Genomic DNA, 112,280 nt, shown 5'->3' with positions numbered 1-112,280 from the left:
TCACCAGGCCGCTGACCACGGTGCGCCACCAGGTGACCTTGAGCAGTTTCACGTAGGCCAGTTCCAGCAGCGCCGCGGCGATGAGGATGGCGAGGATCCACGGGTTGAGCAGCCAGATGCCGAGCACGGCCAGCGCGAACCACAGGCCGAACCAGGCCAGCGCGCCTTTCATGCTGATCAGGTTCTGTGCCAGCGGGTAGCGCATCGTGGAGGCCTCCACCGCGTAGCCGGGGGTGAGCCCGCGCGCCACCTTCTGGCGGTCGTCGCGGACGCCGGCCAGGTCGTTCAGCGCGTAGATCGCGGTATAGCCGGCCAGTGCGGTGCCCAGGCAGAGCGCCAGCACCGGCCAGGCGGGGAAATGGCCGAGCCACAGCAGGGCGACGAAGCCGGGCATGGCGATGTCGAGCACGCCATGCAGCGAGCGCGAGAGGGCGAGGAAGCGGCGCATGTGTTCAACCCCGCTTCGTGAAGCTGGCCATGTAGTTGATGTCCTCGCGCCCCGGCGCCACGCGGAAGCTGCGCTTGAGCGGGTGGTACATGAGGCTCGCCACGGCGTTGAACTGCAGCCCCGCCGCACTTGCCCACGTGCGCATCTCGGTCGGGCGGATCAGCTTGCGGTAGCTGTGCGTGCCGCGCGGCAGCAGGCCGAGGATGTACTCGCCGGCCACGATGGCGAAGGCGAAGGCCTTGAGGTTGCGGTTGATGGTGGAGAAGAACGCCACGCCGCCGGGCTTGAGCAATCGTGCGCAGGCGGCAATCACGCGCGCCGGCTCGGGCACGTGTTCGAGCATCTCCATGCAGGTCACCGCGTCGAACGTGCCGGCTTCCTCGCGCGCCAGTGTTTCCACGTCGATCTCGCGGTAGTCGATGGCCAGTGCGCCGCGCTCGGCATGCTGGCGCGCGACCTTGAGCGACAGCGTGGACAGGTCGATGCCGGTGACCCGCGCGCCGTGCTTCGCCAGCGCCTCGGCGAGGATGCCGCCGCCGCAGCCCACGTCCACGACGCGCGGCGCGGTGCCGGTCAGCCGATCGGTGATGAAGCGCAGGCGCAGGCCGTTGATGGCGTGCAACTGGCCCATCTTGCCGTGCGGGTCCCACCACAGTTGGGCGATGCGGTCGAAGTGCGCGATCTCCGCGGCGTCAACATTCGGCGAGTCAGTCATGGGCGGGTGCGATCCAGGATTGCAGGGTGGCGATGGCGGCGTCGAGTTCGCCGCGGCGGATGTCGTTGACGAACACGCCGGCACCGACGGCGATCGGCAGCGGCACGCGCTGGGCGCCATTGCGGTGCTCGACGCGATCGAGCAGCGATTGCCACATCAGCGCGCCGTCGAGCAGTTCCAGCGGCGGCGCGAGGCCGAGCCGGCCGACCAGGGCGAGGATGCGCGCGGCGGCGGCATCGGCGAGCAGGCCGCGATGGTGGGCGATGGCGACGGAGACCAGGATGTCCAGCAGCACCGCCTCGCCGTGCAGCAGGCGATCCTCGTGGCGCGTTTCCAGGCCGTAGCTGAAGCTGTGGCCGAAGTCGACCACGCGTGCCAGCTCGTCCTCGAACAGGTTGGGCGCCAGCTCCTGCAGCATGTCGTCGATGCTGCGGTCGAGGATGGCGCCGCCGTGCTCGCCCTGGAACGCGCCGGCCACGCTGGCGGCGCCGTGGCGTTCCAGTTGCGCGAACAGCGCCGCATCCTTGATCACGGCGAGCTTGATGATCTCGCACACGCCGTTGTGCAGGTGGCGGCGCGGCAGCGTGCGCAGCAAGCTGCGATCCAGCAGCACGCGGCGCGGCGGCTCGAAGCTGCCGAGGCGGTTCTTGCGGCCGTTGAAGTTGATCCCGGTCTTGATCCCCACCGCCGCATCCACGTAGCCCATCAAGGTGGTGGGCACCTTGATGTGCGGCACGCCGCGGCGATAGCTGGAGGCCACGAAGCCGACCACGTCGGTGAGCACGCCGCCGCCGATGGCGAGGATCGGCTCGTCGCGGCGGTGGATGGGGAACTCGTCCAGCGCGCGCAGCAGGTGCTGCCACGCCTCCATCGTCTTGCCGCCCTCGCCGCCGGGCAGCGCGACGATGCGCGCGGTCACGTCGTGCTGCGCAAAGTAGGCGGCGAGGCGCACGCCGTGGTGACGCAGCACCACCTCGTCCACCACCACGAAGCGGCGGCCGCCGGCGCGACGGCCGTCGGCCAGCAAGGCGTCGCAGGCCGGATCGAACACGTCCGCGACGTTGCACAGCTCGTACTCGACGCGACGCGTCTCGCTGACCCGCCAACGCGTGACCGCCGCGTTCACGCGACCTCCCGCCATGCCGCGCGTTGCGCCAGCACCTCGCGCGCCACCGCCTGCGCGGCGGCCAGGTCGTGGTGGCGCCAGTAGCCGCATTGCTCGATGCGCGCGTAGGGCACGGCGGTGGCGCCGAGCACGCCGTAGAGCACGGTTTCCAGGGTCCGCTCGATCACCTCGCGGCGGCCCTCGTTCAACAGCGTGAGGTAGAAACCGGTCCGGCAGCCCATCACGCCCACGCCGATGAAGTGCCCCGGCAGCAGGCGGCCGAAACCCTCCAGCAGGAAGTGCTCCAGCGAATGCGCCTCGACCGTGCTCAGGCAGGCGTCGGCATTGGGCAGGCGCCAGCGCAGGTCGATGGTGCAGACCACGTCGCCGCCCGCCCCCGCGTGCACGCCGCGCAACTTCACGCTGGGTGCCTTCAACCGGCGGTGGTCCAGCTCGCCGACGGTGTCGGCGGCCCAGCCCCAGGCGTCGAGGTCGATCCGCATCGATCAGCCCTGCGCGATCGCGGCGAGGTGGCGATGGCTGGCCTGCAACGCCTCCTGCCACGCATCCACGTGGTGATAAAGCTCGACCGAACCGAAGCCATGGAAGCCGTGCGCGTTCAGCGCGGCGAAGCTGGCCGCCAGATCCAGCGTGCCCTCGCCGGGGATCTCGTGGAAATGCACGATGCCGGTGCGCGTGTTGGCGACCATGGCGTCCACCAGCGCGGGGCCGCGCGCGCCGCGCAACCAGGCGAGGATCGGGTGGGCGCGCTCCAGCGCGTCGAAGCTGATGCCGGGCACCGAGATCAGGTAGGTGAAGATCTCGTCGTCCAGCGGCGAGGTGCCGGCGTGCAGGCTGCCGTAATCCACCCAGCGTGCCGCTCGCGCGAGACCGGCACGCGCCAGCAGGGCATCGATGCGCCGCTGCCGCGCGGCATCCGGCGCGCGATCGGCGAAGTACAGCGGGTGACTGCCATCCAGCAAGAGGTAGTCGGCACCGTCGGGGAAATACACCAGCGTGCTGGCGTGGTCGAGGTTGACGGCGAGCGCGTCGCTGTCTTCCGCGATCTTCAGGTTCCAGCCCGCGCGCGCATCGGAGATGTGCAGGTAACGCGCCTGCGGCGCGGCCTGCGCCAGCGCGGCGAGGTAGTCCGGCTCGGAGCAGTAGGCATGGCAGAGGTCGATGTGCAGCGCGAAGCGCGGCGAACCGACCGCGGCGATCAGCGCCTGGCCCTGCGCCAGCGTCTCGATCGCCATGCCGGGCTCGGGTTCGATCAGCAGGGTGATGTCCTCGTCGTCGCGGATCTCGGTCAGGCATTCCCGAATGGACTCGGCCAGCACGTCGAGCGGGTCCACCTGCGGCTGGCGCACATGCTCTTCGCGCACGAAGCCGCTGCCGCAGGTGACCAGGTTCGTGCCCAGCCGGCGCGCCACGCGAATGCCGCGCTTGACCAGGTCGACGCGCCGCTTGCGCCCGGCCGTGTCCAGCGACATCAGCGAAGGCTCGTGCGGCCGCGAGGGCGTGAAGAAGTGCGAGGCGGTGGCCACGCAGGCCGGCGCGATGCCGGCGCGCGCCAGTCGATGCTTCACTGCACCGAGATCGTCGTCGCCGAGGTCGAACGGATTGAAGTGGTCGCGATGAAAGGCGATCTCCATCCCCGCATAGCCCGCGCGCGCCACCGCGTCGATGGCATCGAGGAAGGGCAAACGGGTGAGTCCGAAGCTGCTGTACGCGAGATCGATCATGCGCCGTGCCGGAGCGTGAGCCCGGTGTGGACAAAGTGGCGCAAGCGTGTCGGCGCGGTGGCCGGGTCGCCTTGATTCAGGTCAACGAAAGCGGCAACGGGAAGCGGGCGCGACAAAACGCGTCGATGCCGGCGACCGCCATCGTGCGCCGCGTTCGCCGGATTTGTCCTTCACCACCACCCTCGGCCGTGGCGCGAGGCGGCCTCGCGATCCGCCGCGGATCGCGCTGGACCGATACCGGGCGGCTCATCGGATGAACCGCACCGAGCCCACGCAGACGCTCACGACCTGCATCGCCGGCACCGGCTGCAACGGGACGAGCGTGATGCTCACCCTTCCTCCCGCCTCCAGTTTGCCCCCGGTCGCGACGATGAACGTGCCGGGGTTGTCCGGCGGAAACAAGCTGAAGCTTCCGAGGTAGCCGGCCTTGCCATCGCGGGCGTGGAAACGCACCACGAAGGAAATCGGTATCCGCTGCGGATTGACCACCCCGGCGACCACCACCCGGACGAACGCCTGCTCCGACGCGGCGACGGAAGCGGCCTCGACAGGCTGTTCCAGCGTCGGCGCCGCCAGGCTCAACCGGTGCCCGGAGCCCGCGCAACTGGCATGCTCGTGGCCACCGGCGGCCACGCCGGCGCAGGCGGCATGCAGGCACAGTGTCACCAGCAGCAGTTGCATGCGCTGCCGTATCCGATGGCCGGTGCGCCCGGGAAAGCTCATCCGTCGCTGGCCCTCACGTGTACCGGCGCGATGAGGAAACCGACGTTCTTCAGCATCAGCGGCATCGCCGGTTGCCGGAACTTGCCCTCGGCCGGCACGGCCACGATCTGCACCGCCAGCGGCTGGTCGGTTCGCACCACGCCGTTCCGGTGCAGCCGCTTCAGCGTCTGCGTCACATCGATGATGAAGTCGGTCTTGTGATGATGCGACGGGTGATCACCGGAATCGTCGGACGTGGCCTGCGTCCCGAAAAAAGCGTAGCTGCCGGCGTAGTGGATGTCGCTGGTCGGTGTCTGCGCATTGGCATCCGGCAGGTTGATGAACACGCGCACGAAGAAGTCGTTGGCTTGCGGCTGCTGCGCGTAGTCCACGTTCAAGAACACGCGTTCCCGGCGCGCGTCGGACTCCAGCAGTGCCGCAAGGTCCGCGGTCGTCAGGCGGGCCTGCCGTGACACCGGGCGGTCCAGGCGAAGCGTTACGTTTGCGGCGATCGGCACGCGTCGCCTGATGTCGAATCGCACCGGCGCACCCTTGCGGATGCGCGCCTCGATCAGCTTGGCCTGCTGCGCGCTCAGCCTGAGCATGTCCAGCGGCGTGGCAAAGTCCCCGACCCTGCTGCTTTCGTAGCGGTAGCTGAGCAGCGGCAGCAGCGGCGTGACACCCGCGCTGATGCTGACGGGGTTTCCGTTGCCATCGACGAAATGATTCCACGTGGTGTTGATCCAGGTCGGATCGCTCGGGTTGTCGTTGTGCAGTTCGATGTTCCACTTGGCCCAGCAGTAATCGACCATGCAGTGATGCGCCCAGAAAATCGGGTCCTGCGGCGAGCCACCCGTACCCATGTCCATGCCGATGATGACGTGTGCCGTGTTGTGCGGCGTGCCTTCGAGCTGCGAGCTGAAGGTGATGAAGTTCGCATCCGAGAGAATGGTGGTCATGGTCGGATCGTTGAACGCGGCATTCGACCCGACGGTGGTGTTGCTGCGCGGATGGCCGAGGGCGCTGCCGGCGGCCGTGAACGCCGGATGCATCGCGGGGTACCGGTTCCAGTTCCAGTAGGGCAGGCCGAAGCTCTTCTCCCCGGTCAGTTGCTGGCAGATGCGTTCGAAATACAGCAGATAGGCGCGGTGCCAGGAGAAGAAATGCACGGTGCCGTGCTGGCACAGGTTGAAGCCGCCGCTGACCGTTCCGTGCAGGGCGGCCTGCGCATTCCAGCTGCGCGGGTCGGAATCCGGCAGCGCACGCATCTTGATGACGGCCTCCCGATAGACGTCCAGCGCGTGCTGGACTTCCGGCGAGCCGGTGCGCAGGTAACGGCGCACGGGCCGGTTCTGGATGTCCTTGATGAGTTGCTCGCAGCCGCCGAACATCGCCGAGGTGACCAGGCCCAGGCTCACGAGGCCCAGGCCCTTCACGAACACGCGCCGATTCATGTCGCTTGGTTGATCCAGGTAGTTCATCCCGGTGCCCTCCCAGCTCGTTGGATAAATGCCCTCGAAAGGCGCACGTTGCGGAGACGACGATGTACCCCTCAGCGCAGCCAGAACCACAGGCCGCTGGCGATGGCCACGGCAGCGGCAATGGCAAGCACCCCGACGGTGAAGTTGAGCGTCGAGCTCACGTTGCAGCCGGGCGTTCCCTTTGCCGCATCCCCGCGTTCCGATGTGCTCATGTCCGTCGACCCCGCTCAGAAGTACACACAATGCTTGCTCCACCTCACCAGCGCGATTTGCACGTTGGTGAGCACCGGGTTGGCGACCGGCGTCACCGGGTTCATCAGGTTGGCCGTGTCGCTGTCGTGCGGCAGCCAGCAGGCGTGACCCATCTCGTGGGCAGCCACGAACGCCTGGTCGGTCGGCTTGGCCTCGATGACCACGTAATTGTGAGTCGAGGCGAAGCTGCAGCCGTTGGTTCCGCTCGGGGTGACGTCCCGCACGATGAACACGATGATCTCCGCGCCCAGTCCGATCAGCCTGCGGAAGCTGTCCTTCGGCTTGCAGGTGGCGGAGGCGAACTCGAAATACGAGCCACCGACCCACCAGTCGCTGAAAAAGCCGCCGCCGTCGCAGCCAACTACCAATCCGTCGTCGGGAGCCGCGACATCGGTGTGGCAGATGCCGGTGAAGATCATCCGGATGTTGCACAGACGATCGTAGAGATCGATGGCGGCGTCGACCTGGCGCTGGATATCGGCGTCGGTGACGATGGGGCGGCCATTCACCGACGGCACCACCACGCCGAAGTACATCTTCTTGCGCAGGCGGATGCCCAGCAGCGAGCCGAGGAAGTCGAACAAGCCGACCAAGCGCCAGATCACTTCGGTCACCCAGTTGATGATGGTGCGCAGAATGCCGCCGAGGATCGGGATGCTGAGAACCATCTCGACGAGGAAGCCGATCGCGTCGAGCACGACGTTGACCATCTCGCACACCACGCGCGTAACCCACTTGCCGACGGTGACGACCACGAAGGTGACGACCTTCACCAGTACCCAGGTCATCCAGCACAGCCACTTGTTGCAGCACAGGCACCACCAGTTGCAGTCCTGCTCCTCGCAGACTTTCTGCAACTGGTTCACCCAGGTCTCGATGGGTTTCTCGACCTGTTCCTCGACCCAGTCCTGGACTTCCTTGCATACCCGCCCCATGGTCACGACTCCGTTGGCAAGGGAAACCGCACCGCGCGACGCGGCCGTCGCGCCAGGCAGCGATCCAGGCGACGCAGCAGCAGGGACAGACGCAAGCGGTTGCCGACAATGCCGGCCAGCTTGCCGAGAACGGCCGCCGCCACCAGTACGCCGATGCCCCGCAGCAGCGCCCCCGCGCTCACGCCCAAGCCGCCGGCAATCCACCACGCCAGCTGCACCACGAAACAGCCCGACACTGCCAACGCCGCAACCGCGCATCCGCACGCCCGGTGCAGGCGGTTCACGCGCGTCTGCAGAGCCGCCGTGGCGCTGCGGAACATCGGTGGGGAAAGGATGATGCGGGTGGCAGGCGAGATCGCGAATGGCAGCCACAACGTGTGGCGCAGCTGCGCCAGCGACGAGCGCGAGTCGATGCGCCAGGAGTTCGGGCGAGCAGGTGCGGTCGGCCCCGTGCGTGCCAGCCGTCCCTCGGCGCGGGGCGGGGCAGTTGGCCTGGCCCTACGCTGCCACCACGCGACGGGCTCGGTTCGCGGCACCGGTTGTTGCGCCGTCTCGCGTTCCCTGTTCGCAGCGTTCCTCTCGCGCACGTGCTGCCCCTCCCGCCCGCGATGCCGGTTGCCGGCACCGCCCTGTTCGGCGTGAGCAAGTCACGTGCCATCCCGGCGGGCACGCCGCAGCCCGCCCTGTATCGGCTTCCACGCGCGTCCCCGCCTTGACGAATGGGGCAGCGCCGACCCGCTTTCACTCCGCTGGCGGGTCATGCGCTACCCGGCGCCCGGCTCAATCCACCGGCGTATGCCGCGAGCGGCTCACCTCGACGGGCGCCACCGCGCTGGCCTTGTTCGACCACGACTGGCGGACGTAGCTGACCACGGCGGCCACGTCCTCGTCGCTCAGTTGCTGCGCGAATGGCGGCATCGAGTACGGCCGCGGATTGGCCGCGGTGGCCGGCGCGAAGCCGCCCAGCAGCACGCTGCGGATCGCATTGATGCTGGTCGGTCCGGTGACCGAGGTGTTGCCGTCCAGCGGCGGATAGATGCCGGCCACGCCCTGGCCGTTGTCGCCGTGGCAATCGGCGCAATGCTTCGCGTAGAGCTTGCCGCCCTGCTCGTGGCTGGGCGCCGGGCGGAACGTCGCGGCCACCGCCGGCGCGCGTGGCGGCAGCGATTGCAGGTAGGTCGCCACCGCCTGCAGGTCGGCGTCGGTCATGTGCTGGGTGCTCAGCCGCACCACGTCGGCCATCGGTCCGAATGCGCTGCCTTTGGACGACTGGCCGGTCTTCAGCAGGTCGATGACGTCCTGCGCGCTCCAGCCTTCCAGGCCGCCGCCGCTGCGCGTGCTGAGATCGGGCGCATACCAGTCCAGCTGCGGGATCTGGCCGCCGGTGAGGTGCTGGTTCTGCTCGATGCCGCCGAGCGAATCGCGCGGCGCGTGGCATTCGTTGCAATGGCCCAGCCCCTGCACCAGGTAGGCGCCGCGATTCCACTGCGGCGACTGCGCGGGATCGGGCTGGTACACGCCGGGCTTGAAGTACAGCGCGCGCCACGCCACCAGGCTGCTGCGCACGTTGTAGGGAAACTCCAGGCCGGTCGGCTGCGCCGGCTGGTTCACCGGCGGCAGCGATTTCAGGTAGGCGAAGATCGACAGCGCATCGTCGCGCGTGACCCTGGTGAACGAGGTGTAGGAGAACACCGGGTACAGCAGCTGGCCGTGGCGACCCTTGCCCAGGTGCAGCGCGGCCCAGAAATCGTCGAAGCTCCATTGGCCGATGCCAGTGTCCGCGTCCGGCGTGATGTTCGGCGCCGGCACGTCGCCGAACGGCGTGGCCAGCGAGCGGCCGCCCGCATACGGCTGGCCGCCGCGCGCGGTGTGGCAGGCGGCGCAGTCGCCGACGGTGGCCAGGTACTTGCCGCGCTCGATCCGCGCCGGATCGACCAGCGCGGCCGCATCGGCCTCGCGCTGGACCGGCGTGGACGGTGCGCGCTGCTCGCGCGCGAGATACCACCACGCTGCCGCGCCGATCAGCAGCAGGACCACCAGCAAGCCGACGCCGCGTCGCAACCACTTCATGGATTCACCTCGCTGTGGCCCATCACGCACCAGCCCGGCAGCGGCGTCGTCTGTGCCGCGGCGGGCTGCGGGTGCATGTCCGCCGCGGGCGCGTGGCTGGCCAGCCATGCGGACACCGCGGCGATATCCGACTCGCGCATGCGGTTGGCCACCACGCCCATGCAATACGGCCCTTCCGCCGCGCGGGTATGCGTGCGCCACGACACCAGCTGGTTGCTGATGTAGCCGGAGGACAGACCGACCAGGCCCGGCATCATCGGCTCGAAGCCGGTGAGCTTGTCGCCGTGGCAGCTTACGCACGAAGGCACGGCGCGGGCGGGATCGCCGTGGAGCACCACCTGCTCGCCGCGGCGCAGGACCTCGGCCGACACGGCGGGCTGCGGCCAGCGGTGGTACGGCAGATCCTGCGCGGCGAAGTATTCCGCGATCTGGCGCAGGTAGGGCTGGCTCAGCTGGCGCACCACGTATTCCATCGGCGCGTGCCGGCGCTGGCCGGACTGGAAGTACTCCAGTTGCTGCAGCAGGTAACCCGCCGGCTTGCCGGCCAGGCGCGGCGCCAGCACGCCATCGGGCGAACCCTCGCCGCGCGCGCCGTGGCAACTGGTGCACGCGGCCACGCGCTGTTCCAGGGTGTCGGGAGCGGCTGCGGCCAGCGCGGCCGCGGCACTGCAAAACGCAAGCAGCGCGACCGCCGCGCGAAGCGACGAGCGTCGGTAAGGGGGACGGATCATCCGCCCATGGTAATCCCGGGCGCCGTTTCGCCGGGGACTCGCGACATCCTGCCGCACTGCCACCCGACCCCCGAAGCCGCTGCCGGGCAGGCGAAAAGTTGCAAATGAATCTGTTGACCGCAGCGCAACATTGCCCGTATGGTCGATGCATGTCGCCGATTTCAGCCCCCGCCCGCCTGTTTGCCGCCCCGGTTCGCACCGGCGCCGCGACGGTGCGCGCGGGCGCCGTCGCCACGACTACCCGCACGATTACCACCGGTACTACGAGTCCCGGGCGGAGCGTCGTGCGCAGCTGAAGTTTCCACGCAACGGCCCGCCCTCGACGAGGCGGGCCGGCTGATACCGACACGCCAGCGAGCACGGGCCTCCACCGGAGAGGCCACCGTGATCACCTGTGCACCCGAGCAAGCCAAGCATGTTCCGCTGCCGCCGCTGTCCCCGCATGCCACCGGCAGCACGCGGCTGCGCACGCTGGCGGTGGGCGTGATTGGCCCCGGCCGCGTCGGCAGCGCCCTGCTCGCCCAGCTGCGTGCGGCGCAGCCGCGGCTGGCGCGCACGCTCGGCCTGGACCTCAGGCTTTGCGGCGTGGTCGCCCGCAAGCGCATGTGGCTGGATTGCGACGATGCCGAACTCAACGACCGCCACGGCGGCGCGCAGACTTGGCGGCCGAATGATCTGGACGCGTTCGCCGCGCATGTGCGCGGCACCGACGGCCGCCACGCGCTGCTGATCGACTGCAGCGCCAGCGACGAAGTCGCCTCGCACTATCCGCAGTGGCTGGCCGCGGGCATCCACGTGGTGACGCCGAACAAGCTCGCCGGCAGCGGCCCGCTGCCGCGCTGGCAGGCGATCCACACCGCCTGCGCCGGCGGCGCGCGCTTTCGCTGCGAGGCCACCGTCTGCGCCGGCCTGCCGGTGGTGCAGACCCTGCGCGACCTGCTCGACACCGGCGACGAACTGCTCGCGGTGGAAGGCATGTTCTCCGGCACGCTGGCCTGGCTGTGCAACCGCCACGACGGCCGGCAACCGTTCTCCGCACTGGTGCGCGAGGCGCATGCGCTGGGCTATACCGAGCCCGATCCGCGCGACGATCTTTCCGGCCTGGACGTGGCGCGCAAGCTGGTGATCCTGGCGCGCGAGGCTGGCTGGCCGCTGTCGCTGGAAGACGTCGACCTGGAAAGCCTGGTGCCGGCATCGCTCGCCGCACTGGACCGCGAGGAGTTCTTCGCGCGGCTGGGCGAGCTCGATGCGCCGATGGCCGCCGCGCTGGCCCGCTCGCGCGAGGCTGGCGGCGTGCTGCGCCATGTTGCCCACCTCGACCGCCATGGCCACGCCAGCGTGCGACTGCAGGTGCTGCCGGCCAGCCACGCGTTCGCGCACACGCGGCTGACCGACAACGTGGTGCAGTTCAGCACGCGCCGCTACTGCGATAATCCGCTGCTGGTGCAGGGTCCGGGCGCCGGGCCGGAGGTCACCGCGGCCGGCGTGTTCGCCGACCTGCTGCGCATCGCCGAATCGCTGGCGGTGCATGCATGAACACGCCGCTACAGGAACCGCTCATGGCTGCACACGCACGACCGCCGCACCTCGCCCACGCCTTCGCCCCGGCCAGCGTCGGCAACGTCGGCGTCGGCTTCGACCTGCTCGGCCACAGCGTGGCCGGCGCCGGCGACCGCGCCGAGGTGCGCCGCATCGAGGAACCGGTGGTGCGCATCGCCGCCATCCGCGGCTGCGTGGAAGGCCTGCCGCTCGACCCGCGGCACAACACGGCCGGCACCGCGCTGCTGTCGCTGCATCGCGCACTGAAGCTGCCGTTCGGTTTCGAGCTGGTGCTGCACAAGGGCATTGCGCTGGGCTCGGGCATGGGCGGTTCGGCGGCCTCGTGCGTGGCCGCGCTGGTCGCCGCCAACGCCTTGCTGGAACAGCCGCTGTCGCGCGAGGCGCTGTACCCGTTCGCACTCGACGGCGAAGCGGTGGCCAGCGGCAGCCGCCACGGCGACAACCTCGGCTCGATGCTGCTCGGCGGCCTGGTCCTGGCCACCCACGAGCGCCTGGTGCGCATCGCCGTGCCGGCGGCATGGCACTGTGCGCTGGTGCATCCGCACGTGGTGCTGGAGACGCGCCGCGCGCGCGCCGCGCTGGCCGGCCACTACGAGCTGGGCGAGTTCGTGGCGCAGAGTTCGAACCTCGCCCTGGTGCTGACCGGCTGCCAACGCGGCGACGCGACGCTGGTGCGCGAAGGCCTGAAAGACGTGCTGGTGGAACCGCGCCGCGCCCCGCTGATACCGCACTTCGCGCAGGTGAAGCAGGCCGCGCTCGACCACCACGCCCTCGGCGCCAGCATCTCCGGCGCCGGCCCCAGCGTGTTCGGCTGGTACGACAACCGCGCCGATGCCGAGGCGGCCAGCGTGGCGATGCAGGCCGCCTTCGCCGACGCCGGGCTGGACAGCGATGCGTGGGTGTCGCCGATCGAGGGGCCGGCCGCCGAGTTGATGGATTCGCTCGACCAGGACTCGCAACCATGATGATCGTAGGGCGGGCACCGCCCGCCGGCCCCTCTTCGCGCATCGTCGCAATCGCGGCGGGCAATGCCCGCCCTACGCCTGTAGGAGCGCACCCAGTGCGCGAGCTCTTCCTGGCACGCGACAAAGGCATCGCGCACGGGGTGCGCTCCTACAGCAGGGGTGGCGGTCATGCATGAACCTCTGCGTTATCACAGCACGCGCAGCAGCAGCACGGAAACCGTACCGCTCAGCCACGCCATCGCCGCCGGCCTCGCCCCCGATGGTGGCCTGTACGTGCCCGACCACCTGCCACGGCTCGATCCTGCCGCGTTAGACCCGCACGGCACACTGGCCGACACTGCCACCACCTTGCTGGCACCGTTCTTCGCCGGCGATGCACTGGCCGAAGACCTGCCCGCGATCTGCGCCGAAGCCTTCACCTTCGACGCACCACTTCGTCCGCTGCCCGCCCATCCGCACACGCTGATGCTGGAGCTGTTCCACGGCCCCACCTCCGCCTTCAAGGATTTCGGCGCACGCTTCCTCGCCGCCTGCCTGCGCCGGCTGCCGCGCGCCGATGCGCGACCGCTGACGATCCTCGTCGCCACCTCCGGCGACACCGGCGCCGCGGTAGCCGCGGCGTTCCACCGCCAGCCGAACGTCCGCGTGGTGATCCTCTACCCCGACGGCCGGGTTTCGCCGCGCCAGGCGCACCAGCTCGGCTGCTTCGGCGACAACGTGACCGCGCTGCGCGTGGCCGGCCGCTTCGACGATTGCCAGCGCATGGTCAAGGCCGCACTCAACGACGCGGCACTGCAGGCCGACGTACCGCTGTCCTCCGCCAACAGCATCAGCCTCGGCCGCCTGCTGCCACAGATGAGCTACTACGCCCACGCCGCGCTGCGCTGGTGGCGCGAACACCGCACGCCGCTCAACTTCATCGTCCCCACCGGCAATCTCGGCAACGCCATGGCCTGCCTGTGGGCGCGCGAAATGGGCCTGCCGATCGGCGAAGTGCGCCTGGCCTGCAACGCCAACGCCACCCTGCCCGACTACTTCGCCGGCGCCGACTATCGGCCGCGCGAAGCCGTCGCCACCCTCGCCAATGCGATGGACGTCGGCGCACCCAGCAACTTCGAGCGGCTGCGCTGGACGTTTCCCGACGAAGCGGAACTCCGCCGTCTGCTGCAAGCCCACAGCGTCGACGATGCCACCATCCGCCAGACCATCACCCGTCACGCACGCGAACATGGCGAAGTGTTCTGCCCGCACACCGCCACCGCCATGCACGAACTCGACTGGTTGCGCAATTCAGGTGATGCGTCTGCGTGGGCGATCGTAGCCACAGCGCACCCGGCCAAGTTCGAGAGCGTGGTGGAGCCGTTGATCGGTGCTTCGGTCCCGGTACCGCCGCCCCTTGCCGCGTTGCTGGACCGCACAGCGGATGCGATGCCGTTGCCGGCTACGACGCACGCGCTTGTCTCGTGGCTCCGCGAAGGAGCAGATCGGGCCATAGCCGTGGCTCCCATGCGCCGCTGACACGGCCCTGGCGAAGAACGGTAGCGATCGAGCGCAAAAGTCCTATTGCAAACCGGCACTCGCGCTGCGAGTCTCGGCAAGTCGCCCGATAGCCAACGGTCGTCGCGCCAAAGTACGAAGGATGGACACCACGCTTCAGTCCGGATGATGGAGCCGCTCATCAATCAAGGAGGAACCATGAGCATCCTGGGAAGGATTCTTGGAAAGTCCGATGCTGCCGCCCGCCCTGCTTCGAGCGAGAGAGTGAGAACCACGGCGGATCGCCCCTATGTCATCGCTCGGCCAGTTGCCGGCTTTGTGTGCATGGACTCGTCGCTGAAGCAGCTCATGCAGGCTGACTTGCTCAATATGCAAGAAATTTTTTTCGAAAGCCGATGCAGCTCCGTTCAAGTGCCGCTTTGCAATGTGCTTTTTCTCTACTGCACGCTTCAAGACGATGGTGGGATTGAGGGAGTCGGGTTGCGCATCCGCGACATAGCCAGGTTGTCTCAAGCACACATCGTGATCGTTGCTTCGGACAACACCATGGAGAAGTGTCAGCACGCCACGCAGCCGAAAAACGACTGGCCGGCAAATATCGTTCTCGTCAGCAACCGGAATGGGCAGAAGTTTATCGAATTTTTCTACAAACTGTTCGCTGACATGTACAACGGTACCTCCATGCCGATGGCATGGGTCAAACTCGCCCCACAGAATCCTCGTCAGGATCAATCCGATGTACCCGGCACCATCGCGCTGCTTGAGGCAGGACACCTGACCTTCAGCAGCAGCACGGAGGCGGAAACGCCAAACCACGATTGACGCAAGGCCTGCGTCAGCATTTCACCTGGCCGATCCATCACAGTGGCCGGAACTGGAGTCAGGGACCGAAGGTGTTAATGAACAAGCTCCTGGAACCCCGAACCACAAGCTCCATCACGCAGGAAGCCACGCAATGAATCCATGCATCGATCCAGCAAGGAAGATAGGCAACGCATCGCTCGGCTGGATGCCATGCGCAAGGCCATGACTGAGAGGGCCTCAGTCATGAGCGAACATGGCATCACATCCGAGCTCGTTCGTTCCATACGAAAAGAGAGGGCTCTCCCCGGAACCCCGAACTGCAATCACCATCATGCAGGAAACCATGCAATGACCCAACGCATTGACCCAATAAAACTCAAGGCCACCGCCGAGCATCTGGAGTGGGTGCTTGGGCAATATCCAGGCGCTGATGATGTCGAAGACCTGTTGACCGCACTTTTGCCGCTCATTGAGGCCTCCAAGTCCGAAAAGATAGTGCATCCCATCGAAACAGTGCCATGCAAACGTAACTTGGCGGAAGGCACGTATCGACGATATCGAAATCCAAATGTCGAAGAAGCCTATGTTAAATTTCTTGTTGAACTGGAAGGCGGACTGACTGACGAGGATATGGAGATTATCGCAGAAACTCAAATCCTGATTGACAGAGAGCATCATGATGAGTGAGTCCGAATTGATTTCAAGAAAGATAAGGTACAAACACACAGCTGAAATAGCGGAAGCCAAAACTTTTGAGACTCATGGCGTCAGCAAGCAAGATATTCGATCCTTCTTGAAAACTGACGAAGGTTCATTATTCCGACAGAGGCTGGTTGAGGCGGATCCAAATTCGTCGGCTGTTACCATTTATAGACGAGCTATTGAGCAGTTGGCATCGGGCAATGAAATTCCTCGCGTCCAGTTGTCTGATGAGCCGCTGTACAAAGTTGTTCCGAGGGGCAACGGTGTACCTTCCTTCTCCCCTTTCTTTGCACGCAAGGGCGTTTTCGATGAGGCGCTTGCGAAGGGGTATAACATTTCTGGTTTTTTCGGCTTGCCGCTGAAAAGCGAGGCGCCACGCTACGATATATATGAAATGCGACCCAAGGCACCGACCGAAATTTTTATTCATCATGTTGCACCCACATCGGAATTGGGTGGCCTTTCCACCAAAACGGGCGGGGGTGAACAAGTTTTGGTTCCGGATCGGAATCTCTACTACGAACCCGTTTATTTGAAAAGCATAGACAATAGCCTTGCGCTGCGAGCTGAACGTCGAATGGGAGCGGCCATAAAGGGGGCACTCGGGGGCGCAGGCGTGCTTGTTGCAGCCTACGACGCCTACACCACCGCCGAGCAGTACCAGGCGCTCAGCGCGCAAGGCAACCAGTTCGGCGCGGATGCGCTGCTTCGACGCTACGAAGGGCGCACGGTGGGCGGCTTGCTCGGTGGCATCGGCGCCGGTGTCGCTTATGGCTTTGTGGCGGGTTCGGAAACCGGCCCCGGCGCCTTCATCACCGGCGCTGTCGGTGGCGTGGTGGGTGCGTTCGCGGGCGACAAGATCGCCACCATGGTGACCGAGCACAAGGTCAATCATCAGACGGGTACCGATGGGGTCACCTACGTGTACGAGGACGGACGGTGGCAGAACACGCACTACCAGCTCGATCCGGCCGTTGCGTCGGTACCGAATCCATACGGTGCGGCGTCGATGCGCGCCGTGGTGACGCCGGCGCCAGCGGCGCAGCTCGCCCAGCTCGACTACCAGCGCATGACCCCAATCATCTCGCTGGCACTCGCCAATCCAGCCACACAGGACACCAGGCACATCGAACTGGATGGCACCAAGTGGCACGCCACAGCCGACGGTTGGGCGCAGCAGGTGCAGATCCCCGGCGTGCCCAATACTTACGGGATCCCGTCCTATATCACGGTGGACCGGCCTGCCAATGCCCGGACAACCGAAGCGCTGAATCAGCTCGCCGCCAATCGGCGGTTCAACAACGAGCACTATGCCGAGGACGTCGCCAAGGCATACGTGATGGACTACTACGGCAAGGGCTGGAGCGCGAACGGTCCCTTGCCGGAGGTCGTCACCGAAGCCCTCGGGCTGGCCAGCGAGGAGCACATCGCCGATCCGCGGACCGGGAAGGTCTGGAACGCCGACGGCCACGGCCATTTCAGCCGGGAAGAAACGCGGCTGATCGGCAGGGTAGTGATCCACGAGACGCACGGGGCGAGCGGCGAGGAACGGACGCGGCTTGGCCAGCTGGAGCAGCTCGCGGTGCACTCCAACGCCGATTACGGCCAGCAGCTGATTGCGCAGAAGTACGAGAAGTGGCTGGCCGCGCAATTGCACGTGCGCGCGTCGGCGGAAAGCTACGCGGCAGTCGGAGCAGATCATCAGACCCCGCTCGAATCTTCGCCGGCATCGCATGATGCGGTGGTGACCGCGCCACTTGCTGCTGCGGGCGTGGCGCCGATCACGCCCGCAAGCTCCGATCACGCCATGTTCGATGCCCTGGTCGCGGCCGCGCGCAGCCTGGATATCGAAGCCATGCGCTCGATCGGCCAGAACTACCTGCAATCGGAGCGCGGGCAGGCCTGGCTGGCGCAGGGACAACAACTCAACCAGCAATTGGCGCTGCAGGCGGGACGGGAGGCACAGGCGCAACAAGCTGCGGTGATGCAACGATGAGGAAGGAACCCATGAACCCGGACATCGACGGCCCGAACAATACGCAGACAGACGACCTGCGCGCGCTGGCGCTGCAACTGGCGGCATTCACCGGCGTGCTGGAGCAGCGCGGCCAGCAGGTGATGCAGGAGGTCCAGGACGCCGCGCAACGCCTCGACCGCACGGCGCACGGCGTGGCCGACTCCTCCGAGCGGCTCGCCGCCGGCATCATCGAACACATCCGGCAAGCCGCGGCCACCACGGTGGCCAGCGGGCTGCGTCAGCCACTGGAAGAGGCCGGGCGCACCATGCAGGACGGCACCCAGCGCATCCGGCACGCCATCCGCGAACTGGAACAGCGCACCAACCGGCTCGGCCGGGCGCTGTCGGCCCATGCATGGAAGACCTTCGTGGCCAGCGCCGTGGCCTCGCTGGCGGTGATCGGCGTGGCGATCTACATGGGCGTGCAGGCGCACCGGGAGAACGTGCGCGCCGAGTGGGTCGACCAGATCAACGCCGCGATCGCCAACGGCAGGCTGGCGCGTTGCGCCGACGGCGGATTGTGCGCGCGTGCCGGCAGCAAATGGGTGCGGCTGGATCCCTAGCGCAGCGCGAAATCGTGCCGCCGGTGGCCGGTCCCGGCGAGGTCGATAGTTTCATCTGTATCCATTTGGCCACCTAGCCGTCCGAATTGCGCCGCGGCGGCTTAGAAGATTTCGTCATGAAGATTTTTGTTGACAGGCTCGCCGGCATCGCTTACGGTCGGTTTCATGTCGCAACGCAGCAGCCACTGCCGCACCGCCGAAATGAACCGTCTCGCGACGGTTGACGGCCTGCTGCAGGCTCGCGGCACGCTCATTATTACCCTCGTACTCGTACTCCTTATTACCAACGGAGGTGCGGGCTGAGGGCATGTGTCCAGGTAGCTAGAAAAACCTGAAAACACCCAAAGAACCCCGCACCCGGTAACGGATGCGGGGTTTTTTTGTGCCTTCGGCGACGCCCACACAGCGGAGCCATGATGAAAAACCCCGACCAGCACAACGCCCCCGCCGGCGACGACAACGTAGCCGCCGACCGCGTGCGCATCTTCGACACCACCTTGCGCGACGGCGAGCAGACGCCCGGTTTCTCGATGGACCGGCGCGCCAAGCTGCGCATGGCGCAGATGCTCGAATCGCTCGGCGTGGACGTGCTCGAGGCGGGTTTTCCGCAGGCCTCGCCGGATGATTTCGCCGCGGTGGCGCAGATCGCCGAGTCGCTGAAATCCACCACCGTGTGCGCGCTGGCGCGCTGCCAGTCCGGCGACGTCGACAGCGCCGCCCGCGCGCTGGAGCGGGCACAGCGTTCGCGCATCCACGTGTTCATCTCCACCAGCGCGCTGCATCGCGAGCACAAGCTGGGCATGAGCAAGGCGCAGGTGCTGGATGCCGCGGTGGCCGCGGTGGAACAGGCGCGCGAACGCTGCCACGAAGTGGAGTTCTCCGCCGAGGACGCGATGCGCACCGAGCCGGAGTTCCTCGCCGAGATATTCGCCGCCGCCGTTGCAGCCGGCGCCAGCACGCTCAATGCACCGGACACGGTCGGCTACATGACGCCGGCCGAGATCGCCGAACGTTTCGCCTGGCTGCGTGCCCACGTCGCCGGCGCCGAACGCGTGGTGTTCTCCAGCCATTGCCACAACGACCTCGGCATGGCGGTGGCCAACAGCCTGGCCGCGGTGGAGGCCGGCGCGCGCCAGGTGGAATGCACCGTCAACGGCATCGGCGAGCGCGCCGGCAACGCCGCGCTGGAGGAGATCGTGATGGCGTTGAAGGTGCGCGGCGCGTACTTCGGCGCGGATACCCGCATCGATACGCGCAAGCTGCATCCCGCCTCGCGCCTGCTGTCGCAACTCACCGGCCAGCAGGTGCAGCGCAACAAGGCAATCGTCGGCGCGAACGCCTTCGCGCACGAGTCGGGCATCCACCAGCACGGCATGCTCAAGCATCGCGGCACCTACGAAATCATGCGCCCGCAGGACGTGGGCCTGGCCGAGACCAAGCTGGTGCTGGGCAAGCACTCCGGTCGCGCCGCGCTGCGCCAGCGGTTGCAGGCGCTGGGCCACGCGCCGGAAGAAGCAGCTTTGGACGCGATCTTCGCGCGCTTCAAGACGCTGGCCGACAAGAAGCGCGAGGTGCACGACGAGGATCTGGAAGCGCTGGCGCTGGGCCAGGACCCCGACGCGCTGGGTCCGTGGCGGCTGCTGCGTCTGGACACCAGCACGCACCTGGGTGCCGGCGCCTCGGCGGCGGTGAAACTGCGCCACGACGATGGCCGTGAAGCCGCCGAAGCGGCGATCGGCGACGGCCCGGTCGACGCGGTGCTGCGCGCCATCGAACGCGCCACCGACAGCGACCTGCGGCTGACGGATTTCCAGGTGCGCGCGGTCAGCGAGGGCGGCGATGCCCAGGGCCAGGCTCGGCTGGTCGCCCGCCATGCCGGCCGCGACTGGAACGGCGACGGCGTCAGCACCGACATCGTCGAAGCCACCGCGCAGGCCGCGCTGGCCATCGTCAATCGCATCGAACGACACGCGCCGGTCACGCCAGCGACCGCATCCCCAACCCCACGCAACACCAAAGCCCTGGGAGCCACCGCATGAGTACGCCCTTCGTCTGGCACAACGGCCGGATCAAGCCGTGGGCCGATGCCAACGTCCATGTCAGCACGCACGCACTGCACTACGGCTCGTCGGTGTTCGAGGGCGAGCGCGTGTACGCCACGCCGCGCGGGCCAGCCTATTTTCGCCTGGCCGAGCACACCCGCCGGCTGTTCGAGTCGGCCCGCGTCTACGAGATCGAGGTGGGCTACAGCGAAGACGAGATCAACGACGCGTGCCTGGAACTGATCCGCGCCAACGCGATGCCGTCGGCCTACGTGCGGCCGATCGTGTTCCGCGGCGCCGGCGGGTTGGGTGTGCTGGCAAGGGATGGCGCGCCGGTGGAGGTGGCGATCATCGCGCTGAACTGGGGCGCATACCTGGGCGAGGCGGCCGAGCGCGGCGCCGATGTCTGCGTGTCGTCGTGGAACCGTCCCGCGCCGAACACCCTGCCGAGCTGGGCCAAGGCCGGCGGCAATTACCTGTCCAGCCAGCTGATCGGGCTGGAGGCACGCCGCAACGGCTACGACGAGGGCATCGCACTGGGCCACAACGGCCTGCTCAGCGAAGGCGCCGGCGAGAATCTGTTCCTGGTGAAGCGCGGCAAGCTGCTCACCCCGCCGTCCAGCGCCGGCATCCTGGCCGGCATCACGCGCGATGCAGTGATCACGCTGGCCACCGATCTCGGCATCGCGGTGGAGGAGCGCGAGCTGCCGCGCGAGGCGTTGTATTCCGCCGACGAAGTGTTCATGACCGGCACCGCCGCCGAGATCACCCCGGTGCGTTCGGTCGACCGCAAGGCCATCGGCGCGGGCGCGCCGGGGCCGATCACGAAGGCGTTGCAGCAGGCGTTCTTCGGCCTGTTCGACGGCCGCACCGAGGATCGCTACCGCTGGTTGAGTGTGGTCAATGCAGTCGTCCCTGATTGTGGCCCAGCACCGGCTGGTGATCGCGCTCAGGGACGGGCGCACGAAGTGACGGAGGTCGCGGCATGACCTCACGGACCCTGTTCGAGAAAGTCTGGGACGCCCACGTCGTCCTCGCCGAAACCGCCGACACGCCAGCGGTGATCTACGTCGACCTGCACCTGGTGCACGAGGTGACCTCGCCGCAGGCGTTCAGCGAACTGCGCGAGCGCGGGCTGAAACTGCGCCGGCCCGATCGCATGCTGGCCACGCTGGATCACTCCACGCCGACCCTGCCCACGAATGCCGACGGCAGCCGCCCGTATGCGAACGCCGAGGCGCAGGCGCAGGTCGCGCAGCTGGAAGCGAACTGCCGCGAGTTCGGCGTCGAACTGCACGGCTGGGACAGCGCCGACCGCGGCATCGTGCACGTGATCGGCCCCGAGCTGGGCGCGACCCAGCCCGGCATGACCATCGTCTGCGGCGACAGCCACACCTCGACCCACGGCGCGTTCGGCGCGCTGGCGTTCGGCATCGGCACCACCGAGGTCGGCCACGTGATGGCCACGCAGTGCCTGCTGCAACGCAGGCCGAAGACCATGGCTATCCACGTGGACGGCCAGTTGCCGCCGGGCGTGGGCGCGAAGGATTTGATCCTGCACATCATCGGCACGATCGGTGTCGATGGCGGCACCGGTTACGTGCTGGAGTATCGCGGCGCGGCGATCGAGGCGCTGTCGATGGACGAGCGCATGACCGTCTGCAACATGTCGATCGAGGCCGGCGCGCGCGCCGGGCTGATCGCGCCGGACGAGACCACGTTCGCCTGGCTGAAGGATCGCCCGCGCGTGCCGCAGGGCGCGGCGTGGGACGCGGCGGTGACGAGGTGGTGCGCATTGCGCAGCGACGACGGCGCGCGATACGACCGCGAGGTGCGCATCGACGCCGGCGCGGTGAAACCCACCGTCACCTACGGCACCCATCCGGGCATGGCGATCGCGATGGACGCGCCGGTACCGGCGGCGACCAATGCGCAGGAACGCCGCGCGCTCGACTACATGCAGAGCACGCCCGGCCAGCCGATGCAGGGCACGCCGGTCGACGTCGTGTTCGTCGGCAGCTGCACCAACTCGCGCCTGTCCGACCTGCGCGAAGCGGCACGCGTGCTGCACGGCCGACGCATCGCGCAAGGTGTACGCATGCTGGTGGTGCCCGGTTCCGAGGCGGTGCGGCGCGACGCCGAGCGCGAAGGCCTGCACCACGTGTTCACCGCCGCCGGCGCCGAGTGGCGCGTGCCCGGCTGCTCGATGTGCATCGCGATGAACGGCGACCTGGCGCAGCCGGGCCAGCTGGTGGTCTCCACCTCCAACCGCAACTTCGAAGGCCGCCAGGGCAAGGGCGCACGCACCGTGCTGGCCAGCCCGGCCACCGCCGCCGCATCGGCGATCGCCGGGCGCATCGCCGATCCGCGCGAGTACCTGGTGGAAGTGGCGGCATGAGAGGCAGGAGCGAGGGTAGAGGAGTGAGGAGTGAGAGAGAGCACGAGCCGCATACCGGCGATTTCTCTTTGCACGCACCCGCTCTCCGCCCTTCTCTCACTTCTCACTCCTCTCCACTCACTTTTCAAACGAGCCAGCCATGAATCCCATCACCCGCCTCCACTCCCGCACCGCCGTGCTGGCCGACGAGAACATCGACACCGACCGCATCATCCCGGCACGCTTCCTCACCACCACCACGCGCGAGGGGCTGGGCCAGCTGTGCTTCCACGACTGGCGCTACCAGGCCGACGGCAGCGACAACCCGGCGTTCCCGCTGAACCGGCCGGAAGCGCGCGGCTGCTCGATCCTCGTCGCCGGGCGCAACTTCGGCTGCGGCTCCTCGCGCGAGCACGCGCCGTGGGCGCTGCTGGATTACGGCATCCAGGCGGTGCTGTGCAGCGAGATCGCGGACATCTTCCGCGGCAACGCGCTGAAGAACGGCCTGCTGGCGATCGTCATCGACGAACTGGAACACCGCTGGCTGCTCAAGCACCCCGGCATCGAGCTGGCGATCGACGTGCGCGAGCAGTACATCGCGCTGCCCGACGGCGGCCGCATCCCGTTCCGTCTGGAACCGTTCGCGCGGCACTGCCTGCTCAACGGCGTCGACCAGCTCGGCTACCTGCTGCAGCAGGGTGAGGCCATCCATCGGTACGAACAACAGGAGCAAGCGGCATGAAGGCACGCATCGTCACCCTGCCCGGCGATGGCGTCGGCCCCGAGGTCACCGCCGCCGCGGTGGCCGTATTGAAGACCGTGGCCGCGCGCCATGAGCACGTGTTCGCGTTCGATGAACAGCTGATCGGCGGCATCGCGATCGACGCCACCGGCGAACCGTTGCCGGCCGCCGCGCTGGCGGCGTGCCAGTCCGCCGATGCGGTGCTGCTGGGTGCCGTCGGCGGTCCGAAGTGGTCCGATCCGAACGCATCGGTGCGGCCCGAACAGGGCCTGCTGGCGCTGCGCGCCGCGCTCGGCGTGTACGCCAACCTGCGCCCGCTGCAGGTGCATCCGGCACTGGCCGACCTGTCGCCGCTGAAGAACGACAAGCTGAAGCACGTCGACGTGCTGTTCGTGCGCGAGCTCACCGGCGGTGCCTATTTCGGCGCAAAGACGCGCACGGCCGACAGCGCCACCGACGAGTGCAAATACACCGTGGCCGAGATCGAGCGCGTGGTGCGCCGCGCGTTCGAGCTGGCGCGCGGGCGCCGCCGCCATGTCACCTCGGTCGACAAGGCGAACGTGCTGGAAACCTCGCGGCTGTGGCGCAGCACGGTGCAGCGCATCGCCGCCGACTACCCCGACGTCAAGCTCGAGCACCAGCTGGTCGACTCGATGGCGATGCTGCTGCTGACCCAGCCGAACCGCTACGACGTGGTGGTCACGGAGAACCTGTTCGGCGACATCCTCACCGACGAGGCCGCCGCGCTGGCCGGCTCGCTGGGCCTGCTGCCGTCGGCCTCGCTGGGCGACGGTCGCCGTGGACTGTACGAACCGATCCACGGTTCGGCACCGGACATCGCCGGACAAGGCGTGGCCAATCCGGTCGGCGCGATCCTTTCCGCCGCGCTGCTGCTGCGCCATTCGCTGGGCCTGGAAGCCGAAGCGGCGGCGATCGAATCGGCGGTCGAGCAGGTGCTGCGCCACGGCCCGCACAGTCGCGACATCGGCGGCAGCGCCGGCACCGACGAGGTGCGCGATGCAGTGATCGCCGCGATCGACGAGCACGCCGGCAGCGCCGCCGTGTTCTTTGCCGGAGCACGCGCATGCGGCTGATCCGGCCAGCTTTCCCCGGCGGGCACACGGACGTGCCCGCATTTTCTGCCGCCCCCTGCGCGCATGCGACATGGATGGCTCCTGCACGCCGCGATGGCGCCGACTCCCTCGCCATTCCGTCGACCTCCCTCGCGCGCAGGGGGCGCTTTTCCATTCGCTGCCAATCGACTTCATGGCGAGCACCCACCCCTCATCCGCCCCTTCGGGGCCCCTTCATTCGGGCCATCCCTGGCCCTCACCCTGCGGGCGGCTGGCGCCGTGCAAATCGGCCTTCCTGCCGATTTGTCTCCCCGTCAAGGGAGTTAGTCCTTCGGAGCTTTCTTCATGCGCAGTGACCTGATCAAGAGCGGCCCCGACCGCGCGCCCGCCCGTGCCATGTTGCGCGCCACCGGCCTGGACGACGCCGCGCTGAAGAAGCCGCTGGTGGCGGTGGTGCACACCTGGTCGGACGTCTCGCCGTGCAACCTCAACCTGCGCGATCTCGCGCAGGCAGCGATGGAAGGCGTGCGCGCTGCCGGCGGCACGCCGGTGGAGTTCAACACCATCGCAGTCACCGACGGCATCGCCATGGGCACGCCGGGCATGCGCTATTCGCTGGTCAGCCGCGAGGTCATCACCGACTCGATCGAGGCGGCGGTGGAAGGCCACCTGTGCGACGCCATGGTGGTGCTGTGCGGCTGCGACAAGACCATCCCCGCTGCCGCGATGGCAATGGCGCGGCTGGACATCCCGGCCGTCGCGCTCTATGGCGGCACCATCGCGCATGGCCTGCACAAGAACCGGCCGATCACCATCCAGCAGGTGTTCGAGGCGGTGGGCGCGCACGGCGCAGGCAAGATCGACGACGCGGAACTGCACGCGGTGGAATGCGACGCGTGCGGCGGCGCCGGCGCCTGCGGCGGCCAGTTCACCGCCAACACCATGGCGATGGTGCTGACCACGCTGGGGCTATCGCCGATGGGATTGAACGACATCCCCGCCACCCACCCGGACAAGCTCGCCGCCGCGCGCCGCTGCGGCGAGCTGGTGATGGACTGCCTGCGCGAGGGGCGCACGCCGCGTGCCCTGATCAGCCGCACCGCGATGCACAACGCCGCGCGCATGGTCGCGGCCACCGCCGGCTCCACCAACGCGGTGCTGCACCTGCTCGCGATCGCCCGCGAGGCCGGCGTGGACTGGTCGCTGGAGGATTTCCAGCCGGCCACCGAGGCCACCCCGGTGATCGCCGACCTGCTGCCCTCCGGCCGCTACACCGCGGTGGAGATGTTCGACGCCGGCGGCGCCGCGCGCGTGGCGCAGGAGCTGGTCGAAGCCGGCATGCTGATCGACGCGCCCACCGTCACCGGCCGCAGCCTGTTCGCGGAGGCCGCCGCCGCGCCACGCTTCGCCGACCAACCGGTGATCGCGCCCGTGAGTGCGCCGCTGAAACCGCACGGCGGCTACTCCATCCTGTACGGCAACCTCGCGCCGGACGGCTGCATCCTGAAGATCCCCGGCAAGCACGGCCCCGGCCACGGCGGCACCCGCTTCGAGGGCAGCGCACGCGTGTTCGAGAGCGAGGAGGCTGCCTTCGCCGCCGTGCAGGAAGGCCGCATTACGAAGGGCGACGTGGTGGTGATCCGCAACGAAGGCCCCGCCGGCGGACCCGGCATGCGCGAGATGCTCGGCGTCACCGCCGCGCTGATCGGCCGCGGTCTCGGCGACGACGTGGCGCTGATCACCGACGGCCGCTTCTCCGGCGCCACCCACGGCTTCATGGTCGGCCACATGGCGCCGGAAGCCGCCCGCGGCGGGCCGATCGCGCTGCTGGCCGACGGCGACCGCATCCGCATCGACGCGCTCGCCCGCGAAATTTCCACCGACGCCGACCTCGCCGCGCGCCGCGCGCGGTGGCAGCCACCGGCACCGAAAGTCAGCCGCGGCGTGCTCGCCAAGTTCGCCCTGCTGGTGGGCTCGGCTTCCGATGGCGCCACCACGCAACCCGCCTCACCCGCACCGCACACCACCATCGCATCCAACCAGGGAGTCACCGCATGAGCAGCCCCAACACCCTCGCCTCATCCCGCATCGCCGTGCTCGGCTACGGCAGCCAGGGCCGCGCGCACGCGCTGAACCTGCGCGATTCCGGCCTCGACGTGGTGGTCGGCCTGCGCCCGAACGGCCCGACCTGGCACAAGGCGAAAGCCGACGGCTTCAAGGTGGCCGAGCCGGCCGAGGCGGTGAAAGGCGCCGACCTGGTCGCCGTGCTCACGCCCGACATGGTGCAGCCCGCGCTGTACAAGGAAGCGATCGAGCCGAACCTCAAGCCCGGCGCCGCGCTCTTGTTCGCGCACGGTTTCAACGTGCATTTCGGGCAGATCGTGCCGCGCGCCGACGTCGACGTGATCCTGGTCGCACCCAAGGGCCCCGGCGCGCTGGTGCGCAGCGAGTACGAGCGCGGCCGCGGCGTGCCGTGCATCTGGGCGGTGCACCAGGACGTCAGCGGCCAGGCCGAGGCGAAGACGAAAGGCTACGCCGACGGCATCGGCGGCGGCCGCGCGATGCTCATCAAGACCGACTTCAAGGAAGAGACCGAGACCGACCTGTTCGGCGAGCAGGCGGTGCTCTGCGGCGGCGCCAGCGAGCTGGTGACCAAGGGTTTCGAGACCCTGGTGGAAGCCGGCTACCAGCCGGAGATCGCCTATTACGAGGTGATGCACGAGCTGAAGCTGATCGTCGACCTGTTCTACGAGGGCGGCCTGGCCAAGATGCTGCAGTTCGTCTCCGAGACCGCGCAGTACGGCGACTACGTCAGCGGCCCGCGGGTGGTCGACGCCGGCGTGAAGGCGCGCATGAAGGAAGTGCTCGCCGACATCCAGGACGGCACCTTCGCGCGCAACTGGACGGCCGAATACGCCGCCGGCCTGCCGAACTACAACCGGCTCAAGCAGGCCGACCTCGCGCATCCGATCGAGCAGGTCGGCGCGAAGCTGCGGGCACAGATGCCGTGGCTGCAGCCAAGCGCACCGAGGACCGTCGTCGAGCCGCTGAAGAAAGCCGGTTGAATCCCCGCGGGTCGGCCGGCGCTTCGCCGGCGACCCGAATGACTTGTCCCGACATCACGAGGTTTGCCATGAAACGCTTCCACATCGCCCTGGCCGTTGCCGACCTGGACGCCTCCGTCGCCGATTACAGCGCCCGCCTGGGCCAGCCGCCGCACGCGCTGGTTCCCGGCAGCTACGCCCTGTGGCGTACCGACCAGCTCAACTTCTCGATCAGCCGCGAACCCGCGCACGCCGGACAGTTGCGCCACGTGGGTTTCGAGGACGACGACGCGCGCGGCTTCACCTGCGAGGCCGACGTCAACGGCATCGCGTGGGAGAACTTCTCCGCCGTGGCGCAGGAGCTGCGGATCATCTCGACCTACGGCGTGCCCGTGCACCAGGGCGCCGCGGAAGAACTGATCCGCAACTGAGCCGCACCTCTTCGACCCGCCGGCCCGACCGGCACCGCCAGGAGTCATCGTGACCACCTCTTCCCCACCCGCCAGCGCGGCCGTCGCCGTCGCCCATCCCTCACCCATCGCGGTGCCGGCCAGCGGCGCCGAGGCGATCGTGCAGGTGCTCGCCGACGAGGGCGTGGAGGTGATCTTCGGCTACTCCGGCGGCGCGATCCTGCCGGTGTACGACGCGGTGTTCCGCCACAACGCCTTGCACCCCCGCGAAGACGGCGGCGAGTCGATGCCGCTGGTGGTGCCGGCCAACGAGCAGGGCGCCGGGTTCATGGCGGCCGGCTACGCGCGCGCCTCGGGCAAGGTCGGCGTGGCCATCGTCACCTCCGGCCCGGGTGCGACCAACATGGTCACGCCGGTGCGCGACTCGATGGCCGACTCGATCCCGCTGGTGGTGATCTGCGGCCAGGTCGGCACCGCCTCGATCGGCAGCGACGCGTTCCAGGAGGCGCCGGTCAGCAACATCATGGGCGCCTGCGCCAAGCACGTGTTCCTGGTCACCGATGCGGCGCAGCTGGAGGCGACCGTGCGCACCGCGTTCACCCTGGCGCGCAGCGGCCGCCCCGGCCCGGTGGTGGTGGACGTGCCCAAGGACGTGCAGAACGCCGCGATCGACTGGCACGGCAGCGGCGAACTGCTGCTCGGCGGCTATCGCTCGCGGCTGCGCACGGTGGAGCAGGCCAGCCTCTCCGACACGGACTGCGCGGCGTTCTTTGCCGCGCTGGCGCAGGCGCGGCGACCGCTGATCTACGCCGGCGGCGGCGTGATCGCGGCGGAGGCCAGCACGGCGCTGCGCGACTTCGTCGACGCCTTCGGGCTGCCGGTCACCACCACCTTGATGGGCCTGGGCGCGTTCGACACCGCCGACCCGCGCGCGCTGCACATGCTCGGCATGCACGGCACCGCCTATGCGAACTACGCGGTGGAAGACTGCGACTTCGTGCTGGCGTTGGGCGCGCGCTTCGACGATCGCGTGGCCGGCGTGCCGGACAGGTTCGCGCCGGGCGCGAAGTTCATCGCGCAGATCGACATCGACCCGGCCGAGATCGGCAAGGTCAAGCGCGTGGACTGGCACCACGTCGGCCCGCTCACGCGCGCGCTGGAACGGCTCACCGCGTACGGCCGCGCGCACGCCATCGCGCCGCAGCTCTCCGCGTGGCATGCGCACGTGGCCGGGCTCAAGCGCACGCACGCCATGGACTACGACCGCGCCAGCGCGCTGATCCAGCCATACGCGGTGATCGAGGCGCTCAACCGCCACACGCAGGGCCGCGCAATCATCAGCACCGGCGTCGGCCAGCACCAGATGTGGGCGGCGCAGTACTTCGATTTCCGCGCGCCACGGCATTGGCTCACCTCCGGCTCGATGGGCACGATGGGCTTCGGCCTGCCCGCGGCGATCGGCGCGCAGTTCGCGCACCCGGGCAAGCTCGTGATCGACATCGACGGCGACGCCAGCATCCGCATGAACATCGGCGAGCTGGAAACCGTCACCACCTACGGCCTGCCGCTGAAGGTCGTGGTGCTCAACAACAGCGGCGACGGCATGGTGCGGCAGTGGCAGCGGCTGTATTTCAAGGGTCGCTTTGCCGGCTCCGACAAGAGCCTGCACAAGAAGGATTTCGTGCTCGCCGCGCAGGCCGACGGATTCGCCTGGGCGCGACGACTCGACCAGCCGGCTGCGCTGGAGGCGACCGTCGCCGATTTCCTCGCCTTCGCCGGCCCGGCCTTCCTCGAAGTGGTGATCGACCCGGACGCCGGCGTGTACCCGATGGTCGGCCCCGGCGCCAGCTACGCGCAGATGATCACCGGCGATTTCATCGCCTCGCGCAAGGCGGCAGCCGTGGACGAAGGCGCGACGTCGCACATGTTCTGAGCTTTTGATTTTCCCTTCTCCCTCCGGTGACCGCAGGGAAAGGGACCACCCACGGAGCATCGCCATGAACCACACCCTGTCCATCCTGCTGCAGAACGAAGCCGGCGCGCTGGTGCGCGTGGCCGGGCTGTTTGCCGCGCGCGGCTACAACATCGACACGCTGACCGTCGGCCCCACGCACGACCCGTCGGTGTCGCGGCTGGTCCTCACCGTGCAATGCGACGAGGCCGGGCTGGGCCGGATCATGCAGCAGACGCGCAAGCTGGTGGACGTGCTGCAGGTGGCGCACCCGGCCGCCGCGCTCGCCGCGTGAATGCAGCCGCGCCACTGCCGCTCGACGGCGACGACGCCCTGCTCGCGCAGATCCTCGGCGCCCGCGTGCATGACGTGGCGCGCGAATCGGCGCTGGACGAGGCGCCGTTGCTCGGCGCACGGCTTGGCCGGCGCGTACTGCTCAAGCGCGAGGACCAGCAGAGCGTGTTCTCGTTCAAGCTGCGCGGCGCGTACAACCGCATGGTGCAGCTGGATGCGGCACAGCGCGCGCGTGGCGTGATCGCCGCCTCGGCCGGCAACCACGCGCAAGGCGTGGCGCTGGCCGCGGCGAAGCTGGGTATCCGCGCCACCATCGTGATGCCGGTGACCGCGCCGCAGGTGAAGGTGGATGCGGTGCGCCGCTTCGGCGGCGCGATGGTCGAGGTGCTGCTGGCCGGCGACTCCTACAGCGAGGCCCAGGCCGCCGCCGCGCAACTGCAAGCCGAGCGCGCTGCGGTGTTCGTGCATCCGTTCGACGACCCGGCGGTGATCGCCGGCCAGGGCACCATCGCGCTGGAGATCCTGCGCCAGCACCCCGGCCCGCTGCAGGCGGTGTTCGTGCCGGTCGGCGGCGGCGGCCTGCTCGCCGGCGTGGCCGCGTGCATCAAGGCGCTGCGGCCTGCGGTGCAGGTGATCGGCGTGCAGGCGGCGGATTCGGACGCGATGGCGCGCTCGCTGGAGCGCGGCGAGCGCGTGGTGCTGGACGAGGTGGGCCTGTTCGCCGACGGCACCGCGGTGAAGCAGGTCGGCGCGCTGACCTTTGCGCTGTGCCGGCAGCACGTCGATGCCATGCTGCGGGTGGATGCCGACGCGATCTGCGCGGCGATCCGCGACGTCTACCACGACACCCGCAGCGTGCCCGAGCCCGCCGGCGCACTCGCCCTGGCCGGGCTGAAGCAGTACGCCGCCGCGCACCCCGGCGACGACGGCACGCTGGTGGCGATCGTCTCCGGCGCCAACATGAACTTCGACCGCCTGCGCTTCGTCGCCGAGCGCGCCGAGCTGGGCGAGCAGCGCGAGGCGGTGTTCGCGGTGACCATCCCGGAGGAGCGCGGCAGCTTCCGCCGCTTCTGCGCCACGCTGGGCCGGCACCAGATCACCGAGTTCAACTACCGCATCGGCGACACGCACAGCGCACACATCTTCGTCGGCGTGCAGATCGCCAGCCGCGCCGAACGCGAGGCGCTGGTCGCCGCCTTCCATGCGCAGGCCTTCGCCGTGCTCGACCTCACCGACGACGAACTGGCCAAGCTGCACCTGCGCCACATGGTCGGCGGCCGCTCGCCGCTGGCCCGCGACGAACTGCTGTACCGCTTCGAATTCCCCGAACGCCCCGGCGCCCTGGTGCACTTCCTCGACCAGCTGCACCCGGACTGGAACATCAGCCTGTTCCACTACCGCAACCACGGCGCCGACCACGGCCGCATCCTGGTCGGCCTGCAGGTGCCGGCCGCCGAACACGCCCTGTTCGCGCGGTTCCTCGCCACGCTCGGCTACCCGCACGTGGACGACAGCGCGCACCCGGCCTACCGCTTGCTGCTGCGCACGTGAGCGGGAAGCGTCCTGCGGACGGCCGAAGGATGGGCGGCTAGAACAGGTCGATGCTGCCCGCGGCGAGGCCACGGCCGAGTGCGCCGCAGGCGCCGAGTTCCTCGTAGCCGCGCACGCCGTCGCGGCCGTGCTGCTTGACGAAATACAGCGCCTGGTCGGCGCGGTCGAGCGCCACGGCGGGGTAGTCGTGCGCGCCGATGCGCGAGTAGCCGATGCTGATGGTGACGTGACCGACCAGCGGGAAGGCGAAGTGGGCGACGTGCGCGCGGAAGCGTTCCAGCACGCCGTGCACGGTGACCTCGTCGGTGGCGCTGAACAGGGCCACGAACTCCTCGCCGCCGAAGCGGAACAGCACGTCGCCGCGACGGAAGCAGGCGCGCATCTGCTGTGCCAGCAGCAGGATCACCTCGTCGCCGTAGACGTGGCCGAAATTGTCGTTGATGTGCTTGAAATGGTCGATGTCCACGATCGCCAGCCACACCTGCGCCGCCTCGCCGGCCGGCGCCGCGCGCTGCTCCTGCGCGGGCGGAACGGCATGCGGATACGGCCGCAGCGGCGTATCGCGCAGTTGCAGCATCCGCTGCAGCTGGCGCTCCAGGCTGCGCCGGTTGTACAGGCCGGTCAGCTTGTCGTGCTCGCTCTCGTGCAGCAGCGCGGTGTAGTTGGCGTAGATGCGCGCGAAGCCGTCGATCAGCGACCGGCTGCGCAGCGGCGCCAGCGCGCTGTCCAGTTGCAGCGCACCGATCGCATGCCCTTCACGCACGATCGGCACCAGCTGGCGATGCAGGCCGTTGCGGGTTTCGGTCTGCGCCTGCATGTCCTGCAGGCAGCGATGGATCGGGCCCAGCGCCGCACCCAGGCATTCCGGTTCCAGCGGATGCACCTGGTACGCGCCGACGCTGTCGGGCGAGCAGCACACCACGCTTTCCAGCGCGCTGTCCTCGGGGAAGCACTTGGCCAGGGTCACGCGGCGCGCACCGGTCAGTTCGGCCAGGGTCAGCACCAGGCTGTGGTCCAGCGCGTCGAGATCGCGGTGATGGGTGAGCGCCGCCAGCGAATCGAGCACGCGCCATTCGTCGGGCGCCTCGACGGTCGCCGGCCGCGCCGTCAGCACCTCGCTGCACGGGTCGGCCAGCTCCAGGCTGTCTTCCTCGATGAATTCGTGCTCGATCACGGACACTCCCGGCGCCACGCGCCCGGACTCGGTTGCGGGGACCCGACTGGGCCCTCCAGTGTCGGTATCGGCCCCGCGGGGGCAGTCTTTAGCGCGGGATCAGGCCATCCCGCCGTTTACCCCGATCACCTGGCCGTTGATGTAGCCGGCCGCCTCCGAGCACAGGAACGCCACCAGTGCCGCCACTTCCTCCGGCGTGCCGGCGCGCTGGGCCGGCACCAGCTCGCGGATGCGTTCGGGCGGGAACGCGGCGTCGGCCATGCGCCCCTCGATCACGCCAGGCGCGACCACGTTGACGGTGATCCCGCGCGAGGCCATTTCGCGCGCCAGCGATTTGCTGGCGCCATGCAGCGCGGCCTTGGCGGCGGCGTAGTTGGTCTGCCCGCGGTTGCCCAGCAGCGCCGCGACCGAGCTGATCGACACGATGCGGCCGAAGCGCGCGCGCGCCATCGGCAGCAGCAGCGGCTGGGTGACATTGAAGAAGCCGTGCAGGCTCACGTCGATCACCCGGTGCCATTGCTCGGAGCTCATCCCGGCCATCGGCGCGTCGTCGTGGATGCCGGCGTTGTTGACCACCGCATGGATGCAGCCCTCGCCGAGCAGCACGTCCAGCGCCGCGCGGGTGACCTCGGCGTCGCTCACGTCGAAGGCGGTGGCCTGCGCACTGCCGCCGCCGGCGACGATTTCGCCGACCACCGCCTCGGCGCGATGCAGGCTGCGGTTCGCGTGCACGATCACGTGGTAGCCGCCGCCGGCCAGTGCCTGGGCGATGGCGCCGCCAAGCTCGCCGCTGCCACCGGTGACCAGGGCGCGTCGCAGGGAGGTGGGAGTGGGCATGGGCGACCTCGAATCAGGATTGGGGGTGGATCACCGCGGCGCGGCCGCGGCACAGCAGGCGGCCTTGGTGCTCGACGCGGAACGCATACTGGGCGCCGCCGTCGTCGGCGTACAGACATTCGGCATGGACGTCCAGACGGCCATCCAGATGGTCGACATGTTCCGCGAACAAGTCCACCTCGCGCAGGCTGACCAGCCGGCCGGGGCGCACCGTTTCATGGCCCCGCTCGCGCGCCAGCAATGCGCCATGCACGGCCATCGCCTGTGCACCGTACTCGGCCAGGTGCACCGCGTGCAGGCCGTGCCCGCCGCGCAGCGGGTTGTCCAGGCGCGCGTGGCCGGCGCTGATGGCGTGGATGCCGCGCTCGTCCCACGCGAGTACCGCATCGAGCAGGCACATGCGGCCGGCGTGCGGGATGAGGTGGGCCCAGTCAGTCTTGTCGAGCATGCGGCGCCATCAGGATCGACAGGCAGAAGTGGAACGCCACGCCCAGGCTCACCGTGAGCCCGATCGCGCGCAACACCGGAATCGTCGCCCACGCCAGCATGCCGAACACCAGCAGCGCGGACAGCACGCAGACCAGGGTGGCGTGCAAGGTGCGCCGCTGCTCGGCCGGGTCGCCGGTGTCGCGCTCGAAGAACAGCGCGTAATGCAGGCCCAGGCCGCCGGCGAGGATCAGCGCGACCAGGTGGAACAGCGAGATCTCGATGCCGGCCACGCGCTCGACCGCGAGCACCAGGAAGGTTGCCAGCGTCATCGGCGCCAGCACGTGCCAGGCGCGGCGCGCGCTGCGCAGGGCGACCGAGATCGTCACCACCAGCAGCAGTCCGGCCGCCAGCAGCGCCTGCAGGATGCGCGTGCGATAGGCGGCCACCAGCGATTCGGAGGCGGCCTTGAGATCAAGCAGATGCACCGCGCCGCCGCGGTCCGCGCCGAGCGTCTGCAGCGCGGCGACGTCATGCACGCCGCTGACCGTGGCCAGGCCCAGCCAGTGGCCATCGCGCTGCACCAGCATCGCGGCCAGGCGCTGGCCCAGCGGCGTCTGCGCGTAGCGCTCGGGCGTCAGCGGCGGCAGCGCGCGTGCGGTTTCCACGTCATCGACGAACGGCTGGAACAGGTCGGCGCGGAACGGCATGCCCTGCAGCGCCCCGGCCAGCGCATGTTCGAGCATGGCGCGATCGGGCAACTTCTGCTGCCGCGCGCGTTGCTGCGCCACCGTGGGCAGGTAGCGCGAGGGCAACTCGATCGCGTCGACTGCGTGCCGCTCCACCAGCGCATCGGCCTGCGGTTGCAGCGATTGCGACAGCGCCAGCACGCCCTGCTCGGTGGGTGCCTGCAGCAACAGCAGGTAACGCACGTCCGGCGCACCCAGCGCTTGGCGCAGACGCGCATCGTGCTGCAACAACGCGCTCGGCACCGGCGTCAGTGCAGCGAGGTTGTTCTGCCAGAACGGGCCCGGCGCCAGCGCCAGCATCGCAGCGATCGCCAGCGCCACCAGCAGCGGAATCCAGCGCGGGCGCGGCAGCCGGTCGAGCCAGCCGCGAGCACGGATCAACCAGCCCATCGCGGCCACGTCGCGCACGCGCCGCGGCAACAGATGCGGCAGCAGGTAGCGCGTGCTCAGGCCCGCCACCAGCAACCCCACGATGGTGAATACCGCCAACTGCTGCAGCCCGGCCACGCCGGAGGCGTAGAACGCCAGGTAGGCGATGCAGGCCGAGGCGATCGCGGTGAGCAGCAGCGGCCACAGGTCGCGCACGCTCTGCAACGCGTCCTCGCCGGCGCGGCGGTGGCTGAGCACGCGGATCGGGTATTCCTGCGCCACGCCGAGCAAGGTGAAGCCGAACGCCAGGGTGATGCCGTGCACTTCGCTGAACACGAGGGTGAGCGCGGCGATGCCGGCCAGTGCAGCGCTGGCGATCGGCAGCGCGGACAGCAGCAGCGAGCTCACGCTGCGATAGGCCAGCAGCAGCAGCGCGATGAACCCCACGGTGGAGATGCGCCCGATCCAGTCGGCCTGGTGCCGCGTCTGCGCGCCGATCACCACGCTGAAGTAGCCCGGACCGCTCAGTTCCAGCCGCGCGTCGGCACTGCCGGGCAACGCGTGGAACGCCTCGCGGATGCCGTCGATCGCCTGCTGCTGCGCGCCGGGGTCGAAGCCGGCGGCCACGGTCTGCACCAGCAGCAACGCTTCGTGCTGCGGGGTGAACCACACGCCGTCGCGCAGCTGGGGCGATTTCGCCGGCGCCCAGCGCTCGGCCAGTTTCAGCGTCTCCAGCGTGGGATCGCGCGGCAGCAGGTTCTTCAGCAGGCTGGCGGCCGGCGAGGAGAGGTCGTCCAGCCGCTGCTGCAACTGATCGGCGAGATAGGCCTCGTCCAGCGGCTGCGTGTCCAGCGTGGGCGAGAGCAGGTAGCGATACGGCAGCAACCGGGGATCGAGCGACGCGAGGTCGAAGCTACCGTTGAGCACCTGGCTGTAGCGCGCGTCCTTTTTCAGGACGGCAGCGAGGCCCTGGCTCAAGCCGGCCAGTTGCCCGTCGGAAGCGCCGGAGATCGACAGCAGCAGCAGGCGCGAACCCGGCCCCTCGCCCACCTGCTCCATCAGCAGGCGCTGGTCCGGCGTGGTCGGCGCGGGCATGAAGCTGCGCAGGTCGCTGCTGACGTGCAGGCGTTGGCTCACGATCCAGCCGAGTCCGGCCAGCGCCAGCAGCCAGGTGACCAGCAGCGTGGCGCGGGCGCCGCGGTGCATGTTCAGGGCGAACCCGTGCACAGCGCCTGCAGCTCGGCGCGGGTCGGTTCGGCCGGCATCTTTTCGGCGAGCGGACCAAGCAGGTCGACCGCCAGGTCGCCGTCGGCCTCCTGCATGTGCATGCAGCGCGACTGGTCGCCCACGCCGTCGATGCGGATGCGCGCGACCGTCTTCGCCACGTGGGCGTCGCGCGGCACCAGGGTCAGCGTCCACGCGCCGGCGGCATCGCCTTCGCGCTGGATCTCGAACGCCTGCTCCAAGCGGGCAGCATCACCGCCGAGCAAGGCAACGAAGCTGTCCAGCAGCACCTGCAGCTGCGGCGCACGCTTGAGCGAAAAGTGCCGCGCCGGCTTGCCGTCGCGCTGCTGGGTCACTTCGCCGTCGGCGATCGTGGCGGTCTCCGCGCGAGGGTGCTCGACGCGCCGCTGCAGGCGGTCGTCGCCCAGCCAGGACAGTTGCCCGGAGACCACCAGCGGGCGATCCAGCATCTTGAGGAAACGCGCCTCGGCGAACGCGGTGTGCGCCGGTGCCGGCTGGCGCAGGCCGGCGATCACGGCCTGGGTTGAGGTGGCCGCGACCGCCGGTTCAGACGCCCACGCGGTGACCGCCCAGCACGGCAGCAGCAGGTTCAGCAGCAGGCGGGTCTTGCCAGAAATCATAGAAGTTGAACCAGTTGTAGGGAGCGACGCGGATGTAGTGCTCCAGCCGTTGCGCGTAGCGCTCGAGCAGGGCGTCCAGCGCCGGTCCCCGATCATGCCGGGGAATCTCCACTCGTTCGCTGAACGGCTCGAACACCAGCCGGTAGCGATTGCCGCCGAGGTAAAGCCCGAAGCACAGTACCACCGGCACCTTGAGCGTATGCGCCAGCAACCACGGGCTGACCGGGAACGGCGCCGGCGAGCCCAGCAGGTCGACACGGCGCAGCACCTCGTGGCCGCGGCCGCGGTCGGCCAGCATCGCCACCAGCGCGCCGTGCTGGCAGGCTTCGGCCATGGCCAGCGCGATCGAGGTGCCATCCTGCGCGGCGTCGATCACGCAGGCGCCCACCTCCGGCGCCAGCGCCTCCAGCAGCTCGGTCATCGCCGGGGTCTTCCGCTTGTCCAGCACCACCCGCAGCGGCAGCTCGGGCCGGCGCGCGCCGATCGCGCGCAGCGCCTCGAAGCTGCCCTGGTGCGAACCCAGCAGCAACACGCCGCGGCCCAGCGCAGCGCGCTGTTCCAGCAGGTCCAGGCCTTGCGTCTCGAACTGGAACGGCTGCTCGCCGCGGGCGAGCAGGAAGATCCGGTCCATGATCGTGGCGGCGAAACAGTGGATGTGCTTCAGCACCTGCCATGGCGTGGCCGGGCGACCGAACACGCGCTGCAGGTAGCGCGCCGAAGCCCGGCGCTCCGGCCCGCGGCGGCAGTAGAAGTACAGCGTGATCGGATACAGGCAGCAGCGACCCAGCCGGCGCCCGCCATGCAGGGCAATCGCGCGGATCAGCCACAGCGCGAAGCGGCCGCCGCCCTCGGGCCGGCTCTGCCAGTGTTCGCTGTCGCTCATGCCTCGCCCTCGATGACGCCACGCGCCAGCAGCATGCCGTCGCGCTCGATGCGGAAACGGACCCGCGAAGCCGATGCCGCGACGGGCATCAGTTCCAGCCGGGCCGCTTCGCCGGGCCGCAGCGGCGCCACGAATTTCGCCTCCGGCACGCGCACCAGCCGCTGGCCGCGCCACGCGCGCAGCGCCAGCGCCAGCTGCTCCAGCAGCAACACGCCGGGCACCAGCGGCTGTCCCGGGAAGTGACCGGGCAAGGCCGGATGATCGGCCGCGAACTGCAACGCCTGTGCGTACCCGCTCATGGCGAGACGCCGCCGTTGCCGTGCAGCAGCTGCGGCCAGCGCAGGGCCAGTTTCAGCAGCATGTCGTGCAGGCCGGGGTGGCTGAGATGGCGCAGGCGCCAGCGCCGCCAGGCGTACTCCAGCAGGAACGCCGCGCCCAGCAGCAGGTAGCAGCCCACGTGCAGCCATGCCGAGGCCCAACGCTCGGGCACCGACCACGCCGACGTCACACCGAGGCGCGGCAGCAGCCCGTCGCGTGCGGCGAACAGCAGCAGGCCGGTCAACAGCAGCGCCTGCGCCGCCAGCAGCACGGTCCAGAACCAGGTGATCTGCCGCGCATAGCGCGCCACGCCGGGCTCGCGCAGCCGCTCGGCACCCTCGATCGCCACCACGAAACGCGCCACCAGCGGCTCGCCGCCGAGCAGGCTGCGGCCAAACCAGCATGCCAGCGCCACGTTGATCAGGATCGGCACCGCCTCCAGCAGCAGGTCGGCCAGCCCGAGCCGCGAGGCCAGCCACACGCCGGCCAGCATCAGCAGCCACAGCAACCACGGCAGCGGTCGGCGCGACTGCAGCCGCGGCAGCATCAGCACGCTGGCCAGCACCGCCAGCGCCAGCAGCGCGAAGATCGGCCGATGGGTGACCACCCCGGCGATGGCGAACACCGGATAGGCGAGCAGCAACCACACGGCGTGGCGCCGCGAGGTCGGAACATGGGGGGATACGGCGGATTTCATGCGCGATTCCGCGACGACTCGGTCGGCACCGGTAGCTTGCCACGCGTGGCGCACGGTGGCGTGACGAAGGCGGAAAGCGCGGCGCCATGCGGCGCCAAGGCGTCCATGACCAGCCCGCACGACCGCTCCATCCCGCACCGACCGTTCAGGCGCGGTGCTGCTCGACGTGGCTCGACAGATTGCGCAGGCTGGCGAAGATCTGACGGTTTTCCGGGTTGTCCGAGCGCAGCTGGAAGCCGTAGCGCTTGGAGACGGCCAGGGCGATCTCCAGTGCATCGATGGAGTCGAGCCCCAGTTCGCCCCCGAACAGCGGTGCATCGGGGTCGATCTGCTCGGCATTGACGTCCTCGAGGTTGAGGCATTCCACCACCAGGGTGGCCAACTCGTGCTGCGCCTCTGTCTGTTCCGCCATGCTCGATTCCGTACGCCAGATGCATTGCCTCCCCCCGGTGGCAGTGGGCGCAGAGTGTAACATAGCGGCCTTGTCGTTCCGGTTGGCCAGCATGATCCAGGGATGTGAAAACCCGCAGGTGGAAGCTCGGGCGCGGCGGGCGCCGCAGGTGTCCTATCGCATGGCGGAGGTCGCCACCCTGCTGGAGGCGCCGGGCACGCTGGCGGTGCTCGGTTTCGACCCGGCCGTACCCTCCGGTGACGATCCGCGCCACCTGCAGGTGGCGCTGGCCAGCACCGATGCCCCCGCGCCGCTGGAACTGTGGCAGGTGGACGCGCCGGTGCGCTGCGGCATGGAAGGCGCGTTGCGCTGGTCGACCGGCGGCGGCTGGCTGTTCGCCGCGGTCGAACTGGACGAACGCGAACACGGCGGTGCCCGCGCCACCGCAAAGCAGGCCTACGACTTGCTGCACCGGTTCGTCGCCGGCCGCGACGCACGGCACGTCCTGCGGGTGTGGAACTACATCGGCGCGATCAACGACGGCGAAGGCGATGCGGAACGCTACAAGCGCTTCTGCGAAGGCCGCGCCGCCGGCATGGGCGATTTCTTCGCCGAAGGTTTCCCCGCCGCCACCGCGATCGGCCACCTCGCGGCGGAACACCGCCTGCAGGTCTACCTGCTGGCCGGCGAGCAGGCCGGCCACCGGGTCGAGAACCCGCGCCAGGTCAGCGCATGGCGCTACCCGCGGCAATACGGCCCCACCCCGCCCAGCTTTGCGCGGGCGATGCTCCTGCCGGCCCGCGACACGCTGGCCATTTCCGGCACCGCCGCGGTCGTGGGCCATGCCTCGGCCCACCACGACAACCTCGATGCGCAGCTGGAGGAAACCCTGACCAACCTGGACGCGCTGCTGGCCAGCGCCGACATGCGCGCCGGCTTCGACACGCATTCACCGCTCAAGGTCTACCTGCGCCACGACGGCGACGCGCCGCGCGTGCGCGACGCGCTCCGGCAGCGCCTGCCGGGCGTACCCCTGCTGCTGCTGCACGGCGACATCTGTCGCCGCGAACTGCTGGTCGAGATCGACGGCTGGCGCTACGTTTAGCGATGCGCCGGTTTCATCGGGAGTCCTTCGCCGATGGCTCCAGCGAATCCAGCAGCTCGATCATCTGGGAACGAACGTAGGGATTGGACGTTTTCCCGTGATCCGCAGCTTGCTGGTTCCGTACCGGCGACCGCATGAGCAATTTGCCGGTAGCGGCCTGGAATACCGAGATCACGGCCCTGTAACCGACCGTCGGCGCAAAGGACTCGCTGGACTGCTTGTACGAAGACGCCGAATAGCCAGGCGCCACCGAGGGGCGGTAGTCGATGGCCACCCGGTACGGCAAGGCGATCTCCGCGGCGCGCGACGCGGTGGCGGTGAACGCCGGATCATCGGAGTCCACGTTGTGGACGGTCACGTCGTGATCGCGAGCCCAGGCGAAAACCGCGTTGCCGACGTTGACGCAATTGACGCTGTCGCTGGTGCATGCCACGTAAAGCGAGAAGCGCGGGGTGTCGTCTGCGGCGAACAGTTGCAGCGATTGCAGTTGTCGTTGCTGGGCGCCACTTGTCGTCGAGCCGGCGCCAGCGCAACCGTAGAGCGCAATCGACGAAACCACGATCAAGCCATTCAGCCATTTCTGCATCACAGTCCTCCTTCCTTGCCGAGTGTCACGGTCGGAACACGCACGGGGCTCGTCGCGGGCGCGCAGATCGCGTGGCGCGAAAACAGCGCGAGCGGCCCTTCAGCTTTCGCTCCTCACTTCTGTTTCACCGGTCGCCGCCAGCCCTCGAACGTCTGCTGTCGGGCGCGCGCCAGAGTCAGCTGGCCTTCCGGCGCGTCGCGGGTGATCACCGAGCCGGCGCCGAGGGTGGCTTGCGCGCCGATGCTCACCGGGGCGACCAGGGCGCAGTTGGAGCCGATGAAGGCGCCGTCGCCGATGCGGGTAACGAACTTGTTCACGCCGTCGTAATTGCAGGTGATGGTGCCGGCGCCGATATTGACGCCACGGCCGACCACGGTGTCGCCGAGGTAGGTGAGGTGGTTGGCCTTGCTGCCTTCGCCGATGCGGGTTTTCTTGGTCTCGACGAAGTTGCCCACGTGCACGCCGGCGTCCAGCTCGGTGCCCGGACGCAGCCGCGCGAACGGGCCGATCGTGCACGGGCCGTGAGTGACCACGCCGTCGAGATCGCAGTGCGGATGCAGCACGGTGCCGGCGGCCAGTTGCACGTCCTTCAGGCGAGTGAAGGCGCCGATGCGCACGTCGTCGCCGAGCACCACGCGCCCTTCCAGGATCACGTCGATGTCGAGCTCGACGTCGCGGCCGGCCTCGACCGTGCCGCGCACTTCCACGCGCAGCGGATCGGCCATGCGCACGCCATCGCGAAGCAACGCGTGCGCGGCGCGGCGACGCCAGGCGGCTTCCAGCTCGGCCAGTTGCACGGGATCGTTGGCACCGGCGGCTTCCACCGGGTCGGCGCACTCGACACTGAGTGCGCCGCGGCCCTCGGCAGCAGCCATCGCGAAGATGTCCGTGAGGTAGTACTCGCCTTGCGCGTTGTCGCGATCGAGTTGCTTGAGCCAGCCGCGCAAGGCCAGCGCGTCGGCCAGCAGGATGCCTGTGTTGACCAGGTTGACCGCGCGCTGGCCGGCGTCGGCGTCCTTCTCCTCGACCACCTCGCGCACGTGGCCGTTGCCGTCGCACAGCACGCGCCCGTAGCCGGTCGGATCGGCCAGCCGCGTGGTGAGCAGGCTGAAGCCGCCTTCGGCGTCCAGCAGCTGGCGCAGCGTTTCCGCGCGGGTCAGCGGCACGTCGCCGTACAGCACCAGTACGCGTGCCGCGCGCGGCACGCCGGCGATCGCCTGCTCCACCGCGTGACCGGTGCCGAGCCGCTCGGCCTGCAACACCCAATGCAGGGCCTGCCCCGGCTCTGATCCGGGATCGTCCTGCCCGGCAAACGCCGCGCGTACCTGCTCGCCACAATGCCCGTAGACGACGTGGATGGCGGCTGGCTGCAAGGTTCGCGCGGTGGCGAGCACGTGCGCCAGCAGCGGCTTGCCGGCCAGCGGCATCAGCACCTTGGCGCGATTGGATTTCATCCGCGTGCCGGCACCGGCCGCCAGGATGATCACGTGCAGCGGCGTTGTTTCCATCGGTTGCGACCCCGTTCCGAACGAAGCAAAAGCATAGCAGCCGATGCCGCCGGTCCGGTGCGGCCGAGCCCTCGCCGCGGCTTGCGAAGGCGCATACAAAAGCGCAACGATCGCCGTGACAGACTGGCGCCGACAAGCAGCAAACAGACGAGGTGCAGCATGACGCGCATGACCGGAATCCATCCGTGCAGTTTCGTGGCCCTGCTTGCCCTGGCCACGGCCGGCGGGCTGGCACCCGCGATGGCCGCGGCCGCGCCGCCGCCGACGATCGCCGTGGGCGAGCCCGTTCCCGGCGCGCGGGTCACCGTGAATTACGTCAATCCGGAGGAGTTCAGCGAGGCCCGGCAATACGGCCTGCAGGACCGCTTCAACGGGAGGAGCTACCTGGAGCCGCTGAAGGCCCATCTGATCAAGCGCGCCACGAAGATGCTGCCGGCCGGCGATCGCCTGGAGGTCAACATCACCGACATCAAGCTCGCCGGCGGTTACGAGCCCTGGCACGGCCCGCAGTTGAGGTACGTGCGCTTCATGAAGGACGTCTATCCGCCGCGCATCGATCTCGACTTCAAACTGACCGACAGCAACGGCAAGGTGGTGCGCGAAGGTTCGCGCAAGCTGCGCAACCTGGGCTACCTGCAGAGTGGCGCCGCGCGCGTGGGCGATACCGATCCGCTGCGCTACGACAAGGCACTGATCGACAGCTGGCTGCGCCGCGGGCCGGAAAACCTCTAGCGGCAGGAATCCGGCCGCGGGGCCTCAGTGCTTGAGGTTCTTGCGCAGCCGCTCCAGCGCCTGCAACTGGGCCATCGCCTGGGTGAGCCGGGTCTGTGCCTCGGCCAGTTCGATCGCGTCGGTGCGGTTGGCCAGCGCGTCGCGCGCTTCCTTCATCGCCTGCTGCGCGGATACCTCATCCAGGTCCGCCGCCCGTGCGGCAGTATCGGCCAGCACGGTGACCACCTGCGGCTGCACTTCGAGGATGCCGCCGGAAACATAGAACTGCTGACGCTCGCCGCCTTCCAGCAATACGTCGACATGGCCGGGCTTGAGTCGGGTGATCAGCGGCGCGTGGCGCGGCGTGATACCCAGCTCGCCCTGGTCACCGGTCGCCACGACCATGGTCGCCTCGCCGGAAAAAATCTCGGCTTCGGCGCTGACGATGTCGACTCGGATGGTTGTCATGGGATTTCTCGCTTTGCTCGAAGGGAATGGAGAATAGGGAATGGGGAATAGTGAAAGCGGGCAGGTCGCGGCAATTCCGATTCCCTATTCCCTATTTACTATTCCCGAAAGCCGCCTCAGGCGGCTTTCTTGGCCCCCATCTCCTCACCCTTCTTGATCGCCTCGTCGATGCCGCCGACCATGTAGAACGCCTGCTCCGGCAGGTGGTCCACGTCGCCGTCGACGATCATCTTGAAGCCACGGATGGTTTCGGCCAGCGACACGTACTTGCCGGGCGAGCCGGTGAACACTTCGGCCACGTGGAACGGCTGCGAGAAGAAGCGCTCGCACTTGCGCGCGCGGTACACGGCCTGCTTGTCCTCTTCGGACAGCTCGTCCATGCCCAGGATCGCGATGATGTCCTTCAGCTCCTTGTAGCGCTGCAGCGTACCCTGCACGCGGCGGGCCACGTCGTAGTGCTCGGCGCCGACCACGTTCGGATCGAGCTGACGGCTGGTCGAGTCGAGCGGGTCCACCGCCGGGTAGATGCCGCGCGAGGCGATGTCGCGCGACAGCGTCACGGTGGAGTCCAGATGCGCGAAGGTGGTCGCCGGCGACGGATCGGTCAAGTCATCGGCGGGCACGTAGACGGCCTGGATCGAGGTGATCGAGCCGGTCTTGGTCGAGGTGATGCGCTCCTGCAGCACGCCCATTTCCTCGGCCAGCGTCGGCTGGTAGCCCACCGCCGACGGCATGCGGCCGAGCAGCGCGGACACTTCGGTACCGGCCAGGGTGTAGCGGTAGATGTTGTCGACGAAGAACAGCACGTCCTTGCCCTTGCCGCTCTCGTCCTTCTCGTCGCGGAAGTACTCGGCCATGGTCAGGCCGGTCAGCGCCACGCGCAGACGGTTGCCCGGCGGCTCGTTCATCTGGCCGTAGACCATCGCCACTTTCGACTCGGGCAGGTTGTCGATTTTGACGACGCCCGCGTCCTGCATCTCGTGGTAGAAGTCGTTGCCTTCGCGGGTGCGCTCGCCGACGCCGGCGAACACCGACAGGCCGGCGTGCTGGGTGGCGATGTTGTTGATCAGCTCCAGCATGTTCACCGTCTTGCCCACGCCGGCGCCGCCGAACAGGCCAACCTTGCCGCCCTTGGCGAACGGGCAGACCAGGTCGATCACCTTGATGCCGGTTTCCAGCAGGTCGTTCGACGCGGCCTGCTCGTCGTAGCTCGGCGCCTCGCGGTGGATCACCCAGTGATCCTTCGCCTCGATCGGGCCGACCTCGTCGATCGGATTGCCCAGCACGTCCATGATCCGGCCCAGGGTGGCCTTGCCGACCGGCACCTTGATGCCTTCGCCGGTGTTGCGTGCCATGAGGCCGCGCTTCAGGCCCTCGGTGGAACCCAGCGCGATCGCGCGCACGATGCCGTCGCCGAGCTGCTGCTGCACTTCCAGCGTGATGTCGGTGCCGTCGATCTTGAGTGCGTCGTACACCTGCGGCACCTGGTCACGCGCGAACTCCACGTCGACGACCGCGCCGATGATCTGAACAACTTTGCCCTGGCTCATGCTGATAGCTCCGGATGAATCTCTTGAGGTTTTATCGAAGCGCCGCCGAAGCGTCGCCCTTACTAGGAGTGCGGCCATGGATGGCCGCTTTTTGATCTTGCTCTGCGATCAAGGATGATCGCACCAGTTAAATTGATCGCTCTGGCCAGACTGATCGAACCAGCCCGACCGATCGCACTCATACCGCCGCCGCGCCACCCACGATCTCGGAAATTTCCTGCGTGATCGCCGCCTGGCGTGCCTTGTTGTAGGTCAGCGTCAGCGTGTCGATCACCTTGTTTGCGTTGTCCGACGCGGCCTTCATCGCGACCATGCGGGCGGCGTGCTCGCTGGCCAGATTCTCCAGTGTGGCCTGGTACACCACCGACTCGATGTAGCGGCCCAGCACGTGCTCCAGCACGGTCTGCGCGTCGGGCTCGTAGAGGTAGTCCCAGTCGTGCCCGGCTTCCAGCTTCACGCCCGCATAGGCCGACTCGCCGGCATCCTCATGCGCTTCCAGCTCGGCCGCCACCAGCGGCAGCGGCAGCAGCGCGTCGACGGTCGGCTTCTGCGTCATGGTGTTGACGAAGTCGCTGTAGGCGAGGAACACGCGATCCAGGCCGTTGGCCGCGTAGGCGTCCATCATCACCTTGATCACGCCGACCAGCTGCTCCAGCCGCGGTTTCTCGCCCAGGTGGCTGACCGTGCCGACCAGGTTGACGCCCTTGATGCGGCGGAAGAACGAGATCGCCTTCTGGCCGATCGCCACCACGTCGACCTGCACGCCCTGCTTCTGCCACTCGGCGATCGCCGGCAGCAGGCGGCGGAACAGGTTGGAGTTGAGGCCGCCGCACAGGCCGCGGTCGGTCGACACCACGATGTAGCCGACCCGCGCCACGTTGTCGCGCTCGACCAAAAACGGATGGCTGAAATCCGTGCTGGCCTGCGCCACGTGCGCGATCACCTTGCGCATCAGCCGCGCATACGGGCGCGAGGCGCGCATCAGGTCCTGTGCGCGACGGATCTTGGCCGCCGAGACCATCTCGAGCGCGCGCGTCACCTTGCGCATGTTCTGCGTGCTCTTGATCTTGGTTTTGATTTCGCGTCCGCTGGCCATTTGTCTCGCTCGCTATGCTTGCTCGGGGAATCGAGAATCGGGAATGGGGAATCGCCAGTAGCGGCGAGGCCCGTTGCTTTTCCGATTCCCTATTCCCTACTCCCGATTCCCGGCTCTCTTACCAGCTGCCGGTCTTCTTGTACTCGTCCAGCGAGGCCTTGAAGGTGGCTTCGATGTCGTTGTCCCAGGCGCCGGTGGCGACGATCTTCTTCATCAGTTCCTCGTGGGTCTGATGCATGAAGGCGTGCAGGCCCTTCTCGAACGGCAGCACCTTGTTCACCGGCAGGTCGTCGAGGTAGCCCTTCTCGGCGGCGTAGACCGACAGCGCCAGCTCGGCGATCGACAGCGGCGAATACTGCTTCTGCTTCATCAGCTCGGTGACGCGCTGGCCGCGATCAAGCTGGGCGCGGGTGGCCGGGTCCAGGTCCGAGGCAAACTGCGCGAACGCGGCCAGCTCGCGGAACTGCGCCAGCGCCAGCTTGACGCCACCGGAGAGCTTCTTGACGATCTTGGTCTGCGCCGAACCGCCCACGCGCGACACCGAGATGCCGGCGTTGACGGCCGGGCGGATGCCGGCGTTGAACAGGTCGGTTTCCAGGAAGATCTGGCCGTCGGTGATCGAGATCACGTTGGTCGGCACGAATGCGGAGACGTCGCCGCCCTGGGTCTCGATGATCGGCAGCGCAGTCAGCGAGCCGGTCTCGCCCTTGACCTCGCCGTTGGTGAACTTCTCGACATAGGCCTCGGACACGCGCGAGGCGCGCTCGAGCAGACGCGAGTGGAGATAGAACACGTCGCCCGGATACGCCTCGCGGCCCGGCGGGCGCTTCAGCAGCAGCGAGATCTGGCGATAGGCCACGGCCTGCTTGGACAGATCGTCGTAGACGATCAGGGCATCCTGGCCGCGATCGCGGAAGTACTCGCCCATCGCGCAACCGGAATACGGCGCCACGTACTGCAGCGCGGCCGACTCGGAGGCCGAGGCGACCACCACGATGGTATTGGCCAGGGCGCCGTTCTCTTCCAGCTTGCGCACCACGTTGGCGATCGACGAACGCTTCTGGCCGATCGCCACGTAGATGCATTTGATGCCCGAATCGCGCTGGGCGATGATCGCGTCGATCGCCAGCGCGGTCTTGCCGGTCTGGCGGTCGCCGATGATCAGCTCGCGCTGGCCGCGACCGACCGGGATCATCGCGTCGACCGACTTGTAGCCGGTCTGCAGCGGCTGGTCGACCGACTTGCGCCAGATCACGCCCGGCGCGACCTTCTCGACCGGCGCGGTGAGCTTGGCGTTCAGCGGGCCCTTGCCGTCGATCGGATTGCCCAGCGCATCGACCACGCGGCCGAGCAGCTCCGGGCCGATCGGCACTTCGAGGATGCGGCCGGTGGTCTTGGCGGTGTCGCCCTCGCGCAGGTGCTGGTAGTCGCCCAGCACCACCGCGCCGACGGAGTCGCGCTCGAGGTTCAGCGCCAGCGCAAACGCATTGCCCGGCAGCTCGATCATTTCGCCCTGCATCGCGTCGGCCAGGCCGTGGATGCGCACGATGCCGTCGGACACGCTGATGATCGTGCCCTCGTTGCGTGCCTCGGCGCCGAGCTTGAACTGCTCGATGCGGCTCTTGATCAGTTCGCTGATCTCGGACGGATTCAGTGTGGTGCTGGACATGGTCATCTATCCCGGAAATGAAAAGCTCTTGTTGAACAGTCCGGCCCGGATGGCCGGCCTTGCTCTTCGCGAGATGGATCTCGCGTGAAACCAATCTGTCCGACCATGGAGGGTCGGGTTTTGCTCGTCGCGAAAATGGACTTCGCGTGAAACCAAACTGTCCGGCCCGAACTGCCGGTATTGCCTTTCGCGAAGCTGGCTTCGCGTGAAACTACTGGCTCAATGCGCCAGCCAGCTTGGCCAGCCTGCCGCGCGCGGAGCCGTCGATCACTTCGCTGCCGGTGTCGATCACCGCACCGGCCAGCAGCGAGGCATCGACCTGGGTATCCAGTTCGATCTCGCGCTTGAAGCGGCGCTTCAACGAAGCCTTGAGCTGCTCGGTCTGCGCTGCGTCCAGCGCCATCGCGCTGGTCACCTTGACCAGCAGCTGCGACTCGGATTCGCGCTTGAACGTCTCGTACAGCTCGGCCACCTCCGGCAGCAACGCAAGGCGTCGCTGCTCGGCCATTTCGGCGAGGAACTGGCCGAATGGCGCATCGGCGGCGATGCCGGCCGGCAGATGCAGCGCGACGAGCTGCGCGGGCACCACCCGCGGATCGTTGCCGAGACCGGCCACGCGCGGATCGGCCGCGACCGCGGCGGCGAACGCCAGCGCCTGCGACCACGCGTCCAGCGTGCCGGCGGCATGCGCCACTTCGAACGCGGCGCGGGCGTAGGGACGGGCGAGGGTGATTGCCTGGGCCATCGATCAGATCTCGGCCGCGAGCTGGTCGAGCAAGGCCTTGTGCGTCGACGCATCGACCTCGCGCTGCACGATCCTGCTGGCGCCGGCCACGGCCAGCGCACCGACCTGCTCGCGCAGCTCGTCGCGCGCGCGCTGGGCCATCGAGGCGATGTCGTCCTGCGCCGAAGCCTTCAGGCGGTTGATTTCGCTGACGGCCTCGCCACGGGCCTTTTCGATGATCTGGTTGGCCTGCTGCTGGGCCTTGTCGATGATCTCCGAGGCTTGCAGGCGGGCCTGCTTGATCTCGGCCTGCACCTTGGAGTCGGCAGCCTTCAGGTCGGCGTGCGCGCGCTCGGCCGCATTCAGGCCTTCGGCGATCTTGAGCTGGCGCTCTTCGATGGCCTTGTTGAGATACGGCCAGATGAAGTGCACACAGAACCAGATCAGGATGGCGAACGAAATCATTTCGCCAATCAAGGTCGCGTTGAAATCCATCGCTGCGTTACCTGCAAATACGGGATGAAACGGACACGGGTATCAGATACCCGTGCCGGATACACGGCGACGCCACCACGGCGGCGCGCCGCTGGGAGAATTACTGACCGGCGCCTGCCGCCGCCAGAATCTTGCCCAGCAGCGGGTTCGCCACGGCGAAGTACATGGCCAGCGCCACGCCGATCAGGAACGCCGCGTCGATCAGACCTGCCAGCAGGAACATGCGGCCCTGCAGCAGCGGCACCAGTTCAGGCTGACGGGCAGCGGCTTCGAGGAACTTCGAACCCATGATGCCGATACCGATACAGGCGCCGAGTGCACCGAAACCGATGATCAGGCCAAGCGCGATGGCGGTGAAGCCCTGGATTTGTGCAAACTGGACGAGATGTTCCACGGTGGTCTCCTGAGAAATTCAAACTGGACTAGACAAAACGGATGCAGCAAAGGGTTCGAAAAACGCGAATCAGTGGTGATCGTGCGCCATCGAGATATACACGATCGTCAGCACCATGAAGATGAAGGCCTGGATCGAGATGATCAGGATGTGGAAGATGCCCCACACCGTGTAACCGATGATGCCGGCGCCGTACAGCGCCCAGCCGGCCAGCCCGGCACCCGCACTGAACAGGCCGGCGATGAGCATGAACACCAGCTCGCCGGCGTACATGTTGCCGAACAGTCGCATCGCCAAGCTCACCGGCTTGGACGCCAGCTCGACGACGTTGAGCAGGAAGTTGAACAGCCACAGCGCGGGGTGGCTGCCGAACGGCGCGGTGAACAGCTCGCGCATGTAGCCGCCGGCACCCTTGGCCTTGAAGCTGTAGAAGATGATCAGCGCGAATACCGTCAGCGACATCGCGAAGGTCATGTTGATGTCGGCGGTAGGCACGGCGCGGAAATGGCCGATGCCGAACTTCTCCGTGATCCACGGCAACAGGTCGACCGGCAGCAGATCCATGGCGTTCATCAGGAACACCCAGACGAACACGGTCAGCGCCAGCGGACCCAGCACGCGGCGGTCGCCGTGGAACACGTCCTTGACCTGACCGTCGACGAACTCGAGGATGATCTCGACAAAGGCTTGGCCCTTGCCCGGCACGCCGGCAGTCGCCTTGCGCGCCTTGAGCCAGAACCACAGGCAGAACAGCACCCCGAGCACCAGCGACACGCTGACCGAGTCGAGGTGCACCGCCCAGAAGCCTTCCTTGCTCGCATGCGGAACAAGATGCTGCAGGTGGTGCTGGATGTATTCGGTAAGCCCGCCCGACTCGCTTGCCATGCTTCAACCCTTGAATCTGAACGCCACCAGATGGACCGCGTAGGCAGCCACCAACCCCGTGATGGCGGCCAGTGGCGGCAACTTGAATTGGAACAGGATCACGACCAGCCCTCCGACGATCACGATCCATTTCAGGAACATGCCCGTCAGCAGCCGACCCAGCGCCAGACCCGCGCCGCTGATGCCGCTGAACATCCGCGCCGACATCGCTGCGGTACCCAGCGCCACCACCACCGCGCCTGCCGCGGCCGATGCCGCTTCACGACGCCCCAGTGCTAGGAAGACGCAGCCCACCAGCAGAGCCACCGCGAACTGCAGCAGCACGATGCGCGAGGCGAGGCGCCGACCCGAGGCCAGGTTGTTGAGCAAGTGACGTCTCCGCGCGACCCTTGTCAGGCGGCACCGATCCAGTCACCCGCCACGATCCGAATCCGTAAAAGTATATCAGTGCGCCGATTGCCCGGACAAGCCGCGAAGCCTGCCAATCCCCGCCGCGCCCGCCAGCGCACAGCCTGGCGCGAGGCCTGCGACGATCTGCCGCGATCGCACGATCTTGCGCACAAAAGAAGGCCGGACATCCCTGTCCGGCCTTCTCGAAGCTTTGTACCGCTGCACGGCAGCCGCGAATTACTTGGCGGCGGCCTTCTTGCCGGCGACCGGCGCGGTCACGGCGTCATTGGCCGCCTGGCGCTGCTCCTGCACCAGCGCGGTCAGCGACTCGGCGGTCTTCTGGGTGATCGACAGCACTTCCTGCGACACCGCCACGGCGCGCTCGGCATTCTCGCGGCTCAGGCTGCTGCCCTTCTCCCACAGGCCGCGCAGGCCGTCGACGTCGCGGGTTTCCATCACGTCGGTGACGAACTCGGCGGAGACCTTGGTCTGCTCCTCGAGCGCCTTGAGCTGCAGCTCGGCAACCTTCTCCAGCCCCTTCAGGGCCAGCGAATGCGCCTTGAACGCGCTGTCGGTGAACTGCTTGGTGAACGCAAAAAGCTGGTTGTTGAATTGCTGGGTCATGGCTTGTTCCTCGGGTGGAGGTGGGGTAGTGGCAGCCACTCTAGCAAGACTTCTGTTGCAATGCAACATGAATTTCCCGGAATCGCCAGACCAGTCGGCAAATGTTCATCCTGTACGCCAACTTGCGGAAATCACCCGCATAACGCAACGCGTCAGAAATCGGCCCGGCTGCAGCTGGCCCCCGAGGTGCAGGTCTCGTGCACCACCACCTTGTCCAGCCCCGCCAGCCGCGGCTCCAGCCGCTGCCAGATCCAGCGCGCCAGCATCTCGCTGGTCGGGTTCTCCAGCCCCTCGATGTCGTTGAGATAGTGGTGGTCGAGCTGGTCATACAGCGGCTGGAAGGCCGTCTTCAGCTCGGCAAAGTCCATCACCCAGCCGAGCCGCGGGTCCGGCTCGCCGGAAACATGAATCTCGACGCGGAACGAATGCCCGTGCAGCCGCGCGCATTTGTGGCCTTCCGGCACGTGCGGCAGGCGGTGGGCTGCTTCGAGCTGAAACACCTTGAAGATGTGCATGGCGACGTCCGCGCGGATGGACACGTCGGCGGGACAGACACGCGCGACACGTTTGGTGGCTATGGGTGGACTCGAACCACCGACCCCAGCATTATGAGTGCTGTGCTCTAACCAGCTGAGCTACATAGCCATTGGGAAGCCGCCGCGGGGCGATCGCCGGCGGGGCGCGGAAGTGTAGTGGGCGTGGCGCGTTCGTTCAAGTCGGCGAGCTTGCCGCTGCTTTGCGGGCTGTGGTTGAATCGGGGCAGGATCGCGCGGCCCTTTTGCCGCCGGTTCGCGGGGCCAAGCCCCGGGAGGCGACGCATGATTGATGTAGATGGCTACCGTCCGAACGTGGGGATCGTGCTGCTCAATGCAGACGGCCAGCTGTTCTGGGCGCGCCGGGTCAATCGTGACGGCTGGCAGTTCCCGCAGGGCGGCATGCGCACCGACGAAACCCCGCTGGAGGCGATGTACCGCGAGCTGGAGGAGGAAACCGGCCTGGCGGCACACCACGTGGAAGTGATCAGCGCCACCCACGGCTGGCTGCGTTATCGCCTGCCCGAGCGCTACGTGCGCCGGCACCAGCGCCCGACCTGCATCGGCCAGAAGCAGGTGTGGTTCCTGCTGAAGCTGGTCGGCGGCGAGGAGGCGCTGAAGCTCGATGCCAACGAGAAGCCGGAGTTCGACATCTGGCGCTGGGTCGACTTCTGGTACCCGGCCGCGCACGTGGTGAATTTCAAGCGCGACGTGTACGCGCGGGCACTGCGCCACTTCGCGCCGCTGGTGGAGGATTTGTTCGGCATGGAGATCGGCACCACGCCGCCACGCGAAGACGCCGACACACCCGTCGGGGGCCCGCGCACCGGACGCGCGGCGGCCTGATCCCGGCCTCCTTCCCGTCGCGCTGCGCAACGCCCATCCCGCGTTCGCCGCCGCACGCGCTGTCGTATAGTGCGGCGATTCCAGGGGAAGGAAAAAGGGGATGGGTACCCAAGCCAGGCTTCGCGTCGCCCATCGGTGGATGGCGGCGGGCGTACTGCTGATCGCCAGTGTCGGCGGCGCCCGCGCCATCGGCCCGCGCGACGCGCGCAACGGCGAGGAGTGCCGCGCCCAGGTCAACGCTCACTTCGACGCAGTCGAGGCGGAGATGCTGGCGTACGGAAACTACAGGGGCATCGCGGTGACCGAAGACGAAGGCCGCGGCCCCATGTTGCTCGATTGCAAAGGGTTCGAGAATAGCCTGCAGGGCGAGCAGATCGCAGCCGCGCTGCAGCGATTGTCGTTGGCGATCGACACCTTGCGCACGGGCCACGCGCTCACGGCGGTCACGATCGAACAACTGGCAACCGATCGCGCCGGCATCGAGGAGATGTCGCCACAGCCCTATCGCCACGAATACCTCCTGCAGTATGCCGATTACCAGCGCTACCTGTCGTTGGCGACGACCCGCGCCGCCATGGCCCCCACGGGCGACTCGCCCAAGGCGATCCATCGCTGCGGCACGCCTGACCATCCGCTCTTCAGCGATCAACCCTGTGCGTCCCATGGGTCGACCCCGCACGCCGCGCTCGCGGAAACCTGCCACGGTTTGCGCGAACATCTGGCGGACAGCAAGCGCGCCTACGACGCGGCCGCCGCCGCGCTGGTGGCAAGCGCGGATGATGCCGGCGACGGCTGGCGCGCCAACGAAGCGCGGCGCCGCAAGTCTCTCTCGGATCTGCGCTGGTACGGCGATCGCGCCCGCCTGCAGGGCTGCCCTCCGTGATGGGCCGCTTCGCCTTTCTGATGCTGCTCCTCGCCGGCGTGCTCAGCGCAGGCCCAGTGTCCGCGCAATGGCATCCCACGGCGGGCCACCTGCAACCGTTTGGCGGTTACCTGACACCGCTGCGCGGAGGCACGGTGGACGTGCTGTCTGACGGCAGCGTCCTTGCCTACGGCTACGGCATGTCCGCCAACGAGTGGCGCGCCGAACAGGACCAGAACGACGCCTTGCGCCTGCGTCACGGCATGGAAAGCGGGCCGGACCCTTCGCCCAAGCTCTACGATCCCGCCGCCGGGGGCTGGGTGCGCGTACCGCGCGCGCCGCAGTGTCCGGACGGCCATGTCTACCTGCACACCAGCACCGTGCTGGCCGACGGCCGGCTGCTGATCGCCGGCGGCCTGTGCGACGTGGCGCAGGCCTTGAACGATTCGGCGCCGTATCCGCCGTATGCAGGCATGTCGATCTGGGATCCGCTCAAACGACAGTGGCAATCGGCGCCCGCGTTGGCGCAGACGCGCATCTTCCATACCGCCACGCGGATGCCCGATGGCAGCGTGCTGCTGATCGGCGGCGAAAGCGATCCGCAGTTGCCGCACGATGGCAGCGGCGTGCTTGCCAGCGTGGTGCGCTATGCAGGCGGCAAGCTGGTTGCCGCACCGAGGATGGCCGCCGCGCGGGCCAAGCACAGCGCGACGGCGCTGTCCGACGGCAGCGTGCTGGTGCTCGGTGGCCTTGATGACACCAATCATCCGCTGGCTTCGGCCGAACTGCTCGACGCCCGCGGACAGGCCTGGCGAACGCTGCCACCGATGCACGTGGCACGCTACTCGCACACCGCCACCCTGCTCGCCGATGGCCGCGTACTGGTGGCCGGCGGCATGGGCGAGGATGGCCGGCCGCTGCGCTCGGTGGAGCTATGGGACCCGCGCAGCGGCGCATGGATCGAGGGCGCGGAGCTCCCGGTGGGGCTGTACGGCCACGCTGCGGTCCGGCTGGCCTCCGGTGCCGTACTGGTCGCCGGCGGCACCTGGCTGCAGCCGGTCCAGGGACAATCCTCGCCGTGGGCGTGGTTGTGGGATCCGCATTCGCAAGGTTGGCAACTTGCCGGAACCACTTCTCCCAGCGTGGGCAACGACGCGCCGCAGCCGCTCGGCATGGTGGCGCGATCCGATGGCAGTGCGTTGATCTTCACCGCCAACGGGGTGTTGCGCTGGTCACCCGAGACACCGGCTGCTGACGTGCCCGCTTGGCGATCGACGCCCGCGATCGCCGCACTGCCCGGGCATCGCGTGATTCTGGTGGGCTACCTCGCCGACGATTTTCGCGGGCTGCCGGTGGCGCGCATCTGGAACGCGCGCACCGATCGCTGGAGCAGCACCGGCCCGCTGGAGGCGGACTCGGCGGGACACCCCGCGGCCTTGGCGCTGCGGTCGGGGGATGTCCTGTACGTAACGATGAAATCGGGGCACGAGTTGCAGTGTCACCGCTGGTCGACTCCCATCAACCGCTGGTCCGGCTGCGGCGGCGCGACCTTGCAATACCTGGCCGATTCACGGCCGCAACTCGGCCTGTTGCCGGACGGGCGCGCGTTTGCCCTGGTCAACATGCACGAGGCCGCGGTGCTGAACGAGCGCACGGCGCGCTGGACGATCTGGCGCGTCGACTGGCACGACAAGGGGATCACCTACGGCGCGCCGGTGCACGGCCAGCAGCCGCTAGCCACCATCACCGACCCGACAGGACGCGAAAGCTTCGAGATCAACGACGCTGGCGCCCGCTTCGTGCACGCCGATGGTTGGCGGGCCACCGCAATGCTGTGGAACGCCGGCACCGGCTGGTGGGATTACGTGTTGATGGGGCGCCAGATGGGCGCCGACGCGCAGCGCCTGCCTGATGGCTGCGCCATCTCGACGTATCCGGTGGCGCTGTATCGGCCGGCGGATGCGCGGGTGTTCGCGCTGTCCGACCCTGGCTTCGGCAGCACCAGCCACGTTATGGCGGTCCTCGATGACGGCACCGTGGTGGTGGCGGGGCCGGGCCGCGACACGCTGGCAGCGGGCGCCGGCTTTTTCCATCGCCAGGCAAGCTGCCGCGGCTTTGCCCCGCCACCGCCGGGCGATCGCTACATCTCGCCCACCGTCGCGATGAAGCCGATCGCGCCGCCACCCACGGCTGCTGCGCCCGTGGCGAAGGCGGCGGCGCCGCGTGGACAGCAGCACTTCAGCTGGGACGGCATCGGCAACGTCAAGTGGGTCATCCTCGCCTGCCTGGGTTCGTGGCTGGCCTATCGACTGTTGCGCCGCGTCGCCTGGCCGCGCTTGCGCGGCGGCTATTCGCTGGCCGCCCGGTTGCTGGTGTATGGCGGGCTGGCCATCGTGCTGATGCCGTGGGTGCTGTCGCTGTCGACCTGCGTGCACCGTGTGCCCAAGGCCGACTGGGAACGCATGGGCGTGGCCGCACGCGAGACCGCCAAGGTGATGATGACGCCGAGCCAACGGCCATGCGGGCTCATCGGCCTGTGGTCGTCCACGCACAAAAGCATCATGCGGCGCATCGAATTGCGCGACGACGGTCGCTACGTGATGACCCCCAGCGCGTTCGACCGGCGCTCGACCGCCGGCTTTACCGGCCGCTGGAAAGTGCAGGCTGACAAGATCGTGTGGCAGCCCGACGGGAGTGGCGTGATCGACGTCAACGCAATGCTGGAGGCAAGCGACGGCCGCTTCCAGGTGATCGAAACCGATGGCGCACCGACCCGTTTCGAGCGCATCCAGGCGAAGCCATCGACGCAGTGCGACAAACCCGCAAGCCAGGCACGGGAGTGATCGGATGACGCCCACGGTTCGATGGACGATCACGCTGCTGCTGGCGGCGACAGGCGTGTTTTCCGCCCGCGCGGACGACGCGGTCTACAAGTGCCGGGGCGACGTGTTCCAGGACCATCCCTGCGACGGCGCGGTCCCGGCTGCGCCTGCATCATCGACCGTGCCGCCCCCGCCTGCTTACGACGAGCGGGCACTGGAGCGCGAACTCGACCGGTTGCAGGCGCTGGGCGTGGGCATGATCCAGCGAACCCTGCCCGAGACGCAGCCGCCGCGGGTGGCGCCGGTGTCGAAGATGCACGGCTTGTTCAAGCCGGAACCGCGCCTGTCCCGCATGGCGCGCGAGTTGCGCGACCGGGCGATCACCGCGCGCATGCAGGCACAGGCCGAGCACGGCAATGCGGTATCGGCCGCAAAGCTTGGCCAGGCGATCGAACAACAGGAGCAGTACTGCGGCGGCGAACTGGCGAAGCTGCCCACGGTGGGCATGAGCGATGAGGCCTTCCGCCAGTGCACCATGCTGGCCCGCTTTGGCGAGGTGGACCAGATCGTGGTGAGTCAGGCCGACGGCGTGGCGTTGCGGCTGTACGTATTCCCCACGGCCGGGGTCCGCGTGTATTCCATCGGCGGCGTGGTGACCGCGATCAAGCCGTGAGCGGAGGGCCCACGCGGCGGGCAAGACCGACGCGCTGAACGGACGACCGCCCCGCCCAGTCGATTGTTGACAATCGTTCGCATTCGCGTTCTCATATGCGTCATGTACGTCTGCATGTGCAATGCCGTCACCGACCACGACATCCGCCGCGAAGCGGCCGATGGCGTGCAGACGTTTGCCGAATTGCAGGCGCGCACCGGCTGTTCGGACTGTTGCGGCTGCTGCGGCGACGAAGCCCGCGCCACCTTCGAGCAGGCTCGCCGGCAGGTGCTCTGCCAGCTTCCGCTCGTCGCCGCCTGAGCCGACCTCGGGCTTCGCGCCCGGCGGCAAACCATTGGCATTCTCATTTCCGTCCTGACTGTCGCGGAGTTTGTATAGTCCGTGGGTCCGTCGCGATGGAGGAAAGGCCATGAAGGGTGATGCCAAGGTCATCGAGTTTCTCAACAAGGTGCTCTACAACGAGCTGACCGCGATCAACCAGTATTTTCTGCATGCCCGGATGTACAAGAACTGGGGCTACACCGAGCTGGCCGAGCACGAATACAAGGAGTCGATCGACGAGATGAAACACGCCGATCGGCTGATCGAGCGCATCCTGTTCCTCGACGGGCTGCCCAATCTGCAGCGGCTGGGCAAGCTGCGCATCGGCGAGCATCCGGTGGAAGCTCTGCAGGGCGACCTGGACCTGGAGCTGGCCGCCACCGTCGACCTGCGCGAAGCGATCGCCCACAGCGAAGGCATCGCCGACTACATCAGCCGCGATCTGTTCAAGCACATCCTGCATGACGAGGAAGAACACATCGACTGGCTGGAAACCCAGTTCAACCTGATCAAGGACATCGGCGCGGAACGCTATCTGCAGAGCAAGATGCAGAGCTGACGCCGGTCGCGCAGCGCGCACGCCGCCACGGCGCATCCGCGCGGGCGTGCGCCCGTTCCTTGACGCTTTCGTCACGCCCGGGCTATACCTCGGGTTTTCCGGGAACGTCCTCCCATGGGTTCACGACCACCTCCGCGTCTCGTGGTGCGCAGGCACGACGACGTCGGCCATCGCTGGCGCCGCCTGGGGTGGGGTTTGGCGTGGTTGGCCAGCCTGCTGGCGGTGGGCGCGGCGGTGCATGTGCTGGGCGTGCGCGGCACGCCGGCAGTAGTCGACCACAAGCAGCAGCGTGCGCTGCTGGCCGAGGTCGACGATCTCAAGCAGCAGGTGGCGAACCTGCAGCGCGCTGGCCAGGTCAACGAGGTGGCCACCAGCGCCTTGCGCGGCACTCTCGCGCAGCGCGAGAAGGAGTTGAGTGCGCTGCGTTCGGACCTCGGGTTCTATTCGCGCCTGGTCGCCGGCAACGATCAGCGCCAGGGCCTCAAGCTGCAGGAGGTGAAGCTGCAGCCGATCGCCGGTTCGCGCGGCTGGACGCTGATCCTCAGCCTGACCCAGAACGCCAAGCGCGGCGCCGAGGTCAACGGCCATGCCACGGTCAGCGTGGAGGGCATGCGCAAGGACAAGGTCGTGACGCTGGACTGGCCGGCGCTGGGCGACGGCGCGCAGAAGGACGGCCTGCCGTTCCGCTTCACCTATTTCCAGCAGTTGCAGGGCACGATCGTGCTGCCCGCGGATTTCCGGCCGACACGGCTGCGCATCCGCGTCGATCCGGCCAGCGGCGAGACCTTCAGCCGCACCGTGGCGTGGAGCGCCGCCTTGTCCGGCAACATCACCACCGCCGAGGGAGACCGAGATGCTCAACCGTAGACGCAGCGACCGCAACCGCGGCAGTTCCGAAACCAGCCTGATCGCCCGCGGCACGGTGATCCGCGGCGACTTGCGCTTCAGCGGCGCCTTGCACCTGGACGGACGCATCGAAGGCACCGTGCTGGCCGAGGGCGACGATGCCATGTTCACTCTGAGCGAGCATGGCGAGGTGGAGGGCGAGGTGCGCGTGCCGCAGGCGGTGATCAACGGGCACATCACCGGCGACGTGTACATCAGCGTGCGGCTGGAGCTGGCGCCGCTGGCGCGCATCGACGGCGACCTGCGCTACCACACGCTGGAAATGGCTGCCGGCGCCCAGGTCAACGGGCACATGGCGCGCCAGGCCGAGCCGGCGCAGCGCGCGCTGGCGGCGCCGGCGACCGACGCCACCGGCAGCGACGAGGAAGCCTTGCCGGCCTGACGCGCTATGCTTGCATCTGTCCGCCTTCATCCCCATTCAGATCACCATGGAAACCATCGTCGCAATCCCCGATTACCGCAGCGGCGGCACTCCGCTGGAGTTCACCGCGGCCGCCGCGCACAAGGTGCATGAGCTGATTGCCGAGGAAGGCAATCCGCAGCTGAAGCTGCGCGTGTATATCTCCGGTGGCGGCTGCTCGGGGTTCCAGTACGGCTTCACCTTCGACGAGGCACAGGCCGAGGACGATCTGGCGGTCGAGCGCGAGGGCGTCACGCTGCTGTGCGATCCGCTGTCGCTGCAGTACCTCACCGGCGCGCAGATCGACTACGCCGAGAACCTCAGCGGCGCGCAGTTCGTGATCAGCAATCCGAACGCGAAGACCACCTGCGGCTGCGGCTCCTCCTTCACCGCCTGACCTCCTCGCCATGGACCAGGCCAGGCTGCCGCGCCCCAACACCTTCGCCGGCCTGAGCCTGGTGCTCGACCGCATGGCCGAGCATCGCGACGAGGCGACGTGGGTGGCCGCGCAGGCACGCGCCGACACGGCTCGCTACCTGCTGCTGGATGCCACCGGCGAGGCCTATCTCCGCCGCGACGACGACGCGCTGCGCTGGCTCACCGCCGCCGAACGCACGCAATGGCTGGCCGACACGCGCGCCAGCTTGCTCGGCATCGCGCACGAGCGGCCGCACTTCCTGCTCGTAGTGAGCGATCGCGAGCAGGGCGACGCGCTGGAAACCGCGCTGGACGCACGCCGCATGAGCCTGCGCAGCGCCGGCCTGTTGCTGCCTGCGGACGAGGCCGGCCTGTTCGCCTATGCCAAGGGGCTGTCGCACTGGCAACGCGAGACGCAGTTCTGCGCGTACTGCGGCGGGCCGTTGCAACTGGTGGCCGCCGGGCATCGGGCGCAATGCCGCAACCCCGATTGCGCGCGACTGCATTTCCCGCGCACCGATGCGGCGGTAATCATGCTGGTGGAGCACGACGGCGCCTGCCTGCTGGGCCGCCAGCCCGGCTGGCCGCCGCACCGCTATTCCACCCTGGCCGGCTTCGTCGAGCCGGGCGAGGCGCTGGAAGATGCCGTGCGCCGCGAGGTGGCCGAGGAATCGGGCGTGATCGTGGACGAGGTGCGCTACCACTCCTCGCAGCCGTGGCCGATGCCGGCGTCACTGATGGTCGGCTTCATCGCCACCGCGGTATCGCGCGAGATCCGCATGCGCGACCTCGAACTGGAGGATGCGCGCTGGTTCACCCCACAGCAGATCGTCGACGGCATCGCCGACGGCAGCTTCCTGCCGTCCACACGCTTGTCGGTGTCCTACCGGCTGCTGGCGCACTGGCTGCACGGGCGCGCCGGACTGGACCTGGACGCGTTGACCGCCGTCGCACCCGTCGCCTGATCCCTTCCGGCGGAACTCCATCGCGGCGCGCGGGTCGTTGCCCGGGTACCCGGCCACGGATGGACCTCTCCCATGCACCCGACTCACCGCTTTCCGGCAGCGATGCGCGCATCGAGCGGGCGCGTCGCCATCCACGTGGCGGTGATCGGCGTGCATCTGGCGGCATGGCTGGTCTGTTTCCATGCCAGCCCGCGCGTCTGGCGGCCCGCCGCACTCTGGCGCCATCCGCCATCGACGCCGCTCACCCTCCGGTTGCTGACGGTGGTAGCCACGGCCGCACCGCCCAGGCGGCCATCGCAGCGTCCTTCGGTACGGCACCCTCCGCCGCCCCGAGGCATCGTCACGTCACCGAAGCCCACACCGCTGCCGGCGACGTCACCGGCGCGCGAGCGCAGCGCGATCACCACCAAAGCCGACGTACCCGGCTACGTCGCCGGCGGCAATCTTCTGCGCGGCGGGATGTCCATGCCGCGCCCGGTCCGCCTGCCCGGCTCCTCGACGCCGATCGTGGAGGGTTTCCGCATGGTCGACCCGCGCATGCAGGGCGTCGGCGGCGCCGTGCGCATGGTGCAGGCGCTGTTCGGCGTGGTCGACCCGCACTGCATGGACGTGGAGGTCTGGCGCGGCATGACGCCGGCCGAGCAGTTGGCCCGGCACATCAGCTCCACCGACGTCGAACGCACCGCCGAGCGCTACCACTGCGGGCCCGGCTGAGCGGCGAGCGCCAGCGGGCTGCACACGCGCTCGTTACAATGCGGCCATTGTCCGGGAGTGCGTCACCATGGCCATCCGTCTGCTCGTTGCCCTGATCGCCCTTGGCCTGCTGCATGTCTCGCCGCAACTGGCCAGCTGGCGCCGCGACGGCCTGTTCCGGCGCTGGGTGGCGCAGTTGTCCGACACCAGTGGCGCCGGCCGCGTGGTGCTGGCGCTGGCCCCGCCGCTGCTGCTGTGCGCGCTGCTGGTGTGGCTGTTCGAGCACACCGTACTGGGCGAATTGCTGCCGCTGCTGTTCGCCGTGGTGGTGCTGATCTACTGCTTCGGTCCACGCGAGTTCGAGCGCGACCTGGAGGCGATCCTCGCCGCGCCCGACAACGTCAGCCGCGAGGCGGCGGCGCAGCGGCTGTCCGACGACGGGCGCCCGGTGCGCTGGCACGCCCCGGCGCTGGGCGAGGCGATCGTCTACGCGGCGTTGCGCCGACGCTTCGCGGTGCTGCTGTGGTTTTTCCTGCTCGGCCCGGTTGGGGCGCTGCTGTACCGACTGGCGCAGACGCTGGGGCGCGACGACTCGCTGGCGCTCGACGGCGACAGCCAGCATGCCGCCCGCTACCTGGCCAACGCGCTGGACTGGTTGCCGGCCCAGGTGCTGACCTTCACCCTGGCCGTGGTTGGCCACTGGGATGCGGTGATCGAGGCGTGGCGGCGCTGGCACATCCAGGCCACGCCGACCAACTGGTATCAGCGCGGCCCCGGCTTTCTCGGCGCCGCGGCGCAAGCCGACGTGCGCATCGACATCGAGGCCGGCGACGGCTATGCCGAGGAGCACAGCGATCCGCTGGACGAGCTGCGACGCCTGCGCGGCGCCTTGCTGCGCGCCTTGCTGGCCTGGCTCAGCGTGATCGCCTTGCTGGTGATCGGCAGCTGGGTGAGCTGAAGCCGGCGGGCGGGGCCGGCTTGGACCAGCTACGCCAAGGCAGGGCGGGCACTGCCCGCCGCTTGCCCCGCCGCGCTCAGGCAAGCTCCCCGCGCAATTCGCGAACCCTGGCTTCCAGCGATGCGGCGCTGGCCGCCTGCGGCGGCACCGGCGTATCCACGACCAGTTCCACCCGCGCCCGGAAGCGCCGCGGCAGGCGCAGGCGGCCGAGCCGGGTGTCGCGCCGGCTCCACACGCTACCCCACAACCCCCGCAGCGCCAGCGGCACTACCGGCACCGGGCGCCGGGCCAGGATCTTCTCCAGCCCTGGCCGGAATGGCGCGATCTCGCCGTCGCCGGTCAGGCCGCCCTCGGGGAAGATGCATACCAGCTCGCCGTCGGCCAGCGCCGCGTCGATCGCGTCATATGCCTGCTGCAGCACGACCGGATCTTCCTTTTGCCCGGCAATCGGAATCGCCTTGGCCGTGCGGAACACGAAACGCAGCAGCGGGGTGTGGAAGATCCGGTAATACATCACGAAGCGCGCCGGCCGCCGCAGGTTGGCCATCAGCAGCAGCGGGTCCATGAAGCTGACGTGGTTGCACACCAGCAGCGCCGGACCTTCCTCGGGCAGATGCTGCATGCCGTCGACGCGCACCCGGTACAGCGTGTTCACCAGCACCCAGGTGATGAAGCGCATCAGGAACTCAGGCACCAGGGTGAAGATGTACACCGCCACCAGCACGTTGAACAGGGCGGCCAGCAGGAAGATGGTGGCCGCGTCCATGCCCAGCCGGCCCAGCACCAGCCCGAACACCGCGGCCAGCACGATCAGCAAGGCATTGATGATGTTGTTGCCGGCGATTACCCGCGACAGCCGCTCGCGCGGCGTGCGCGACTGCACGAAGGCAAACAGCGGCACCACGTAAAAGCCGGCGAACACGCCGATCGCGGTGAGGTCGAGCACGATGCGCCAGCTGCCGGCGCCGTGCAGGAACGCCAGCCAGTCCAGTCCGCGCGTGGCCGCAAGCCCGTGCCGGGCCAGGTACAGGTCGATGCCGAACACGGTGAGGCCGAACGCGCCCAGCGGCACCAGGCCGATCTCCACCCGCTTGCCGGACAGCTTCTCGCACAGCAGCGCGCCGACGCCGGTGCCGATCGAGAACAGGGTCAGCACCAGCGTGTTGACCGAGCCGTCGCCGCCCAGCGTCTCGCGCGTGTAGATCGGCAACTGCGCGATCAGCACGGTGCCGAAGAACCAGAACCACGAGATGCCCAGCACCGCGTTGAACACCGCGCGATCGGCGCGGGTGATGCCCAGCACGCGGGCGGTCTCGCTGAACGGGTTCCAGTTGAACTTCAGGTCGGGCGCGGTCGCCGGCGCGGCCGGAATGCGCCGGCTGGCCAGATAGCCGGCCACCGCCACCGCGATGGTCGCGCCGGAGGCCAGCATGGGCCCCACGCCGGCCACCAGCATCAGCGAGTTGCCGGCGATCATGCCCACCAGCATCGCCATCTGCGTGCCCATCTCGACCAGGCCGTTGCCGCCGACCAGTTCCTCGTTCTTCAGTGCCTGCGGCAGGATCGCGTACTTGATCGGCCCGAACATGGTCGAGTGCATGCCCATCATGAACAGCACCACCAGCAGCAGCGAAGTGTGGTGGGTGTAGAAGCCGTACGCGGCCAGCGTCATCGCCGCGATCTCGAACAGCTTCACGTAGCGGATGATGCGGCTCTTCTCGTACTTCTCCGCCAGCTGGCCGGCGGTGGCGGAAAACAGGAAGAACGGGATGATGAACAGTGCCGGCGCCAGGTTGGTGTAGAGCCCCACGGTGCGGTCGTCCAGCCCCATCTGGAACGCCACCAGCATCACCAGCGCATTGCGGAACGCATTGTCGTTGAAGGCGCCCAGCGCCTGGGTCCAGAAGAACGGCGCGAAACGCCGCTTGCCGAGCAATCCGAATTGGCTCATGCCTTGTCCTGTGATGGGTCCCCGGCGCCACCACGGCCGGCGGCGACCGGGCGACGGTAGCAGCTGCGGCGCACCGGACGAAAGATCGGCATGGCATGAAACTCCCCGCCATTCGCGCGGTCGCAACCTGGTTGCCGGCGCAGGTTCGGGGTCGACGGCTTGGCACGGCACCGGCGGCGGGCGCAAAATGCTGCGTGGACGACCCGGTTTTCCCGCCGCGGCGATCGTCCCCGAAATCTTGCGCCCCGGTGCAGTCTCCTACCCTACCGACACGGCCACTCCCATGAGCAAGTCCTCTCCCCAGGTTTCCGGCGGCACCTTCGCCGACCGCATCCGGCTGCTGATCCAGCGCGTCGGCAGCGCCACCGAGATCGCCCGCATGTGCGGCTTTTCCGAAGGCGTGGTGCGCAGCTGGCGCGACGGCAATACCGACCCCTCGCGCGCACGCTGCGTCACCCTGGCGCGCACGCTGGGCATCTCGCTGGTATGGCTGGTGGCCGGCGAGGGCGGCATCCAGATCGACCCGACCCCGACCATGCAGGACGACCAGCACAGCAGCCAGGTCGTGCGCACCCAACGCGTCCACGCCAAATCCGGTACGGTCACTCGTCTGCCGTTGTCCGCGCAGATGCAGGGGTTGGACCCGCAGCGCCTGAACACGGCGATGCAGATGCTGCAATCCGAACTGGAACTGGCCGGCAGCCCGCTGGGCCTGGCCGAGAACACCGACCTGCTCACCGAGCTGTACGAGATCCTCGGCCCGGGCGGCGTCAACGTGGACGCCGGCGCGATGATGGCGTTCAACCGCCACCTTGCCCAGCGCCTGCGCAAGGATCGCCTGGCCTCCACCACGGCCTGAGATCCGGGCGCACTCCCGCGGGGTGGGCGTTCGCCCGTTCCGCGGTTCGGCGTCAGAGCAGGGCGATGTCAGCCACGGTGCTGAACTGGCTCTTCAACTGATTGAGCAGCGCCAGGCGGTTGGCCCGCACGGCGGGGTCTTCGGCGTTCACCAGCACGTTGTCGAAGAACGCATCCACCGGCACCTGCAGTTGTGCCAGGCGGGCCAGCACGGCAGCGTAATCGCCGGCGGCCTCGGCCGCGGCGCTGTCCTGCCGCGCGGCGGCCAGCGCATCGGCCAGGTCGCGCTCCGCCTCCGCCTCGAAACAGGCCGGGTCGACCGTCCGCCCGATCGGCGGCGCACCGGCCTCCTCGGCCTGCTTGCGCAGGATGTTGGCGACGCGCTTGTTGGCTGCCGCCAGGCTCACCGCCTCGGGCCGGCGGCCGAACTCGACCACCGCGCGCAGGCGCCGGTCGAAGTCGGCCAGGCTGGCCGGCTGCACCGCCAGCACGGCTTCGAAGGCCCCGTGTTCGAAGCCCTGTTCGGCGTAGTAGCCGCGCAGGCGCTCATGCACGAAGTCGAGCAGCTCCTCCAGCAGGATCGCACGCCGCGCGCCCGCCTGCAGGGCCGGCGGCTTGCCGTCCTTGCCGGGCTTGAGGCCGGCCGCCAGCGCGGCATCGGGCAACTGCTCCAGCGCCTCGATGAAACTCGCGCGCAGGTCCAGTTCCAGGCCGCCCTCGATCAGGGTGCGCGCCAGGCCCAGCGCCGCGCGGCGCAGCGCGAACGGGTCCTTGTTGCCACCGGGTTTCATGCCGATGGCGAAGATGCCGGCCAGGGTATCGAGCCGCTCGGCCACCGCCAGCACCTGACCCAGGGGGTCCGCGGCGATGCGGTCGCCACCGAAGCGCGGTTGGTAGTGGCTGTCCAGCGCCTCGGCCACCGCCGGCGGTTCGCCGTCATGGACGGCGTAATAGCGCCCCATCACGCCCTGCAGCTCGGGAAACTCGCCGACCATGCGGGTCAGCAGGTCGCACTTGGCCAGGCTGGCGGCGCGCGTCGCCAGCGCCGCATCGACGCCGACCCGGTTGGCCACCACCCGCGCCAGTTCGGCCACGCGCACGCTCTTGTCCCACTGGCTGCCCAGCGCCTGCTGGTAGGTGACGTTTTTCAGCTGCTCCTGGTAGCTGGCCAGCGGCGTCTTGAGGTCCTCGTCCCAGAAGAACTTGGCGTCGGCGAAACGCGGCCGGATCACCCGTTCGTAGCCGCGGCGGATCTCGGCCGGGTCCTTGCTCTCGATGTTGGCGATGCCGATGAAGTGTTCGGTCAGCTTGCCCTCGGCGTCGAACACCGGCACGAATTTCTGGTTCGCCACCATGGTGGTGACCAGTGCCTCGGCAGGCACTTCCAGGAAGCGGCGCTCGAAGGTGCAGGCGATCGCCACCGGCCATTCGGTGAGGTTGGCCAGCTCGTCCAGCAGCGCGTCATCCAGTTGCGGCGTGCCGCCGGTGCCTTGCGCGGCGAGCTCGATCTGCTGGTGGATGCGCTGACGCCGCTCGCGCGGATCGGCCAGCACCTTTGCGGCGCGCATCGCGTCGAGCCAGCCATCGGCGTCGGCCACGTGCACCGGTTGCGGATGCATGAAACGGTGGCCGCGCGACTTGCGCCCGCTGGCCAGGCCCAGCACTTGGCCGTCGACGATGTCGGCGCCGTGCAGGATCACCAGCCAGTGCACCGGGCGCACGAAACTGTAGTCGTGGTCGGCCCAGCGCATCGGGCGCGGGATCGGCAGCGCCTTGAGCGCCTCGTCGATGATCTCCGGCAGCAGGGCCGCCAGCGACTGGCCCGGCCTGACCGCACGCCAGACAAACCACGCGCCCTTGTCGGTTTCGAGCTTCTCCAGCTGGCCGACGTCGACGCCGCATGAGTGCGCGAAACCGAGCAGGGCCTTCGACGGCCGCCCTTCGGCGTCGAGCGCGGCGGCCACCGCGGGGCCGCGGCGTTCGATGGATTGCGCCGGCTGCGCCGCCGCCACCGCGGGGATGAAGGCCGCCAGCCGGCGCGGCGAGGCGTAGGCCACCGCCTGGTCCAGCCCGGCGCTGACGCCGCGCGCGGCCAGCCCGCCCACGATGCCGTGCAGGAATGCGGCGGACAGCTCGTCCAGTGCGCGCGGCGGCAGTTCCTCGGTGCCCAGTTCGATCAACAGCGACTTGCCGGCGTTCATGCGGCCTGCTCCTGGTGGGCACCAGCGTGCTTGAGGCCGGGAAAGCCCAGCTTCTCGCGTTGCGCCACGTAGGCCTCGGCGACGGCACGCGACAACGCGCGCACGCGCAGGATGTAGCGCTGGCGCTCGGTGACGCTGATCGCGCGGCGCGCATCGAGCAGGTTGAAGGTGTGGCTGGCCTTCATCACCTGCTCGTAGGCGGGCAGCGGCAGGTTGGCCGCCACCAGCTTGTTCGCCTCGCCCTCGCAGACGTCGAACCAGCGCAGCAGTTCGGCCACGTTGGCGTGCTCGAAGTTGTAGGTGCTCTGCTCGACTTCGTTCTGGTGGAACACATCGCCGTAGGTGACGGTGCCGCGCGGGCCGTCAGTCCAGACCAGGTCAAAAACGCTATCCACGTTTTGCAGGTACATGGCCAGGCGCTCCAGGCCATACGTGATCTCGCCGGTGACCGGCCGGCACTCGATGCCGCCGGCCTGCTGGAAGTAGGTGAACTGGGTGACCTCCATGCCGTTCAACCACACCTCCCAACCCAGTCCCCAGGCACCCAGCGTGGGTGATTCCCAGTTGTCCTCGACGAAGCGCAGATCGTGCACCAGCGGGTCGAGGCCGAGCTCCTTCAGCGAGCCGATGTACAACTCCAGGATGTTCTCCGGGTTCGGTTTCATCACTACCTGGTACTGGTAGTAGTGCTGCAGGCGGTTCGGGTTTTCGCCGTAGCGGCCGTCGGTGGGGCGACGCGACGGCTGCACATAAGCGGCCGACCAGGGCTCCGGGCCGAGCGCACGCAGGAAGGTGGCCGGATGGAACGTACCGGCGCCCACTTCGGTGTCCAGCGGCTGCAGCAGTACGCAACCCTGCGCCGCCCAGTAGCGGTTGAGGGTCTGGATCACATCCTGGAAGGTGCGCGCGGACATGGCTTTCCGTGACCTGGGTTAAAGCGCGTTAGTATAGCCGCAGCTCGCTTTGCGGCTGGAATTTCCGGCTGGCGGAGCCTCGCACAGGACACTTGCCGGATGGCTGCATCGCCACAAATTGCCTCGCTGCTCGGCCGTCGTGGCCGACTCGAACTGGACGAGGTGCTGGCCGCGCTGGTGGTCGACGGTTACGCGCTCGCCGAGGATGCGAAGAACGTGCGCATGGGCGCGCGCGCCGGCCGCAGCACGGTGGAGCTGCACCCGCTGGTGGTGATCGCCAACGCCAAGTTGATCAACCAGCGCGAGCCCGGTCGGCCGTTGAGCCTGGAGACGCTGGCCGAGTGGCTGGCCGGCCATGCCGGCTTGCCGTACCTCAAGATCGATCCGATGAAGATCAACGCAGCCACGGTCACCCAGGTGGTGAGCCTGGCCTACGCGAAACGGCACCGCATCCTGCCGATCGCGGCGACCGTGGGCGAGGTGACGTTCGCCACCAGCGAACCGTTCGACGACGCCTGGGCGCCCGACCTGGCCCACATGCTGCGGCGGGACATCAAGCGCGTCGTGGCCAGCCCGATCGACATCAACCGCTACCAGCAGGAGTTCTACGGCGTCCAGCGCTCGATCCAGCTGGCGCAGGACGCCAAGACCGGCAGCGACAGCTCCTCGGCGATCCTCAACTTCGAGCAGTTGGTGGAGCTGGGCAAGAGCGGCGAGGTCGGCGCCGACGATCGCCATGTGGTGCACATCGTCGACTGGCTGCTGCAGTACGCCTTCGAGCAGCGCGCCTCGGACATCCATCTGGAACCACGACGCGAGACCGGCTACATCCGCTTCCGCATCGACGGCGTCATGCAGAAAGTGTTCGAGTTGCCGGCGCCGGTGATGACCGCAGTGACCGCACGCATCAAGATCCTCGCCCGCATGGACGTGGCCGAGAAGCGCCGGCCGCAGGACGGCCGCATCAAGACGCGCTCTGCCTCCGGGCGCGAGGTGGAGTTGCGCATCTCGAACATGCCCACCGCCTTCGGCGAGAAGGTGGTGATGCGCATCTTCGATCCGGATCTGGTGGTGAAGGATTTCGCCCAGCTGGGTTTCTCGCCGAGCGAGGCGGAGAACTGGCGCAACATGGTCGAGCGCCCGCACGGCATCGTGCTGGTCACCGGCCCCACCGGCTCGGGCAAGACCACCACGCTGTATTCCACACTCAAGCACCTGGCCACGCCAGAACTCAACGTGTGCACCGTGGAGGATCCGATCGAGATGGTCTCGCCGGAGTTCAACCAGATGCAGGTGCACGCGGCGATCGACCTCGATTTCGCCGCCGGTGTGCGCACGCTGCTGCGGCAGGACCCGGACATCATCATGGTCGGCGAGATCCGCGACCTGGAAACCGCGCAGATGGCGGTGCAGGCCTCGCTCACCGGACACCTGGTGCTGTCCACGCTGCACACCAACGACGCGCCCAGCGCGGTCACCCGCCTGCTCGATCTCGGCGTGCCGCACTACCTGATCCAGTCCACCCTCACCGGCGTGGTGGCGCAACGCCTGGTGCGCACGCTGTGCCCGCATTGCAAGCAGGCCACCACCCAGGACCCGCTGGCGTGGAACGTGCTGACCCGCGGCTGGGCGATGCCGGTGCCGGCGCAGGTGTACCGGGCGGTCGGCTGCCTGGAATGCCGCAACACCGGCTTCATGGGCCGCACCGGCATCTACGAGATGATGAAGCTCTCGCCGCATCTGCGCGGCATGATCTCGGCCGAACTCGACCTCAGCGGCTTCGGCCAGGCTGCGTTGGACGAGGGCATGCGCCCGCTGCGCATCTCCGCCGCCGACCAGGTCGCCGCCGGACTGACCACGGTGCAGGAAGTGCTGACCGTGTTGCCACCGATCGACGCCTTGGCCGATGATCCGCACTAGCGCGTCAAACCTCCCCCGAGACACCGCATGAAACCCGTCCTGATCATCCGTACCGGCCGGGCGCCGGACAGCATCCGTGCGCGCCACGGCGATTTTCCGCACTGGTTCCGCCTCGCCGCCGGACTGCGCCCGGAGCGCCTGCGCATCGTCGACGTGGCGGCCGGCGAAACGCTGCCGGCGGCGGGCGAGGTGGCCGGCGCCATCGTCACCGGCTCGGCCGCGATGGTCACCGAGAAACTACCCTGGAGCGAAGCGACCGCCGGCTGGATCCGCGACGCGATGGACGCCGAGGTGCCCTTGTTCGGCGTCTGCTACGGCCACCAGCTGATGACGCACGCGTTGGGTGGACGGGTCGATTACCTGCCCGGCGGGCGTGAGATCGGCACCCAGTCGATCGGGGTCAGCGCAGGGCAGGCGCACGACCCGCTGGGCGCTGGCCTCCCCGCCAGTTTTCGCGCGCACACCACGCACGAGCAGAGCGTGCTGGAGCCGCCCGCGGGGGCGCAGATCCTGGCCAGCTCGGCACGCGACCCGCACCAGTGGCTGCGCTACGGGCCGAATGCGATCAGCGTCCAGTTTCATCCCGAGTTCAACGCCGAGGTGATGCGCGCCTACATCCGGCGCAAGCGCCACGACCTGCATCGCGAAGGTGCCGACGCCGCGCGCATCTTCAGTGACGTGGCCGCCACCCCGATCGCGCGCCGATTGTTGCGCCGCTTCGCCCATCTGCACGGTTGGGCCGGCGACTGAGCCGCCATCAGCCGCGCAAGCGCCTGGCGATCGCCTCGCGCGAGAACAGCGCAAACCCCACGCCGAACACGAAACCGCCGATGTGCGCCCACCACACGTAGGCACCATAGCTGGGCCCGGCATAGCTGAACAGCAATTGCAGCAGCACCCACATGCCGATCAGCAGGAAGGCCGGCACGCGCACGAACTGCAAATACAGGCCGAGCGGCAACACCAGGCCCAGGCGTGCCCGCGGAAACAGCGCCACGTAGGCGCCCACCACCGCCGATACTGCACCGCTGCAGCCGATGATCGGCAGGCGCACGCCGGCCAGCGACAGCGCCCCGATCAGGTTGGCCACCACGCCGCCGATGACGAACAGCACCAGGAAGCGCAACGATCCCAGCGCACGCTCACCGGGCAAGCCGAAGATCACCAGGAACAGCAGGTTGCCCAGCAGATGCAGCCAGGTGACGTGGATGAAGAGCGCCGTGAACAGCCGCAGCAGCGCCGGATCGGTCAGCTGCGGCAGCAATGGCTCGTGCGCATCGAAGATGTTCGCCGGCACCGTACCCCACTGCAGCAGCAGCGCGATGCGCTGCGGCGCCGGGATCATTGCCAATCCGACGAAACAGACCACGCACAGACTGACCAGCAGCACGGTCGTCCAATGCCAGCGCGGCCGGCGGCGCGTTTCCACATGGACAAACAAAAGCCATCCCTCCGCCTCGCCCGCGCGCTGGCGCGTGACCTGGCCATCATAGGCGATCGCTGCCGCATGACCTTGACGCAATGCGGCTCTTGGCCGGTGGCTGTCGCAAGGTCACCCGAGCGCAGGCCACCCCGGAAAGGAAGGCCCGCGGGGGACAAGCTCCCTGGCGGTGACCTGTTGCAGGTTGCGGGCGGCGGTGGCGGCGGCAGAAAAGAAAAACCCCCACCGTTGCCGGTGAGGGTGTTTCGGGATAAAGCCCCTGGCGGTGACCTACTCTTGCATGGCAAAGCCACACTACCATCGGCGCATGCGCGTTTCACTTCTGAGTTCGGGATGGGATCAGGTGGGACCACGCCGCTATGGCCGCCAGGGAAGGGGTGGGAGCAGCGCGCGTGCGCCAGCTCCACGTTTCTGAAGAGGCGGCCCTGACGGCCGGCTCTTCCGCGAAAGATCCCTCGAGGTGTTGAAGAGTCCGCCATGGATGGCGGGGTGTTGACTCTTCTTTCCGTGAGAGGGATCTCACGTGAGATAAATCGTAAACGAGTGACAAGCGTCGAGGTGAAATTCAACCGTTTCGAGACAGTGCTCGAGGCGGCTCCTTTGAAGAGTCCGGCCAGGGATGGCCGGTGGCTCCGCAGAGGGACCTGCGTCAAACAAAGCCACTTGGGGTTATATGGTCAAGCCGCACGGCTCATTAGTACAGGTAAGCTCAACGCATTGCTGCGCTTCCACATCCTGCCTATCAACCACCTGGTCTTGATGGTGCCTTCAGGAGAGTCAAGCTCTCGGGAGATCTCATCTTGGGGCGTGCTTCCCGCTTAGATGCTTTCAGCGGTTATCACTTCCGTTCATAGCTACCGGGCAATGCCATTGGCATGACAACCCGAACACCAGCGGAACGTCCACTCCGGTCCTCTCGTACTAGGAGCAGCCCCCCTCAAATCTCCAACGCCCACGACAGATAGGGACCGAACTGTCTCACGACGTTCTGAACCCAGCTCGCGTACCACTTTAAATGGCGAACAGCCATACCCTTGGGACCGGCTACAGCCCCAGGATGTGATGAGCCGACATCGAGGTGCCAAACACCGCCGTCGATATGAACTCTTGGGCGGTATCAGCCTGTTATCCCCGGAGTACCTTTTATCCGTTGAGCGATGGCCCTTCCATACAGAACCACCGGATCACTAAGACCTACTTTCGTACCTGCTTGATCCGTCGATCTCGCAGTCAAGCACGCTTATGCCTTTGCACACAGTGCGCGATGTCCGACCGCGCTGAGCGTACCTTCGTGCTCCTCCGTTACTCTTTGGGAGGAGACCGCCCCAGTCAAACTACCCACCATACACGGTCCCTGATCCGGATTACGGATCGAGGTTAGAACGTCAAGCACTTCAGGGTGGTATTTCAAGGATGGCTCCACCAGAACTGGCGTCCTGGTTTCAAAGCCTCCCACCTATCCTACACAGAAGAACTCAACGTTCAGTGTAAAGCTATAGTAAAGGTTCACGGGGTCTTTCCGTCTTGCCGCGGGAACGCTGCATCTTCACAGCGAATTCAATTTCACTGAGTCTCGGGTGGAGACAGCGCCGCTGTCGTTACGCCATTCGTGCAGGTCGGAACTTACCCGACAAGGAATTTCGCTACCTTAGGACCGTTATAGTTACGGCCGCCGTTTACTGGGGCTTCGATCAAGAGCTTCGCCTTGCGGCTGACCCCATCAATTAACCTTCCAGCACCGGGCAGGCGTCACACCCTATACGTCCACTTTCGTGTTTGCAGAGTGCTGTGTTTTTGATAAACAGTCGCAGCGGCCAGGTTACTGCGACCCTTCAATGCTCAGTCACGCACGTGACCACATCGAAGGGCGCACCTTCTCCCGAAGTTACGGTGCCATTTTGCCTAGTTCCTTCACCCGAGTTCTCTCAAGCGCCTTGGGATTCTCACCCTGCCTACCAGTGTCGGTTTACGGTACGGTTCTTCTATAGCTGAAGCTTAGTGGCTTTTCCTGGAAGCGTGGTATCAGTCGCTTTGCCCAATAGGGCTCGTCTCGGTGCTCGGCATAAAGGGTCCCGGATTTGCCTAAGACCCATGCCTACCGCCTTTCCCCGGGACAACCAACGCCCGGTAGACCTAACCTTCTCCGTCCCCACATCGCACTATAGAAAAGTGCAGGAATATTAACCTGCTTCCCATCGACTACGCATTTCTGCCTCGCCTTAGGGGCCGACTCACCCTGCGCCGATGAACGTTGCGCGAGGAAACCTTGGGCTTTCGGCGTGGGGGCTTTTCACCCCCATTATCGTTACTCATGTCAGCATTCGCACTTCCGATACCTCCAGCATGCTTTACAACACACCTTCACAGGCTTACGGAACGCTCCTCTACCGCGTACACACAAGTGTGCACACCCCGAGCTTCGGTGCATGGCTTAGCCCCGTTAAATCTTCCGCGCAGACCGACTCGACCAGTGAGCTATTACGCTTTCTTTAAAGGATGGCTGCTTCTAAGCCAACCTCCTGGCTGTCTATGCCTTTCCACATCGTTTTCCACTTAGCCATGACTTGGGGACCTTAGCTGCGGGTCTGGGTTGTTTCCCTTTTCACGACGGACGTTAGCACCCGCCGTGTGTCTCCCGGATAGTCTGTCCTGGTATTCGGAGTTTGCCATGGTTTGCTAAGTCGCGATGACCCGCTAGCCATAACAGTGCTCTACCCCCAGGAAGATTCGTCCGAGGCGCTACCTAAATAGCTTTCGAGGAGAACCAGCTATCTCCGAGTTTGTTTAGCCTTTCACTCCTATCCTCAGCTCATCCCCATCTATTGCAACAGATGTGGGTTCGGTCCTCCAGTGCGTGTTACCGCACCTTCAACCTGGCCAAGGATAGATCACTCGGTTTCGGGTCTACTGCCTGAGACTATGCGCCCTATTCAGACTCGATTTCTCTTCGCCTCCCCTATACGGTTAAGCTTGCCACAGACAGTAAGTCGCTGACCCATTATACAAAAGGTACGCAGTCACCCTTGCGGGCTTCCACTGCTTGTACGTATACGGTTTCAGGGTCTATTTCACTCCCCTCTCCGGGGTTCTTTTCGCCTTTCCCTCACGGTACTAGTTCGCTATCGGTCAGTCAGGAGTATTTAGCCTTGGAGGATGGTCCCCCCATGTTCAGACAAGGTTTCACGTGCCCCGCCTTACTCATTTTCATATCAAGTGCCCTTTCGTCGACTGGGCTATCACCATCTATGGCCGGCCTTTCCATGCCGTTTGACTAGAACACAAGATACTTTTGGGCTAGTCCGCGTTCGCTCGTCGCTACTGACGGAATCTCGGTTGATTTCTTTTCCTCCGGGTACTTAGATATTTCAGTTCCCCGGGTTCGCCTTGCATGACTATGTATTCATCATGCAATACCGCTTGCGCGGTGGGTTTCCCCATTCGGACATTGCCGGATCAAAGCTTGTTGCCAGCTCCCCGACACTTTTCGCAGGCTGCCACGTCCTTCATCGCCTCTGACTGCCAAGGCATCCACCGTATACGCTTAGTCGCTTGACCATATAACCCCAAGTCGCCTCGGGGCACGCCCCCTCCTCAGGGGCAGCCAAGTTACTTCGTTTTCGTGCCTTAACACTTGCCTCGGTTCGGTTTCGAACCAAGACGCTTGTCACTCGTTTACGTGTTTTCAAAGAACATCGTACCGGCCTCAATGCCGGACGATTTCAAAAATCTTTGGTGTGCTGATACTTCACGCGTCCGAGTCCTTGGTGGAGCCTATCGGGATCGAACCGATGACCCCCTGCTTGCAAAGCAGGTGCTCTCCCAGCTGAGCTAAGGCCCCAAGGAACCCTTGGAATGGTGGGTCTGGGTGGACTCGAACCACCGGCCTCACCCTTATCAGGGGTGCGCTCTAACCACCTGAGCTACAGACCCAGAGATCGAGCCCCAGAACCTACACCAGCCTCTGTCGAACTCTCGTCCGGAGCGGCTGTTGATGAAGAGTCCGGCCACGGATGGCCGGTCTTGATCTTCGCTCTTCGCGACAGGATGTCGCGTGAAGTACAGGTGTCTTGTGTGGACGTCTTGCAACTTTACGTTGCGACTGCCATTTCTTGAAAGGAGGTGATCCAGCCGCACCTTCCGATACGGCTACCTTGTTACGACTTCACCCCAGTCATGAACCACTCCGTGGGCGTCGTCCTCCTTGCGGTTAGACTAACGCCTTCTGGAGCAACCCACTCCCATGGTGTGACGGGCGGTGTGTACAAGGCCCGGGAACGTATTCACCGCGGCATAGCTGATCCGCGATTACTAGCGATTCCGACTTCACGGAGTCGAGTTGCAGACTCCGATCCGGACTGGGATCGGCTTTCTGGGATTGGCTCCACCTCGCGGTTTCGCAACCCTCTGTACCGACCATTGTAGTACGTGTGTAGCCCTGGCCGTAAGGGCCATGAGGACTTGACGTCATCCCCACCTTCCTCCGGTTTGTCACCGGCAGTCTCCTTAGAGTTCCCGACATTACTCGCTGGCAACTAAGGACAAGGGTTGCGCTCGTTGCGGGACTTAACCCAACATCTCACGACACGAGCTGACGACAGCCATGCAGCACCTGTGTTCCGATTCCCGAAGGCACTCCCGCATCTCTGCAGGATTCCGGACATGTCAAGGCCAGGTAAGGTTCTTCGCGTTGCATCGAATTAAACCACATACTCCACCGCTTGTGCGGGCCCCCGTCAATTCCTTTGAGTTTCAGTCTTGCGACCGTACTCCCCAGGCGGCGAACTTAACGCGTTAGCTTCGACACTGATCTCCGAGTTGAGACCAACATCCAGTTCGCATCGTTTAGGGCGTGGACTACCAGGGTATCTAATCCTGTTTGCTCCCCACGCTTTCGTGCTTCAGCGTCAGTGTTGTCCCAGATGGCCGCCTTCGCCACTGATGTTCCTCCCGATCTCTACGCATTTCACCGCTACACCGGGAATTCCACCATCCTCTGACACACTCTAGCTCGCCAGTATCCATTGCCATTCCCAGGTTGAGCCCGGGGATTTCACAACAGACTTAACGAACCGCCTACGCACCCTTTACGCCCAGTAATTCCGATTAACGCTTGCACCCTTCGTATTACCGCGGCTGCTGGCACGAAGTTAGCCGGTGCTTATTCCTCAGGTACCGTCAGCCCCATAGGGTATTAACCCGTGGTATTTCGTTCCTGATAAAAGTGCTTTACAACCCGAGGGCCTTCTTCACACACGCGGCATTGCTGGATCAGGCTTGCGCCCATTGTCCAATATTCCCCACTGCTGCCTCCCGTAGGAGTCTGGGCCGTGTCTCAGTCCCAGTGTGGCTGATCATCCTCTCAGACCAGCTAGCGATCGTCGCCTTGGTAGGCCTTTACCCTACCAACTAGCTAATCGCACATCGGTCCGTCCAACCGCGCGAGGCCCGAAGGTCCCCCGCTTTCTCCCGTAGGACGTATGCGGTATTAGTCCCGGTTTCCCGAGGTTATCCCCCACGTCTGGGTAGGTCCCGATGCATTACTCACCCGTCCGCCACTCGCCACCCAAGGAGCAAGCTCCTCTGTGCTGCCGTTCGACTTGCATGTGTTAGGCATGCCGCCAGCGTTCAATCTGAGCCAGGATCAAACTCTTCACTTAAGTTTTCGATGACCGAAGCCATCTATCTTTCCGAAGCGTATGTTCCCAACCAATCAAAACTCATTACTGACTTTTTACTTGGTGGGACGCTTGCATTGCTTGGACAGGTCACAACCCATCAACGCAAGACGTCCACACAATTCACCTGCGCACACTGTCAAAGATCTTCGCTGCCCGACCGCCTTTCGGTGATCGCCCCGTGACCTTTCGTCCCGGGTGAGCCGCCCATTCTACATCGCTTTCCGAGACCGTCAACACCTTCAGGGAAGTTCGTCGAGGTGTCGCATGTCGCGCCCCATGGCGTTGGGCCGACGTGGGCCGCGAATCATACGGCCTGCGCTTTTTTTGGCAAGTGTTTTCTGCGTCGGCCGCGAATTCGCGCCGCGAGAATGCGGCTGTCGGTTCAGGCGACGACCAGCCGCACCCGCGCGAAATTGCGCTTGCCGACCTGCAGGACGCCCTCGAAGCCGGCATGGAAAACGCGCTGTGCGTCTTCCGCGACGGCCGCGTCGATGCGAACGGCACGCTCCTTCAGCTTCCGGGTTGCCTCGGAGTTGCTGGTGGTCAGGCCGGCGGCGGTGAGCAGCGCGGCCAGGCGCAAGCCCTCGGCCGGCACGGCGATGTCGGTTTGCGGCAGCAGCGCGGTGTCGCCTTCGCCGCGCACGACGGCATGCCAGCCGGCGATCGCCTGTTCGGCGGCGGCAGGGGCGTGGAAACGTGCAGCCAGCTCGCGCGCCAAACGCAACTTGGCGTCACGCGGGTTGAGCTGGCCACCCTCGACATCGCGCTTCATGCGCGCCAGCTCGTCCAGCGACACCTCGAAGCTGAGCAGCTCGAACCAGCGCCACATCAACTCGTCGCCGATCTTCATCGTCTTGGTGACGATGTCGATGGCCGGTTCGTTGATGCCGATGTAGTTGCCAAGCGACTTGGACATCTTGTTGACGCCGTCCAGCCCCTCCAGCAGCGGCATGGTGAGCACGATCTGCGGCGGCTGGCCATAGTGTTCCTGCAGGCTGCGGCCCATCAGCAGGTTGAACTTCTGGTCGGTGCCGCCGAGCTCGATATCCGCCTTCAAGGCCACCGAGTCGTAACCCTGGGTCAGCGGGTACATGAACTCGTGGATGGCGATCGGCTGCTGCGCGGCATAGCGCTTGGTGAAATCGTCGCGCTCGAGCATGCGCGCCACGGTGTGCTGCGCGGCCAGCCGGATCATGTCGGCGGCCGACATCTTGTCGAACCATTCGGAGTTGAAGCGCAGCTCGGTCTTCTCGCGGTCCAGCACCTTGTAGACCTGCTCGGCGTAGGTCTCGGCATTGGCCAGCACATCCTCGCGCGTGAGCGGCTTGCGGGTGACGTTCTTGCCGGTCGGGTCGCCGATCATGCCGGTGAAGTCGCCGATCAGGAAGATGACCTGGTGACCCAGATCCTGGAACTGGCGCATCTTGTTAAGCAGCACCGTGTGACCCAGGTGCAGGTCCGGCGCGGTCGGATCGAAGCCGGCCTTGACCCGCAGTGGACGCCCCGATTTCAGGCGCTCGACCAGCTCCTCGCGCTTGATGATTTCGTCGGCGCCACGCGCAATCGTGGACAGGGCGTGCTCGTGCTCGCTCATGGATTTCTCGCTGGATGGGGCATGGAAAATGAACCGGGCGGCGCGAAACGGAGAGGCGTTAGCCATTCGCTGCGTGCGGCGAAAGTTAATTGTGCGTTAATCAGGAATGGATCGCAAACCATTGATGGCAAAGGCATTGACGCTCTCTGCACATCGCCGTTATGGTACGCCGAGTTTTTGCTTGAGCGGTACGGGGTGAACACGGCATGGCCGAAGAGAACATGGGCGCGCTGCAGGCGCGCAAGCAGGCCATATGCCGCAAGGCACAGCGTCTTCACTGTCGCTTCTACGAACGTTGCGCGCACTGGTCGTTCAACCGGTCGAGCGATGTCGAACCGATCCGCTGGCACCGCGAACACTGGATGCTTGCCGGCACAGCGCTGCTGATCACCTTGTTGTCCGGCTTCATCATGCCGTCGTGGGCCAACGCGATGCGTCCGGCGCCCGCACCCGTGGCGCACACGCTGTTGCCGCTGGCCCTGCCCAAGGCCGACCTGGTCCAGACGCCGGTGTCCACCGTCGATGACTGGCAGGTGGTGCGGGTGCAGCCGGGACAGACCCTTTCCGACATCTTCACCGCCCATGGCCTGGGCATGAGCGACCTGCAGAAGGTGATGGACACCGCGGGCAACCACAAGGAGGCCCTGCACAGCATCCGTCCGGGCGAGGAGTTCGATTTCCTGCTCGGCAGCGACGGCAGCCTGAAGGGCTTCCGTTTCGATCCGGATGCCGCCAACCGCGCCGTCATCCGCTTCGACGGCGCACAACCCACGCTGGCCTTGCAGCCGCGCGACATCGACCGACGCGAGCAGGTGGCGCACGGCGTGATTCGCAGCAGCCTGTATGCCGCCGGTGACCAGGCCGGGGTGAACGCGGCGATGATCGGCAAGCTGGCCGACCTGTTCAAATACGACATCGACTTCGTGCAGGACCTGCGCGTGGGCGACAGCTTCACCATGATCTACGACGACATCTACCGTGATGGCGTGCGCTACGGCCAGGGCGACATCGTGGCTGCCGAATTCGTCAACCAGGGCAAGCGCTACACCGCTTACCGATTCAAGAAGGCCGACGGCAACTACGGCTGGTTCAGCGAAGATGGACGTCCGATCCAGAAATCCTTCCTGCGCATCCCGGTCGATTTCACCCGGATCTCGTCCCAGTTTTCCTCCGCCCGCATGCACCCGATCCTCGGCCGCATGCGCGCGCACAAGGGCGTCGACTACGCGGCCCCCAGCGGCACGCCGATCCACGCCGCCGGCGACGGCGTGATCAAGTACCACGGCTGGGAACGTGGCTACGGCAACTTCGTGGTGATCCAGCACAACAAGACCATCAGCACTGCATACGGCCACATGTCGCGTTTCGTGAAGGGCCAGCACGTGGGCGAGCGGGTGCGCCAGGGCGAGGTGATCGGCTACGTCGGCATGACCGGACTGGCCACCGGCCCGCACCTGCACTACGAGTTCCGCGTCAACGGCGTGCAGCGCAACCCGCAGACGGTGACCCTGCCCAAGCCCGAACCGCTGCCCGCCGCCCAGCTGGCCCGCTTCGAGTCGCAGGTGGTCAAGCCGCAGCTGGCCCGGCTGACCGAACTGGACAACCGGATCAAGCTGGCCCGCGCCAACGCTCCCGCCAATCACGACAACTGAGCTGCCCTTGCGCGTGGCTGAAGACGACTCGGCGCTCTACATCGGGCTGATCTCCGGCACCAGCGCCGACAGCATCGATGCGGTGCTGGTGCGTTTTCGCGAAGGCAAGCCGCACACCCTTGCCTGCCATGCCCATCCGTGGCCGCATGCCTTGCGCGAACGCATGCTGGCAGTGGCGCAAGGCGAGGCCGCGCTCGACCTGGACGACTGGGGCCGGCTCGACGTTGAAATCGGGCAGCAGTTCGCCGAGGCCGCCTTGCACTTGCTCGATCGCGCCGGCACGACGGCCGCGGCGGTGCGCGCCATCGGTTCGCATGGACAAACCTTGCGCCACCGGCCCGGCGGCGAGCACCCCTTCACCTTGCAGCTGGGCGACCCCAGCGTGATCGCCGAGCGCTGCCGCATCGAGGTGGTCGCCGACTTCCGCCGCGCCGACGTCGCCGCCGGCGGCCAGGGCGCGCCGCTGCTGCCGGCGGTGCATGCCATGCTGCTGGGCGTGCCCGGGCTTACGCGCGCCGTGCTCAACCTCGGCGGCATCGCCAACCTCACTGTGCTCGCGGCCGACGGCGGTGTGCGCGGCTTCGACACCGGGCCGGCCAACGGCCTGCTCGACGCGTGGTGCCTGCGCCATCGGGGCGAACCGTTCGATCGCGGCGGAGCCTTTGCCGCCCGCGGCCGGGTCGTGCCCGAGCTGCTCGACGCCCTGCTGGCCGATCCGTACTTTGCGCTGCCGCCGCCCAAAAGCACCGGACGCGAATACTTTCATCTGGACTGGCTGGCCACCCGCGCGCCCCCGGCCATACTGGCACCCGCCGACGTGCAGGCGACGCTGCTGGAGCTGACCGTGCGCAGCGTCACCGCAGCCGTGATGCAGCATGCGCCGGAAGCGACGGAGGTGCTGGCCTGCGGCGGCGGCGTGCACAATGAGCGGCTGATGCAGCGCCTGGGCGAGACGTTGGCTCCACGCCAGCTGGACAGCACCGCCAGCTGCGGTGTCGACCCGGACTTTCTCGAAGCGACCGCATTTGCCTGGCTGGCGCGCCAACGCCTGCTGCAACTGCCCGGCAACCTGCCGGCCGTGACCGGCGCGCGCGGACCGCGGGTACTCGGGGCGGTCTATTCCGCGCCGGCACCCGGCACGTCGTAACGGATGCTCTCCGGCGCCAGCTGGGTCGGCCGCGTGCGGGCCAGCGCCAGCAACGCCTCCTGGAACGCGCCGCGCTCGGCGGCTTCCCAGTGACCATCGAGTACGGCCAGGGCGTGCGGATCGCGCAGGCTTTCGCTGTATCGGTGCGCCACCGACATGCCGAGGCCGACGCGCAGCGCGTCCAGCATCACGTCGTTGACCGGACACTGGCGCAGCTTGGCCAGCGCCGCGATGCGTTCGGCCAGCAGGCCATCGATGTGATGAACGATCATGTCCGGCACAAGCGTCACTCCCTGCAGCACCTGCCCCTGTGCCGGGGATGTTTGCACATCCGCGATGCACCGGTGCCGCGCCGTGGCGATTTCCGTGGCTGACTTGGCACTTGCGCTGTGACCCGCGCCACTGTGGGCCACTGCAGATCCGGACCCGCTCGCATGGAACGGCCACAATCTTTCAGGTCACCGCCCGCGCGCGCTCGAATCCGCGAAAACGTCGCCACAATCCGGCGAACAGCAGCATCGCCGGGATCACCGCCAGCACGGTGAGCACGAAGTAGGCGCCGTAGCCCGCCGTCATGGCGATGCCGCCGGCAAAGAAGCCGAGCAGCTTGCCCGGCAGGTTGACCAGCGAACTCAGCAAGGCGTACTGCGTCGCGGTGTGCTGCTGGTTGACCAGCGAGGACAGGAACGCCACCGTCGGCGGCCCCAGCATGCCCAGGGTGAGGTTCTCCACCGAGATCACCAGGGTCAGCATGGCCAGATTGCCCGGGTGCGCGATCAGCAGCAGGTACATGAGGTTGCTGCAGCCGCACAGCACGATGGTGACGCCCAGCGGCCGCCACGCGCCCCAGCGCGCCACCATGGCGCCGCCGACGAACACGCCGACGATGCCGATCCAGATGCCGTAGATCTTGGTGATCGTGCCGATCTCGGTCTTGGAGAAGCCCATGTCGCGGTAGAACGGGCTCATGATGCCGCCGATGGTGGCCTGTTCGGGCATCTTGAACAGCAGCAGGAACAGCAAGGTCACGCCGGCCAGTGCCCAGCCGTAGCGCCGGAAGAAGTCGGCGAACGGATCGATCACGCTCTCGCGCATCGCGTCGCGCCAGCGCGCGGCACGCACGCGCAGCACCGTCGGCTCGCGCGCCACCAGCGTGGTGACGATCGGCAGCAGCATCGCCAGCGCCATCATCAGGTAGACCACGCGCCAGGCGATGTGGTCGGCCAGGATCAGGGCCACCGCGCCGGCCACCAGCAGCCCGATGCGATAGCCCAGCGAATAGGTCGCCACCAGCGCGCCCTGGTCCTCGACCGGCGCGATCTCGATGCGATACGCATCGACGGCGATGTCCTGCGTGGCGCCGAAGAACGCCACCGCCAGCGTGGCCGCCACGAACGCCGCCAGATGCTGCGGCGTCAGCGCCGCCATCGCGAGCAGCCCGGCCACCACGCCCAACTGGGCGAACAGCAGCCAGCCTCGCCGCTGGCCCAGGCGCGCGAAGCCCGGGATGTGCCCGTGGTCGAGCAGCGGTGCCCAGAGGAACTTGAATGCGTAGGTCATGCCCGCGCTGGCGATCATCGTGATGTCGGCCAGCTCGATGCCGTTCTCCTTCAGCCAGTACGCCAGCGTGCCGGCCACCAGCAGGAACGGCAGGCCGGAGGAGAAGCCGAACAGGCACATCGTCCACGCCGCCGGCTGGGTGAACGCATGCCACACCGACGGCTTCGCCGGCCGTCGCGCCGTTGCTTCAGTCGACATAGTCGACCGTGTACGGCGCGTGGTCGGAAAAACGCTGGTCGCGGTAGATCGAGCACGCACGCAGGCGATCGCGCAGCGAAGGGGTGACCACCTGGTAGTCGATCCGCCACCCCACGTTGTTCGCCCGCGCCTGGCCCCGGTTCGACCACCAGGTGTATTCGACCGCGTCGGGCTTGAGTGCGCGGAAGCTGTCGACCCAGCCGCGCTGGTGGAACAGCAGGTCCAGCCACGCGCGTTCCTCCGGCAGGCAGCCGGAGTTCTTCTGGTTGGAGCTCCAGTTCTTGATGTCGTTCTTCGTGTGCACGATGTTCCAGTCGCCACAGATCACGTAGTCGCGACCGCTTTTCAGCCACGCGTCGAAGATCGGCGTGATCCATTCCATCGCCTTGAACTTGAACTGCTGGCGCTCGTCGCCGGACGAACCGGACGGAAAGTACAACGAGACCACGCTGAGGTTGCCGAAGCGGGCCTCGATGTAGCGGCCCTCGTTGTCGAATTCGTCCCAGCCGAGTTCGGTCAGCACCTGGTCGGGCTCGCGCCGGGCGTAGATCGCCACGCCGCTGTAGCCCTTCTTGCTGGTAGCGTCGCGGTAGAAGCAGTGATGGCCGTCGGGGCGGAACATCGCGTCCGTGAGCTGGTCTTCCTGGGCCTTGGTCTCCTGCAGGCAGACCACGTCCGCGTTCTGCGCGCGCAGCCACTCGAATACGCCCTTGCTGCCGGCCGAGCGGATGCCGTTGGCGTTGAGGCTGATGATGCGCATGGGTACTCCCGGTCGACAGATCGGGCGATCATAACAACCCCGGCCGGCGGCACCGGCGCGTGTACCATGCGCGCACCGCCGCCATGCCAGCGAGACCGACCGTGCACGACTACCAACGCGACTTCATCGAACTCACCCTGCGCCGGCAGGTGCTGCGCTTCGGCGAGTTCACGCTGAAGTCCGGCCGGCAGAGCCCGTACTTCTTCAACATGGGCCGGATCGATTCAGGCGCCGCGCTGGCGCGACTCGGCCGCGCGTACGCCGCCGCCCTGGTCGAGGCGGGGATCGAGGTCGACATGCTGTTCGGCCCGGCCTACAAGGGCATCGCGCTGGCCGCGGCCACCGCCATCGCGCTGGCCGAACAGCACGGGCGCGACCTGCCATGGGCCTACAACCGCAAGGAGGCCAAGGATCACGGCGAGGGCGGCAGCCTGGTCGGCGCGCCGCTGGCCGGGCGCGTGCTGATCGTCGACGACGTGATGACCGCCGGCACCGCGGTGCGCGAGTCGCTGGCGCTGATCCGCGCCCACGGCGCCACGCCGGCCGGCGTGCTCATTGCGCTGGATCGCCAGGAGCGCGGCCAGGGCGAACGCTCCGCCGCGCAGGAAGTCGCCGCCGAGCACGGCATCCCGGTCATCGCCATCACCTGCCTGGACGACGTGCTGGAGTATGCCGGCGCGCAGCCGCAACTGGCTGCCGAACACGCGCGATTGCTGGACTACCGCGCCCGGTACGGCGTACCCCGCTGACCGGCGCGGCATGCGCCACCGGTTCATGCACCGGCCAATAGACTCCGGCCAACCCCATCACAGCAGCGCCGCGGGCAACCGGCCAGCATGGCGGAGCCAGCTATACTCGGGCCAACAGGAGAACCCATGCGCAAATCACTGCTCATTCTGGCTGCCGTAGCGATGGGCGCGAGCCTTGCCGCGTTCGCCCAGAACGCTGGCAGCGTGCGCTACAAGTGGTATGACAACCAGGGCCTGGTGCATTACAGCGACAGCCTCACCGCCGACGCGATGAAGTACGGCTACGACCTGGTCAACGATCGCGGCATGGTGGTGCGCCACGTGTCGCGCCAGCTCAACCCCGAGGAGCGCGCCGCGGCGGCCAAGCTGGCCGAGGCCGAGGCGGCCAGACAGCGCGCGGCGCAGGAAGTGGCCACCGCCGAGGCGCAGATGCTCAACGCCTACCCGGACGAGGAGTCGTACAAGATCTCGCTGCAGCAGACGCTGGACACGGTCGACCAGCAGATCCGCACCACCCGGATCAACCTGCGCAGCCAGGAGAAGGCGCTGACCGACCTGCTGGCCCGCGCCGCGGAGATCGAGAACGCCAAGAAGCCGGTGCCGAAATTCCTCACCGACAGCGTCGCCGCGCAGCGCAACGTCGTCACCGGCCTGCGCGCCACCTTGCAGCGCCAGCAGACCCTGCGCACGCAGACGGTGCAGGAGCAGGTCAAGCAGCTGGCCCGCTACCGCGAGCTGAAAGCCGAGCAGGACAAGGCTTCGCAGTAGCCTGGCTCGGGCCGACGCGGTCCGCGTCCCGGCCCGCCATCCTCAGAACGGCAGTTTCAGGGCAGGATCGACCGCCAGCATCTGCCGGCGGAACACCTGCTGGATGCGCTTGAGCGCCGCCTCGGTGTCGGCCTCGAAACGCAGCACCAGCACCGGCGTGGTGTTGGACGCGCGCACCAGTCCCCAGCCGTCCGGCCAGTCCACGCGCAGACCGTCGATACCGATCACCGAGGCGTCCTCGAAGCTGGCGCGCTCGCGCAGCCGGTCCATGAAGCGGTAATGCTCGCCTTCGGCCAGCGCGACCTTCAGCTCGGGAGTGGAGATGCTCTTGGGCAGGGTGGCGAAGATCTCCTCCGGGCTGCGCCCGTGGAGGTCGCCGGCGAGGATCTCCAGCAGCCGAGCGGCGGCATAGATGCCGTCGTCGAAACCGTACCAGCGCTCCTTGAAGAAGAAGTGCCCGCTCATCTCGCCGGCCAGCTCGGCGCCGGTCTCGCGCATCTTGGCCTTGATCAGCGAATGCCCGGTGCGCCACATCAACGGACTGCCGCCGGCGTCCAGGATCTGCGCCTTCAGGTGGCTGGTGCACTTGACGTCGTAGATCACCGTGCCGCCGGGCTGGCGCGACAGCACGTCGCGCGCGAACAGCATCAGCAGGCGATCCGGATAGATGATCTCGCCGGCGCGGGAGACCACGCCCAGGCGATCGCCGTCGCCGTCGAAGGCGAGGCCGAGGTCCGCTCCGGTCTGGCGCACGGCGTGGATCAGGTCCTGCAGGTTGGCCGGATCGGACGGATCGGGATGGTGGTTCGGGAAGCTGCCGTCGACATCGCAGTACAGCGGGACCACCTCGCAGCCGACGCCTTCGAGCACCTGCGGCGCGATCGCGCCGGGAATGCCGTTGCCGCAATCGACCACCACCTTCAGCGGGCGCTCGGCGAGCACGTCGGAGACGATTTTCTCGATGTAGTCCGGGGCCACGTCGACCTGGCGCAGGCCGCCGTGACCATCCTGGCTCAACGCGCCGCTGGCGATGCGCTGGTACAGGTCCTGGATCGCGCCCTCGGCCAGCGTCTCGCCGCCGATCACGATCTTGAAGCCGTTGTAGTCCGGCGGATTGTGGCTGCCGGTGACCGCCACGCCGCAGCCGGTGTTGAACCGGTACGCGGCGAAATACACCACCGGCGTGGGCACCGCGCCCAGGTCGATCACGTCGACGTCGGCCTCGCGCAGGCCGTCGGCCAGCGCGCCGGCCAGTTCGGGACCGGAAACCCGGCCATCGCGGCCGACCACGATCTCGCGCAGGCCGCGCTCGACCATCACCGCGCCGATCGCCCGGCCCAGCAGCCTGGCCACGTTGCGGTCCAGTGTCTTGCCGACCACGCCGCGCACGTCGTAGGCGCGGAAGATGCTCGGGTCCACCGGCACCGTGGCGGGTTCGGCCGGCGCGGCCGCGGGACGCGCAGTGGCCGGAGCGGGGGTCGACGGCGCGCGCGCGCGCGGGCGCGGCAGCGCGACCTCGGCCACCAGCGGCTCCTCTTCGGCCGGCGGCGCCGACGAAGCCTGGCGACGCCCGCGCAGCCACAGCAGATAGCCGGCTCCGCCCAGCCCCAACAGGCTCAGCAGCGCGCTCAACCACCACGAATGCGGCAGCACGATGAACGCATCGGGCAGCCCGGCGCCCACGCGGAACGCGGTGCCGGGCACGGCCACGCTGTTGTCGCCGGTCTGCGCCGAGGCACTGCCGTTGGAGAACAACTGCACGCTGCCCGGCTCGTCTCCCTGGCGCAGATCGAGCCGGCCGCCGGCCGGCGGGATTGCGTCGAAAGCCCGCTGGACCCCGGCAAACGGCAGTTCCACCCACACCCACGCCTGGGTCTGATCGGGCGCACCCAGCGGCACGACCATGCTCAGCCGGCGGTCGCCGTTGCCGTAGTAGACGCTCTGCACCGGCGGCGCGCCCTCCGCCGTCTGCGCGGCCATCAGCTGCGCCGCCTTGGCATAGCCGAACTCGCGGTAGTTGGCGCGCAGCACTTCCTTGAGGTCGCCGCTGTAGATGTCCAGCTGCTGCGCCTGCGGCAGGCGCAGGCGCAAGGTGGCGATCGACTGCGCCGGGTCGTTCAGCACCGTCGCCGGGTCGACCAGCGCCAGCGCCTTCTCCACCGCACCGCGCTGGCGTGCGACCTCGTCGGCAACCGCCTTGACCGCCTGCGCCTGAGCGGCATGGACCCGTTCGTCGGCATGATGCTCGTCGGCGATCAGCCAGGTCTGCCAGGCACAGAACAGGCCCAGCAGCAGCAGCAAGGTGCCGCCGGCCAGCGGCAGCACGGCCGACCAGTCGACCTCAGGCCGGGCCAGCCGCCGCTTCGCGATTTTTGGTGCCATGCTCTGCCCCCACGGCTGAAACTGCGCGGTGGCGCGACCGCTCCGGGTCGCGCCGAGTTTCCGTGCCCATGCTATCGGATACCGGTGGAGCCGAAGCCTCCGGCGCCGCGTTCGCTGGGCGTGAATTCATTGACGATCTGCAGCCGCGCCTGCGCCACCGGCAGCAGCAGCAACTGCGCGATGCGGTCGCCGACCGCGATGGTGTACGGAGCGTCGCCGCGGTTCCAGCACGAAATCATCAGCGGGCCCTGGTAGTCGGCGTCGATCACGCCGACCAGGTTGCCCATCACCAGGCCGTGCTTGTGGCCCAACCCGGAGCGCGGAACGATCAAGGCGCACCATTGCGGATCGCCGATGTGGATGGCGATGCCGCTGGGCACCAGCGCACTTGCGCCGGGTGCCAGGGTCAGCGGCTGCTCCAGTGCCGCACGCAGGTCCATGCCGGCGCTGCCAGGGGTGGCGGCATGCGGCAGCGGAATGCTGTCGCCCAGGCGCGGGTCGAGGATCTTCAATTCGACGTCGAGCGTCATCCGCGCGTCGCCCGGTAGCGTTCGGCCACTTGCGCGATAAGCTGGCGCGCCAGTTCGCTCTTGGCGGCGCGCGGCAAGGCCAGCTCGCCATCGGCCCAGTACAGCGTCAAAGCGTTCTCGGCGACCTCGAAACCGAGTCCGTCGCCCACCTGGTTCGCCGCGATCATGTCCAGCCCCTTGCTGCGCAATTTGCCGCGCGCGTAACTGGCCACATCATGCGTCTCCGCGGCGAATCCGACCAGGAACGGGTGCCCGCTCTGCGCGGCCAGGCTGGCCAGGATGTCGGGGTTCTCTTCCAGCTGCAGCGAGAGCGGCGCGCCCGCGCTCTTTTTCAGCTTCAGCGCCGAGACGCTGGCCGGCCGATAATCGCCCACCGCCGACGCGCCGATGTAGATGTCCGCCGCGCGACTGGCCTCGAGCACGGCGGCCTGCATTTGCGCGGCGCTGCGCACGTCGATGCGCCGCGCCACCCCGACGGGCGTGGCCAGGCTCACCGGGCCGGCCACCAGGCTCACCGTGGCGCCCGCCTCCGCCGCGGCCGCGGCCACCGCGAAACCCATCCGGCCGGAGCTGCGGTTGCCGATGAAGCGCACCGGGTCGATGTCCTCGTAGGTCGGACCGGCGCTGACCACCACCTGCAACCCGGCCAGCGCGCCGTTGCCGAACGAGGCGGCCAGCGCGTCGCGCAATTCGTGCGGCTCCAGCATGCGGCCGGAGCCCATGTCGCCGCAGGCCTGCTCGCCGGCCGCCGGCCCCAGCACCTGCACGCCACGCTGGCGCAGCAGCACCAGGTTCGCCTGCACCGCCGGGTGCGCCCACATCTGCTGGTTCATCGCCGGCGCCAGGTACAGCGGTGCGGCGCTGGCCAGGCACAGCGTGCTGAGCAGGTCATCGGCATGGCCATGGGCGAGCCGGGCGATGGTGTCGGCGCTGGCCGGCGCCACCAGAATGCGCTCGGCCCAGCGCGCCAGCTCGATGTGACCCATCGCCGCCTCGGCGTGCGCATCCCACAGGCTGCTGCGCACCGGCTGGCCGGAGAGCGCCTGGAACGTGGCCGCGCCGACGAAATGCTCGGCCCCTGCGGTCATCACCACACGCACCTCGGCGCCCTGCTCGCGCAGGCGGCGGACCAGTTCGCAACTCTTGTAGGCGGCAATGCCGCCGGACACTCCCAGCAGGATGCGGCGTTGGGCGAGGCTCATGTAAGACGGGCCTGACAGTCGGGCAGACGCTTAGCTTACTAAGATTCGATCCTCGTCACTGCTGCTCCGCGACGGCCCCCTTCGCCAAGCTGGCACGCATGAGCATCCGCGACTGGCCCGAAGGCGAACGACCCCGCGAAAAACTGCTGGCCCGCGGGAGCGCCGCGCTGTCCGACGCGGAGCTGCTGGCCGTGCTGCTGGGCAGCGGCAGCCGCGGCAAGGACGCCATCGCGCTGGGCCGCGAACTGCTCGCCAACGCGGGCGGCGTGGCCGCCTTGCTGGGCCGGCCGGAGCAGCAGATCCGCGCCGGCGGGCTGGGTCCGGCCAAGCGCGCGCGGATCGCTGCGGCGCTGGAACTGGCCCGGCGCAGCCTGGCCGAGCAGCTGCAGGAGCGGCCCAGCCTGGGCAACCCGCGCGACAGCGGCGACTACCTGCGGGCCCGCCTGCGCCACCTGCCCTACGAAGTGTTCGGCTGCCTGTACCTGGACAACCGCCATCGCGTGCTGGCCTTCGAGGAGCTGTTCCGCGGCACCGTCGACGGCGCCAGCGTGCACCCGCGTGAAGTGGTGCGCGCCTGTCTGCATCACAACGCCTGCGCGGTGATCTTCGCCCACAACCACCCCTCCGGCGTGGCCGAACCCAGTGCCGCCGACCGCGCGATCACCCACGAACTGCGTGATGCCCTGCACCTGGTCGGCGTGCGCGTGCTCGACCACCTGGTGATCGGCCACGGCGAGCCGGTGTCGATGGCCGCCCGCGGCCTGCTCTGAACGCGGCCGTACCGGGCCGCCGCTGCGGCGCGCATCTCCCCACCTTCGCCCGACAAGCCGGCTCTGCCGCGCTGCGGCACACCGTGCGCCAACCTGTTCGCGCGCACAGAAGCGGCCGCCAAGTGGTCGAAACTTATGCACAAAATGCAACGACAACCGGTTGCCGTCGCAATCGCCAGTCTTGCGCAAAGTTGCTGCTTCAACATAATGATTTTTCTTGATAATTTCTTGCGACTTGACAAAGACCAGCCAGCCGCTGCCTCGGCGCGTTCCCCGCCGGCGAATTTCCCCACAGAGTTATCCACAGGACGCCTCGACGCGGTGCAACACGAGACCACCCCGCGTCCGGCACGGCCTTCGCCGCCGGCGTGCGCGCGCCGGTCTGTTAGAATTGCCGGTTCCATCACGAAACCGATCCCACCCGTGAAAGCACAGCTGCGCAACCTGGTGTTGCAGGCCATCCACGCCCTGCAGCACGACGCGACCCTGCCGGCCGAGCTGGCCATCCCCGACTTCGTGATCGAGCGCGCGCGCAGCCGCGAGCATGGCGATTTCGCCTGCAACGCGGCGATGCTGCTGGCCAAGCATGTCCTGAGCCCTGTCGAAGGGGCGGCGCGCGCCAAGCCACGCGAGCTGGCCGAAAAACTGGTCGCCGCACTGCCGGCCAACCCGCTGGTCGAAAAAGTCGAGATCGCCGGCCCCGGCTTCATCAACTTCTTCCTCGCCGCCGGCGCCTATCACGCCGAAGTGCGCCGGATCATGGCCGAGGGCAACGCCTACGGCCGCAATGCCAGCGGCGGCGGCAGGACCGTCGGCGTGGAATTCGTCTCGGCCAACCCGACCGGCCCGCTGCACGTGGGCCACGGCCGCGCCGCGGCGATCGGCGACTGCCTGAGCCGCCTGCTCGATGCCAGCGGCTGGAACGTCAAGCGCGAGTACTACTACAACGATGCCGGCGTGCAGATCGCCAACCTGGCCGTGTCGGTGCAGGCGCGCGCGCGCGGCATCACGCCCGAAGACAGCAGCTGGCCCGACAACGGCTACCGCGGCGACTACATCGCCGACGTGGCGCGCGCCTACCTCGATCGCGAATCGGTGGTGGCCGACGGCGAGACGGTCGTCGCGGCCGGCGACGTCGACGACCTCGACGCGATCCGCCGCTTCGCCGTGGCCAGCCTGCGCCGCGAGCAGGACCTGGACCTGCAGGCATTCGGCGTCGGCTTCGACACCTATTTCCTGGAGTCCTCGCTGTACAGCGACGGCAAGGTCGAGGAAACCGTACGCGAGCTGATCGCCCACGGTCACACCTACGAGGAAGGCGGCGCGCTGTGGCTGCGCACCACCGCGTTCGGTGACGACAAGGACCGCGTGATGCGCAAGTCCGACGGCACCTACACCTACTTCCTGCCCGACGTGGCCTACCACCTGAGCAAGTGGCAGCGCGGCTACCAGCGCGCGATCACCGAGCTGGGCTCGGACCACCACGGTTCGCTGGCGCGGGTGAAGGCCGGCCTGCAGGCGCTCGATTGCGGCATCCCCAAGGGCTGGCCGGAATACGTGCTGCACCAGATGGTCACCGTGATGAAGGGCGGCGAGGAGGTGAAGATCTCCAAGCGCGCCGGCAGCTACGTCACCTTGCGCGACCTGATCGACGAAGTCGGCAAGGACGCCACGCGCTACTTCCTGATCGCGCGCAAGAGCGATTCGCAGTTGGTGTTCGACGTCGACCTGGCCCGCTCGCAGTCCAACGACAACCCGGTCTACTACATCCAGTACGCGCATGCCCGCGTCTGCAGCGTGCTGCGCCAGGCGCCGGAGAAAGGCTTTGCCTTCGACCTCGCCGACGGCCTTGCGCACCTGGACCGGCTGGACAACGAGCACGAGCAGATCCTGCTCACCGAGCTGTCGAAATACCCCGAACAGGTCGAAGCGGCGACGGCCAACCTGGAGCCGCACCTGATCGCCGGCTGGCTGCGCGAACTGGCCAACGCGTTCCACACCTACTACAACTCGCACCAGTTCCTGGTCGAGGATGCGAGCCTGCGCAACGCGCGGCTGGCGCTGGTGGTCGCCACGCGCCAGGTACTGAAGAACGGACTGGATTTGCTGGGCCTCAGCGCCCCGGAGAAGATGTAATGGCAGCACGCAAGGGCAGGGGCCGGCAGGCCGTACGCAACGGCCGCAACGGATTCCCGGGCTGGGGTTACGCGGTGATCGGCGTCCTCGCCGGCGCGATCCTGATGGCGATCGTGATGCGCGGCAGCCTGTTCACCAACCTGCGCACGCCGACCGGACCGCAGGCCAACCCGCAGGCCACCGCCCAGCGCGGCAGCGAGCCGGGCGTGCTGGAACCGGCCCCCGGCGAAAGCACGCCGAAGAAGCCGCAGTACGACTTCTACTCGGTGCTGTCGGAGAAGGAAGTGCGCATCCCCGACGCCGAGATCAGCGCGCAGGCCAAGGCCGAGCAGCAGGCCGCCACGCCGGCACCGGCGACGACGCCCGCCAGCACACCCGGCGTGGCCGTGCAGAACGTCACCGCCGCGCCGGCCGAGGCGGTGGAGCCGGCCAGCGGCGGCAACGGCTACCTGCTGCAGGTGGGCGCGTTCCCCGACCCCGCCACCGCCGAGGCACAAAAGGCCAAGCTGGCCCTGCAGGGCTTCGTCGCCAACGTGCAGACGGTGAATGTCGGCGGGCAGACCTACCACCGCGTACGGCTGGGGCCGTTCCGCTCGGCCACCGAGCTGGAATCGACCAAGCAGAAACTCGCCGCCGCCGGCATCCCGGCGATCGCCCTGAAAGAAGGCAAGTAATCGCATGAACGGCAAGATCGCCTGGATCACCGGTGCCACCGCCGGTTTCGGTGCCGCCACCGTCGAGCGCTTCGTCGCCGGCGGTTGGCGGGTGATCGCCAGCGGCCGCCGGGCCGAACGATTGCGGCAGCTGGTGGACCGCCACGGCGCCGAGCGCGTGCATGCGGCCGCCTTCGACATGCGCGACGAAGCGGCCATGCGCGCCGCCCACGCCGCCCTGCCACCGTCGTTCGCCGGCATCGACCTGCTGGTCAACAACGCCGGCCTGGCGCTGGGCACCGCACCCGCGCAGCAAGCCGACCTGGCGCAATGGAAGCAGATGATCGACACCAACGTCACCGCGCTGGCCACGATCACGCACCTGCTGCTGCCGCAGCTGATCGAACGCCGCGGCGCCATCGTCAACATCAGCTCGATCTCCGGCAGCTACGCCTACCGCGGCGGCAACGTGTACGGCGCCAGCAAGGCCTTCGTCACCCAGTTCTCGCAGAACCTGCGCACCGACCTGCACGGCAGCGGCGTGCGCGTGACCTCGATCGAACCGGGCATGGCCGAGACCGAATTCACCTTGGTGCGCACCGGCGGCGACCAGGCCGCCTCCGACCAGCTCTACGCCGGCGCCCACCCGATCACCGCGGCCGACATCGCCGACACGATCTGGTGGATCGCCAACCTGCCGCCGCACCTCAACATCAACCGCATCGAGCTGATGCCGGTCAGCCAGTCGGCAGCCGGGCTGCAGGTGGCGCGCGACAGCTGAGGCTGAACCCGCTCAGCCCGCCTCGCCGCGATGCACGTCGTGCGTCACGAACGGATGTCCGGGGTCGGGGGCGGCAAGCCACTGCGGGTGCGCCAGGGTGTGGCGCATGTCGTCCAGGCCGCCCTGCCAGTGGCTGCGCATGCTGGTGGCGCTGAATTCGTAGTCCTTGAAGTGGCCTTCGTGGGGCCGGTCCTGGTAGATCAGGTGGATCACGTTGGTCAACGCCTCCGCCGCGCGTGCCTCGGCATGGCGGTACGCCGGGTCGCCGCGCCGCTCGGCCGGCACCAGCGCCATCACGTCGTGCAGCAGGCGGCGCTGCTCCTGCATGCGGCGCATGAACTCGGTGACCAGCCGGGTGCGGCTGGAGTACTGGATCTCCTTGCTGCGCTCGGCCACGTCGGCAAGATCGCGCGGCAGCGTGCCGCGGGCGCTCCACAGGTCGACCTGGAACACCAGCGTGTCGCAACCGGGGCGTTCGCTGAGCACCTCGTAAAGCGGCGTGTTGGAGACCATGCCGCCGTCCCAGTAGAACTCGCCGTCGATCTCCACCGCGGGAAAGCCCGGCGGCAACGCGCCGGAGGCCATGAAGTGCTCGGGCCGCAGGCGCTCGCGGCGATTGTCGAAATAGGCGAAGTTGCCGCTGCGCACGTTCACCGCGCCGACCGCCACGCGCATCGTGCGCGCATCGTTGAGGCGGTCGAAATCGACCAACCGCTCCAGCGTGGCGCGCAGCGGCTTCGTGTCGTACCAGCTCACGCTGCCCGGCGTGGCGTGCCCGCCCAGGAACGGCGGCGGCTGGCGCGGGTGGAAGAAGCCGGCCTGGCCCTCGGTCATCGCGCGCCAGGCGGCCAGGCCGCTCATGCCGTTGAGCCATGCCGTCGGCCACGCCACCGCATCGAACCACGGCAGCGCCGGCACGTCCGGCCACAGCGGCGAGCGGCAGATCGCCTCCCAGAATTCGCGCAGCCGTTCCACCCGCCGCTCGGGCGCGTTGCCGGCGATGATCGCCGCGTTCAACGCGCCGATCGAGATGCCGGCCAGCCGGTTCGGCTGCAGGCCGGCCTCGTCCAGCGCCTCGAACACGCCGGCCTGGTAGGCGCCGAGTGCGCCGCCGCCCTGCAACACCAGCGCGACGGTGCGGTAGTCGCGGGCTACCGTTTCCGCCAGCGACGGCGTGGTCACTGCATGAACCAGCCGTGGCTGACCACGATCGACTGGCCGGTCAGCGCGGCGGAGGGGAAGGTGGCCAGGTACAGCGCGGTCTGCGCGATGTCCTCCACCGTGGTGAAGGTCGCGTCGACGGTGTCCTTCAGCATCACGTTCCTGATCACCTCGTCTTCCGTGATGCCGAGCTCCCTGGCCTGCTCGGGGATCTGCTTCTCGACCAGCGGCGTACGCACGAAGCCCGGGCAGATCACGTGCGAGCGCACGTTGTGCGGCGCACCCTCTTTCGCCAGCGTGCGGGCCAGCCCGAGCAGGCCGTGCTTGGCGGTGACGTAGGGCGCCTTCAGCTTCGAGGCTTCGTGCGAGTGCACCGAGCCCATGTAGATCACGATGCCGCCGCGGTCGCCCTGGTACATGTGCTTGAGCGCGGCCTTGGTGGTGAGGAAGCCGCCGTCGAGATGGATCGCCAGCATCTTCTTCCAGTCGGCGAAGGCGAACTGGTCGATCGGATTGATGATCTGCACGCCGGCGTTGGAGATCAGGATGTCCAGATGGCCAAATGCCGCCACCACCTTGTCCGTGCCGGCGTTGACCGCCTCCTCGCTGGTGACGTCCATCGCCACGCCGAGCGCCTTGCCGCCGGCGGCGTTGATCTCCGCCGCCACCGCATCGGCAGCTTGCTGGTTGATGTCGGCGATCGCCACGCTGGCGCCGTTCTTCGCGTACAGCTCGGCGATCGCCTTGCCGAGGCCGCTGGCCGCGCCCGTGATCAGGGCGACCTTGCCGTTGAGACTGCTCATGCGTTGCTCCTGTGCGACTGGAACTGGATGGAACGGGTCATGCTGGAGCCCGCTTGCGGGCGGTGCTCTCGGCGCCGGTATTCGGAATTTGCGAGAGCATCGCCCGCGAGCGGGCTCCTGCGATCAGTGGGTGTCTTCGGCGAGGTAGGTGTAGGCGGTGAGGCCGGCATCAAGCGCATCGTACAGGCGCGCCGCCTCGTCGCCGGCGACGCCCGCGTCGGCAATGCGCGCGCGGTAGCTGGCGCGCAAGGCCTCCAGGTCGTAGCCGACGTAGTCGAGCATCAGGTCGGTGGTGTCGCCGCGACGCTTGTTGGCGAACACGTAGCCGTCGCCCTCGACGCGCACGTTGACCGCGTCGGTGTCGCCGAACAGGTTGTGGATGTCGCCCAGGGTCTCCTGGTAGGCGCCGACCATGAAGATGCCCAGCCGATAGCTCTCGCCATCCTTCAGCGCATGCAGCGGCAGGCTGACGTCGACGCCGTCAGCCTCCACGTAGTGGTCGATGCGGCCGTCCGAATCGCAGGTGAGGTCGACGATCACGCCGCGCCGGGTCGGCTCCTCGTCGAGCCGCGCGATCGGCATGATCGGGAACACCTGGTCGATCGCCCACACGTCGGGGATCGATTCGAATACCGAGAAGTTGGTGAAGTACTTGTCCACCAGCTTCTCGTCCAGCTCGTCCAGCACCTGTCGGTGCGCGCGCTCGGCCGGCAGCAGGCGCCCGCGCACGGCATTGGCGATGGCGTAGAACATCTCGTCCAGTCGCGCGCGGTCGGCCAGCGACAGCTGGCCCAGCGCGTACAGCGATTGCCCTTCGGCCAGGTGATGCTGGGCCTCGTGGAACAGCTCCAGCGGCGGGCGCTCGTCCAGCGCCGCGTGGACCTCGCGCAGGTGGCGCAGCACCACCGGCTCGTCCCCGCGCGGCGACGGCATGCTGCCGGCCGGCACCTGCTCGACCTCGGTCACGTTGACCACCATCACCGCGTGGTGCGCGGTCATCGCCCGGCCTGCCTCGGTGAGGATGTGCGGCGCGGCCAGGCCCTCGGCGCTCACCGCCTCGGCCAGCGACTGCACGATGGTGGCGGCGTACTGTTCCAGCGAGTAGTTGATCGAGTTGTGGCTGCGCGAGCGGGTGCCTTCGTAATCCACGCCCAGGCCGCCGCCGACGTCGACGATCTCCAGCGGCACGCCCATGTGCGAGAGTTCGACGAAGTAGCGGGTGGCCTCGCGCATGCCGTTGGCGATATCGCGCACGTTGGAGATCTGCGAGCCCATGTGGAAGTGCTGCAGCTTCAGCGTGTGCTTCAGGCCCGCCGCATCGAGCCGCTCGACCAGGCGCAGCACCTGCTGCGGCGACAGCCCGAACTTGCCCTTGTCGCCGCCGGTGTTCTGCCACTTGCCGGCGCCGATCGAGGCCAGCCGCACGCGCACGCCGAGCAGCGGCTCCACGCCCAGCGCCTTCGACTCGGCGAACACGTGGTCCAGCTCGGACAGCTTCTCGATCACGATGTGCACGCGCAGGCCGAGCTTCCTGCCGATCAGCGCCAGGCGGATGTACTCGCGATCCTTGTAGCCGTTGCAGATCACGATGGAATCGGGCCGCGCCATCGCCAGCACCGCCATCAGCTCGGGCTTGGAACCGGCTTCCAGGCCGAAGCCCTGCGCCCCGGCGGCGACCAGCTCGCCGGCCACGCTGCGCTGCTGGTTGACCTTGATCGGATAGATCGCGGTGTAGCCGCCGGCGTAGCCGTGCTCGGCGATCGCGTGCGCGAACGCGCCCTGCAGGTGCGCCAGCCGATCGGCGAGGATGCCCGGGAAACGCACCAGCAACGGCAGCCGCAGGCCCTCGGCGCAAGCGCGGTCGACGATCTCCGGCAGCGCCAGCGCCGGGCCGTCGGCGCCGCGCGGCCGCATGACGATGCGGCCGGCGGCGTCGATGTCGGCGTAGCCGTCGCTCCAGTGGGGCACGGCATACGCGTGGCAGGCGGTGGCAATGGTCCAGGGCTTCGACATGGAGCCTCCCTCGGGCAAACGGGGCTTGGGGATGTCGCAGCGGCGAGCCTTGACGAAAGGTGCTCGGATCGAGCGGAAAGCCGGCCGGCCGGAAGCCTCGCACGCCGCGGGGCCGGTTGGGCTTGTCCGGCCTTCGTCACGCCTTCGCGACGGCTGGCCGGGCCACCATTGTAATGGTCGCGCGCCGCCCTGCACGGCGGCGGCGGCCGGGACGTCAGCCGCCGTTGCCGGTACAATTGGCCCTCTTTGCCCACGCTTCGCGGAAACATCCCATGTCGCAGCCAGCCACCGTCACCGAAGCCCACTGGTTCACCGAGGCGCACCAGGCGTCCGGGTCCTCGATCGGCTTCCGCACCGAGCAACTGCTGCACTCGGAGAAGACCCCGTTCCAGACCATCGAGATCCACAAGACCACCGACTGGGGCAACCTGATGGTGATCGACGGCTGCGTGATGCTGACCAGCCGCGACAACTTCCTCTACCACGAGATGATGACCCACCCGGCGCTGTTCACCCACGCGCGCGCCAAGCGCGTGGTGATCATCGGCGGCGGCGATTGCGGCACGCTGCGCGAAGTGCTGCGCCACGAGGAAGTCGAGCACGCCGTGCAGGTGGAGATCGACGAGCGCGTCACGCGCCTGGCCGAACAGTATTTCCCCGAGCTGTGCGAGGCCAACGCCGATCCGCGCGCCGAGCTGCTGTTCATCGACGGCATCAAGTACATGGCCGAGTGCGAGCCGGAGTCGGTGGATCTGGTCATCGTCGACTCGACCGACCCGGTGGGCCCGGCGGAAGGCCTGTTCAACGCCGCGTTCTACGCCAGCTGCTACAAGGCGCTGCGCCACGGCGGCCTGCTGGTGCAGCAGAGCGAGTCGCCGCTGGCCCACCTGGACCTGATCCGCTCGATGCGTTCGGCCATGCGCACCACCGGCTTCGCCGCGGTGAAGACGCTGCCGTTCCCGCAGCCGTGCTACCCCACTGGCTGGTGGAGCTGCACCATGGCGCGCAAGGGCGGCGACCTGTCCGGCTTCCGCGAGCGCGGCGCACTGAGCAAGAAATTCCCCACCCGCTACTACAACGCGGAAATCCACAAGGCCGCCCTGGCCCAGCCGGAATTCATGCGCGAGGCGCTGGGGGACTGAAAGCCGGGAATGGGGAATAGGGAATGGGGAATAGTAAAGAGCCGCCCGTCGTTGCTCTTCCATTCCCTATTCCCTATTCCCTATTCCCTATTCCCTGCAACTAAAACATCTTCGACCGCACCTTCGGCAGCAGCACCAGCAGCAAGGTGGCGAGCGGGCCGAGCAGCAGCGAGAGCAGGAACCACAGCAGCCCGCTGCGGTTCTTGCCCTGCGCCAGCGCCGCGTTGATCAAGGCCAGCGTGCCCCAGCCGACAAACCATGGGGCGCCATCGGTCCACAACGAAAAATGATTCACGACACTCTCCCGAGCGATGGGTGGCGTCGTCCTGCGCCCGAACAGGCATCCTAACAAGCTTGGCCGCCCCGCCGACCGGCGGGCGGCGCGTCGATCAGGCGAGCTTAATCTGCACTCGCTATGCTGGCGCCTTTGCCGCCGAGGGAAGTTCACGATGCCTGGAATGCGCTGCGTTGCCGTGAGTTGCGTGTGGCTGCTGTTCGCCGCGCCGGTGCTGGCGGCCAAGGCGCCGCCCGCCGCGAAACCCGCGGCGACGACGTCCAGGTCGGCGCAGGCGCGCGACCAGGCGCAGCTGGCCTTCCAGCGCGATCTGGTCAGCGTGCTGGCGCCGCGCGCCGATGCGATGCCGCTGCTCGGTGCCGCGCTGCTGGCGCGGCCATTGTTCAACCAGCCGCCGGGCAACAGCTTCCACGCCCTGATCGAGCGTGCGGCCGCCGCCGATGGCGCGGGCCCGGCGGTGAACTGGGTGCGGCTGGCCGATTGCGAGGCCAAGGCCGGCAACTGCCCCAACGCTGCCGCGCTGGATGCCTTGCTCACGCAGGCGCCGGACAACGCCGCCGTGTGGCTGGTCAAGCTGGGCGCCGACGCGCGCGACCACAAACAGGACGACGCCCGCGAAGACCTGCGTCGCGCCGCCGCCGCCAAGCTGTACGACGACTACGCCGGGATCAGTCTGCAGGCGTTGGCCGATTCGGTCGGCGTGCTGCCGCCGCCGGCCGCCGCGCTGGACCCGAACCACGCCGCCGGCGCGGTCGGCATGCAGACCGTGCTGATCTTCGGCCTCGCCAGCGCCCAACCGCAGCCGAGCCTGCAGCTGGTGGCCAAGTTGTGCGAGAACGCCGGCGAGGATGCCTCGATCAAGGCCGATTGCCTCAACCTGGCCAAGCTGCTGCAGTGGGGCTCCAGCCCCCTGGCCCGCTCACTCGGCCTGCACCTGGCCGAGGTGCTGGCCGACGACCCGGCCGCGGCCCAGGCCGCCAAAGACGCCCGCCGCCGCCTGGTCTGGCAGGTGCGCAGCTTCAACCAGCTGCTGGCCAAAGTGCAGGACGACACCCCCCTCGCCCGCCACCTGCTGTCGCTGGCCCGCAACGGCGGCACCGAGATGAGCCTGCAGGCGGCCGCCCTGCGCGATGCGGGCATTGCGCTCGATCCGCCTGCGGCGGATCGAGAACCGGGAATAGGGAACCGGGAATAGGGAACCGGGAATAGGGAATAGGGAATAGCCACAGCCGAAGCGACAAGCACCAGCCCGGTCGCAAGCCGCTCTTCCGATTCCCTATTCCCCATTCCCTATTCCCCGCCTATTCCCCATTGCCGCCCCGCCCGTTAGGCTGGACCCACCTTCCGTGGCAGGGGCGATCCGATGCTTACGACGCTGGTGGCGAGCAGCAAGGGCGGGTGCGGCAAGAGCACGCTGGTGACGCAACTGGCGTCGCACTGGGCCCAGGCGGGGCAGCACAGCGCCATCGTCGACGCCGACCGGCAAGGTTCCAGCTTCCGCTGGGCCGCGCGCCGGCCGGAGAACGTCCCCGGCGTGCTGGCGCTCGAAGGCGGCCGCCGCTCGCTGGCGAAACTGCCATCGGACACCGCGCAACTGCTCATCGACACCCCCGCCGGCGCGCGCGAACGCGAGCTGGAACCCTATCTCGACCAGGCCGACGTGCTGCTGGTGCCGGTGCTGCCCTCCTCGTTCGACCTCGACGCCACGCTGGCCTTCACCGAGGAGCTGCGCGCGATCAACCGCATCCACCGCGGCAAGCTGCCGGTGGGGCTGGTGGCCAACCGGCTCAAGCCGTGGACGCACGCCAGCCAGGATGCGCTGACCCAGCTCGCCGAGCAGTCGCCGTTCCCGATCGTGGCGCAGTTGCGCGACAGCCAGGCCTACGTGCTGCTGGCCGCGCTGGGCAAGGGCATCTTCGACTACCACAGCGAGCAGGTGCGCAGCCACCAGGAGGACTGGAAACCCCTGCTGCGCTGGATCAAGCGCCAGTCCTGACAGCGGCCCACGCCTCTTCCCTTTTCGCCGGAGCCTCCCATGCACGAACTGATCCTGCTGCGCCATGCCGAAGCAGTGCCCATAGCCGACGGCGGCGACGACCGCGAACGCGCACTGAGCACGCGCGGCGAACAGGAGGCACAGGCTGCCGGCCTGTGGCTCGCCGCGCACGGGCTGCAACCGCAGCGGGTGCTGTGTTCGCCGACCCGACGCACCAGCGAGACCACCCGGCTGGCACTGGCCGCGCTCGGCACCGCGCCGGCGCCGCGGATCGCCGAGGAAATCCACGAGGCCACGCCGGGCGAGCTGTTGCTGCTGCTCGACCAGCACACCGACGCCGACACCGTGATGCTGGTCGGCCACAACCCCGGCGTCGAACGGCTGGTCGCCCTGCTGGTGGAAGGCCGCTCCGACGAATTCCGCGGCATGCCGCCCGGCGCGCTGGCGGTACTGCATCTCGATGGGCCGCTGGAGCCCGGCCAGGCGCGACTGGACGCCTTCTGGTCGCCCTAGGTTGCTTCGATCAAGCCTTTTTGCTCGTCATCCCGGCGAATGCCGGATGACGGATGACGGCTTGCTCGCACCTTCGCTGGCGCCCCACACGCCGCGCATCGTCACGGGACGGTGGCACACAACCGTTATCATGCGGCGATGTTCCGCGACCTTCGCCGCCTCGCCCTGCCGCTGCTCCTGCTGGCCACCGTGCTGCAGGGCTGCACGCTGTCCAAGGCGCAGATTCGCCGCGCCGACGCGGTGGTGGCGGCCACCGTCGACCGCCAGCAAACCTGCCACCAGGCCGACCACTGCGCGCAGCCCTCCCCGCTGCTGCAGGCCGCCGACCAGGCGCTGGCCGAATCCACCGCCGGGCACCCGGTGCACGTGGTCACCCTGCTCGGCGACAGCGAGCCGGCGCTGGCCGCGCGGATCAACCTGATCCGCGCCGCACGGCGCTCGATCGACGTGCAGACCTACATCTGGAGCCAGGACGACGTCGGCCAGCTGGTGCTGGACGAACTGGTGCGCGCCGCGCGCCGCGGCGTGCAGGTGCGCATCCTGGCCGACCAGCTGTTCTCCTTCAACGACCCCGACCTGCTCGACGCGCTGGCCCGCGCCAGCGCCAACCTCAAGGTGCGGCTGTACAACCCGACCTTCCACAAGGCGCGCACGCCGCCGCTGGATTTCGCCGCCGGCGTGCTGTGCTGCTTCATGCAGTTCAACCAGCGCATGCACAACAAGCTGCTGCTGGTGGACGACGCCATCGGCATCACCGGCGGGCGCAACTACCAGGACCGCTACTTCAACTGGGACGACACCTTCAACTACGTCGACCGCGACGTGATGGTCGGCGGTCCCGCCGCCACCGCGATGGCCAGCAGCTTCGAGCTGTTCTGGCGGCACAAGCGCGCGGTGCCGCTGACCCACCTGCGCGACGTCAACCAGCGCATCGTCGCCGACCGCGCCGCGCCGAGCTGGCCCCAACCGCATTATCGAAAACCCCAGCGGGTCGCCCAGCTGCTGCAGGCCGCCGAGGACCCGGCCTGGCTGCGGGCGTGGCTGGTGGAACCGTCGCTGCAGGTCGGCAACGTCGAATACTTCAGCGACCTGCCGGCAAAAACCGACGATCCCGGCGGCAAGCGCACCGCGGCGTTCACCCGCCACATCATGCAGATGATCGGCCAGGCCCGCCACGAGGTACTGCTGCAGACGCCGTACCTGGTGATGAGCCGGCGCGCCCAGGGCATCTTCCGCCGCCTGCACCGGCGCGCCGACCCGCCGCGGGTGATCGTGTCGACCAACTCGCTGGCCTCCACCGACGCGTTCGCCGTCTACGCGATGTCGTACAAGCACCGCAAGCGCTACCTGAAGAAGTTCGGCTTCGAAATTCACGAGCTGAAGCCGCACGCGCCCGGCCCCGCGGTGGACTACGAACTGGCCAACCTGGACGCCGACACCGCGCAGGTGCCGGCCGCCACCGCCACCCCCGCCAGGGCCTCGCGCACGCGCTTCCACCTGCTCGGCAGCGGCAGCGGCAACCGCCCGGCGCCGCTGCGCAGCGAGGGCCGGCGCTCCGGCCTGCACGCCAAGTCGATCGTGATCGACGACGACTTCAGCATGGTCGGCTCGCACAACTTCGACCCGCGCTCGGACCACTACAACACCGAGGCCGGCGTGATCGTCTACGACCACGCCTTCGCCGACGAACTGCGCCAGGCCATCCTGCGCGACACCGAGCCGCAGAACGCCTGGGTGATCGCGCCGCGCCGTCCGGTGGTGCCGGTGCTCACCGACATCAACCAGGCCATCGGCACGGTCTCCGAGAGCCTGCCGTTCTTCGACCTGTGGCCGTTCCGTTACGCCACCAGCTTCGACCTCAAGCCCGGCTGCCCGCCGCTGCGCGCCAGCGACCCGCGCTTCTACGCATGCTACCAACCGGTCGGCGACTTCCCCGACGTCAACCTGTCGCCGAAGTGGGTCATCACCCGCCTGATCACCGCCTTCGGCAGCAGCGCCAAGGGCATCCTGTAGCGCGCTGACCTCGCCTGCACGTGCGGCGTCGTTCAATGGGGTTCGAGTCACGTCAGGAGACACGCAACCATGAGCCATGCATTCAAGGTCGGCGACCACGTGCGCTGGAACTCCGAGGCCGGCCACGTCAGCGGCAAGATCATCAAGGTGCACACCCGCGACACTGAGTACAAGGGCCACCCCCGCCACTGCAGCGAGGACGATCCGCAGTACGAGATCAAGAGCGACAAGACCGACCACGTCGCCATGCACAAGGGCGCGGCGTTGCACAAGATCGACTGAGCGATGCCCGCCACCCCCGCCACGATCTGGACCATCGGCCACTCCACCCGTCCGCTGGAGGAGTTCCTCGGCCTGCTCGACGAATACCGCATCCAGGCCATCGCCGACGTGCGCCGCTTCCCCGGCTCGCGCCGCCACCCGCACTTTGCCAGCGAGGCGCTCGCCGCGTCGCTGCCCGCCCACGGCATCGCCTACCAGTGGATTCCCAGACTCGGAGGCCGCCGCAAGGTGCAACCCGACTCGCCCAACACCGCCTGGCGCAACGCCTCCTTCCAGGGCTACGCCGACTACACCGCCACCGCGGAATTCGCCGACGGCCTCGCCGAACTGCTGCAACTCGCCGCCCGCCAGCGCACCGCCATGATGTGCGCCGAAGTGGTCTGGTGGCGTTGCCACCGCTCCATCGTCTCCGACGTGCTCAAGCTGCGCGGCATCGAAGTCATCCACATCCTCGACGCCACCCACACCACCGTGCACCCGTATACGTCGGCGGCGCGCGTGGTGGATGGGCGGTTGAGTTATGCGGCAGCGCAGGGGGAGTTGCTGTAGCGCGCCTGCATCAGACCACCCGTCCCGTCATGCCTGCGAAGGCAGGCATCGCACCGTGCCACCGCCTTGCGGATGCCCATTTCGGGCATTACCATACCCAATATGGGCAAAAAGGCTACCCGTGGAATCAGCGAGGCCGCGGCGCTTTACGCCAGCACCAGCCTGTCCGACGCCTTGTTCACCACCACCCAACAGCGCGTCCTCGGCTGCCTGTTCGGCCAGCCCGATCGCAGCTTCACCGTCAGCGAACTGATCCAGACCACCGGTGCCGGCAGCGGCGCGGTGCAACGCGAGGTCGCCCGGCTGGCCGGCAGCGGCCTGCTCACGATGGAACCCGTCGGCAACCAGAAGCGCTATCGCGCCGATCCCGCCGCGCCGATCCATGCCGAACTGGTGTCCATCGCGCGCAAGACCTTCGGCCTTGTTGCTCCCTTGCGCGAAGCGCTGGCGCCGCTGGCTTCGCGCATCTCGGTGGCCTTCGTGTATGGCTCGGTGGCCAAGGGCACCGACACCGCGGCCAGCGACATCGACCTGATGCTGGTGTCCGATGCACTGGCCTATGCGGACGTCATGGCCGCCCTGCATCCGTTGATCGAACGCCTGGGCCGCGAGATCCATCCCACGCTCTATACCCGCGCCGAGCTGCGCAAGCGCCTCGCCGCGGGCAACAGCTTCGTGACCCGCGTATTGGCACAACCACGGCTGTGGGTGATCGGGAGTGAGCATGACCTCACCGCTTGAGAACCTGACCGGTCAGTGAGCATCAAGGTCGGGCGCACATTCTGTAGGAACGCACCCCTGTGCGCGACGCCCTTGCTCTGGTTGCATCCAAAGGCAAGAGCGTTCGATCGCCTTCGGCGACCGAGTCACTTTTCTCTTGCGTGGCCAAGAGAAAAGTAACCAAAAGAGAAGGCCACCCCGCTTGGCGCTTGCCGCCCATCCTGGGCGGCAAGTCCGTGAGCCGGGGCCGGGCTTTTCGACAGGGCATCCTGCCCTGGCGAAAAGGCATCGGCATCCATGCCGATGCCCGCTGCGCGGCCTGCCGACCCCGACTCACCGCCGCACAGGGGCCCCGGGTAGAGCAGCGCGCCATCCTGGCCCGCACTCGGTGTGCAACCGCTGCGCGGTCGCGAGAGCAGAGCGCAGCGGGCAAATGAGACGTCTCTGTCGGCCATAAGCAGTCCACCAGCAGCCATCAGACTTCGCCCCAATTAACGTGTCGAATGCCACCTAATGGCACCGGTCCAGACTGGTATCGGGATGACCGTGTAGCACTGGGCTACCATGCGGCCATGCCCGTCTCCAATGCTAAGGTCCCCACAAACCTGTTGCTGCTTCACCAAGGCGAAGAAGAGTTGCGCCAGCGCGCGGTGCATCTGGTCGAAACCAACCCCGACCTGGTGGCTCACTTGGACATCACCGAACGCGCCATGGACGTGATGGACATGCTGCGCCAGCACTACACGGCCGACGACGACGAACGCGCCCTCAGCCACCTGGGCATCCGCACGTTCAACGGCTTTGCCACCGCGTGGAAGCTCATGGCTTCAGGCTACTACCAGGCGGCCGCGCTCATCCTGCGTGACATCGTAGAGACCACCAGCCTAGTCAACGCCTTCCATTTGAACCGCGCACTCGTCGAGAAGTGGCGCAAGGCGGATCGGCGTACCCTCATGCGGGATTTCAGTCCTGCAGCCGTCCGCAAGATTCTCGACGACGACGCGGGATGGAGTGAGAGCCGACGCAAGGCCATTTACATCAAGTTCTCCACGCTGGCCGGGCACCCAACGCCCGACGGGTTTGCGATGCTGCGCCCCAAGGGCATGGACGCGCACATTGGCCCGTTCTCAGACCTCACGGCGCTGCGCGCCGTGCTGGAGGAAATGGGCATGCTGGCTCCGCAAGCCGGCTTGGCATTTTGCATCTATCTAGACACGTCCATCGACGCGTGCAGTCGGGTGGCGCACTACTTCTTGACCGGCGCGATGGATTACTCAGGCAAATACCTGGGCAAGCCCTACTCGTATGAGGAGCGCGCGGAAGTTGATTGACTTTTTGCACGCTCGCCTTTTGCGGCTTCCTGATGAGATGGGACTTGAAAGAACTTCGGGGGCACGTAGAGCGGCTGTTCGGCGAAGAGCAGCTGCGCACCGTCAACCAGTGTTTGCGGACCATTCGCGACCGGCGCGAGTTCAGTCGTTACCACTTCAACGAAGCCAAAGGCCGGATGGAGGATGTCCTTCGGGGACACAAAACCTCTGAGCTGAGCGCCGCGCTTCTGGGGGCGTTCGACACCGACGAGCAGCAGTTCGCCACCGCGCGATTTCATGCGTACGCGCACACGGTCGCCTGCGTCCAGAGCATGCATGCGGTCGTCGATAACATGGTCCACTTCGCTTACTACGTCTTGGGCGCCAACTTGGACCCAGCCACTCGTATCGATAAAGAGCGCGACATCACGTGGTCCAAGGTGAGCAAGAAGCTCGCTGAAGGGCCCATCAAGGATGGGCTGAGTGTCCTACTGGACGATCCGGGCTTCACGTTCCTGGCGGCGCTGAATAACCACTCCAAGCACCGTTCCATCATAGAGGTGGCCTACTCGGTGAACTTCGAGTCGGACGCGGTCGAACACGGCCTGCGATTCAACCCTTTCACTTACGATGAAGTGGCCTATCCGGCGAAGTGGGTTCGCCCTACTCTGATCGAGGAATTCCAGCGGCAAGAGGGCCTGATACTGACCATCGGCAATTCTGTGAACGACGAGCTTCGTAACCGGCCCTGAGTTCGTTACCGGTCGCCGCATCGCCTAGGGTCGTCGTCGGGCCGGCCTGCGCTCACAGCTTGATCGACGACATGGAATGGCACGAGGGGCTACTAACCAGACAAAGGGGTCGGGTTCATTTAGTCCTCAGAACGGAAATGAACCTGACTCGTTTGCGGATCGCACGGCGCCGGAACCGGCCGCCGCCTGATCCGCAGCCCGGCGGGGCGGTCGACGACCGCGCCGCCGGGCCTTTGAAGGTTTATCGGGACCTGCAGGACGTCGACGCCGGGAGTCATCCGCTCGACGCCTAAGCTGCAAACCTGCCTGCCGAAGTTCTCAACCTCCTCGCCGACCTTCGCCAAGTCCCCGCCGAGATTCCCGACGTCCTCGCCGAGCTTCACCACATCCCCGCCGAGGTTCCGGACCTCCTCACCGACCTTCGCCACATCCCCGCCAGGGTTCCCGACCTCCTCGCCGAGCTTCGCCGCGTCCCCGCCGGGGTTCCGGCACTCCCCGGCGAGTCCGTCCACGTCCGTGCCGATCGGTTGAACCTCGCCACCGGGATTCGCCACCTTCTTCTGTTTCTTGAGATCCCGTGCGACAGGCCGCTTCGACTCCGGCCGCTGCGCGGCCTACGCTCAGCGCGAACGGTTCGGGAGGTGCGGTCGTTCGGGCGAGGGTGCGAGGGCTCGGGAGCACTTCGGGCATCGCCCGCACGGATTCCCGTAGGTGCGTTCGTCGTCTTGCGCGGCGGGCGAAGTTCGATGCCTGCCTTCGCAGGCATGACGGAGTGTGTGGAGATACGCAGGGAGTACAGGGAGGCGGGGGAGCCGGCTCTTCTGAAGAGTGCGGGCCAGGATGGCCCGCTGCTTTACTCGGGGCCCCTGTGCGGCGGTGAGGCGGGGTCGACAGGCCGCGTAGCGGGCATCGGCATGGATGCCGATGCCTTTTCGCCAGCACATGGATGTGCTGTCGAAAAGCCCGGCCCCGGCTCACGGACTTGTTGGGCAGGAAGCCCAACAAGCGCCAAGCGGGGTGGCCTTTCTCTTTGGTTACTTTCTCTTTGGCCACGCAAAGAGAAAGTGACTCGGTCGCCGAAGGCGATCGACCGCTCTTGATTCTGAATGCGGGGAAAGCCGGCGGGCAGTGCCCGCCCTACGCCGCCGTTGGCCACGCAAAGAGAAAGTGACTCGGCTGCCGAAGGCAGACGAAAGCTCTTCGCTTTGTAGTGCAACAAGAGCATCGCGCGCGAGCGTGCTCCTGCGAAGGGGCTCGTCGTCGGGCGAAGTGCGATGCCTGCCTTCACAGGCATGACGGAGTGCGGGGAGGCTGGTCCCCGCAGCCGACGCGACGCGCCAGCCTCACTCCTTCTTGATCGCGTGCCCGCCGAACTCGTTGCGCAGCGACGACAGCAGCTTGTCGGCGAACGAGTCGTCGTCGCGGGAGCGGTAGCGTTCCATCAGCGAGAGGGTGATGACGGGGGCCGATACGCTCAGTTCCATGGCCGCGTCGACGGTCCAGCGGCCTTCGCCGGAGTCGACCACGTAGGGGGCGACGCCGTCCATCTGCGGGTTTTTCTTGAGCGCGTCGGCGGCCAGGTCCAGCAGCCAGGAGCGCACCACGCTGCCGTAGCGCCAGATCTCGGCGACCTGCGCGAGGTCCAGGCCGAACTCCTGCTTGTGCTTGAGGATCGAGAAGCCTTCGGCGTAGGCCTGCATCAGGCCGTATTCGATGCCGTTGTGGACCATCTTGGTGAAGTGGCCGGAGCCGGCCGGGCCGACGCGGCCCCAGCCCTGGTCCTTGCCGGGCGCCAGCGTCTCGAAGATCGGGCGCAGGGTTTCGACGACCTGCTCGTCGCCGCCGACCATCATGCTGTAGCCCTCGGCCAGGCCCCACACGCCGCCGCTGGTGCCGCAGTCGACGTAGTTGACGCCCTTGTCCTTGCACTTGGCCGCGTGGCCGAGCGAATCCTTGTAGTTGGAATTGCCGCCGTCGATCATCGTGTCGCCCTTGTCCAGCAGCGCCAGCAACGCGGCGACGGTGTCGTCGGTGACCTTGCCCGAGGGCACCATCAGCCACAGCACGCGCGGCGCGGGCAAGGCCTGCACCAGTGCCTCGAGCGAAGCGGCCGAACCGCCGCCCTTGCCTTCCAGCTGCTTGCGCGCGTCTGCGTTGGGGTCGAAGCCGGTGACCTGGTGACCGCCATTGAGCAGCCTTTGCGCCATGTTGGCGCCCATCTTGCCGAGACCGATCATGCCCAGTTGCATGGAAGCTCCTTGCGTGAAGTGGAGAGTGGAATTTCGCGATTCTAGGTGGTCGGGCGATAAGCGCGCGTGAGATGACCGCGCACGCTCAATGCGGCAGGCAGCGGCGCAGGCGCGCCAGCAGGCGGCCGCTCAGCCGGCGACGGTTGTACGCCATCGCGGCGAGGCGGATCGCCTCGGTCTTGGTCGGGTAGGCGTGGATCACTTTCGCCAGCGTGCGCAGGCCCACGCCGGCGACCATCGCCAGGGTGACCTGGCTGATCATGTCGCCGGCGTCGCGCGAGACGATGGTGGCGCCCAGGATGCGGTCGCTGCCTTCGCTGACGTGCAGCTTGACGAAGCCGTCCTGCTCGCTGTCGGTGATCGCGCGATCGACCTGGTGCATCGGGATGGTGTAGGTCTTGATCGGGATGCCGCGCGCGTTCGCCTCGCGCACGTACAGGCCGACGTGGGCGATCTCCGGATCGGTATAAGTGCACCACGGCACCACCCGTTCGCTGAGTCGCTCGCGTCCGCCGAGCAGCGCGTTGCGCACGCCGATGCGCGCCGATTCCTCGGCGATGTCGGTGAACTTGGCTTCCAGGCAAACGTCGCCGGCGGCGAAGATGCGCCGGTTGCTGGTGCGCAGGTGGTCGTCGACGGTGATGCCGGCGGTCTCGTCGTAGTCGATGCCGGCGGCCTCCAGCGCCAGCCCGTGCACGTTCGGGCGGCGCCCGACGCCAGCCAGGATCGCGTCGACGCGGATCGTGCTGTGGTAGTCGTCGGTGACCAGGTCGACCACCTTCTCCGCACCCTCGGTACGGATCGCGACCACCTCGGTGTTGAGGCGCACCTCGATGCCGTCGCGGGCAAACGCCTCGGACAGGGTCTGCGCCGCGTCGCGCTCCTCGTGCGGCAGGAACAGCGGCATGTTCTGCACGATGGTGACCTTGGCGCCGAAGCGTTCGAACGCCTGCGCCAGCTCGCAGCCCAGCGGGCCGCCGCCGATCACCAGCAGCCGCGGCGGCAGCTCGGTCAGGTCGAACACGGTGGCGTTGGTGAGGAAACCCGCCTGCTTGAGGCCGGGGAGATCGGGGATCTGCGGGCGCGCACCGGTGGCGACCATGGCGCGGCGGAACCGCAACGGCTGGCCGTTGACGGCAAGGCTGTCCGACCCGGTGAACTGCGCATTGCCGAAGAACACGTCGACGCCGCGCTGAACCAGGTGGCGCACCGAGACGGTGCCGGCGAGGTGGCTGCGGATGCGCCGCAGGCGCGCCATCGCGGCGGCGAAATCCACCGTGATCGCGGCCGGCGCCTGCGCACCGTAGCGCGCGGCGTCGCGCATCTGCGCGTACACCGCGGCGCTGCGCAGCAGGCTCTTGGACGGCACGCAGCCGGTGTTGAAGCAGGTGCCGCCGAGCAGGTGGCGTTCGACCAGCGCCACGCGCGCGCCCAGCGCGGCAGCCGCTTCCGCCGCGGCCAGTCCGGCCGAGCCGGCGCCGAGGATCACCAACTGGTACGGCGCGTCCGGCACGGGATTGACCCATGAGGTCGGCCCCGCCGCGGCGAGGCGTTCGCGTTCCCAGTCGTCGTGCGGAGTGGTGATGCTGGCGTCGTAGCGGGTACTCATTGGCGGACTCCTCCGACCGGCGCGTCGAGCCAGCCGCCGCTGAACCCGGCCTTGCGCAGGCCGCTGGCGAGCGGGTGGCAGCCGCGCATCAGGCGCCAGATCGACTCGCTGCGATGGTTCTCGATCATCATGAAGACGATGCCCTGGTCCAGCCCGTAATGCCCCGGCGAGATCCATGGCCCGCCATCGCCGCCGTCCACGCTGGCGTTGAAGCTGGTGGCCAGGCGATCGGCGCCGAGGATCTGCGGATGGCGCAGCAGCATGGTGCGCAGCGCCGCCAGCGCCTGCGTCGGCGCGAACGGCAGCGAGGCCAGCACCGCCGGCGGCGACAGCGTGCCGTCGTCGGGGCCATACGGCACGCCGCGCGCGGCGTAGCCGAACAG

The 112,280-nt window shown here is 67.7% G+C and carries 106 protein-coding genes, 3 tRNA genes and 3 rRNA genes (2 of these 112 only partly in view); 54 read left to right on the top strand and 58 right to left on the bottom strand.

Annotation, left to right across the window (positions count from 1 at the left end):
* The 11 genes from ACVCL3_RS12125 to ACVCL3_RS12075 form a co-directional block, all read right to left on the bottom strand.
* A protein-coding gene (locus tag ACVCL3_RS12125; protein WP_447101420.1) for a UbiA family prenyltransferase crosses the window boundary here: on the bottom strand, nucleotides 1-448 show its 5' portion. 440 nt of this gene lie to the left of the window's left edge; 448 of the gene's 888 nt are visible here — the first part of the coding sequence; its start codon is at nucleotides 446-448; its stop codon lies off the left edge, out of view.
* 4 nt (nucleotides 449-452) lie between these two features.
* Nucleotides 453-1,163, bottom strand: a complete 711-nt coding sequence (gene ubiG / locus ACVCL3_RS12120; protein ID WP_447101419.1) for a bifunctional 2-polyprenyl-6-hydroxyphenol methylase/3-demethylubiquinol 3-O-methyltransferase UbiG — start codon at nucleotides 1,161-1,163, stop codon at nucleotides 453-455.
* Nucleotides 1,156-2,289, bottom strand: a complete 1,134-nt coding sequence (locus ACVCL3_RS12115) for a sedoheptulose 7-phosphate cyclase (RefSeq protein WP_447101418.1) — start codon at nucleotides 2,287-2,289, stop codon at nucleotides 1,156-1,158. Before ACVCL3_RS12115 ends, ubiG begins: the two co-directional genes overlap by 8 nt.
* Nucleotides 2,286-2,771: an S-ribosylhomocysteine lyase gene (locus ACVCL3_RS12110; RefSeq protein WP_447101417.1), complete on the bottom strand. Its 486-nt coding sequence runs from the start codon at nucleotides 2,769-2,771 to the stop codon at nucleotides 2,286-2,288. The genes ACVCL3_RS12115 and ACVCL3_RS12110 overlap by 4 nt, the downstream gene beginning before the upstream one ends.
* A 3-nt stretch (nucleotides 2,772-2,774) precedes the next feature.
* Nucleotides 2,775-4,013: a sugar phosphate isomerase/epimerase family protein gene (locus ACVCL3_RS12105; protein WP_447101416.1), complete on the bottom strand. Its 1,239-nt coding sequence runs from the start codon at nucleotides 4,011-4,013 to the stop codon at nucleotides 2,775-2,777.
* A 246-nt stretch (nucleotides 4,014-4,259) separates the two neighbouring features.
* Nucleotides 4,260-4,694 (bottom strand): hypothetical protein, encoded by a 435-nt coding sequence (locus tag ACVCL3_RS12100; RefSeq protein ID WP_447101415.1) that lies wholly within the window; start codon nucleotides 4,692-4,694, stop codon nucleotides 4,260-4,262.
* A 38-nt stretch (nucleotides 4,695-4,732) separates the two neighbouring features.
* Complete coding sequence (locus ACVCL3_RS12095; RefSeq protein WP_447101414.1) at nucleotides 4,733-6,439, bottom strand: tyrosinase family protein; 1,707 nt, start codon at nucleotides 6,437-6,439, stop codon at nucleotides 4,733-4,735.
* Entirely contained in the window at nucleotides 6,424-7,383 is a 960-nt protein-coding gene (locus ACVCL3_RS12090; RefSeq protein WP_447101413.1) for a hypothetical protein, read from the bottom strand. Before ACVCL3_RS12090 ends, ACVCL3_RS12095 begins: the two co-directional genes overlap by 16 nt.
* A gap of 2 nt (nucleotides 7,384-7,385) precedes the next feature.
* Nucleotides 7,386-7,667, bottom strand: a complete 282-nt coding sequence (locus tag ACVCL3_RS12085) for a hypothetical protein (RefSeq protein ID WP_447101412.1) — start codon at nucleotides 7,665-7,667, stop codon at nucleotides 7,386-7,388.
* 496 nt (nucleotides 7,668-8,163) lie between these two features.
* Nucleotides 8,164-9,453, bottom strand: coding sequence for a cytochrome c (locus ACVCL3_RS12080; protein WP_447101411.1), 1,290 nt, complete (start codon nucleotides 9,451-9,453; stop codon nucleotides 8,164-8,166).
* The gene (locus ACVCL3_RS12075) at nucleotides 9,450-10,184 is read right to left on the bottom strand and encodes a c-type cytochrome (RefSeq protein ID WP_447101410.1); all 735 of its coding nucleotides are present in this window, start codon (nucleotides 10,182-10,184) and stop codon (nucleotides 9,450-9,452) included. Before ACVCL3_RS12075 ends, ACVCL3_RS12080 begins: the two co-directional genes overlap by 4 nt.
* Nucleotides 10,185-10,568: 384 nt before the next feature.
* Between ACVCL3_RS12075 and ACVCL3_RS12070 the strand changes: the two genes are divergently transcribed.
* The 18 genes from ACVCL3_RS12070 (at nucleotide 10,569) to ilvA (ending at nucleotide 31,776) form a co-directional block, all read left to right on the top strand.
* Entirely contained in the window at nucleotides 10,569-11,720 is a 1,152-nt protein-coding gene (locus tag ACVCL3_RS12070; RefSeq protein ID WP_395120572.1) for a homoserine dehydrogenase, read from the top strand.
* Nucleotides 11,717-12,709 (top strand): homoserine kinase, encoded by a 993-nt coding sequence (locus tag ACVCL3_RS12065; protein WP_447097808.1) that lies wholly within the window; start codon nucleotides 11,717-11,719, stop codon nucleotides 12,707-12,709. The genes ACVCL3_RS12070 and ACVCL3_RS12065 overlap by 4 nt, the downstream gene beginning before the upstream one ends.
* Nucleotides 12,710-12,877: 168 nt before the next feature.
* The gene (thrC, locus tag ACVCL3_RS12060) at nucleotides 12,878-14,227 is read left to right on the top strand and encodes a threonine synthase (RefSeq protein WP_447101409.1); all 1,350 of its coding nucleotides are present in this window, start codon (nucleotides 12,878-12,880) and stop codon (nucleotides 14,225-14,227) included.
* A gap of 177 nt (nucleotides 14,228-14,404) precedes the next feature.
* Entirely contained in the window at nucleotides 14,405-15,028 is a 624-nt protein-coding gene (locus ACVCL3_RS12055; protein ID WP_447101408.1) for a hypothetical protein, read from the top strand.
* 141 nt (nucleotides 15,029-15,169) lie between these two features.
* Nucleotides 15,170-15,697, top strand: a complete 528-nt coding sequence (locus tag ACVCL3_RS12050) for a hypothetical protein (protein ID WP_447107230.1) — start codon at nucleotides 15,170-15,172, stop codon at nucleotides 15,695-15,697.
* Nucleotides 15,687-17,708 (top strand): hypothetical protein, encoded by a 2,022-nt coding sequence (locus tag ACVCL3_RS12045; protein WP_447101406.1) that lies wholly within the window; start codon nucleotides 15,687-15,689, stop codon nucleotides 17,706-17,708. The genes ACVCL3_RS12050 and ACVCL3_RS12045 overlap by 11 nt, the downstream gene beginning before the upstream one ends.
* Before the next feature lie 11 nt (nucleotides 17,709-17,719).
* On the top strand, nucleotides 17,720-18,292 hold the full coding sequence (locus ACVCL3_RS12040; protein WP_447097804.1) for a hypothetical protein: 573 nt from the start codon (nucleotides 17,720-17,722) through the stop codon (nucleotides 18,290-18,292).
* Between the two features lie 416 nt (nucleotides 18,293-18,708).
* Entirely contained in the window at nucleotides 18,709-20,331 is a 1,623-nt protein-coding gene (locus ACVCL3_RS12035; RefSeq protein WP_447101405.1) for a 2-isopropylmalate synthase, read from the top strand.
* The gene (locus ACVCL3_RS12030; protein ID WP_447101404.1) at nucleotides 20,328-21,323 is read left to right on the top strand and encodes a branched-chain amino acid transaminase; all 996 of its coding nucleotides are present in this window, start codon (nucleotides 20,328-20,330) and stop codon (nucleotides 21,321-21,323) included. Before ACVCL3_RS12035 ends, ACVCL3_RS12030 begins: the two co-directional genes overlap by 4 nt.
* Nucleotides 21,320-22,732, top strand: a complete 1,413-nt coding sequence (gene leuC, locus ACVCL3_RS12025; RefSeq protein WP_447101403.1) for a 3-isopropylmalate dehydratase large subunit — start codon at nucleotides 21,320-21,322, stop codon at nucleotides 22,730-22,732. The genes ACVCL3_RS12030 and leuC overlap by 4 nt, the downstream gene beginning before the upstream one ends.
* 139 nt (nucleotides 22,733-22,871) lie before the next feature.
* Nucleotides 22,872-23,453 carry a 3-isopropylmalate dehydratase small subunit gene (leuD, locus tag ACVCL3_RS12020; RefSeq protein ID WP_447097800.1) on the top strand — a complete coding sequence of 194 codons (582 nt, stop codon included), beginning with the start codon at nucleotides 22,872-22,874 and terminating at the stop codon, nucleotides 23,451-23,453.
* A complete protein-coding gene (gene leuB, locus ACVCL3_RS12015; protein ID WP_447101402.1) occupies nucleotides 23,450-24,547 on the top strand; it encodes a 3-isopropylmalate dehydrogenase in 1,098 nt (365 codons plus the stop codon). Before leuD ends, leuB begins: the two co-directional genes overlap by 4 nt.
* Before the next feature lie 324 nt (nucleotides 24,548-24,871).
* On the top strand, nucleotides 24,872-26,584 hold the full coding sequence (gene ilvD, locus ACVCL3_RS12010) for a dihydroxy-acid dehydratase (protein ID WP_447101401.1): 1,713 nt from the start codon (nucleotides 24,872-24,874) through the stop codon (nucleotides 26,582-26,584).
* Nucleotides 26,581-27,591 (top strand): ketol-acid reductoisomerase, encoded by a 1,011-nt coding sequence (gene ilvC / locus ACVCL3_RS12005; protein ID WP_447101400.1) that lies wholly within the window; start codon nucleotides 26,581-26,583, stop codon nucleotides 27,589-27,591. Before ilvD ends, ilvC begins: the two co-directional genes overlap by 4 nt.
* Before the next feature lie 68 nt (nucleotides 27,592-27,659).
* Nucleotides 27,660-28,001, top strand: a complete 342-nt coding sequence (locus ACVCL3_RS12000; RefSeq protein WP_395120596.1) for a hypothetical protein — start codon at nucleotides 27,660-27,662, stop codon at nucleotides 27,999-28,001.
* A gap of 106 nt (nucleotides 28,002-28,107) precedes the next feature.
* Complete coding sequence (gene ilvB, locus ACVCL3_RS11995) at nucleotides 28,108-29,913, top strand: biosynthetic-type acetolactate synthase large subunit (RefSeq protein WP_447101524.1); 1,806 nt, start codon at nucleotides 28,108-28,110, stop codon at nucleotides 29,911-29,913.
* 64 nt (nucleotides 29,914-29,977) lie between these two features.
* Nucleotides 29,978-30,226 carry an acetolactate synthase small subunit gene (gene ilvN / locus ACVCL3_RS11990; protein WP_395120598.1) on the top strand — a complete coding sequence of 83 codons (249 nt, stop codon included), beginning with the start codon at nucleotides 29,978-29,980 and terminating at the stop codon, nucleotides 30,224-30,226.
* Nucleotides 30,223-31,776, top strand: a complete 1,554-nt coding sequence (gene ilvA, locus ACVCL3_RS11985) for a threonine ammonia-lyase, biosynthetic (protein ID WP_447101399.1) — start codon at nucleotides 30,223-30,225, stop codon at nucleotides 31,774-31,776. The genes ilvN and ilvA overlap by 4 nt, the downstream gene beginning before the upstream one ends.
* Nucleotides 31,777-31,813: 37 nt before the next feature.
* On the opposite strand, the gene ACVCL3_RS11980 is transcribed toward ilvA, so the two are convergent.
* From ACVCL3_RS11980 to ACVCL3_RS11940, 9 genes are all read right to left on the bottom strand, one after another.
* The gene (locus ACVCL3_RS11980) at nucleotides 31,814-32,950 is read right to left on the bottom strand and encodes a diguanylate cyclase domain-containing protein (RefSeq protein ID WP_447101398.1); all 1,137 of its coding nucleotides are present in this window, start codon (nucleotides 32,948-32,950) and stop codon (nucleotides 31,814-31,816) included.
* Between the two features lie 99 nt (nucleotides 32,951-33,049).
* Nucleotides 33,050-33,787, bottom strand: coding sequence for a 3-oxoacyl-ACP reductase FabG (gene fabG, locus ACVCL3_RS11975; protein ID WP_447097794.1), 738 nt, complete (start codon nucleotides 33,785-33,787; stop codon nucleotides 33,050-33,052).
* Nucleotides 33,788-33,800: 13 nt separating this feature from the next.
* Nucleotides 33,801-34,235 (bottom strand): phosphotransferase, encoded by a 435-nt coding sequence (locus ACVCL3_RS11970; RefSeq protein ID WP_395120606.1) that lies wholly within the window; start codon nucleotides 34,233-34,235, stop codon nucleotides 33,801-33,803.
* Entirely contained in the window at nucleotides 34,219-36,537 is a 2,319-nt protein-coding gene (locus ACVCL3_RS11965; protein WP_447101397.1) for an MMPL family transporter, read from the bottom strand. Before ACVCL3_RS11965 ends, ACVCL3_RS11970 begins: the two co-directional genes overlap by 17 nt.
* 2 nt (nucleotides 36,538-36,539) lie before the next feature.
* Nucleotides 36,540-37,196, bottom strand: coding sequence for a LolA-related protein (locus tag ACVCL3_RS11960; protein WP_395120610.1), 657 nt, complete (start codon nucleotides 37,194-37,196; stop codon nucleotides 36,540-36,542).
* Nucleotides 37,123-38,079 (bottom strand): LpxL/LpxP family acyltransferase, encoded by a 957-nt coding sequence (locus tag ACVCL3_RS11955; RefSeq protein WP_447101396.1) that lies wholly within the window; start codon nucleotides 38,077-38,079, stop codon nucleotides 37,123-37,125. The genes ACVCL3_RS11960 and ACVCL3_RS11955 overlap by 74 nt, the downstream gene beginning before the upstream one ends.
* Nucleotides 38,076-38,378: a hydroxymyristoyl-ACP dehydratase gene (locus ACVCL3_RS11950; RefSeq protein WP_395120613.1), complete on the bottom strand. Its 303-nt coding sequence runs from the start codon at nucleotides 38,376-38,378 to the stop codon at nucleotides 38,076-38,078. The genes ACVCL3_RS11955 and ACVCL3_RS11950 overlap by 4 nt, the downstream gene beginning before the upstream one ends.
* Complete coding sequence (locus tag ACVCL3_RS11945) at nucleotides 38,375-39,094, bottom strand: xanthomonadin biosynthesis protein (RefSeq protein WP_447101395.1); 720 nt, start codon at nucleotides 39,092-39,094, stop codon at nucleotides 38,375-38,377. Before ACVCL3_RS11945 ends, ACVCL3_RS11950 begins: the two co-directional genes overlap by 4 nt.
* Before the next feature lie 145 nt (nucleotides 39,095-39,239).
* The gene (locus ACVCL3_RS11940) at nucleotides 39,240-39,506 is read right to left on the bottom strand and encodes a phosphopantetheine-binding protein (RefSeq protein ID WP_395120615.1); all 267 of its coding nucleotides are present in this window, start codon (nucleotides 39,504-39,506) and stop codon (nucleotides 39,240-39,242) included.
* A gap of 91 nt (nucleotides 39,507-39,597) precedes the next feature.
* On the opposite strand from ACVCL3_RS11940, the gene ACVCL3_RS11935 reads away from it, so the two are divergent.
* The gene (locus ACVCL3_RS11935) at nucleotides 39,598-40,590 is read left to right on the top strand and encodes a chorismate transformation enzyme, FkbO/Hyg5 family (RefSeq protein WP_395120616.1); all 993 of its coding nucleotides are present in this window, start codon (nucleotides 39,598-39,600) and stop codon (nucleotides 40,588-40,590) included.
* Between the two features lie 13 nt (nucleotides 40,591-40,603).
* On the opposite strand, the gene ACVCL3_RS11930 is transcribed toward ACVCL3_RS11935, so the two are convergent.
* Complete coding sequence (locus tag ACVCL3_RS11930) at nucleotides 40,604-41,176, bottom strand: hypothetical protein (RefSeq protein WP_395120617.1); 573 nt, start codon at nucleotides 41,174-41,176, stop codon at nucleotides 40,604-40,606.
* Between the two features lie 113 nt (nucleotides 41,177-41,289).
* The gene (gene glmU / locus ACVCL3_RS11925) at nucleotides 41,290-42,684 is read right to left on the bottom strand and encodes a bifunctional UDP-N-acetylglucosamine diphosphorylase/glucosamine-1-phosphate N-acetyltransferase GlmU (protein WP_447101394.1); all 1,395 of its coding nucleotides are present in this window, start codon (nucleotides 42,682-42,684) and stop codon (nucleotides 41,290-41,292) included.
* Between the two features lie 159 nt (nucleotides 42,685-42,843).
* On the opposite strand from glmU, the gene ACVCL3_RS11920 reads away from it, so the two are divergent.
* Nucleotides 42,844-43,416 (top strand): DUF3016 domain-containing protein, encoded by a 573-nt coding sequence (locus tag ACVCL3_RS11920; RefSeq protein WP_447107229.1) that lies wholly within the window; start codon nucleotides 42,844-42,846, stop codon nucleotides 43,414-43,416.
* A gap of 24 nt (nucleotides 43,417-43,440) precedes the next feature.
* Here the strand turns inward: ACVCL3_RS11920 and ACVCL3_RS11915 are convergent, their stop codons facing one another.
* The 12 genes from ACVCL3_RS11915 to ACVCL3_RS11860 form a co-directional block, all read right to left on the bottom strand.
* Nucleotides 43,441-43,863 carry a F0F1 ATP synthase subunit epsilon gene (locus tag ACVCL3_RS11915; protein ID WP_395120620.1) on the bottom strand — a complete coding sequence of 141 codons (423 nt, stop codon included), beginning with the start codon at nucleotides 43,861-43,863 and terminating at the stop codon, nucleotides 43,441-43,443.
* A 116-nt stretch (nucleotides 43,864-43,979) separates the two neighbouring features.
* Nucleotides 43,980-45,413 carry a F0F1 ATP synthase subunit beta gene (gene atpD / locus ACVCL3_RS11910; RefSeq protein ID WP_395120621.1) on the bottom strand — a complete coding sequence of 478 codons (1,434 nt, stop codon included), beginning with the start codon at nucleotides 45,411-45,413 and terminating at the stop codon, nucleotides 43,980-43,982.
* Between the two features lie 178 nt (nucleotides 45,414-45,591).
* Nucleotides 45,592-46,509 carry a F0F1 ATP synthase subunit gamma gene (gene atpG, locus ACVCL3_RS11905; RefSeq protein WP_447101393.1) on the bottom strand — a complete coding sequence of 306 codons (918 nt, stop codon included), beginning with the start codon at nucleotides 46,507-46,509 and terminating at the stop codon, nucleotides 45,592-45,594.
* A gap of 118 nt (nucleotides 46,510-46,627) precedes the next feature.
* A complete protein-coding gene (gene atpA / locus ACVCL3_RS11900) occupies nucleotides 46,628-48,178 on the bottom strand; it encodes a F0F1 ATP synthase subunit alpha (protein ID WP_447101392.1) in 1,551 nt (516 codons plus the stop codon).
* A gap of 211 nt (nucleotides 48,179-48,389) precedes the next feature.
* Nucleotides 48,390-48,923 carry a F0F1 ATP synthase subunit delta gene (locus tag ACVCL3_RS11895; RefSeq protein WP_395120624.1) on the bottom strand — a complete coding sequence of 178 codons (534 nt, stop codon included), beginning with the start codon at nucleotides 48,921-48,923 and terminating at the stop codon, nucleotides 48,390-48,392.
* Nucleotides 48,924-48,926: 3 nt separating this feature from the next.
* Nucleotides 48,927-49,397 (bottom strand): F0F1 ATP synthase subunit B, encoded by a 471-nt coding sequence (locus tag ACVCL3_RS11890; protein WP_395120625.1) that lies wholly within the window; start codon nucleotides 49,395-49,397, stop codon nucleotides 48,927-48,929.
* Nucleotides 49,398-49,497: 100 nt separating this feature from the next.
* Entirely contained in the window at nucleotides 49,498-49,791 is a 294-nt protein-coding gene (gene atpE, locus ACVCL3_RS11885) for a F0F1 ATP synthase subunit C (protein WP_447101391.1), read from the bottom strand.
* Nucleotides 49,792-49,860: 69 nt separating this feature from the next.
* Nucleotides 49,861-50,676, bottom strand: a complete 816-nt coding sequence (gene atpB / locus ACVCL3_RS11880; protein WP_447101390.1) for a F0F1 ATP synthase subunit A — start codon at nucleotides 50,674-50,676, stop codon at nucleotides 49,861-49,863.
* A 3-nt stretch (nucleotides 50,677-50,679) separates the two neighbouring features.
* Nucleotides 50,680-51,045, bottom strand: coding sequence for a hypothetical protein (locus ACVCL3_RS11875; protein WP_324895274.1), 366 nt, complete (start codon nucleotides 51,043-51,045; stop codon nucleotides 50,680-50,682).
* A 258-nt stretch (nucleotides 51,046-51,303) separates the two neighbouring features.
* A complete protein-coding gene (locus ACVCL3_RS11870) occupies nucleotides 51,304-51,690 on the bottom strand; it encodes a phasin family protein (RefSeq protein ID WP_324895272.1) in 387 nt (128 codons plus the stop codon).
* Between the two features lie 152 nt (nucleotides 51,691-51,842).
* The gene (gene queD / locus ACVCL3_RS11865) at nucleotides 51,843-52,205 is read right to left on the bottom strand and encodes a 6-carboxytetrahydropterin synthase QueD (RefSeq protein ID WP_324895270.1); all 363 of its coding nucleotides are present in this window, start codon (nucleotides 52,203-52,205) and stop codon (nucleotides 51,843-51,845) included.
* A 53-nt stretch (nucleotides 52,206-52,258) separates the two neighbouring features.
* Nucleotides 52,259-52,335 (bottom strand) — tRNA-Met (locus ACVCL3_RS11860).
* Between the two features lie 173 nt (nucleotides 52,336-52,508).
* Here ACVCL3_RS11860 and ACVCL3_RS11855 point away from each other — a divergent pair.
* The 12 genes from ACVCL3_RS11855 to ampE all read left to right on the top strand — a co-directional run bounded on the left by ACVCL3_RS11855 (nucleotide 52,509) and on the right by ampE (nucleotide 62,645).
* A complete protein-coding gene (locus ACVCL3_RS11855) occupies nucleotides 52,509-53,069 on the top strand; it encodes an RNA pyrophosphohydrolase (RefSeq protein WP_395120629.1) in 561 nt (186 codons plus the stop codon).
* Nucleotides 53,070-53,169: 100 nt separating this feature from the next.
* A complete protein-coding gene (locus ACVCL3_RS11850) occupies nucleotides 53,170-53,952 on the top strand; it encodes a hypothetical protein (protein WP_447101389.1) in 783 nt (260 codons plus the stop codon).
* 20 nt (nucleotides 53,953-53,972) lie between these two features.
* The gene (locus ACVCL3_RS11845; protein WP_447101388.1) at nucleotides 53,973-56,774 is read left to right on the top strand and encodes a kelch repeat-containing protein; all 2,802 of its coding nucleotides are present in this window, start codon (nucleotides 53,973-53,975) and stop codon (nucleotides 56,772-56,774) included.
* A gap of 4 nt (nucleotides 56,775-56,778) precedes the next feature.
* Nucleotides 56,779-57,426, top strand: coding sequence for a hypothetical protein (locus ACVCL3_RS11840; protein ID WP_447101387.1), 648 nt, complete (start codon nucleotides 56,779-56,781; stop codon nucleotides 57,424-57,426).
* 102 nt (nucleotides 57,427-57,528) lie between these two features.
* Nucleotides 57,529-57,726 carry a (2Fe-2S)-binding protein gene (locus ACVCL3_RS11835; RefSeq protein WP_395136000.1) on the top strand — a complete coding sequence of 66 codons (198 nt, stop codon included), beginning with the start codon at nucleotides 57,529-57,531 and terminating at the stop codon, nucleotides 57,724-57,726.
* A 109-nt stretch (nucleotides 57,727-57,835) separates the two neighbouring features.
* Entirely contained in the window at nucleotides 57,836-58,306 is a 471-nt protein-coding gene (gene bfr, locus ACVCL3_RS11830; RefSeq protein ID WP_447101386.1) for a bacterioferritin, read from the top strand.
* A 114-nt stretch (nucleotides 58,307-58,420) separates the two neighbouring features.
* Nucleotides 58,421-59,173 (top strand): DUF6776 family protein, encoded by a 753-nt coding sequence (locus ACVCL3_RS11825; protein WP_395120635.1) that lies wholly within the window; start codon nucleotides 58,421-58,423, stop codon nucleotides 59,171-59,173.
* Nucleotides 59,160-59,594 carry a bactofilin family protein gene (locus tag ACVCL3_RS11820; protein ID WP_395120636.1) on the top strand — a complete coding sequence of 145 codons (435 nt, stop codon included), beginning with the start codon at nucleotides 59,160-59,162 and terminating at the stop codon, nucleotides 59,592-59,594. Before ACVCL3_RS11825 ends, ACVCL3_RS11820 begins: the two co-directional genes overlap by 14 nt.
* A gap of 46 nt (nucleotides 59,595-59,640) precedes the next feature.
* Nucleotides 59,641-60,009, top strand: a complete 369-nt coding sequence (gene erpA, locus ACVCL3_RS11815; RefSeq protein ID WP_447097782.1) for an iron-sulfur cluster insertion protein ErpA — start codon at nucleotides 59,641-59,643, stop codon at nucleotides 60,007-60,009.
* Nucleotides 60,010-60,019: 10 nt separating this feature from the next.
* Nucleotides 60,020-60,994, top strand: a complete 975-nt coding sequence (gene nudC, locus ACVCL3_RS11810) for an NAD(+) diphosphatase (protein ID WP_447097781.1) — start codon at nucleotides 60,020-60,022, stop codon at nucleotides 60,992-60,994.
* A 72-nt stretch (nucleotides 60,995-61,066) separates the two neighbouring features.
* A complete protein-coding gene (locus ACVCL3_RS11805; protein WP_447097780.1) occupies nucleotides 61,067-61,708 on the top strand; it encodes a hypothetical protein in 642 nt (213 codons plus the stop codon).
* A gap of 67 nt (nucleotides 61,709-61,775) precedes the next feature.
* Entirely contained in the window at nucleotides 61,776-62,645 is an 870-nt protein-coding gene (gene ampE, locus ACVCL3_RS11800; RefSeq protein WP_447101385.1) for a regulatory signaling modulator protein AmpE, read from the top strand.
* Nucleotides 62,646-62,721: 76 nt separating this feature from the next.
* On the opposite strand, the gene ACVCL3_RS11795 is transcribed toward ampE, so the two are convergent.
* Nucleotides 62,722-64,596 (bottom strand): MFS transporter, encoded by a 1,875-nt coding sequence (locus ACVCL3_RS11795; protein WP_447101384.1) that lies wholly within the window; start codon nucleotides 64,594-64,596, stop codon nucleotides 62,722-62,724.
* 283 nt (nucleotides 64,597-64,879) lie between these two features.
* Here ACVCL3_RS11795 and ACVCL3_RS11790 point away from each other — a divergent pair, with 283 nt between their 5' ends.
* Nucleotides 64,880-65,455, top strand: coding sequence for a helix-turn-helix domain-containing protein (locus ACVCL3_RS11790; RefSeq protein WP_395120642.1), 576 nt, complete (start codon nucleotides 64,880-64,882; stop codon nucleotides 65,453-65,455).
* 52 nt (nucleotides 65,456-65,507) lie between these two features.
* Here ACVCL3_RS11790 and glyS read toward each other — a convergent pair whose 3' ends face one another.
* Complete coding sequence (glyS, locus tag ACVCL3_RS11785) at nucleotides 65,508-67,655, bottom strand: glycine--tRNA ligase subunit beta (protein ID WP_447101383.1); 2,148 nt, start codon at nucleotides 67,653-67,655, stop codon at nucleotides 65,508-65,510.
* Complete coding sequence (gene glyQ / locus ACVCL3_RS11780) at nucleotides 67,652-68,569, bottom strand: glycine--tRNA ligase subunit alpha (protein WP_447097776.1); 918 nt, start codon at nucleotides 68,567-68,569, stop codon at nucleotides 67,652-67,654. Before glyQ ends, glyS begins: the two co-directional genes overlap by 4 nt.
* 99 nt (nucleotides 68,570-68,668) lie before the next feature.
* Between glyQ and ACVCL3_RS11775 the strand changes: the two genes are divergently transcribed.
* Nucleotides 68,669-70,489, top strand: a complete 1,821-nt coding sequence (locus tag ACVCL3_RS11775; RefSeq protein ID WP_395120645.1) for a GspE/PulE family protein — start codon at nucleotides 68,669-68,671, stop codon at nucleotides 70,487-70,489.
* Nucleotides 70,490-70,516: 27 nt separating this feature from the next.
* A complete protein-coding gene (locus ACVCL3_RS11770; protein ID WP_395120646.1) occupies nucleotides 70,517-71,239 on the top strand; it encodes a glutamine amidotransferase in 723 nt (240 codons plus the stop codon).
* Between the two features lie 7 nt (nucleotides 71,240-71,246).
* On the opposite strand, the gene ACVCL3_RS11765 is transcribed toward ACVCL3_RS11770, so the two are convergent.
* The 6 genes from ACVCL3_RS11765 to ACVCL3_RS11740 all read right to left on the bottom strand — a co-directional run bounded on the left by ACVCL3_RS11765 (nucleotide 71,247) and on the right by ACVCL3_RS11740 (nucleotide 77,587).
* Nucleotides 71,247-71,930 carry a rhomboid family intramembrane serine protease gene (locus ACVCL3_RS11765; protein WP_447101382.1) on the bottom strand — a complete coding sequence of 228 codons (684 nt, stop codon included), beginning with the start codon at nucleotides 71,928-71,930 and terminating at the stop codon, nucleotides 71,247-71,249.
* Nucleotides 71,931-72,187: 257 nt separating this feature from the next.
* Nucleotides 72,188-72,301 (bottom strand): 5S ribosomal RNA (gene rrf / locus ACVCL3_RS11760).
* Nucleotides 72,302-72,603: 302 nt separating this feature from the next.
* A 23S ribosomal RNA gene (locus ACVCL3_RS11755) occupies nucleotides 72,604-75,485 on the bottom strand.
* Between the two features lie 207 nt (nucleotides 75,486-75,692).
* Nucleotides 75,693-75,768, bottom strand: a tRNA-Ala gene (locus ACVCL3_RS11750).
* 15 nt (nucleotides 75,769-75,783) lie between these two features.
* Nucleotides 75,784-75,860, bottom strand: a tRNA-Ile gene (locus ACVCL3_RS11745).
* Between the two features lie 182 nt (nucleotides 75,861-76,042).
* A 16S ribosomal RNA gene (locus ACVCL3_RS11740) occupies nucleotides 76,043-77,587 on the bottom strand.
* Together the 16S, 23S and 5S rRNA genes with 2 tRNA genes alongside form the textbook arrangement of a ribosomal RNA operon.
* A gap of 8 nt (nucleotides 77,588-77,595) precedes the next feature.
* Here ACVCL3_RS11740 and ACVCL3_RS11735 point away from each other — a divergent pair.
* Nucleotides 77,596-77,790 (top strand): hypothetical protein, encoded by a 195-nt coding sequence (locus ACVCL3_RS11735; RefSeq protein WP_395120256.1) that lies wholly within the window; start codon nucleotides 77,596-77,598, stop codon nucleotides 77,788-77,790.
* A gap of 200 nt (nucleotides 77,791-77,990) precedes the next feature.
* Here ACVCL3_RS11735 and tyrS read toward each other — a convergent pair whose 3' ends face one another.
* Nucleotides 77,991-79,202: a tyrosine--tRNA ligase gene (gene tyrS / locus ACVCL3_RS11730; protein WP_395120648.1), complete on the bottom strand. Its 1,212-nt coding sequence runs from the start codon at nucleotides 79,200-79,202 to the stop codon at nucleotides 77,991-77,993.
* A gap of 206 nt (nucleotides 79,203-79,408) precedes the next feature.
* On the opposite strand from tyrS, the gene ACVCL3_RS11725 reads away from it, so the two are divergent.
* Nucleotides 79,409-80,854, top strand: a complete 1,446-nt coding sequence (locus ACVCL3_RS11725) for an OapA family protein (RefSeq protein WP_447097774.1) — start codon at nucleotides 79,409-79,411, stop codon at nucleotides 80,852-80,854.
* A 13-nt stretch (nucleotides 80,855-80,867) separates the two neighbouring features.
* Nucleotides 80,868-82,001 carry an anhydro-N-acetylmuramic acid kinase gene (locus ACVCL3_RS11720; protein WP_447101523.1) on the top strand — a complete coding sequence of 378 codons (1,134 nt, stop codon included), beginning with the start codon at nucleotides 80,868-80,870 and terminating at the stop codon, nucleotides 81,999-82,001.
* Here the strand turns inward: ACVCL3_RS11720 and ACVCL3_RS11715 are convergent.
* The 3 genes from ACVCL3_RS11715 to ACVCL3_RS11705 form a co-directional block, all read right to left on the bottom strand.
* Entirely contained in the window at nucleotides 81,971-82,273 is a 303-nt protein-coding gene (locus tag ACVCL3_RS11715; protein WP_395120650.1) for a hypothetical protein, read from the bottom strand. The genes ACVCL3_RS11720 and ACVCL3_RS11715 overlap by 31 nt on opposite strands.
* Before the next feature lie 181 nt (nucleotides 82,274-82,454).
* A complete protein-coding gene (locus ACVCL3_RS11710) occupies nucleotides 82,455-83,759 on the bottom strand; it encodes an AmpG family muropeptide MFS transporter (RefSeq protein WP_447097772.1) in 1,305 nt (434 codons plus the stop codon).
* A complete protein-coding gene (locus ACVCL3_RS11705; RefSeq protein ID WP_395120652.1) occupies nucleotides 83,749-84,519 on the bottom strand; it encodes an exodeoxyribonuclease III in 771 nt (256 codons plus the stop codon). The genes ACVCL3_RS11710 and ACVCL3_RS11705 overlap by 11 nt, the downstream gene beginning before the upstream one ends.
* Nucleotides 84,520-84,620: 101 nt before the next feature.
* Here ACVCL3_RS11705 and pyrE point away from each other — a divergent pair, with 101 nt between their 5' ends.
* On the top strand, nucleotides 84,621-85,268 hold the full coding sequence (gene pyrE, locus ACVCL3_RS11700; protein ID WP_395120653.1) for an orotate phosphoribosyltransferase: 648 nt from the start codon (nucleotides 84,621-84,623) through the stop codon (nucleotides 85,266-85,268).
* A gap of 126 nt (nucleotides 85,269-85,394) precedes the next feature.
* Nucleotides 85,395-86,036 carry a DUF4124 domain-containing protein gene (locus tag ACVCL3_RS11695; RefSeq protein ID WP_447097770.1) on the top strand — a complete coding sequence of 214 codons (642 nt, stop codon included), beginning with the start codon at nucleotides 85,395-85,397 and terminating at the stop codon, nucleotides 86,034-86,036.
* A 42-nt stretch (nucleotides 86,037-86,078) separates the two neighbouring features.
* Here the strand turns inward: ACVCL3_RS11695 and ACVCL3_RS11690 are convergent, their stop codons facing one another.
* From ACVCL3_RS11690 to coaBC, 3 genes are all read right to left on the bottom strand, one after another.
* On the bottom strand, nucleotides 86,079-88,418 hold the full coding sequence (locus ACVCL3_RS11690; RefSeq protein WP_447101381.1) for a phosphomannomutase/phosphoglucomutase: 2,340 nt from the start codon (nucleotides 88,416-88,418) through the stop codon (nucleotides 86,079-86,081).
* Between the two features lie 71 nt (nucleotides 88,419-88,489).
* On the bottom strand, nucleotides 88,490-88,948 hold the full coding sequence (gene dut, locus ACVCL3_RS11685; protein WP_447101380.1) for a dUTP diphosphatase: 459 nt from the start codon (nucleotides 88,946-88,948) through the stop codon (nucleotides 88,490-88,492).
* The gene (gene coaBC, locus ACVCL3_RS11680; RefSeq protein WP_447101379.1) at nucleotides 88,945-90,150 is read right to left on the bottom strand and encodes a bifunctional phosphopantothenoylcysteine decarboxylase/phosphopantothenate--cysteine ligase CoaBC; all 1,206 of its coding nucleotides are present in this window, start codon (nucleotides 90,148-90,150) and stop codon (nucleotides 88,945-88,947) included. Before coaBC ends, dut begins: the two co-directional genes overlap by 4 nt.
* A gap of 98 nt (nucleotides 90,151-90,248) precedes the next feature.
* Here coaBC and radC point away from each other — a divergent pair, with 98 nt between their 5' ends.
* The 4 genes from radC (at nucleotide 90,249) to ACVCL3_RS11660 (ending at nucleotide 94,490) form a co-directional block, all read left to right on the top strand.
* Nucleotides 90,249-90,920, top strand: a complete 672-nt coding sequence (gene radC, locus ACVCL3_RS11675; protein WP_395120658.1) for a RadC family protein — start codon at nucleotides 90,249-90,251, stop codon at nucleotides 90,918-90,920.
* Nucleotides 90,921-91,343: 423 nt separating this feature from the next.
* A complete protein-coding gene (gene argS / locus ACVCL3_RS11670) occupies nucleotides 91,344-93,056 on the top strand; it encodes an arginine--tRNA ligase (RefSeq protein WP_395120659.1) in 1,713 nt (570 codons plus the stop codon).
* Nucleotides 93,056-93,730 (top strand): SPOR domain-containing protein, encoded by a 675-nt coding sequence (locus ACVCL3_RS11665; protein WP_447101378.1) that lies wholly within the window; start codon nucleotides 93,056-93,058, stop codon nucleotides 93,728-93,730. The genes argS and ACVCL3_RS11665 overlap by 1 nt, the downstream gene beginning before the upstream one ends.
* 4 nt (nucleotides 93,731-93,734) lie before the next feature.
* A complete protein-coding gene (locus ACVCL3_RS11660) occupies nucleotides 93,735-94,490 on the top strand; it encodes an SDR family NAD(P)-dependent oxidoreductase (protein WP_447101377.1) in 756 nt (251 codons plus the stop codon).
* A gap of 12 nt (nucleotides 94,491-94,502) precedes the next feature.
* Here ACVCL3_RS11660 and ACVCL3_RS11655 read toward each other — a convergent pair whose 3' ends face one another.
* From ACVCL3_RS11655 to speA, 3 genes are all read right to left on the bottom strand, one after another.
* Nucleotides 94,503-95,672 (bottom strand): DUF3734 domain-containing protein, encoded by a 1,170-nt coding sequence (locus ACVCL3_RS11655; protein ID WP_447101376.1) that lies wholly within the window; start codon nucleotides 95,670-95,672, stop codon nucleotides 94,503-94,505.
* Nucleotides 95,669-96,454, bottom strand: coding sequence for a 3-hydroxybutyrate dehydrogenase (locus ACVCL3_RS11650; RefSeq protein ID WP_395120664.1), 786 nt, complete (start codon nucleotides 96,452-96,454; stop codon nucleotides 95,669-95,671). The genes ACVCL3_RS11655 and ACVCL3_RS11650 overlap by 4 nt, the downstream gene beginning before the upstream one ends.
* A 123-nt stretch (nucleotides 96,455-96,577) precedes the next feature.
* Nucleotides 96,578-98,467 (bottom strand): arginine decarboxylase, encoded by a 1,890-nt coding sequence (gene speA / locus ACVCL3_RS11645; protein ID WP_447101375.1) that lies wholly within the window; start codon nucleotides 98,465-98,467, stop codon nucleotides 96,578-96,580.
* Nucleotides 98,468-98,739: 272 nt separating this feature from the next.
* Between speA and speE the strand changes: the two genes are divergently transcribed.
* A complete protein-coding gene (gene speE / locus ACVCL3_RS11640; RefSeq protein ID WP_447101374.1) occupies nucleotides 98,740-99,609 on the top strand; it encodes a polyamine aminopropyltransferase in 870 nt (289 codons plus the stop codon).
* 100 nt (nucleotides 99,610-99,709) lie between these two features.
* Here the strand turns inward: speE and ACVCL3_RS11635 are convergent, their stop codons facing one another.
* Nucleotides 99,710-99,904 carry an antitermination protein NusB gene (locus ACVCL3_RS11635; RefSeq protein WP_395120667.1) on the bottom strand — a complete coding sequence of 65 codons (195 nt, stop codon included), beginning with the start codon at nucleotides 99,902-99,904 and terminating at the stop codon, nucleotides 99,710-99,712.
* A 154-nt stretch (nucleotides 99,905-100,058) separates the two neighbouring features.
* Here ACVCL3_RS11635 and ACVCL3_RS11630 point away from each other — a divergent pair, with 154 nt between their 5' ends.
* The 9 genes from ACVCL3_RS11630 (at nucleotide 100,059) to ACVCL3_RS11590 (ending at nucleotide 108,039) form a co-directional block, all read left to right on the top strand.
* The gene (locus ACVCL3_RS11630) at nucleotides 100,059-101,099 is read left to right on the top strand and encodes a hypothetical protein (protein ID WP_447101373.1); all 1,041 of its coding nucleotides are present in this window, start codon (nucleotides 100,059-100,061) and stop codon (nucleotides 101,097-101,099) included.
* Between the two features lie 168 nt (nucleotides 101,100-101,267).
* Nucleotides 101,268-101,900 carry a ParA family protein gene (locus ACVCL3_RS11625; protein ID WP_395120670.1) on the top strand — a complete coding sequence of 211 codons (633 nt, stop codon included), beginning with the start codon at nucleotides 101,268-101,270 and terminating at the stop codon, nucleotides 101,898-101,900.
* A 39-nt stretch (nucleotides 101,901-101,939) separates the two neighbouring features.
* The gene (locus ACVCL3_RS11620) at nucleotides 101,940-102,413 is read left to right on the top strand and encodes a SixA phosphatase family protein (RefSeq protein ID WP_395120671.1); all 474 of its coding nucleotides are present in this window, start codon (nucleotides 101,940-101,942) and stop codon (nucleotides 102,411-102,413) included.
* A 138-nt stretch (nucleotides 102,414-102,551) separates the two neighbouring features.
* The gene (locus ACVCL3_RS11615) at nucleotides 102,552-104,426 is read left to right on the top strand and encodes a phospholipase D-like domain-containing protein (RefSeq protein WP_447101372.1); all 1,875 of its coding nucleotides are present in this window, start codon (nucleotides 102,552-102,554) and stop codon (nucleotides 104,424-104,426) included.
* Nucleotides 104,427-104,495: 69 nt separating this feature from the next.
* Nucleotides 104,496-104,708: a DUF2945 domain-containing protein gene (locus ACVCL3_RS11610; RefSeq protein ID WP_447101371.1), complete on the top strand. Its 213-nt coding sequence runs from the start codon at nucleotides 104,496-104,498 to the stop codon at nucleotides 104,706-104,708.
* A 3-nt stretch (nucleotides 104,709-104,711) separates the two neighbouring features.
* Nucleotides 104,712-105,257, top strand: a complete 546-nt coding sequence (locus tag ACVCL3_RS11605) for a DUF488 domain-containing protein (RefSeq protein WP_447101370.1) — start codon at nucleotides 104,712-104,714, stop codon at nucleotides 105,255-105,257.
* A gap of 102 nt (nucleotides 105,258-105,359) precedes the next feature.
* A complete protein-coding gene (locus ACVCL3_RS11600; protein WP_447101369.1) occupies nucleotides 105,360-105,998 on the top strand; it encodes a nucleotidyltransferase domain-containing protein in 639 nt (212 codons plus the stop codon).
* Nucleotides 105,999-106,549: 551 nt separating this feature from the next.
* Entirely contained in the window at nucleotides 106,550-107,308 is a 759-nt protein-coding gene (locus ACVCL3_RS11595; protein WP_447101368.1) for a hypothetical protein, read from the top strand.
* Nucleotides 107,309-107,352: 44 nt separating this feature from the next.
* Nucleotides 107,353-108,039, top strand: coding sequence for a hypothetical protein (locus ACVCL3_RS11590; protein ID WP_447101367.1), 687 nt, complete (start codon nucleotides 107,353-107,355; stop codon nucleotides 108,037-108,039).
* A 119-nt stretch (nucleotides 108,040-108,158) separates the two neighbouring features.
* Here the strand turns inward: ACVCL3_RS11590 and ACVCL3_RS11585 are convergent, their stop codons facing one another.
* The 4 genes from ACVCL3_RS11585 to ACVCL3_RS11570 all read right to left on the bottom strand — a co-directional run.
* The gene (locus tag ACVCL3_RS11585; protein ID WP_447101366.1) at nucleotides 108,159-108,593 is read right to left on the bottom strand and encodes a hypothetical protein; all 435 of its coding nucleotides are present in this window, start codon (nucleotides 108,591-108,593) and stop codon (nucleotides 108,159-108,161) included.
* 789 nt (nucleotides 108,594-109,382) lie between these two features.
* Nucleotides 109,383-110,378, bottom strand: a complete 996-nt coding sequence (gene gnd, locus ACVCL3_RS11580) for a phosphogluconate dehydrogenase (NAD(+)-dependent, decarboxylating) (protein WP_447101522.1) — start codon at nucleotides 110,376-110,378, stop codon at nucleotides 109,383-109,385.
* Nucleotides 110,374-111,897 carry a mercuric reductase gene (locus ACVCL3_RS11575; RefSeq protein WP_447101365.1) on the bottom strand — a complete coding sequence of 508 codons (1,524 nt, stop codon included), beginning with the start codon at nucleotides 111,895-111,897 and terminating at the stop codon, nucleotides 110,374-110,376. The genes gnd and ACVCL3_RS11575 overlap by 5 nt, the downstream gene beginning before the upstream one ends.
* A protein-coding gene (locus ACVCL3_RS11570) for a glucoamylase family protein (RefSeq protein WP_447101364.1) crosses the window boundary here: on the bottom strand, nucleotides 111,894-112,280 show its 3' end. It continues 933 nt past the right edge of the window; 387 of the gene's 1,320 nt are visible here — the last part of the coding sequence; the start codon falls outside the window, past its right edge; it ends in the stop codon at nucleotides 111,894-111,896. Before ACVCL3_RS11570 ends, ACVCL3_RS11575 begins: the two co-directional genes overlap by 4 nt.

It is taken from the genome of Rhodanobacter sp. UC4437_H4, from assembly GCF_052978425.1.
Note: the sequence above shows the minus strand (reverse complement) of the source record. Positions and strands in the feature narration are given on the sequence as shown.

Excerpts from the sequence above, each read along its gene's own strand:
- ACVCL3_RS12090 (WP_447101413.1), bottom strand. The coding sequence starts at position 7,383 with ATGGGGCGGGTATGCAAGGAAGTCCAGGACTGGGTCGAGGAACAGGTC.
- ACVCL3_RS11950 (WP_395120613.1), bottom strand. The coding sequence starts at position 38,378 with ATGAGCGGGTACGCACAGGCGTTGCAGTTCGCGGCCGATCATCCGGCC.
- ACVCL3_RS12105 (WP_447101416.1), bottom strand. The coding sequence starts at position 4,013 with ATGATCGATCTCGCGTACAGCAGCTTCGGACTCACCCGTTTGCCCTTC.
- ACVCL3_RS12040 (WP_447097804.1), top strand. The coding sequence starts at position 17,720 with ATGAACCCGGACATCGACGGCCCGAACAATACGCAGACAGACGACCTG.
- ilvD (WP_447101401.1), top strand. The coding sequence starts at position 24,872 with ATGCGCAGTGACCTGATCAAGAGCGGCCCCGACCGCGCGCCCGCCCGT.
- ACVCL3_RS11620 (WP_395120671.1), top strand. The coding sequence starts at position 101,940 with ATGCACGAACTGATCCTGCTGCGCCATGCCGAAGCAGTGCCCATAGCC.
- ampE (WP_447101385.1), top strand. The coding sequence starts at position 61,776 with ATGGCCATCCGTCTGCTCGTTGCCCTGATCGCCCTTGGCCTGCTGCAT.
- ACVCL3_RS11965 (WP_447101397.1), bottom strand. The coding sequence starts at position 36,537 with ATGCACCGCGGCGCCCGCGCCACGCTGCTGGTCACCTGGCTGCTGGCG.
- radC (WP_395120658.1), top strand. The coding sequence starts at position 90,249 with ATGAGCATCCGCGACTGGCCCGAAGGCGAACGACCCCGCGAAAAACTG.
- bfr (WP_447101386.1), top strand. The coding sequence starts at position 57,836 with ATGAAGGGTGATGCCAAGGTCATCGAGTTTCTCAACAAGGTGCTCTAC.
- ACVCL3_RS12035 (WP_447101405.1), top strand. The coding sequence starts at position 18,709 with ATGAAAAACCCCGACCAGCACAACGCCCCCGCCGGCGACGACAACGTA.
- ACVCL3_RS11930 (WP_395120617.1), bottom strand. The coding sequence starts at position 41,176 with ATGCAGAAATGGCTGAATGGCTTGATCGTGGTTTCGTCGATTGCGCTC.
- ACVCL3_RS11855 (WP_395120629.1), top strand. The coding sequence starts at position 52,509 with ATGATTGATGTAGATGGCTACCGTCCGAACGTGGGGATCGTGCTGCTC.
- ACVCL3_RS12110 (WP_447101417.1), bottom strand. The coding sequence starts at position 2,771 with ATGCGGATCGACCTCGACGCCTGGGGCTGGGCCGCCGACACCGTCGGC.
- ACVCL3_RS11915 (WP_395120620.1), bottom strand. The coding sequence starts at position 43,863 with ATGACAACCATCCGAGTCGACATCGTCAGCGCCGAAGCCGAGATTTTT.
- ACVCL3_RS11605 (WP_447101370.1), top strand. The coding sequence starts at position 104,712 with ATGCCCGCCACCCCCGCCACGATCTGGACCATCGGCCACTCCACCCGT.
- atpD (WP_395120621.1), bottom strand. The coding sequence starts at position 45,413 with ATGAGCCAGGGCAAAGTTGTTCAGATCATCGGCGCGGTCGTCGACGTG.
- ACVCL3_RS11575 (WP_447101365.1), bottom strand. The coding sequence starts at position 111,897 with ATGAGTACCCGCTACGACGCCAGCATCACCACTCCGCACGACGACTGG.
- tyrS (WP_395120648.1), bottom strand. The coding sequence starts at position 79,202 with ATGAGCGAGCACGAGCACGCCCTGTCCACGATTGCGCGTGGCGCCGAC.
- speA (WP_447101375.1), bottom strand. The coding sequence starts at position 98,467 with ATGTCGAAGCCCTGGACCATTGCCACCGCCTGCCACGCGTATGCCGTG.
- glmU (WP_447101394.1), bottom strand. The coding sequence starts at position 42,684 with ATGGAAACAACGCCGCTGCACGTGATCATCCTGGCGGCCGGTGCCGGC.
- ACVCL3_RS11845 (WP_447101388.1), top strand. The coding sequence starts at position 53,973 with ATGCTGCTCCTCGCCGGCGTGCTCAGCGCAGGCCCAGTGTCCGCGCAA.
- ACVCL3_RS11660 (WP_447101377.1), top strand. The coding sequence starts at position 93,735 with ATGAACGGCAAGATCGCCTGGATCACCGGTGCCACCGCCGGTTTCGGT.
- ACVCL3_RS12030 (WP_447101404.1), top strand. The coding sequence starts at position 20,328 with ATGAGTACGCCCTTCGTCTGGCACAACGGCCGGATCAAGCCGTGGGCC.
- ACVCL3_RS11890 (WP_395120625.1), bottom strand. The coding sequence starts at position 49,397 with ATGGATTTCAACGCGACCTTGATTGGCGAAATGATTTCGTTCGCCATC.
- ACVCL3_RS11840 (WP_447101387.1), top strand. The coding sequence starts at position 56,779 with ATGACGCCCACGGTTCGATGGACGATCACGCTGCTGCTGGCGGCGACA.
- ACVCL3_RS12050 (WP_447107230.1), top strand. The coding sequence starts at position 15,170 with ATGCATCGATCCAGCAAGGAAGATAGGCAACGCATCGCTCGGCTGGAT.
- ACVCL3_RS11630 (WP_447101373.1), top strand. The coding sequence starts at position 100,059 with ATGCCTGGAATGCGCTGCGTTGCCGTGAGTTGCGTGTGGCTGCTGTTC.
- ACVCL3_RS12045 (WP_447101406.1), top strand. The coding sequence starts at position 15,687 with ATGATGAGTGAGTCCGAATTGATTTCAAGAAAGATAAGGTACAAACAC.
- glyQ (WP_447097776.1), bottom strand. The coding sequence starts at position 68,569 with ATGTCCGCGCGCACCTTCCAGGATGTGATCCAGACCCTCAACCGCTAC.
- ACVCL3_RS11940 (WP_395120615.1), bottom strand. The coding sequence starts at position 39,506 with ATGGCGGAACAGACAGAGGCGCAGCACGAGTTGGCCACCCTGGTGGTG.
- ACVCL3_RS11665 (WP_447101378.1), top strand. The coding sequence starts at position 93,056 with ATGGCAGCACGCAAGGGCAGGGGCCGGCAGGCCGTACGCAACGGCCGC.
- ACVCL3_RS11625 (WP_395120670.1), top strand. The coding sequence starts at position 101,268 with ATGCTTACGACGCTGGTGGCGAGCAGCAAGGGCGGGTGCGGCAAGAGC.
- fabG (WP_447097794.1), bottom strand. The coding sequence starts at position 33,787 with ATGCCCACTCCCACCTCCCTGCGACGCGCCCTGGTCACCGGTGGCAGC.
- atpB (WP_447101390.1), bottom strand. The coding sequence starts at position 50,676 with ATGGCAAGCGAGTCGGGCGGGCTTACCGAATACATCCAGCACCACCTG.
- ilvN (WP_395120598.1), top strand. The coding sequence starts at position 29,978 with ATGAACCACACCCTGTCCATCCTGCTGCAGAACGAAGCCGGCGCGCTG.
- ilvC (WP_447101400.1), top strand. The coding sequence starts at position 26,581 with ATGAGCAGCCCCAACACCCTCGCCTCATCCCGCATCGCCGTGCTCGGC.
- atpA (WP_447101392.1), bottom strand. The coding sequence starts at position 48,178 with ATGTCCAGCACCACACTGAATCCGTCCGAGATCAGCGAACTGATCAAG.
- ACVCL3_RS11895 (WP_395120624.1), bottom strand. The coding sequence starts at position 48,923 with ATGGCCCAGGCAATCACCCTCGCCCGTCCCTACGCCCGCGCCGCGTTC.
- ACVCL3_RS11725 (WP_447097774.1), top strand. The coding sequence starts at position 79,409 with ATGGCCGAAGAGAACATGGGCGCGCTGCAGGCGCGCAAGCAGGCCATA.
- ACVCL3_RS12055 (WP_447101408.1), top strand. The coding sequence starts at position 14,405 with ATGAGCATCCTGGGAAGGATTCTTGGAAAGTCCGATGCTGCCGCCCGC.
- ACVCL3_RS12000 (WP_395120596.1), top strand. The coding sequence starts at position 27,660 with ATGAAACGCTTCCACATCGCCCTGGCCGTTGCCGACCTGGACGCCTCC.
- ACVCL3_RS11960 (WP_395120610.1), bottom strand. The coding sequence starts at position 37,196 with ATGATTTCTGGCAAGACCCGCCTGCTGCTGAACCTGCTGCTGCCGTGC.
- ACVCL3_RS12100 (WP_447101415.1), bottom strand. The coding sequence starts at position 4,694 with ATGCAACTGCTGCTGGTGACACTGTGCCTGCATGCCGCCTGCGCCGGC.
- ACVCL3_RS11825 (WP_395120635.1), top strand. The coding sequence starts at position 58,421 with ATGGGTTCACGACCACCTCCGCGTCTCGTGGTGCGCAGGCACGACGAC.
- ACVCL3_RS12075 (WP_447101410.1), bottom strand. The coding sequence starts at position 10,184 with ATGATCCGTCCCCCTTACCGACGCTCGTCGCTTCGCGCGGCGGTCGCG.
- ACVCL3_RS11795 (WP_447101384.1), bottom strand. The coding sequence starts at position 64,596 with ATGAGCCAATTCGGATTGCTCGGCAAGCGGCGTTTCGCGCCGTTCTTC.
- leuC (WP_447101403.1), top strand. The coding sequence starts at position 21,320 with ATGACCTCACGGACCCTGTTCGAGAAAGTCTGGGACGCCCACGTCGTC.
- ACVCL3_RS11770 (WP_395120646.1), top strand. The coding sequence starts at position 70,517 with ATGAAACCCGTCCTGATCATCCGTACCGGCCGGGCGCCGGACAGCATC.
- ACVCL3_RS11870 (WP_324895272.1), bottom strand. The coding sequence starts at position 51,690 with ATGACCCAGCAATTCAACAACCAGCTTTTTGCGTTCACCAAGCAGTTC.
- ACVCL3_RS11690 (WP_447101381.1), bottom strand. The coding sequence starts at position 88,418 with ATGGCACCAAAAATCGCGAAGCGGCGGCTGGCCCGGCCTGAGGTCGAC.
- ACVCL3_RS11610 (WP_447101371.1), top strand. The coding sequence starts at position 104,496 with ATGAGCCATGCATTCAAGGTCGGCGACCACGTGCGCTGGAACTCCGAG.
- ACVCL3_RS11735 (WP_395120256.1), top strand. The coding sequence starts at position 77,596 with ATGACCGAAGCCATCTATCTTTCCGAAGCGTATGTTCCCAACCAATCA.
- ACVCL3_RS11715 (WP_395120650.1), bottom strand. The coding sequence starts at position 82,273 with ATGATCGTTCATCACATCGATGGCCTGCTGGCCGAACGCATCGCGGCG.
- ACVCL3_RS11820 (WP_395120636.1), top strand. The coding sequence starts at position 59,160 with ATGCTCAACCGTAGACGCAGCGACCGCAACCGCGGCAGTTCCGAAACC.
- ACVCL3_RS11615 (WP_447101372.1), top strand. The coding sequence starts at position 102,552 with ATGTTCCGCGACCTTCGCCGCCTCGCCCTGCCGCTGCTCCTGCTGGCC.
- ACVCL3_RS11805 (WP_447097780.1), top strand. The coding sequence starts at position 61,067 with ATGCACCCGACTCACCGCTTTCCGGCAGCGATGCGCGCATCGAGCGGG.
- ACVCL3_RS11695 (WP_447097770.1), top strand. The coding sequence starts at position 85,395 with ATGCGCAAATCACTGCTCATTCTGGCTGCCGTAGCGATGGGCGCGAGC.
- ACVCL3_RS12080 (WP_447101411.1), bottom strand. The coding sequence starts at position 9,453 with ATGAAGTGGTTGCGACGCGGCGTCGGCTTGCTGGTGGTCCTGCTGCTG.
- ACVCL3_RS11850 (WP_447101389.1), top strand. The coding sequence starts at position 53,170 with ATGGGTACCCAAGCCAGGCTTCGCGTCGCCCATCGGTGGATGGCGGCG.
- thrC (WP_447101409.1), top strand. The coding sequence starts at position 12,878 with ATGCATGAACCTCTGCGTTATCACAGCACGCGCAGCAGCAGCACGGAA.
- ACVCL3_RS11945 (WP_447101395.1), bottom strand. The coding sequence starts at position 39,094 with ATGAAATCCGCCGTATCCCCCCATGTTCCGACCTCGCGGCGCCACGCC.
- ACVCL3_RS11790 (WP_395120642.1), top strand. The coding sequence starts at position 64,880 with ATGAGCAAGTCCTCTCCCCAGGTTTCCGGCGGCACCTTCGCCGACCGC.
- ACVCL3_RS11705 (WP_395120652.1), bottom strand. The coding sequence starts at position 84,519 with ATGCGCATCATCAGCCTCAACGCCAACGGCATCCGCTCGGCCGGCAGC.
- nudC (WP_447097781.1), top strand. The coding sequence starts at position 60,020 with ATGGACCAGGCCAGGCTGCCGCGCCCCAACACCTTCGCCGGCCTGAGC.
- ACVCL3_RS11955 (WP_447101396.1), bottom strand. The coding sequence starts at position 38,079 with ATGAGCGACAGCGAACACTGGCAGAGCCGGCCCGAGGGCGGCGGCCGC.
- ACVCL3_RS11920 (WP_447107229.1), top strand. The coding sequence starts at position 42,844 with ATGACGCGCATGACCGGAATCCATCCGTGCAGTTTCGTGGCCCTGCTT.
- ACVCL3_RS11935 (WP_395120616.1), top strand. The coding sequence starts at position 39,598 with ATGATCCAGGGATGTGAAAACCCGCAGGTGGAAGCTCGGGCGCGGCGG.
- ACVCL3_RS11710 (WP_447097772.1), bottom strand. The coding sequence starts at position 83,759 with ATGTCGACTGAAGCAACGGCGCGACGGCCGGCGAAGCCGTCGGTGTGG.
- ubiG (WP_447101419.1), bottom strand. The coding sequence starts at position 1,163 with ATGACTGACTCGCCGAATGTTGACGCCGCGGAGATCGCGCACTTCGAC.
- ACVCL3_RS11835 (WP_395136000.1), top strand. The coding sequence starts at position 57,529 with ATGTACGTCTGCATGTGCAATGCCGTCACCGACCACGACATCCGCCGC.
- ACVCL3_RS11595 (WP_447101368.1), top strand. The coding sequence starts at position 106,550 with ATGCCCGTCTCCAATGCTAAGGTCCCCACAAACCTGTTGCTGCTTCAC.
- coaBC (WP_447101379.1), bottom strand. The coding sequence starts at position 90,150 with ATGAGCCTCGCCCAACGCCGCATCCTGCTGGGAGTGTCCGGCGGCATT.
- ACVCL3_RS11600 (WP_447101369.1), top strand. The coding sequence starts at position 105,360 with ATGGGCAAAAAGGCTACCCGTGGAATCAGCGAGGCCGCGGCGCTTTAC.
- leuD (WP_447097800.1), top strand. The coding sequence starts at position 22,872 with ATGAATCCCATCACCCGCCTCCACTCCCGCACCGCCGTGCTGGCCGAC.
- dut (WP_447101380.1), bottom strand. The coding sequence starts at position 88,948 with ATGACGCTCGACGTCGAATTGAAGATCCTCGACCCGCGCCTGGGCGAC.
- ACVCL3_RS11775 (WP_395120645.1), top strand. The coding sequence starts at position 68,669 with ATGGCTGCATCGCCACAAATTGCCTCGCTGCTCGGCCGTCGTGGCCGA.
- leuB (WP_447101402.1), top strand. The coding sequence starts at position 23,450 with ATGAAGGCACGCATCGTCACCCTGCCCGGCGATGGCGTCGGCCCCGAG.
- atpG (WP_447101393.1), bottom strand. The coding sequence starts at position 46,509 with ATGGCCAGCGGACGCGAAATCAAAACCAAGATCAAGAGCACGCAGAAC.
- glyS (WP_447101383.1), bottom strand. The coding sequence starts at position 67,655 with ATGAACGCCGGCAAGTCGCTGTTGATCGAACTGGGCACCGAGGAACTG.
- ACVCL3_RS11650 (WP_395120664.1), bottom strand. The coding sequence starts at position 96,454 with ATGAGCAGTCTCAACGGCAAGGTCGCCCTGATCACGGGCGCGGCCAGC.
- ACVCL3_RS12065 (WP_447097808.1), top strand. The coding sequence starts at position 11,717 with ATGAACACGCCGCTACAGGAACCGCTCATGGCTGCACACGCACGACCG.
- queD (WP_324895270.1), bottom strand. The coding sequence starts at position 52,205 with ATGCACATCTTCAAGGTGTTTCAGCTCGAAGCAGCCCACCGCCTGCCG.
- speE (WP_447101374.1), top strand. The coding sequence starts at position 98,740 with ATGTCGCAGCCAGCCACCGTCACCGAAGCCCACTGGTTCACCGAGGCG.
- erpA (WP_447097782.1), top strand. The coding sequence starts at position 59,641 with ATGGAAACCATCGTCGCAATCCCCGATTACCGCAGCGGCGGCACTCCG.
- ACVCL3_RS11970 (WP_395120606.1), bottom strand. The coding sequence starts at position 34,235 with ATGCTCGACAAGACTGACTGGGCCCACCTCATCCCGCACGCCGGCCGC.